This is a genomic window from Floridaenema flaviceps BLCC-F50, assembly GCF_041929275.2.
In the GTDB taxonomy this organism is placed as follows: Bacteria; Cyanobacteriota; Cyanobacteriia; order Cyanobacteriales; family Aerosakkonemataceae; genus Floridanema; species Floridanema flaviceps.
In genome coordinates, this window is record NZ_JBHFNR020000001.1 from 3179387 (window position 1) to 3294729 (window position 115343).

The 115343-nt window shown below is 40.7% G+C and carries 108 protein-coding genes and 2 pseudogenes (2 of these 110 running past the window's edge); 48 read left to right on the forward strand and 62 right to left on the reverse strand.

Annotated features, from left to right (window positions below; all coding sequences use genetic code 11):
* Positions 1-13: the 3' portion of an ATP-binding cassette domain-containing protein gene (locus ACE1CI_RS15350; protein WP_496615493.1), read on the forward strand. Its footprint begins 1730 nt before the window's first position; the window shows 13 of its 1743 coding nt (coding positions 1731-1743); the start codon falls outside the window, past its left edge; its stop codon occupies positions 11-13.
* A gap of 17 nt (positions 14-30) precedes the next feature.
* Positions 31-189, forward strand: a complete 159-nt coding sequence (locus tag ACE1CI_RS15355; protein ID WP_496615494.1) for an ABC transporter C-terminal domain-containing protein — start codon at positions 31-33, stop codon at positions 187-189.
* 371 nt (positions 190-560) lie between these two features.
* Here the strand turns inward: ACE1CI_RS15355 and ACE1CI_RS15360 are convergent, their stop codons facing one another.
* The 5 genes and pseudogenes from ACE1CI_RS15360 to ACE1CI_RS15380 form a co-directional block, all read right to left on the reverse strand.
* Positions 561-3416, reverse strand: coding sequence for a family 10 glycosylhydrolase (locus tag ACE1CI_RS15360; protein ID WP_496615495.1), 2856 nt, complete (start codon positions 3414-3416; stop codon positions 561-563).
* A gap of 90 nt (positions 3417-3506) precedes the next feature.
* Positions 3507-6167: a DEAD/DEAH box helicase gene (locus ACE1CI_RS15365; protein WP_413265508.1), complete on the reverse strand. Its 2661-nt coding sequence runs from the start codon at positions 6165-6167 to the stop codon at positions 3507-3509.
* A gap of 192 nt (positions 6168-6359) precedes the next feature.
* Entirely contained in the window at positions 6360-6539 is a 180-nt protein-coding gene (gene psb34, locus ACE1CI_RS15370) for a photosystem II assembly protein Psb34 (RefSeq protein WP_413265507.1), read from the reverse strand.
* A 245-nt stretch (positions 6540-6784) separates the two neighbouring features.
* Positions 6785-8856, reverse strand: a pseudogene (gene thiO / locus ACE1CI_RS15375) (glycine oxidase ThiO).
* A gap of 319 nt (positions 8857-9175) precedes the next feature.
* Positions 9176-9514 carry a 2Fe-2S iron-sulfur cluster-binding protein gene (locus ACE1CI_RS15380; protein ID WP_413266718.1) on the reverse strand — a complete coding sequence of 113 codons (339 nt, stop codon included), beginning with the start codon at positions 9512-9514 and terminating at the stop codon, positions 9176-9178.
* A gap of 249 nt (positions 9515-9763) precedes the next feature.
* Between ACE1CI_RS15380 and cimA the strand changes: the two are divergent.
* Both cimA and ACE1CI_RS15390 read left to right on the forward strand, forming a co-directional pair.
* Positions 9764-11400, forward strand: a pseudogene (gene cimA, locus ACE1CI_RS15385) (citramalate synthase).
* Positions 11401-11754: 354 nt separating this feature from the next.
* The gene (locus ACE1CI_RS15390) at positions 11755-11973 is read left to right on the forward strand and encodes a DUF4327 family protein (RefSeq protein ID WP_413266720.1); all 219 of its coding nucleotides are present in this window, start codon (positions 11755-11757) and stop codon (positions 11971-11973) included.
* Positions 11974-12232: 259 nt separating this feature from the next.
* Here the strand turns inward: ACE1CI_RS15390 and ACE1CI_RS15395 are convergent, their stop codons facing one another.
* The 8 genes from ACE1CI_RS15395 to ndhL all read right to left on the reverse strand — a co-directional run bounded on the left by ACE1CI_RS15395 (position 12233) and on the right by ndhL (position 19598).
* Positions 12233-13606 carry a protein kinase domain-containing protein gene (locus tag ACE1CI_RS15395; RefSeq protein ID WP_459564127.1) on the reverse strand — a complete coding sequence of 458 codons (1374 nt, stop codon included), beginning with the start codon at positions 13604-13606 and terminating at the stop codon, positions 12233-12235.
* Between the two features lie 61 nt (positions 13607-13667).
* The gene (locus ACE1CI_RS15400; RefSeq protein ID WP_413266722.1) at positions 13668-15755 is read right to left on the reverse strand and encodes a serine/threonine phosphatase; all 2088 of its coding nucleotides are present in this window, start codon (positions 15753-15755) and stop codon (positions 13668-13670) included.
* A 349-nt stretch (positions 15756-16104) separates the two neighbouring features.
* Positions 16105-16704 carry a pseudouridine synthase gene (locus ACE1CI_RS15405; RefSeq protein WP_413266723.1) on the reverse strand — a complete coding sequence of 200 codons (600 nt, stop codon included), beginning with the start codon at positions 16702-16704 and terminating at the stop codon, positions 16105-16107.
* A 148-nt stretch (positions 16705-16852) separates the two neighbouring features.
* Positions 16853-17236 (reverse strand): winged helix-turn-helix transcriptional regulator, encoded by a 384-nt coding sequence (locus tag ACE1CI_RS15410; RefSeq protein WP_413266724.1) that lies wholly within the window; start codon positions 17234-17236, stop codon positions 16853-16855.
* A 399-nt stretch (positions 17237-17635) separates the two neighbouring features.
* Positions 17636-18148 carry a DUF3122 domain-containing protein gene (locus ACE1CI_RS15415; RefSeq protein ID WP_413266725.1) on the reverse strand — a complete coding sequence of 171 codons (513 nt, stop codon included), beginning with the start codon at positions 18146-18148 and terminating at the stop codon, positions 17636-17638.
* Positions 18149-18163: 15 nt separating this feature from the next.
* Complete coding sequence (gene trpA / locus ACE1CI_RS15420) at positions 18164-18958, reverse strand: tryptophan synthase subunit alpha (RefSeq protein ID WP_413266726.1); 795 nt, start codon at positions 18956-18958, stop codon at positions 18164-18166.
* A gap of 101 nt (positions 18959-19059) precedes the next feature.
* Entirely contained in the window at positions 19060-19362 is a 303-nt protein-coding gene (locus ACE1CI_RS15425) for a DUF3007 family protein (RefSeq protein ID WP_413266727.1), read from the reverse strand.
* A gap of 23 nt (positions 19363-19385) precedes the next feature.
* On the reverse strand, positions 19386-19598 hold the full coding sequence (gene ndhL / locus ACE1CI_RS15430; protein WP_413266728.1) for an NAD(P)H-quinone oxidoreductase subunit L: 213 nt from the start codon (positions 19596-19598) through the stop codon (positions 19386-19388).
* Between the two features lie 1566 nt (positions 19599-21164).
* Between ndhL and ACE1CI_RS15435 the strand changes: the two genes are divergently transcribed.
* From ACE1CI_RS15435 to ACE1CI_RS15460, 6 genes are all read left to right on the forward strand, one after another.
* Positions 21165-22550, forward strand: a complete 1386-nt coding sequence (locus ACE1CI_RS15435; protein ID WP_413266729.1) for a Sll1247 family protein — start codon at positions 21165-21167, stop codon at positions 22548-22550.
* Between the two features lie 268 nt (positions 22551-22818).
* Complete coding sequence (locus ACE1CI_RS15440; RefSeq protein WP_413266730.1) at positions 22819-23124, forward strand: WGxxGxxG family protein; 306 nt, start codon at positions 22819-22821, stop codon at positions 23122-23124.
* Positions 23125-23323: 199 nt separating this feature from the next.
* Positions 23324-23896: a DUF6658 family protein gene (locus ACE1CI_RS15445; protein ID WP_413266731.1), complete on the forward strand. Its 573-nt coding sequence runs from the start codon at positions 23324-23326 to the stop codon at positions 23894-23896.
* A 44-nt stretch (positions 23897-23940) separates the two neighbouring features.
* Positions 23941-24564 (forward strand): DUF6658 family protein, encoded by a 624-nt coding sequence (locus ACE1CI_RS15450; RefSeq protein WP_413266732.1) that lies wholly within the window; start codon positions 23941-23943, stop codon positions 24562-24564.
* Between the two features lie 276 nt (positions 24565-24840).
* Positions 24841-25137, forward strand: a complete 297-nt coding sequence (locus ACE1CI_RS15455; protein ID WP_413266733.1) for a hypothetical protein — start codon at positions 24841-24843, stop codon at positions 25135-25137.
* Positions 25113-26210, forward strand: coding sequence for an SGNH/GDSL hydrolase family protein (locus ACE1CI_RS15460; RefSeq protein WP_413266734.1), 1098 nt, complete (start codon positions 25113-25115; stop codon positions 26208-26210). Before ACE1CI_RS15455 ends, ACE1CI_RS15460 begins: the two co-directional genes overlap by 25 nt.
* A 79-nt stretch (positions 26211-26289) precedes the next feature.
* Here the strand turns inward: ACE1CI_RS15460 and ACE1CI_RS15465 are convergent, their stop codons facing one another.
* Together ACE1CI_RS15465 and larC are read right to left on the reverse strand one after the other, a co-directional pair.
* A complete protein-coding gene (locus tag ACE1CI_RS15465) occupies positions 26290-27987 on the reverse strand; it encodes a S8 family peptidase (protein WP_413266735.1) in 1698 nt (565 codons plus the stop codon).
* Positions 27988-28626: 639 nt separating this feature from the next.
* Positions 28627-29865 (reverse strand): nickel pincer cofactor biosynthesis protein LarC, encoded by a 1239-nt coding sequence (gene larC, locus ACE1CI_RS15470; protein WP_413266736.1) that lies wholly within the window; start codon positions 29863-29865, stop codon positions 28627-28629.
* Positions 29866-30142: 277 nt separating this feature from the next.
* Between larC and ACE1CI_RS15475 the strand changes: the two genes are divergently transcribed.
* The 3 genes from ACE1CI_RS15475 to ACE1CI_RS15485 all read left to right on the forward strand — a co-directional run bounded on the left by ACE1CI_RS15475 (position 30143) and on the right by ACE1CI_RS15485 (position 33474).
* A complete protein-coding gene (locus ACE1CI_RS15475) occupies positions 30143-30802 on the forward strand; it encodes an L-threonylcarbamoyladenylate synthase (protein ID WP_496615496.1) in 660 nt (219 codons plus the stop codon).
* A gap of 365 nt (positions 30803-31167) precedes the next feature.
* The gene (locus ACE1CI_RS15480) at positions 31168-32403 is read left to right on the forward strand and encodes a hypothetical protein (RefSeq protein WP_459564126.1); all 1236 of its coding nucleotides are present in this window, start codon (positions 31168-31170) and stop codon (positions 32401-32403) included.
* A 348-nt stretch (positions 32404-32751) separates the two neighbouring features.
* On the forward strand, positions 32752-33474 hold the full coding sequence (locus ACE1CI_RS15485; protein WP_413266345.1) for a PHP domain-containing protein: 723 nt from the start codon (positions 32752-32754) through the stop codon (positions 33472-33474).
* 98 nt (positions 33475-33572) lie between these two features.
* On the opposite strand, the gene ACE1CI_RS15490 is transcribed toward ACE1CI_RS15485, so the two are convergent.
* The 4 genes from ACE1CI_RS15490 to ACE1CI_RS15505 form a co-directional block, all read right to left on the reverse strand.
* Complete coding sequence (locus tag ACE1CI_RS15490; RefSeq protein WP_413266346.1) at positions 33573-34256, reverse strand: response regulator; 684 nt, start codon at positions 34254-34256, stop codon at positions 33573-33575.
* A gap of 115 nt (positions 34257-34371) precedes the next feature.
* Positions 34372-35322, reverse strand: a complete 951-nt coding sequence (locus ACE1CI_RS15495; protein ID WP_413266347.1) for a glycosyltransferase family 2 protein — start codon at positions 35320-35322, stop codon at positions 34372-34374.
* 205 nt (positions 35323-35527) lie between these two features.
* Positions 35528-36640, reverse strand: a complete 1113-nt coding sequence (mraY, locus tag ACE1CI_RS15500) for a phospho-N-acetylmuramoyl-pentapeptide-transferase (RefSeq protein ID WP_413266348.1) — start codon at positions 36638-36640, stop codon at positions 35528-35530.
* 182 nt (positions 36641-36822) lie between these two features.
* The gene (locus tag ACE1CI_RS15505; RefSeq protein ID WP_413266349.1) at positions 36823-37071 is read right to left on the reverse strand and encodes a DUF3134 domain-containing protein; all 249 of its coding nucleotides are present in this window, start codon (positions 37069-37071) and stop codon (positions 36823-36825) included.
* Between the two features lie 123 nt (positions 37072-37194).
* Between ACE1CI_RS15505 and ACE1CI_RS15510 the strand changes: the two genes are divergently transcribed.
* The 3 genes from ACE1CI_RS15510 (at position 37195) to polA (ending at position 41649) form a co-directional block, all read left to right on the forward strand.
* Positions 37195-37779, forward strand: coding sequence for a PAP/fibrillin family protein (locus tag ACE1CI_RS15510; RefSeq protein ID WP_413266350.1), 585 nt, complete (start codon positions 37195-37197; stop codon positions 37777-37779).
* 23 nt (positions 37780-37802) lie between these two features.
* The gene (locus tag ACE1CI_RS15515) at positions 37803-38594 is read left to right on the forward strand and encodes a PD-(D/E)XK nuclease family protein (RefSeq protein WP_496615497.1); all 792 of its coding nucleotides are present in this window, start codon (positions 37803-37805) and stop codon (positions 38592-38594) included.
* A gap of 127 nt (positions 38595-38721) precedes the next feature.
* Positions 38722-41649 (forward strand): DNA polymerase I, encoded by a 2928-nt coding sequence (polA, locus tag ACE1CI_RS15520; protein WP_413266352.1) that lies wholly within the window; start codon positions 38722-38724, stop codon positions 41647-41649.
* Positions 41650-41943: 294 nt separating this feature from the next.
* Here the strand turns inward: polA and ACE1CI_RS15525 are convergent, their stop codons facing one another.
* The 4 genes from ACE1CI_RS15525 to ACE1CI_RS15540 all read right to left on the reverse strand — a co-directional run bounded on the left by ACE1CI_RS15525 (position 41944) and on the right by ACE1CI_RS15540 (position 45720).
* Entirely contained in the window at positions 41944-43146 is a 1203-nt protein-coding gene (locus ACE1CI_RS15525; protein ID WP_413266045.1) for a glycosyltransferase family protein, read from the reverse strand.
* A gap of 39 nt (positions 43147-43185) precedes the next feature.
* On the reverse strand, positions 43186-43959 hold the full coding sequence (locus tag ACE1CI_RS15530; protein WP_413266044.1) for a class I SAM-dependent DNA methyltransferase: 774 nt from the start codon (positions 43957-43959) through the stop codon (positions 43186-43188).
* A gap of 45 nt (positions 43960-44004) precedes the next feature.
* The gene (locus ACE1CI_RS15535; protein ID WP_413266043.1) at positions 44005-45123 is read right to left on the reverse strand and encodes a DegT/DnrJ/EryC1/StrS family aminotransferase; all 1119 of its coding nucleotides are present in this window, start codon (positions 45121-45123) and stop codon (positions 44005-44007) included.
* Positions 45124-45255: 132 nt separating this feature from the next.
* A complete protein-coding gene (locus ACE1CI_RS15540; RefSeq protein ID WP_413266042.1) occupies positions 45256-45720 on the reverse strand; it encodes a hypothetical protein in 465 nt (154 codons plus the stop codon).
* Positions 45721-46058: 338 nt separating this feature from the next.
* Between ACE1CI_RS15540 and ACE1CI_RS15545 the strand changes: the two genes are divergently transcribed.
* Positions 46059-46664: a GDSL-type esterase/lipase family protein gene (locus ACE1CI_RS15545; RefSeq protein WP_413266041.1), complete on the forward strand. Its 606-nt coding sequence runs from the start codon at positions 46059-46061 to the stop codon at positions 46662-46664.
* 52 nt (positions 46665-46716) lie between these two features.
* Here ACE1CI_RS15545 and ACE1CI_RS15550 read toward each other — a convergent pair whose 3' ends face one another.
* Complete coding sequence (locus tag ACE1CI_RS15550) at positions 46717-47592, reverse strand: SDR family oxidoreductase (RefSeq protein WP_413266040.1); 876 nt, start codon at positions 47590-47592, stop codon at positions 46717-46719.
* A 299-nt stretch (positions 47593-47891) separates the two neighbouring features.
* Here ACE1CI_RS15550 and ACE1CI_RS15555 point away from each other — a divergent pair, with 299 nt between their 5' ends.
* Positions 47892-48437 (forward strand): thermonuclease family protein, encoded by a 546-nt coding sequence (locus tag ACE1CI_RS15555; RefSeq protein WP_413266039.1) that lies wholly within the window; start codon positions 47892-47894, stop codon positions 48435-48437.
* Between the two features lie 190 nt (positions 48438-48627).
* Positions 48628-49461 carry a 1-acyl-sn-glycerol-3-phosphate acyltransferase gene (locus ACE1CI_RS15560; protein WP_496615498.1) on the forward strand — a complete coding sequence of 278 codons (834 nt, stop codon included), beginning with the start codon at positions 48628-48630 and terminating at the stop codon, positions 49459-49461.
* 59 nt (positions 49462-49520) lie between these two features.
* Here ACE1CI_RS15560 and ACE1CI_RS15565 read toward each other — a convergent pair whose 3' ends face one another.
* On the reverse strand, positions 49521-49841 hold the full coding sequence (locus tag ACE1CI_RS15565) for a lipopolysaccharide assembly protein LapA domain-containing protein (protein ID WP_413266037.1): 321 nt from the start codon (positions 49839-49841) through the stop codon (positions 49521-49523).
* 269 nt (positions 49842-50110) lie between these two features.
* Here ACE1CI_RS15565 and ACE1CI_RS15570 point away from each other — a divergent pair, with 269 nt between their 5' ends.
* Together ACE1CI_RS15570 and ACE1CI_RS15575 are read left to right on the forward strand one after the other, a co-directional pair.
* Positions 50111-50677: a hypothetical protein gene (locus ACE1CI_RS15570; protein ID WP_496615499.1), complete on the forward strand. Its 567-nt coding sequence runs from the start codon at positions 50111-50113 to the stop codon at positions 50675-50677.
* 5 nt (positions 50678-50682) lie between these two features.
* Entirely contained in the window at positions 50683-51156 is a 474-nt protein-coding gene (locus tag ACE1CI_RS15575) for a hypothetical protein (RefSeq protein WP_496615500.1), read from the forward strand.
* A gap of 8 nt (positions 51157-51164) precedes the next feature.
* Here the strand turns inward: ACE1CI_RS15575 and rsmI are convergent, their stop codons facing one another.
* Together rsmI and ACE1CI_RS15585 are read right to left on the reverse strand one after the other, a co-directional pair.
* A complete protein-coding gene (rsmI, locus tag ACE1CI_RS15580; RefSeq protein WP_413266035.1) occupies positions 51165-52013 on the reverse strand; it encodes a 16S rRNA (cytidine(1402)-2'-O)-methyltransferase in 849 nt (282 codons plus the stop codon).
* A 158-nt stretch (positions 52014-52171) separates the two neighbouring features.
* Positions 52172-54451: a bifunctional diguanylate cyclase/phosphodiesterase gene (locus ACE1CI_RS15585; RefSeq protein ID WP_413266034.1), complete on the reverse strand. Its 2280-nt coding sequence runs from the start codon at positions 54449-54451 to the stop codon at positions 52172-52174.
* Positions 54452-54675: 224 nt separating this feature from the next.
* Between ACE1CI_RS15585 and ACE1CI_RS15590 the strand changes: the two genes are divergently transcribed.
* Together ACE1CI_RS15590 and ACE1CI_RS15595 are read left to right on the forward strand one after the other, a co-directional pair.
* A complete protein-coding gene (locus tag ACE1CI_RS15590) occupies positions 54676-55542 on the forward strand; it encodes a sugar kinase (RefSeq protein ID WP_413266033.1) in 867 nt (288 codons plus the stop codon).
* A 199-nt stretch (positions 55543-55741) separates the two neighbouring features.
* Positions 55742-56635 (forward strand): 3'(2'),5'-bisphosphate nucleotidase CysQ family protein, encoded by an 894-nt coding sequence (locus ACE1CI_RS15595; protein ID WP_459564103.1) that lies wholly within the window; start codon positions 55742-55744, stop codon positions 56633-56635.
* A 118-nt stretch (positions 56636-56753) separates the two neighbouring features.
* Here the strand turns inward: ACE1CI_RS15595 and ACE1CI_RS15600 are convergent, their stop codons facing one another.
* Together ACE1CI_RS15600 and ACE1CI_RS15605 are read right to left on the reverse strand one after the other, a co-directional pair.
* On the reverse strand, positions 56754-57401 hold the full coding sequence (locus ACE1CI_RS15600; RefSeq protein WP_413266031.1) for a methyltransferase domain-containing protein: 648 nt from the start codon (positions 57399-57401) through the stop codon (positions 56754-56756).
* A gap of 318 nt (positions 57402-57719) precedes the next feature.
* Positions 57720-58472 carry a tetratricopeptide repeat protein gene (locus tag ACE1CI_RS15605; RefSeq protein ID WP_413266030.1) on the reverse strand — a complete coding sequence of 251 codons (753 nt, stop codon included), beginning with the start codon at positions 58470-58472 and terminating at the stop codon, positions 57720-57722.
* A 223-nt stretch (positions 58473-58695) separates the two neighbouring features.
* Between ACE1CI_RS15605 and ACE1CI_RS15610 the strand changes: the two genes are divergently transcribed.
* Complete coding sequence (locus ACE1CI_RS15610; RefSeq protein ID WP_413266029.1) at positions 58696-60597, forward strand: S9 family peptidase; 1902 nt, start codon at positions 58696-58698, stop codon at positions 60595-60597.
* A 26-nt stretch (positions 60598-60623) separates the two neighbouring features.
* Here the strand turns inward: ACE1CI_RS15610 and ACE1CI_RS15615 are convergent, their stop codons facing one another.
* From ACE1CI_RS15615 to ACE1CI_RS15625, 3 genes are all read right to left on the reverse strand, one after another.
* Positions 60624-61517, reverse strand: coding sequence for a glycosyltransferase (locus ACE1CI_RS15615; protein WP_413266028.1), 894 nt, complete (start codon positions 61515-61517; stop codon positions 60624-60626).
* A gap of 144 nt (positions 61518-61661) precedes the next feature.
* Positions 61662-62165 carry a 2-oxo-4-hydroxy-4-carboxy-5-ureidoimidazoline decarboxylase gene (uraD, locus tag ACE1CI_RS15620; RefSeq protein ID WP_413266027.1) on the reverse strand — a complete coding sequence of 168 codons (504 nt, stop codon included), beginning with the start codon at positions 62163-62165 and terminating at the stop codon, positions 61662-61664.
* Positions 62166-62289: 124 nt separating this feature from the next.
* On the reverse strand, positions 62290-63645 hold the full coding sequence (locus ACE1CI_RS15625; RefSeq protein ID WP_413266026.1) for an FAD-binding oxidoreductase: 1356 nt from the start codon (positions 63643-63645) through the stop codon (positions 62290-62292).
* An 839-nt stretch (positions 63646-64484) separates the two neighbouring features.
* Between ACE1CI_RS15625 and ACE1CI_RS15630 the strand changes: the two genes are divergently transcribed.
* The 4 genes from ACE1CI_RS15630 (at position 64485) to ACE1CI_RS15645 (ending at position 69309) form a co-directional block, all read left to right on the forward strand.
* Positions 64485-67217, forward strand: a complete 2733-nt coding sequence (locus ACE1CI_RS15630; protein ID WP_413266025.1) for an EAL domain-containing protein — start codon at positions 64485-64487, stop codon at positions 67215-67217.
* A 45-nt stretch (positions 67218-67262) separates the two neighbouring features.
* Positions 67263-68216, forward strand: a complete 954-nt coding sequence (gene era, locus ACE1CI_RS15635) for a GTPase Era (RefSeq protein ID WP_413266024.1) — start codon at positions 67263-67265, stop codon at positions 68214-68216.
* A gap of 83 nt (positions 68217-68299) precedes the next feature.
* A complete protein-coding gene (locus tag ACE1CI_RS15640) occupies positions 68300-68890 on the forward strand; it encodes a slr1658 family protein (RefSeq protein ID WP_413266023.1) in 591 nt (196 codons plus the stop codon).
* A gap of 77 nt (positions 68891-68967) precedes the next feature.
* Complete coding sequence (locus ACE1CI_RS15645; protein ID WP_413266046.1) at positions 68968-69309, forward strand: slr1659 superfamily regulator; 342 nt, start codon at positions 68968-68970, stop codon at positions 69307-69309.
* 144 nt (positions 69310-69453) lie between these two features.
* Here the strand turns inward: ACE1CI_RS15645 and ACE1CI_RS15650 are convergent, their stop codons facing one another.
* Together ACE1CI_RS15650 and ACE1CI_RS15655 are read right to left on the reverse strand one after the other, a co-directional pair.
* Complete coding sequence (locus ACE1CI_RS15650; RefSeq protein ID WP_413266022.1) at positions 69454-69789, reverse strand: cupin domain-containing protein; 336 nt, start codon at positions 69787-69789, stop codon at positions 69454-69456.
* Between the two features lie 32 nt (positions 69790-69821).
* On the reverse strand, positions 69822-70598 hold the full coding sequence (locus ACE1CI_RS15655) for an SAM-dependent methyltransferase (protein ID WP_413266021.1): 777 nt from the start codon (positions 70596-70598) through the stop codon (positions 69822-69824).
* A gap of 310 nt (positions 70599-70908) precedes the next feature.
* Between ACE1CI_RS15655 and ACE1CI_RS15660 the strand changes: the two genes are divergently transcribed.
* Positions 70909-72177 (forward strand): GGDEF domain-containing protein, encoded by a 1269-nt coding sequence (locus ACE1CI_RS15660; protein ID WP_413266020.1) that lies wholly within the window; start codon positions 70909-70911, stop codon positions 72175-72177.
* Between the two features lie 25 nt (positions 72178-72202).
* Positions 72203-73894 (forward strand): trypsin-like peptidase domain-containing protein, encoded by a 1692-nt coding sequence (locus ACE1CI_RS15665; protein ID WP_413266019.1) that lies wholly within the window; start codon positions 72203-72205, stop codon positions 73892-73894.
* 278 nt (positions 73895-74172) lie between these two features.
* Here ACE1CI_RS15665 and aroB read toward each other — a convergent pair whose 3' ends face one another.
* Positions 74173-75282, reverse strand: a complete 1110-nt coding sequence (gene aroB / locus ACE1CI_RS15670) for a 3-dehydroquinate synthase (RefSeq protein ID WP_413266018.1) — start codon at positions 75280-75282, stop codon at positions 74173-74175.
* A 34-nt stretch (positions 75283-75316) separates the two neighbouring features.
* Between aroB and petL the strand changes: the two genes are divergently transcribed.
* On the forward strand, positions 75317-75409 hold the full coding sequence (petL, locus tag ACE1CI_RS15675; protein ID WP_413266017.1) for a cytochrome b6-f complex subunit PetL: 93 nt from the start codon (positions 75317-75319) through the stop codon (positions 75407-75409).
* 106 nt (positions 75410-75515) lie between these two features.
* On the opposite strand, the gene ACE1CI_RS15680 is transcribed toward petL, so the two are convergent.
* The 3 genes from ACE1CI_RS15680 to hemE form a co-directional block, all read right to left on the reverse strand.
* The gene (locus ACE1CI_RS15680; RefSeq protein WP_413266016.1) at positions 75516-77096 is read right to left on the reverse strand and encodes a B12-binding domain-containing radical SAM protein; all 1581 of its coding nucleotides are present in this window, start codon (positions 77094-77096) and stop codon (positions 75516-75518) included.
* 142 nt (positions 77097-77238) lie between these two features.
* Positions 77239-79200: an NAD-dependent epimerase/dehydratase family protein gene (locus tag ACE1CI_RS15685; RefSeq protein WP_496615501.1), complete on the reverse strand. Its 1962-nt coding sequence runs from the start codon at positions 79198-79200 to the stop codon at positions 77239-77241.
* Between the two features lie 55 nt (positions 79201-79255).
* A complete protein-coding gene (gene hemE / locus ACE1CI_RS15690; RefSeq protein ID WP_413266014.1) occupies positions 79256-80320 on the reverse strand; it encodes a uroporphyrinogen decarboxylase in 1065 nt (354 codons plus the stop codon).
* Positions 80321-80601: 281 nt separating this feature from the next.
* On the opposite strand from hemE, the gene ACE1CI_RS15695 reads away from it, so the two are divergent.
* Positions 80602-81084 carry a universal stress protein gene (locus tag ACE1CI_RS15695; RefSeq protein ID WP_413266013.1) on the forward strand — a complete coding sequence of 161 codons (483 nt, stop codon included), beginning with the start codon at positions 80602-80604 and terminating at the stop codon, positions 81082-81084.
* A 194-nt stretch (positions 81085-81278) separates the two neighbouring features.
* Here the strand turns inward: ACE1CI_RS15695 and ACE1CI_RS15700 are convergent, their stop codons facing one another.
* Complete coding sequence (locus ACE1CI_RS15700; protein WP_413266012.1) at positions 81279-82295, reverse strand: S66 peptidase family protein; 1017 nt, start codon at positions 82293-82295, stop codon at positions 81279-81281.
* 63 nt (positions 82296-82358) lie between these two features.
* Here ACE1CI_RS15700 and ACE1CI_RS15705 point away from each other — a divergent pair, with 63 nt between their 5' ends.
* On the forward strand, positions 82359-84689 hold the full coding sequence (locus ACE1CI_RS15705; RefSeq protein ID WP_413266011.1) for a response regulator: 2331 nt from the start codon (positions 82359-82361) through the stop codon (positions 84687-84689).
* A 144-nt stretch (positions 84690-84833) separates the two neighbouring features.
* Positions 84834-89558, forward strand: coding sequence for a PAS domain S-box protein (locus ACE1CI_RS15710; RefSeq protein ID WP_413266010.1), 4725 nt, complete (start codon positions 84834-84836; stop codon positions 89556-89558).
* Positions 89559-89604: 46 nt separating this feature from the next.
* On the opposite strand, the gene ACE1CI_RS15715 is transcribed toward ACE1CI_RS15710, so the two are convergent.
* Positions 89605-90618 carry an acyltransferase family protein gene (locus tag ACE1CI_RS15715; protein WP_413266009.1) on the reverse strand — a complete coding sequence of 338 codons (1014 nt, stop codon included), beginning with the start codon at positions 90616-90618 and terminating at the stop codon, positions 89605-89607.
* A 116-nt stretch (positions 90619-90734) separates the two neighbouring features.
* Here ACE1CI_RS15715 and ACE1CI_RS15720 point away from each other — a divergent pair, with 116 nt between their 5' ends.
* Entirely contained in the window at positions 90735-90983 is a 249-nt protein-coding gene (locus tag ACE1CI_RS15720) for a hypothetical protein (RefSeq protein WP_413266008.1), read from the forward strand.
* Here ACE1CI_RS15720 and ACE1CI_RS15725 read toward each other — a convergent pair.
* From ACE1CI_RS15725 to ACE1CI_RS15740, 4 genes are all read right to left on the reverse strand, one after another.
* The gene (locus ACE1CI_RS15725; protein ID WP_413266007.1) at positions 90931-92052 is read right to left on the reverse strand and encodes a WD40 repeat domain-containing protein; all 1122 of its coding nucleotides are present in this window, start codon (positions 92050-92052) and stop codon (positions 90931-90933) included. The two genes, ACE1CI_RS15720 and ACE1CI_RS15725, sit on opposite strands and share 53 nt — an antisense overlap.
* Positions 92027-92479, reverse strand: a complete 453-nt coding sequence (locus tag ACE1CI_RS15730) for a heavy metal-responsive transcriptional regulator (protein WP_413266006.1) — start codon at positions 92477-92479, stop codon at positions 92027-92029. Before ACE1CI_RS15730 ends, ACE1CI_RS15725 begins: the two co-directional genes overlap by 26 nt.
* 88 nt (positions 92480-92567) lie before the next feature.
* Positions 92568-92870 (reverse strand): hypothetical protein, encoded by a 303-nt coding sequence (locus tag ACE1CI_RS15735; protein ID WP_413266005.1) that lies wholly within the window; start codon positions 92868-92870, stop codon positions 92568-92570.
* A gap of 209 nt (positions 92871-93079) precedes the next feature.
* On the reverse strand, positions 93080-93250 hold the full coding sequence (locus tag ACE1CI_RS15740) for a CAB/ELIP/HLIP family chlorophyll-binding protein (RefSeq protein WP_496615614.1): 171 nt from the start codon (positions 93248-93250) through the stop codon (positions 93080-93082).
* Between the two features lie 171 nt (positions 93251-93421).
* On the opposite strand from ACE1CI_RS15740, the gene ald reads away from it, so the two are divergent.
* From ald to ACE1CI_RS15760, 4 genes are all read left to right on the forward strand, one after another.
* Positions 93422-94516 (forward strand): alanine dehydrogenase, encoded by a 1095-nt coding sequence (ald, locus tag ACE1CI_RS15745; protein WP_413266003.1) that lies wholly within the window; start codon positions 93422-93424, stop codon positions 94514-94516.
* 338 nt (positions 94517-94854) lie between these two features.
* On the forward strand, positions 94855-95253 hold the full coding sequence (locus ACE1CI_RS15750) for a response regulator (protein WP_413266002.1): 399 nt from the start codon (positions 94855-94857) through the stop codon (positions 95251-95253).
* Positions 95237-95848 (forward strand): chemotaxis protein CheC, encoded by a 612-nt coding sequence (locus ACE1CI_RS15755; protein WP_413266001.1) that lies wholly within the window; start codon positions 95237-95239, stop codon positions 95846-95848. The genes ACE1CI_RS15750 and ACE1CI_RS15755 overlap by 17 nt, the downstream gene beginning before the upstream one ends.
* Positions 95845-97848, forward strand: a complete 2004-nt coding sequence (locus ACE1CI_RS15760; RefSeq protein ID WP_413266000.1) for a diguanylate cyclase domain-containing protein — start codon at positions 95845-95847, stop codon at positions 97846-97848. The genes ACE1CI_RS15755 and ACE1CI_RS15760 overlap by 4 nt, the downstream gene beginning before the upstream one ends.
* Before the next feature lie 10 nt (positions 97849-97858).
* Here the strand turns inward: ACE1CI_RS15760 and ACE1CI_RS15765 are convergent, their stop codons facing one another.
* The gene (locus ACE1CI_RS15765; RefSeq protein ID WP_413265999.1) at positions 97859-98572 is read right to left on the reverse strand and encodes a Crp/Fnr family transcriptional regulator; all 714 of its coding nucleotides are present in this window, start codon (positions 98570-98572) and stop codon (positions 97859-97861) included.
* A gap of 97 nt (positions 98573-98669) precedes the next feature.
* On the opposite strand from ACE1CI_RS15765, the gene ACE1CI_RS15770 reads away from it, so the two are divergent.
* Positions 98670-99071, forward strand: coding sequence for a response regulator (locus tag ACE1CI_RS15770; RefSeq protein WP_413265998.1), 402 nt, complete (start codon positions 98670-98672; stop codon positions 99069-99071).
* A 59-nt stretch (positions 99072-99130) separates the two neighbouring features.
* Here the strand turns inward: ACE1CI_RS15770 and ACE1CI_RS15775 are convergent, their stop codons facing one another.
* The 10 genes from ACE1CI_RS15775 to ACE1CI_RS15820 form a co-directional block, all read right to left on the reverse strand.
* On the reverse strand, positions 99131-99337 hold the full coding sequence (locus ACE1CI_RS15775; protein WP_413263973.1) for a hypothetical protein: 207 nt from the start codon (positions 99335-99337) through the stop codon (positions 99131-99133).
* Between the two features lie 28 nt (positions 99338-99365).
* The gene (locus ACE1CI_RS15780; protein WP_496615502.1) at positions 99366-99989 is read right to left on the reverse strand and encodes a hypothetical protein; all 624 of its coding nucleotides are present in this window, start codon (positions 99987-99989) and stop codon (positions 99366-99368) included.
* Position 99990: 1 nt separating this feature from the next.
* On the reverse strand, positions 99991-100665 hold the full coding sequence (locus ACE1CI_RS15785) for a hypothetical protein (RefSeq protein ID WP_496615503.1): 675 nt from the start codon (positions 100663-100665) through the stop codon (positions 99991-99993).
* Complete coding sequence (locus ACE1CI_RS15790) at positions 100662-101000, reverse strand: hypothetical protein (protein WP_413263976.1); 339 nt, start codon at positions 100998-101000, stop codon at positions 100662-100664. Before ACE1CI_RS15790 ends, ACE1CI_RS15785 begins: the two co-directional genes overlap by 4 nt.
* Positions 100993-101241, reverse strand: coding sequence for a hypothetical protein (locus ACE1CI_RS15795; protein ID WP_413263977.1), 249 nt, complete (start codon positions 101239-101241; stop codon positions 100993-100995). The genes ACE1CI_RS15790 and ACE1CI_RS15795 overlap by 8 nt, the downstream gene beginning before the upstream one ends.
* A gap of 44 nt (positions 101242-101285) precedes the next feature.
* The gene (locus ACE1CI_RS15800; protein ID WP_413263978.1) at positions 101286-101642 is read right to left on the reverse strand and encodes a hypothetical protein; all 357 of its coding nucleotides are present in this window, start codon (positions 101640-101642) and stop codon (positions 101286-101288) included.
* A gap of 127 nt (positions 101643-101769) precedes the next feature.
* On the reverse strand, positions 101770-102597 hold the full coding sequence (locus ACE1CI_RS15805; protein WP_496615504.1) for a hypothetical protein: 828 nt from the start codon (positions 102595-102597) through the stop codon (positions 101770-101772).
* Between the two features lie 2 nt (positions 102598-102599).
* Positions 102600-104345 carry a hypothetical protein gene (locus tag ACE1CI_RS15810; RefSeq protein WP_496615505.1) on the reverse strand — a complete coding sequence of 582 codons (1746 nt, stop codon included), beginning with the start codon at positions 104343-104345 and terminating at the stop codon, positions 102600-102602.
* A 130-nt stretch (positions 104346-104475) separates the two neighbouring features.
* Positions 104476-104832 carry a hypothetical protein gene (locus ACE1CI_RS15815; protein ID WP_413263424.1) on the reverse strand — a complete coding sequence of 119 codons (357 nt, stop codon included), beginning with the start codon at positions 104830-104832 and terminating at the stop codon, positions 104476-104478.
* Between the two features lie 4 nt (positions 104833-104836).
* Positions 104837-105571, reverse strand: a complete 735-nt coding sequence (locus ACE1CI_RS15820) for a hypothetical protein (protein WP_413263425.1) — start codon at positions 105569-105571, stop codon at positions 104837-104839.
* A 178-nt stretch (positions 105572-105749) separates the two neighbouring features.
* Here ACE1CI_RS15820 and ACE1CI_RS15825 point away from each other — a divergent pair, with 178 nt between their 5' ends.
* Together ACE1CI_RS15825 and ACE1CI_RS15830 are read left to right on the forward strand one after the other, a co-directional pair.
* Positions 105750-106355, forward strand: a complete 606-nt coding sequence (locus ACE1CI_RS15825) for a tyrosine-type recombinase/integrase (RefSeq protein ID WP_496615506.1) — start codon at positions 105750-105752, stop codon at positions 106353-106355.
* The gene (locus ACE1CI_RS15830) at positions 106355-106957 is read left to right on the forward strand and encodes a hypothetical protein (protein ID WP_413264859.1); all 603 of its coding nucleotides are present in this window, start codon (positions 106355-106357) and stop codon (positions 106955-106957) included. Before ACE1CI_RS15825 ends, ACE1CI_RS15830 begins: the two co-directional genes overlap by 1 nt.
* On the opposite strand, the gene ACE1CI_RS15835 is transcribed toward ACE1CI_RS15830, so the two are convergent.
* The 7 genes from ACE1CI_RS15835 to ACE1CI_RS15865 form a co-directional block, all read right to left on the reverse strand.
* Positions 106952-107335, reverse strand: a complete 384-nt coding sequence (locus tag ACE1CI_RS15835) for a hypothetical protein (RefSeq protein ID WP_413264858.1) — start codon at positions 107333-107335, stop codon at positions 106952-106954. The two genes, ACE1CI_RS15830 and ACE1CI_RS15835, sit on opposite strands and share 6 nt — an antisense overlap.
* Before the next feature lie 359 nt (positions 107336-107694).
* Entirely contained in the window at positions 107695-108162 is a 468-nt protein-coding gene (locus ACE1CI_RS15840) for a hypothetical protein (protein ID WP_496615327.1), read from the reverse strand.
* A 99-nt stretch (positions 108163-108261) separates the two neighbouring features.
* Positions 108262-108852, reverse strand: a complete 591-nt coding sequence (locus ACE1CI_RS15845; protein ID WP_496615328.1) for a hypothetical protein — start codon at positions 108850-108852, stop codon at positions 108262-108264.
* A 2-nt stretch (positions 108853-108854) separates the two neighbouring features.
* On the reverse strand, positions 108855-109283 hold the full coding sequence (locus tag ACE1CI_RS15850; protein ID WP_496615329.1) for a hypothetical protein: 429 nt from the start codon (positions 109281-109283) through the stop codon (positions 108855-108857).
* Between the two features lie 4 nt (positions 109284-109287).
* Positions 109288-109578 carry a hypothetical protein gene (locus ACE1CI_RS15855; protein WP_496615330.1) on the reverse strand — a complete coding sequence of 97 codons (291 nt, stop codon included), beginning with the start codon at positions 109576-109578 and terminating at the stop codon, positions 109288-109290.
* A gap of 43 nt (positions 109579-109621) precedes the next feature.
* Entirely contained in the window at positions 109622-109837 is a 216-nt protein-coding gene (locus tag ACE1CI_RS15860; protein ID WP_496615507.1) for a hypothetical protein, read from the reverse strand.
* A gap of 243 nt (positions 109838-110080) precedes the next feature.
* On the reverse strand, positions 110081-110347 hold the full coding sequence (locus ACE1CI_RS15865; RefSeq protein WP_496615508.1) for a helix-turn-helix domain-containing protein: 267 nt from the start codon (positions 110345-110347) through the stop codon (positions 110081-110083).
* Positions 110348-110602: 255 nt separating this feature from the next.
* Here ACE1CI_RS15865 and ACE1CI_RS15870 point away from each other — a divergent pair, with 255 nt between their 5' ends.
* The 6 genes from ACE1CI_RS15870 to ACE1CI_RS15895 form a co-directional block, all read left to right on the forward strand.
* On the forward strand, positions 110603-111460 hold the full coding sequence (locus tag ACE1CI_RS15870; protein WP_496615509.1) for a hypothetical protein: 858 nt from the start codon (positions 110603-110605) through the stop codon (positions 111458-111460).
* A 21-nt stretch (positions 111461-111481) separates the two neighbouring features.
* A complete protein-coding gene (locus ACE1CI_RS15875) occupies positions 111482-111856 on the forward strand; it encodes a hypothetical protein (RefSeq protein WP_496615510.1) in 375 nt (124 codons plus the stop codon).
* Positions 111857-112227: 371 nt separating this feature from the next.
* The gene (locus ACE1CI_RS15880; protein ID WP_496615511.1) at positions 112228-112518 is read left to right on the forward strand and encodes a hypothetical protein; all 291 of its coding nucleotides are present in this window, start codon (positions 112228-112230) and stop codon (positions 112516-112518) included.
* 27 nt (positions 112519-112545) lie between these two features.
* Positions 112546-112977 (forward strand): hypothetical protein, encoded by a 432-nt coding sequence (locus ACE1CI_RS15885; RefSeq protein ID WP_496615512.1) that lies wholly within the window; start codon positions 112546-112548, stop codon positions 112975-112977.
* A gap of 638 nt (positions 112978-113615) precedes the next feature.
* Entirely contained in the window at positions 113616-114800 is a 1185-nt protein-coding gene (locus tag ACE1CI_RS15890) for an IS110 family transposase (RefSeq protein WP_496615513.1), read from the forward strand.
* A gap of 201 nt (positions 114801-115001) precedes the next feature.
* Positions 115002-115343: the 5' portion of a DUF6464 family protein gene (locus ACE1CI_RS15895; RefSeq protein WP_413267175.1), read on the forward strand. Its footprint extends 24 nt past the window's final position; 342 of the gene's 366 nt are visible here — the first part of the coding sequence; the start codon lies at positions 115002-115004; the stop codon falls past the right edge of the window.

The following is a 115343-nucleotide window of genomic DNA, read 5'->3' on the forward strand; positions in this document are numbered from 1 at the left end:
TACGAAGGACTAGAAAATAAAATTCCTGAAATGGAAGCCGAAAAAGAAGCAGTTGAGAAAATTCTCTACAATAATCCTCCGAGTGATTTTAATGAATTACAAAAATTAACTGATAAATTGGCTGCATTGACAGAAGCGATCGATTCTGCTACCGAAAGATGGTTAGAATTAGCAGAAAGAGCAAGTTAATTGTTCGTTGTGAGGACTTTAGTCCTTGTTCGTTGTGAGGACTTTAGTCCTTGTTCGTTGTGAGGACTTTAGTCCTTGTTCGTTGTGAGGACTTTAGTCCTTGTTCGTTGTGAGGACTTTAGTCCTTGTTCGTTGTGAGGACTTTAGTCCTTGTTCGTTGTGAGGACTTTAGTCCTTGTTCGTTGTGAGGACTTTAGTCCTTGTTCGTTGTGAGGACTTTAGTCCTTGTTCGTTGTGAGGACTTTAGTCCTTGTTCGTTGTGAGGACTTTAGTCCTTGTTCGTTGTGAGGACTTTAGTCCTTGTTCGTTGTGAGGACTTTAGTCCTTCATTTGTCACACTACGACTGAAGTCGTCACAACGAACAGTTTTATTAACGTTGAACAGCAGTAGAATTTTGCCTTTTCAAAACTACTCTTTCCCCATAATTCAGCAACCTTTCCAAACTAGCTAAACGATTATTCCAAGTCTGTACCTGATAGTTATTTTTCATCGAATGTAATCGCATCCAACCGCTAAATTGAAAGCGAAAAAGTGTTAAAGCTTTCTTCGCCGCATCAAAATTACTAGCATTAGGTTTTTCTGCTAAACGATTGAATGCTTTTAAAAGTTCTGCGCTTTGGGTGTTGTATTGCGATCGATCATTTGGCGACATCAACAATTGATTTGAACTTAACAAAAAGTTCCATTCTCGCTGAAGAATAGTTAACCGATTTGCTGCTGCTGCAAAAGGTTGACGCAAAGGGAATGGTTCTTTACTATCCCGCATTACTGTTGCTTGAGTGCGGTTAAAAATTCCCTGCAAACTATTACTAAAATGCTCCATTGCAAACAAAGCGTAACCGCCATTTGGAGAATCTCTGACTAATTGAATTTGATCGATCGCACTCAATTCAGGTAAATTTAAAAGTAAAATCCCTGGTAAAACTAAACTTCCACCCAAACTATCATTAACTAACCAAGGTTGCGCCAATTCTTGAAAACGATTCGTATCTTGAGCATAAGCCATTGGTAACACTAAATCTACATCACCTCGCCTTGCCCAAACTTCCCAATGTTGTTGTAACATTTCAACTCTTTGGGCTTCTGGATAACCAAAAACCGCCACTGATAAAATTAAATCAGACCTTTTTTGGCGTAACATTTGGGCAACTTCCGCCACAAAAGAATTAACTTGTTCGGTGCGAAACTCAGTCCATTTTTGCCAAAGCGGACTACTAGGAGAAATATTAATTGGATCGACACCAGTTAATTGTTGAAATTGCTGTCTCGCCGCACTACCATATCCGTAAACTAAACCCCGTCTAGGGTCTTGAAATGGGTAACGAATGTAATCTAATTGCAATCCGTCTACTTTATAACGGCTAACAATTTCCTCAAATAACTTAAGTAAATAACGCCTTACTTCAGGATTCGCTGGGTCTAAAAATGGCTTGGTTTGTTCCAGAGGAATAATGTTACCGCGATTATCATAATTTGCCCAATCTGGATGGGCTGTTAATACAGGGCCAAGATAGTCTTGTGGTTGATTTAAAATGGTATTATGGCGTTGATTTCCGATCGCAAAAGTCCACACCCAAGCGTGTAATTCCATCCCCCGTTCATGCGCCAATTTAACCGCCGCTTCTAACGGGTCCCAACCTTTAGTTAAAGGGTTTTGTTCCGGTGCAACTTGACTAGGATAAATTGGATAACCAGCATTAACAACTTCAAAGAAAACTGTATTAATTCCTGCTTGTGCCAAGCGGTCAAAAACCTTAGCTAAACCCTGTTCAGAACCAGCTTGTACAATCGTTCCTCTATCTAACCAAATAGCCCGAATTTCCGAAGTTTCGACTCTGGCATCGAGCGGGTACAAATTCCACAAATTAGCCCTTGTTTTTAACCATTGACTCCGGGCATTAGCATAGTCTCGATTAGCAATTAATTCCGGCAAAGATTGCAAAAGATCTCGCGCTTGTTGCAGCGTATTTGCTGCTGATAACTGATTATTAGTTAAAGTAGTAGCAGCAACCGTCGTTGGAGTATTTCCAACTTTTCCCTCTGCAATTCTTACCGAATTATTAGCAGCATTAGCAGTTAACAAAGCACTTTCCACCCTACCAATTAAATTTTCTAACTCTTGACGCATGGCGATCGCCTCCGACGGCGAAATCGCCTCCGCCCCAGGCGCAACCCGAATCCCCGCCGTAGCAACCCTTTCCGTAGGGTCAGGCATTGGCGGTTGGGGACTGGAAGTGACAGGCAGGATGCCTGTCCTACGGGATTGGGGACTGGAAGTGACAGGCAGGATGCCTGTCCTACGGGATTGGCGATTGGGTACAGGCGTTGGCAGATTGGGAACCTGAAGAGTTGCCGGAGACACAACAGACACCTCCCCTCTGCCCCTCTGCCCCTCTGCCCCTCTGCCCCTCTGCCCCTCTGCCCCTCTGCTCCCCTGCCCCTCTGCCCCCCTGCCCCTCTGCCCCTCTGCCCCTCTGCCTTGCACCACAGGCGCAACGGCAACAGGCACAGCATCAGGGGCGACGCAATTTCCGGCAGTGGCGACAGATGCCGTAGTTGTAGATTTAACACCGTAGCGATTGAGGGCTGATTTCAGCCAAGCTAAATCTGTTTGGACATTTGCCACCGCATCCACACCCCAGCGCCAACCGAAAAAAGTCGTCTGGTTAGTATTGACAACTGCTGGAGGACTATCCTTAACTGACCAAGTAGCGACAGTTTGACTAGTAAGAGTTGTGGGAATCACTACTCCCCCGTGAACCGTACCCCGAAGCGAGGATTCAGAATCTTTTTGCTGATTAGGTGTTTTGCTAGGTTTCAGCGTCGAAGGTTCCGAGAGAGGAAAAGCCCAATAAGCGCCCAAAACACCGCGCAACATTTGGCGCACTTCTGGCGCAGAAAGATTACCAGCAGGCCCACTAACAATTAAGCGACCGCCTTTTTTAATCCATTCTGTGAGTGCGATCGCCTGTTGCGGTGATAAACTTTCCACATTCGGCAAAAATAGCACCTTAGTACCCGTCAAATCAGCAGCTTTCTGGACACTCTGCAAATCCACCACACAATAAACCACACCACTCTGATTCAACCGATTAGTAATCCCCATCCATTGCGTAGCATTATCCCCACTCCGCACCACGCCTAAAGTCACACCTTCCGCCAAAGCAGCAGAAGGCAGCAAGCAGAAGCCACAATACAGAAGCCAGAAGGCAACACTTTTCCTCACACTTAACTCCTCACACTAAATCAGTCATTAGTCCCTTGTTAGTAACTAATAACTCATAACAAATGACCAATGACCAATGACCAATGACCATTAACCCACAATTTCATTAACAGGAAACCTATCCATTAATTGCAAGGCGCGATTAGCATTTCGCTTAATAGAATCCGGCAAATTTGGCACATGAGGTATTTGAGAGAGAAAATCAAGAGTTCGGCGTAACATCCGCACCACATCTCCTTCATCTAAACTTGTATTTTCACATAAATGCACCCAATCTACTCCCAAAGCCCATTGTTCCACTAACCCAATTAATTCATCTTCCAACCAAACAGGTAAAGCCACATTATGCCGCCTTTGCACTTGGAAAAGTTGCCTTCTAATTCCCCGTAATTGACTCAAAGCTTCCTGAACTTCCTCAGAAGCAATATACCTACTTTCCGAATCCGGGCGGGGTGTTTCTGTCACCAAAGCCGCTGCTGCTGCTGCTAAATGATGCGGGCCTAAATCATCCAATTGGTTCGACATTAAAGCCAATCCCAACCATAATTCATTATCTCCCCGAATCGCTGCCGCTGCTTGTCCTAACGCAGTCGGAGTTAATTCATCCAAGCAACCAAAGCTTTGTAAAATCACAATTAATTCTAAAAATTCATCCCAATGACGTTGCGATTCTTGATCCAGTTTTTCTTGTAATAAGTTAATTTCAGTTTGCAGCGTAATCAAACGCCGATAACGTTTAATTAATGTCCCTGGATTCCCCCATTGGAGAATCGGATGATTTTCTAATTGCGCTTCTACCGCCTTAACTCGTTGATTTTGCGCCGCTACTTCTGGCGCTTCTTCTGGTGGTGATGGAAAAGGAATTGAACTAGCAATTTCGGCAGTTTCTTCTGTACCTGTTCGCACACTACCAAATTTTATCTGCATTTCTGGTGGTGGCCCAGATAAATTATCTACCTTAGATAAACGGGGCAATTCAGCATGAAAACCCACTACATCATGAACACTTACCACATACCAACGGTTATCTTTGCCCAAACAAATTAAATAGGGAGTTTGTCCGGGGCCTGGTTTTTTATTAACTAAAACTGCTGGAACAGGTGTAGAAACAGGAACGTGCTTACCTTTAAGACTAAGAACAGTTCCGGCAACAGCAAAGGGTAAAGCGGCAGCAATATCACTAGATAAAATATCAGCAGATTGTTGCTGTAAAGTTTTTAATAATTGTCTTTCTGCCTTCAGTCTTTGTTGTAACTTTTCATAGTTACCGATTAAATCAGGATTTACTTGCTGCATTAAATTTTGCAGTTGGTCAGCTTCTTTTTGCAACTTTTGAATTGCTTTCCGATTCGGTTCTAAATGTAATGTTGCTAAATACTGTCCAAAGCTGCGTTCGATTAATTCTTTTGCTTCTTCCAAAGTGTGAGTTTGCAGCAAGTTCAAAACCATGCCGTAACTAGGGGTAAATTGACTTACCAAAGGATCGGCTTTTGATGTTGCTAAATAAGCTGCTTCTTTCGCCCCTTCAAATGGTGTTTGTAATGTTACAACATAGCCTCTTTTATCCATTCCCCGCCTACCTGCCCTTCCTGCCATTTGTAGAAATTCGGAAGCGGTAAGTAATCTATGTCCTCTGTCGGTACGTTTGGAAAGAGTGGAAATTACAGTGGTTCTAGCTGGCATATTAATTCCAGCTGCTAAAGTTTCGGTGGCAAATACCACTTTAATTAAACCTTCTTGAAATAGTTCTTCGACAAAGCCTTTCCAAGTTGGTAAAATTCCCGCATGGTGAGCAGCAATTCCCCGATACAAAGGTTCAACTTGCCCAACTCTTGCTGCTTCGGGATAACGGGCTAAAAATTCATCAATTCTAGTTTTTAATAGTTCTTGTTCTGTTTCATTAACTAATGTCAATTCGGCAACTTCGGCTACTGCTTGGTCACAACCCCGACGACTAAAGATAAAGTAAATTGCAGGTAGCATTTCCCGCTGGCGCAATTGATTCAAAATAAAGGGTAAACTGGGAGTTTCTGGACGTTTACCGCTGGTTTGTTGTCCGCCTTTGGGTTTGAGGCGAGGGTTAATTTTGTTATTTTCTGGACTGAGTAAGGGAAATACACCTTTGGGATTTCCGAAGTAAAATTCTAAAGGTATGGGGCGAAAGTCAGAGTAAATTAAGTCTGTAGGCCCATGAACTTGACTTATCCAGTCTGTTAATTGTTGCGAGTTAGCGACGGTGGCAGAAAGTGCTACTAGTTGAATTTCTTTTGGGCAGTAAATGATCGATTCTTCCCAAACTGTACCGCGTTGGCGATCGTTCATATAATGACATTCATCCAACACTACTGCTTCCACACCCACTAAAGATGTCCCAACTTCACCAATGGGAGTACCGTAAAGCATATTACGGAAAATTTCCGTAGTCATCACTAAAATAGGCGCATCCCGGTTAATTGAAGTATCACCCGTCAGTAACCCGACATTTTGACTACCAAATTGTTGCCCAAAGTCACGCCACTTTTGATTGGAAAGGGCTTTTAATGGTGTGGTGTAAAATACTCGACCGTTACCGTTGAGGGCGCGATGAATGGCATATTCCCCAATTAATGTTTTCCCGGAACCTGTGGGGGCACACACAACAACGGAACGACCTGCATTTAGAGATGCGATCGCATCTAACTGGAATTTATCCAGTTTAAATGGGAAAATTGATTCTAAATTGAGCGCTGCTGAAGTAGGGGAAGAAGTCACACACTAAAATCCAAATTTTATAATGTAGATTTAATTAACTAATCTCCGATTCAATCAAAATCCTCTTTCTGATCGATCGTACCTGATTTTTACTTTAATCTCAAACGGTTAAACCAGGTATCTTACCCATCAAGTAAGATACCTGGTCATTCTCATGATTACTTTTTGGTAATTAATTTTGCAACTGGAATCTTAGCTTACACTCGAAACCGAGAAGGCAACGAAAATCAAAGCACTTACCAGCACTACCGCTAACGCACCCATAATTATGTAGTTACGCTGTTCTGTTTTGGTAGGAGGTGTTGCTTGGTAAACTTTGGGCTCAACTGCAAAATTGTTTAAACGTCCGCCTTCTTCGGTTGTGTAGGGCATAAAATAATCCTTTATTAAACTTATTACTTATTGTAACAAAAGTTTGCAGATTTGTTAATCTTTCTCGCAAATTTTCTTAATGTTCTCTGTTTGGGACTGGGGACTGGGAAAGTTTTGAGTGGGTTCGGTTAGGGGAGGTGGGTTCGGTTAGGGGAGGTAGGGAGAGTTGAAGAGATAGTTAGTTAAATTATTTCCCCCCCGTCTCCTTGTCCCAAGAGTCCCAAGAGTCCCCTCTGCCTCTTGCCCTAGCTGATAGTACCCGTGAGGGGAGAACTAGCAATGGCGTATGATTTGACGGGGATGCGCCCAGCTAAGTACGCTAGTCTTCCGGCTGTGGTTGCTAAATTCATGGCTTTTGCCATAGCTGCTGAGTTTTGGGCTTGGGCGATGGCAGTATTAATTAACAAGGCATCTGCGCCCATTTCCATTGCAGAGGCGGCTTCGCTGGGTGTACCAATTCCCGCATCTACGACTACAGGAATTTTCGTATTGTCAATAATTATCTGAATATTAGCGGCATTTTTGATCCCCTGACCGGAACCAATGGGAGAACCCAAGGGCATTACGGTAGCACAGCCCGCTTCTTCCAGGTGTTTAGCTAACAATGGGTCAGCATTAATATAAGGTAGAACGGCAAAGCCTTCTTTAACTAACTTCTCTGCTGCTTGTAATGTGCCAATGGGATCGGGTAAAAGATACTTGGGATCGGGGATAACTTCTAATTTGACAAAGTTATTGTCTTCTTGTCCCAAAAGTTTCGCCATTTCTCGCCCTAACCGAGCTACCCGAATCGCATCTTCAGCGGTTTGACAGCCTGCGGTATTGGGCAACATCCAAATTTTAGACCAATCCAAGGCTTCTGCTAGTCCTTCATGTCCGGGGGCGTTAGTTTGAACTCGTCTGACGGCGACGGTAACAATTTCGCAGCCGCTAGCTATTACACTTTGCTGCATTTCCGGGATGCTACGATATTTACCTGTTCCAGTCATCAGGCGAGATTTGAAGGTTTTTCCGGCGATGGTTAGGGGTTGATCTGCTGCGATCGCTTCCGTCAAATCAATGGTAGATTTATCTAAAATTTGCATTGCTAGATACAGAATTACTAAAAATATTGTGCAAAAGACTTGAGCCAACTAGCATTAAATTAGCATATTAAAGCTTAATTTAATTTTGCAGTTATGCTGGATTTTCTCTGAAAAATATTTGAATTTAGTTTACATTTTCCCACTTTTTCCTAACTTATGTAAAGTTAATTTTCGGTAAATCTAGAATAGTGAAAATGACTCAAAAGCGGATTAGCATTTTGTTTTTCCAGCAAGTCAGCAATTAATAAAGCAGTAATAGGAGCCAAAAGAATGCCATTACGATAATGCCCCGTTGCCAAAGTCAAATTTTCGTAGGCACTAGTTCCCAAAATTGGTAATTCATCAGGTGTTGCTGGACGAAATCCCCACCAAAATTCTAAAATCGGCAAGTTTTTTAATGGTGGATAAAGTCGAGTCGCTCCGTTGAGTAATTGTTGAATACCTGCGGCAGTGTTATCAGGAGTGAACCCAACATTTTCACTAGTAGCACCAATTACTATTCTGCCATCTTTTCGCGGCACAATGTAAGTTTCATCACCGAATAAAACTTGCTTTAATGGTTGAGGAGAAGAAAGAGAGCGCACTGATAACATTTGCCCTTTTTTGGGGTAAACTGCGATCGGCAATAAATCCTGTGACCAAGCGCCAGTAGCTAAAACATAGCGTTCAGCTTGCCACTCACCCCCCGTAGTTTTTACATATTTAATTCGCTGACTTTCCCGAACAAAATCTGTAACAGCAACCCCTTCTAAAACCTCAATTCCTAACTGTTGAGCCGCCATCCATAAACAATGAGCCAAAGCGCGATTATCCACTTGCCCATCATCAGGATACCACCAGCCACCCACAACTTCTGAACTCAAACCGGGTTGATGCTGCTGAATTTCTGATTGATTTAACCAAAATTGATTAGTTAGTAAATTCTCCCCTGCATGATAAACTGGAGCCAAAATTCCACAAGACCAATAACCAGTTTCTAAACCTGTAATTTCTTCTAATTTACCAATCCAATCGGGATAAATTGCCCGACTTTGTAAACACAAATCTAACATTGGACTAGGAGGAATTTTTTCCGCTTGTGGTGCTAACATTCCCGCCGCCGCGTGAGTTGCTGCTTCCTGAAAATCCCTAGATAAAACAGTTACTTTCACGCTTCGCAATTTTAGTTCAATTGCCAAAGCAAGACCAACAATTCCCCCACCAATAATTAGAACATCACTTACTTTATTCATACTCACCTATAAAATGTAAAGGGCTTTCGGTGCAGGGGTGCAAGGGCGCAGGGAGAAAGTTCTTAGCTTCGTTTGAGAGAGTTATTCAGTTTTGACTTAGGGAGAGTTTGGGGAGTGAGAGAGTTTTAAGTTAGGGAGAGTTTGGGGAGTGAGAGAGTTTTAAGTTTTCTTGTCCCCTAGTCCCCTAGTCCCCTAGTCCCCTAGTCCCCTAGTCCCCTAGTCCCCTAGTCCCCTAGTCCCCTAGTCCCCTAGTCCCCTAGTCCCCTAGTCCCCTTGTCAAGAGTCAAGAGTCAAGAGTCAAGAGTCAAGAGTCCCCAAACTATCCTTGTGGAGTCCAAACAGTTTTATCCGCCTGTCCCCACATACCGTCAAACTTGGTTACTTGGACATCTCCTAAAACTTTAGTTTGACAAGCCAAACGCAAGTTTTTACTAGGAGAATGAGGAGGAAGTCCAAGGCGGGCTTTTTCTCGCCAGCTGGCTTCTGATACTTCCCCTTCTACCTTAACGGCGCAAGTGCCACAAGTGCCGATGCCACGACAGTTCATCATGGCAGCTTGACCATTGTACAGAGGAATGCCATTTTCCAGTAAAACTTTCCGCAAATTTGCGCCAGGAGCGCATTCAAATGTCTTTCCTTGGGCAGTTACTTTTGGCATAGAGATTACCCTGAACACTTTATGAATATTTTTGCACTTCTTTACATGACAGGGCACGATCGAGCTTACCCTTTTCCATAAATACAGATGTAGCCTAATTGTTAGGTAAGAATTTACCCCTGATGGAAACTTGTTGCTCTAATTCTGGGAAAAGGGCAAAGGTGAAGGGGTAAAAGTTCTGGAAAATTCTTTTCCCTTAACCTTGTTTCAATTCATCAACCTCATATTTCTCATTTCATTCTTTAATCCATGAGCCCTAATACTTCAAATCAGATTTGGATTTACGATACTACCCTGCGAGATGGCGCTCAACGCGAAGGACTTTGTTTGTCTTTAGAAGATAAATTGCGAATTGCTCATCAGCTAGATGAGTTGGGAGTTCCGTTTATCGAAGGGGGATGGCCTGGTGCTAATCCCAAGGATGTACAATTTTTCTGGAAACTTCAGGAACAACCCCTGACAAAAGCGGAAGTGACAGCTTTTTGCTCCACAAGGCGACCGGGAACAACTGCTGCCCAGGATTCGCTGCTACAAGCGATTTTGGCGGCTGGTACTCGCTGGGTGACAATTTTCGGTAAATCGTGGGATTTGCACGTTACAGAGAGTCTGAAGACTAGTTTAGAAGAAAATTTGGCGATGATTCGAGATACGATCGAATATCTCCGCAGCCAAGGAAGGCGAGTAATTTACGATGCCGAACATTGGTTTGATGGCTATAAGCATAATCCCAAATACGCTTTGCAGACTTTGAAAACGGCTATTGATGCTGGTGCGGAATGGCTAGTTTTCTGTGACACTAATGGCGGGACGCTTCCATCTGAAATTAGCGCCATTATTGGGCAAGTGGTGGAGGCTTTACCGGAACTTAAAGGCGATTTTCCCCAAATGGGCATTCACACTCACAATGATTCTGATACCGCAGTTGCTAATGCTTTGGCTGGGGTGTTGGCTGGGGTGAGAATGGTGCAGGGTACGATGAATGGTTATGGGGAACGCTGTGGTAATGCGAATCTTTGTTCTTTGATCCCCAATTTACAGTTGAAGTTGGGTTATGAGTGTATTCCTGGGGAAAGTCTGGGACAATTGACTCAAGTTAGCCGTTTTGTGAGTGAATTGGCGAATTTAGCACCTGATGAACACGCGCCTTTTGTCGGTTTGTCAGCTTTTGCACACAAAGGCGGGATTCATGTGAGTGCGGTGGAAAGAAATCCGATCACTTATGAGCATATTCAACCAGAAGAGGTGGGAAATCGACGACGGATTGTGATTTCTGACCAGGCGGGGTTAAGTAATGTGTTGGCTAAAGCCCGGACTTTTGGGATTGAGTTGGATAAAAAAGATCCAGCTTGTCGGCAAATTTTGGAACGGTTGAAGGTGCTGGAAAATCAAGGGTATCAGTTTGAGGCGGCTGAGGCTAGTTTTGAGTTGCTGATGCGGGAGTTTTGGGACAACGCCAGAAGTTTTACGAACTCAAAGGTTTTCAAGTTCATTGTGATATTGTTCCCTGCGATTCTGATTCGATTTGTGTTCCTTATGCTTTGGCGACGATTAAGGTGTCGGTGAATGGTAAGGATATTTTAGAGGCTGCGGAAGGTAGTGGGCCTGTGGCGGCGTTAGATGCAGCTTTACGGAAAGCTTTAACCAATTTTTATCCGGTAATCGCTGATTTTGAGTTAACTGATTACAAGGTGAGAATTCTGGATGGGAATACGGGAACTGCTGCGAAAACTCGCGTGTTGGTTGAGTCTAGTAATGGTTTGCAACGCTGGACGACGGTGGGAGTTTCGACAAATATTTTGGAGGCTTCCTATCAAGCTGTGGTGGAAGGTTTGGAGTACGGTTTGACGCTGCATTCTTCGGCAAAAGCGGCGTTGACTCCTTCTTAGTTGAGCTTTTGGGTTGAATGAGATGAATTTTTGGGTTAAGTTCGATCGTTCAGCCCAGCTTTCATAAGTAGTTCTAATCATTAAAATTTAGCACTTATGTAGAAACGCTAAATGTAGGGGGATAATGGCTGGGCGATCGGGTAAGGCACTCTACAAATAGAAGCTTTGCCTAAGTTGTGAACTTACAGATAAATTTAAGCTAAAATGGACTAGTAGCACTTGACTGTGCTAAGCTAAATTTCTAGAAGATCGCTTCCCGATTGCACAAGACTAAATGCACAGGTACAGCAAGAAAAAGGGTAAGCGATTCTGGTTCAGAATCTTTCCTAAAATAAATCAATTTTAATGGAGTGTATGACTCAGCAAGTTATTCACCCAATGGTGAAGTTGCAACGTCAAGTAGGATCTCTCATAGCATCTAACTTGATCAAGCCTACTGATAGTATTTGGAAAATAGCCCTACTTTATGGTGATGAATGGGCTTTTTGGAAAAAAGAGTTGCTGGATTTTGGCTTTACAATGCAAGATCCAGTCCAGGATTTGCTGGAAGTGGAAGCTTGGGACGACGAATAATATCGGTTCTGTGATTGGCTAGAGATGATTGACAAGGGCGATCGATCTCAAGCCAATTTTAGAGAGCTTGACTAAATAGCCAAAATCCTGCTCATTGCTCATCAAACTTCGCCACATTGGACAAGTTTTTATCGACTCGAAGCGTATCTATCCAATCAGACACTACTTGGGTAATAGTCTTGTCCTGGGATGCAGTTGATATAAGTAAAACTTTTGGCAAAAATAAGATTAGTTTTTCACTTGAACAGCCAAAATTTCTTTAGATACAACCGGAAAGGGCGATCGCCAGTTCCTGAGCAGTCTGATATCTGTCTCTGAGTTGCGGTTGGGTGGCTTTTTCAATCACCTGCCGCAATCGCGGAGTAATCGTCGGCACATTTTCCAAGGAAAAATAGTAAATCCGACCCTGCTGTTGATAATACTTGCGGGGACTTTCGCCAGTGAGCAGAAAAATTAGGGTAGCACCTACGGCGTAAATGTCAGATTGAGTGACGGGTTGACCTCGGTCTTGTTCCGGGGCGCTGAAACCTTCTGCACCAATGCGCGTCCCCAAGGGTGTGCCAATTTCTTTGACTGCGCCGAAGTCGAGGACTACTATTTGATTGTCTCGCGATTGGGCGGAGTCCACGCTACGCGATCGCACCATCAAATTAGCTGGTTTTATGTCGCGGTGAATCAGTGGTGGGTCTTGTTCGTGGATGTAATCTAACACTTTACAGGTTTGAATCATCCAGTCGATCGCTTGACTAGGTAAAACTGGCCCATTATTGTAAACTCGCTTTTCCAAGTCTTGACCATGAATTAATTCCATTGCCAAATACTTTTTCCCCGCTTCCACAAAAAACTCGTAAAATTGGGGAATTCCGGGATGATTCAAGTTTTTCAGAGTCCTGGCTTCTCTTTCAAACAGTTCTTGGGCTTTGGCGATTTCTGCCATGTCCGCATTCATTTCTTTAAGCACCAACAACCCACCACCGTTCGGCTGAAGCTCACGGCTGAAGCCCGCTGCTTTTTTTCCAGGGATTTGGGGTACCCAAGCTAAATAAGTGGTACCCATTCCCCCCTGTCCCAAAATCTGTAACACCTGATATTGGCGGATCTTACGTTCGACACGCAATGGTTGACCGCAGTGGATACAAAATATGTTGTTTGGGGAATTTCCCGCATGAGAGCAACTAACTGAATTAGGGGTTGGGGTGTGGGGTGTGGGGTGTGGGAAATTCTTTTCTTCCCTACCCCCTACACCCCAACCCCTATCCCCTTTTGGGGGTGTAACAATCAAAGGTTGGGCGGTGGTAGTTTGAAATTGGAACTTGAGTTTTGGCCCTCCTTGAGCTAACTGAATTAATGAACCATTTCTCAGCCAAGCTTGGGAGACTAAAATGCCATCTAAAAAGGTGCCGTTGGTACCCAAGTTAATCAACCGCCAAGCTGTAGAGATTAAACTGTTGCCAATTTTGGATGCAGAAATTTCCACCATCCGCAATTCTAGATGGTGACGGGAAACTCGGCTATCACTCAACACGACATTGTTCTCTGGAGAGCGACCGATGCGAATGATGAACTCTTTTTCAAATCGCCACTTTTCCAGGGGAGCCGAATTTTTAGGATGTAAGAGGGTCAGTGTGACCACACCAGGAGATGTCATTGCTCATTTAAAGCGGGAGTGAATAACAAACCCTCGACGATCGCAATTAATTATTGCTTACTCTAGCTTGATCTAAATCTGGTCGAACTTTCGCCCGAATCAAGATCGCTGTAATGTTGTCATGCCCATTGTACTGGTTAGCCAGTTCAATTAAATCATTGACACTTTGTTCTAAATTGCTCCGCGAACTCAGGTATGGTTGGAGGTGCGTTTGCCAATGGCTTTCGATCAAGTCGTTATCCGAAAGACCATCGGAGCATAACAAGATCAGAGTATCCTCATTTAACTCAAAGAATTCAATATCGGGATCGACAAAATGTTCATTGCGTGGCCCTAATGCTTGGGTAAGTTGGTAAGCGTCGGGACGAGAATAGGCTATTTCCCGTTCTACTCCCCGTTTAATTTCCCGTTGTCCGACTTCGTGATCGATGGTAACTTGTTCGATACCTTGTCTGCGGCTGAGGCGGTATAAGCGGGAGTCTCCCACATGGGCAACGGCGACTTGAGTTTCTTGAATTAAAACCATAACTAAGGTAGTACCCATGCGTCCACTACCGGAACGGGCATCTTGTTGATTAATATCGTAGATGACTTGGTTGGCTTTCAGGACACCTTGACGAATACAGTCTTCGTCTGGTAGTTCTTCGTTCCAGTGTTCTTGAAAGTATTCAAAGAGAGTTTTCACGGCTAAGGCGCTAGCAACTTCCCCTCCGGCGTGTCCGCCCATGCCATCGCAGAGGATGTACAAACCACGGGCTTCCATGTTGCGCCCCATCGGATTTTCAATTTTGGTAAGTTTAGTTTGGACTCCGAAGTAATCTTCGTTATGCCGTCTTTGACGACCTACGTCGGTACGACCTGCGTCTTCTAAACTTAGCAGCTGCATGGGTAAAACTACTGTGGGCATATCATCGTTACTCTCATGGTGCGGGGAGTAAGGATTGATCTGTTCTTTATATAAGGCGGGTACTGAGGGTGGGGAAATGGTTGGATTGTTTTTAAATGGGATCGCCTCTAGTGGTGTTGGGATAGATGGAACTGATACGTTTTGCAGTTCATCGGCGATTTCTTGCAAACGCGATCGCAATTCTTCAATTGTCGAAATGGTTTCTAGCTTCAGGTCATTAATTAATACTCCGATCGGACCTAACAATGTGCGCCCAGCCTGACAATATAAATTTTCCCAAACCCGGCCTAAATTTGACAATTTCAGATTGTTCTCTGGTGATTCTTTGTATAAGCGCAGAATTCCTAATGATTGGTCTTCATCTACTCGTAAGTTGCTTAGTTCTAATAAACTTTGCCGACAATGCCTTCTTTCGGTAGCTATCCACAGGGATGACATTTCGTGCAATATTTGTAAGGAATGAATGTCGGGAATTTGATTGTCTCTCCACAGTTCTACTAAAGTCGGCCAATGCGATCGATCTTCAATCAGGACGATTTCGCGATCGTCCTCTATCCAAGCATCGTGGATATTGGGTACTACAGGATCAAACTCTTCTTTCAGTTCCAGATAAGCTTGAGCAATTTCCGGCACAGTTTCCCAAAAGTTGATGATACTGTTACTGTCGGGTTCTTTGCCTATTTCTAGTCCCTGACTTTGGGAGCGTATGAAAACTTCTATAGGTGTAGCTTGCAAAGGTTGACAATCTAACACTTGCACCTTCACTTCTTCACTCATTTCTGACGGTAGTGGACAAGAGAGTAAGTAGCGTTGCTGCTGGTCTAAATATACCTGTTCTAATGATTCAGATATTGATTTTGGCTTTGTGTTCTCTGGTGAATGGTCTGCCAGTTCTTCTTCCCAGCTGACTTGAATTTCAATTTTAATTGGTTCAGTTTCAGTAAGTATATTAGGCTGTTCTAAGTCAAGTTTCTCTGATGAAGCAGCTGCTATCAATTCAGGATTGGCTGTTTTGCCTTGTTCCTGAATCTGAGTCACACTGCGAGGTGAAATGATTGCTTGCCAAACTGTTCCGGTAAATGCGCCACATTTGGGGCATTCTTGGGCGCTGTAACTAACTTGTGCGCCACATTCGGAACAAGCTTTGTGGGTGAGGGAAGTCCCACATTGCTGGCAAAATTTATTGGTGATTGGGTTTTCAAATTGACATTGTGGACAGTAAAGCATTTGAGGATTTCCTCAATTTCGAGGATGGATAGAAAAAGATCTCAGGGTTAGTGGGGCTAAAGTTGGATACGATCGCGCTTTGCAAGAAGGCTCCAAGGCTCTAAGGCAAGAAAGCTTATACAAGGCTTAATCACTTATTGTTAACTGTATAGTTATTTTTGCCACGCTGCACTAGGGTAAAGAAGTAGAGTTAGAGATCTTTGTTTATTTATAGCTCCCAAGTCAAGGCTAACTGATAAACAATTCCAAATTCTCTTTTCCCATTGTTGCATTTTGAATTGCGATCGATGGGGATTGCTGCTAAAACTTCTCACTTAATTTAAACAAAGAATTTAGATTTGGGTGGACGTTAATTTACTTTGTTCAGACGCAATAATGGTTTTAGTTCTTCTGGAGTTAACTCTCGCCACTCTCCGGGTGCTAAACCTTCCCAACCCAAATGAGCAATTGCTACTCTCACTAATCTTAAGGTAGGATAACCCACTGCTGCTGTCATTCTTCGGACTTGTCGATTTCTACCTTCTGTGAGTGTCATCTCTAACCAAGCTGTGGGTACGTTTTTGCGAAACCGAATTGGCGGATCGCGGGGTGGTAATATGGGTTCGGTGGGCAAAAGTTCTACATACGCTGGTCTTGTTTGGTAGTCTTGGATTTTTACTCCTTGGCGGAGTTGGTTTAGGGCGGTTGGTTCAGGGATTCTTTCTACTTGTACCCAGTATGTGCGTGGGTGTTTGTAGCGGCGATCGCTCAAAAAATGTTGTAATTTCCCATCATTTGTCAGTAATAGTAGTCCTTCGCTGTCTTGGTCTAAACGTCCTACTGGATATATTTCAGGAATGGAAATATAGTCTTTCAGGGTTTGTCTAGTTTTATCAGCAGTTTGCTTTTCGTCTGTAAACTGGCACAAGACGTTGTATGGTTTGTAAAAAAGTATATATTTGTGTCGCACGTTCTCCTAGATATCAAAACGTTAATATAATCCACAAATTTTATCACTTTCCCGCAAGAAGAATCCCGTCGCAGCAAAGCTTGACGGATAGAGTGTCAATGTGAATTATTATCAATTTTAAAAGCAAATCTCCGATTAAAAATGCTATTTAACTGGCTTTTTCCAGTTCAGCGAATATGGTTTTTTCCAAGGGACAAACACAAGCATCTTCTTTTAACCAGTGTTGTCCGACACGATATAAGGCACTCATCACTGGTTGAATTTCTCTGCCTTTTTCTGTGAGTGAGTATTCTACGCGAGGGGGAATTTCTGGATAGACTTGGCGTTGCACTAAACCGTATGCTTCTAATTCGCGCAGTCGAATGGTTAATGTTTTACTGCTAATTCCTGGTAAGGCATCTAAAAACTGGTGCGTGCGGCGATCGCCTAAGAAAAGTTCTCGCAGAATTAGGATAGACCACTTATTGCCAATCAAGTCTAAGGTAAACTGAATTGGGCATTTGTTTTCCAAGCAATCTTTAGTATCTAACATGATCTGCCTGTAATTTCTCTGGATTCGGATTCGGTTTCTCAATTCTATTTTAAAAAATTTTATAGTTTCACTTCCGTTTTTTTGCAAATCTTTACCATTTAACTGTTTATTTCACCACTTAATCTGCCCTACAAGAAAGCTTTATTTATGGGACAATTCCGCTTATTCACAGTGACAAGTAGGATTATAGGATACGGCTGACTGAGAGCTTAATTCTTTATAAAATACTCTAGGATCGCACCAAATGGGTATAAAATCAAAGCAATTTCCATTTTTTATCAAGTTACAATTGCTAAGTTATCCAGAGAAACTTAGCAATTTGTCAAAATATTTTTTTAACTAAGTGAGATATTTGGGGTGGTTTTATCTCTAAAAATACCACTGAAAATAACTAAATTCTCACTCAATTTCTGTTGCCAACCATTCCCATTCAATAAGTATAGACTTCGGGATTTTTAGAGTGATATTTTTGTTGTCTGTTAGGGGTATAGTAAGTTTTAAAAAGCTATTATGGGGTAGTTGATCAATTAAATTCGTAACGTTATACTGACCAACGTTAGGGGCAGGAGATTCTGTTGCCAACAAATCTGTTGCTGTGAGTAATTTACTGCTGTTAGTGGTAATTTCTAATGCTTGAGGATGGGCAATCTCCACTATACCGGGAAAACCTACTAACCGGAGAATAAATTGTGGAGATCGCTCGGGCGGAAATTGTTTAAAAAGTATTACTTGCCAAGAGTATCCTGTAGCATCTCGGAGGGAATGTTGGGATTGATATCGCATTACTCCGGGTGCATCTTGATATTCGCGGAGAACTGCGATCGCGCTTGGACAAATTAAGTTAACTGGAATACAGAAAAACAGCAATACCAACCCACATAATAATATGAATCGAGAAACTAACTTTTCCATAGTCAAGTATGAGAATTAAGCGATCGCCCCTTTTAAACTCTGACAAAATTCGCCAATAGCTGTTAATCCTGCTGCTGGTGTACCATCTGCCAACCGCTTGACAAAAGCGCTTCCCACAATAGCCGCATCTGCACCCCAATCTTTAACTTGTTTGGCGTGTTCCGGTGCAGAAATCCCAAAACCGACACCTATAGGTTTATCAGTAGTTTGGCGCATTTGTTGGAGTAAATCTGCCACTCGTGACTCTAATCCCGATCGGATTCCGGTAACACCTGTTACGCTCACCAAGTAAATAAAACCTTGGGACTTTTGGGCGATCGCTTTTATCCTTTCTGGAGAACTAGTTGGTGCTACTAATAAAATTACCTCAATGCCCAATTCACTAGCTGGTTTAAGTAAACTTTCGGCTTCTTCCAAAGGTAAATCGGGAACAACTAAACCTTTGACTCCCACTTGGGAAAGTTGCTGCAAAAAGTTTTCGATTCCCCGATGAATAATTGGATTGTAATAAGTAAATAATACTATGGGCGCTGTTAATTCTGGGATGACATTGCCTAACATTGTGAGTACATCATCCAACTTTGTACCATTTTGTAAGGCTCTAGTTGCTGCGGCTTGAATTACTGGCCCATCGGCTAAAGGGTCGGAATAAGGCACACCTAATTCAATAATATCAGCACCATTGCGATCGAGAACCTTTAACGCAAGAGCCGTCGTTTGCAAATCCGGATCGCCAGCGGTAATAAATGGAATTAAAGCGCATTGGGACTGAGAGCGTAAAGACTGAAAGCGATCGGAAATAGATGTCATTTTCTCAAAATTAATAAATCAAAAACTCAATTAATAGCGGTTAGCTGCTGGATGTCAATCTTAGCATTCTGCTTACACCCAGCTACTAACCACTAACCAAACTATTTTTTTTCTTGTTCAATTTCTGCCTGAAGCTTTTCTAGTTCTTCAGGAGTCATTTCTTCGAGGCGCTTTTGCAAAACCGCCTCTTCATAATCCTTCAATTGCTGATTGTAAGTCATCTGTTTAGTACCAGCCCGAAACAAATAAGTCAGCAACCAACCAATTAACCCAAAAATCAGCAAAGCCTGACTCCAAATCCCCGCTTGCTGACTATCTAAGCCTACCAGTTGTAGCACTAGGAAAGCTAATCCACCAGCCAGGAAAATTCCCAAGCCTATATAAATAATGTCAATCCGACGCATTTAGGGTTGACCGATAATAAAGTTTATGCTTCTATTTGTCGCCGCTTAGGTCGGTAATTCAAAAACGGCGCGAGTACCAACAATCCGGGAAAAAAGAAGAACACCAGAAAGTACATAAAACCGCGCTCGAAAGAGCCGCAAGTGTACCAGCGTTTTTGCATATAGAAAAACACTAGCAAAGGAACTACGACCAAATAAGCTCCACCCAAGATTAAATACAAAAGTGCAATCAGCATAGTTTTTCTTGTCTACAGCAACAACACTAAGCGCGGTAGGGAAGGGTACTCGATCATTTTACAGGTTATTGGTCTAAAGAGGGAACGGGGAACGGGGACTCTTGAGATGCCCAGAATTTTGACCTTCTGCCTTCTGCCGTCGTTTCCCAAAAAATTTTTTCTAAACAATTGTGCAAATTCAGATTTTTGCGGTAAGATGAATATCCAACCGAAAAAGGCTGGAATTTCAAGCCGAGTTCGGGGGTGTGGCGGAATGGTAGACGCTACGGACTTAGAAAACTGAGCCTTGGAGGAGAAATCCTGCAAGTGACGGCTCTCAAATTCAGGGAAACCTAAATCTGGTGACAGATATGGCAATCCTGAGCCAAGCCAAAAGGGTAAAGAGTAGTAACTCAAAACTTTTTGGAAGGTGCAGAGACTCGACGGGAGCTACCCTAACGTGAAGCCGAGGGTAAAGGGAGAGTCCAATTCTCAAAGCCTGAGTTATAGTTTCAGGCAGTAGCGAAAGCTGCGAGAGAATGAAAATCCGTTGACCGTAAAAGGTCGTGAGGGTTCAAGTCCCTCTGCCCCCATAATCTTATCTAATGGAGCAATTCATCTCCCGTTAAACTGCGTTGTAACGGGAGATGAATTGCGACCAACGTTCCTCAAATTGAGATGCACGAATCCATCTTTTTTTTGTAAAATTGGGATAATCGGAAAATCAGATGTGTAGTCGTGGCACGCGAACTGACCGTTGCAAAAAGGCTAGTGTCACCAGCCCCAGTGGGTTGCCCCAATACCTCACTGCCCTCTAAAAAATATGGTATAGGTGGGAGATAAGAAGAACTAAATAAACTACCGTAGGGCATACGGAAAGTTACGCTTGGGGAGTAGTCCATAAGAGTGCTTGCCCTAAAAGGTGTAGTCGGACTAAGTATGAAACTGTAAGACCAAAGCTGACACGAGTTGGTAGAGGCAAGATTCAGCCCAAGAATCTCCCGTTACATCCGTCAGGATTAACGGCGAGAGTGTCAAAAGGTTTAATAGATAAGATAAGCAGTTACCGAAATTAGGCTGGTAACTGCTTTGTGATGTTTCTGAGGACGATCGCAATAATGACCTGAATAGCAATTAATGAGAAAATAATTATTAAAAAATATTAAAATAGAAAAAAATAGCAAGTAAATATTAGAACATAGACAGAAAATATATAGGCTATTGTGACTTTGTAGTTAATCTCCGCTAAGGTTTGAAGCCATAGCCGGGATTGATATAGGTCTGAATAACTTAGCCAGAATTACATCTAAGCAGAAGGGATTTAAGTCGCTAATAATTAATAGCCGACCTCTCAAATCGATCGATGCCTGCGATCGCAAACTGTTGTCGTTGGCTGCGTGAGTTATTTGTCTATCAAACCTACAACTATAAGAGAAGCTCTGATTTAGAATCAAAACTGTTCAGCACAGATCTTGTACAATTGAGCTACTCTAAGTTAGACTGCAACCAAATGAAATCAGGGTGCCCGTAGCGTTATTCGACACAATCTAATTATTAGGAAGCACTACCACTTCAGGCGGATTAAACATGAATCATCAACCTTCGGTGCATGATCGGGATAGTTCTATCGAGCTAAACAGTCAAGGTTCACGTCTACAAAGGTCACAGGATATTATTTATAGGTTTCTGCTTAACATTGTTAGGCAGTGGCCTCCTGAAATGGTATTACAAGAATTTAAAAACTTGTTTATCTATCAAACAGAAGTAGCTAAGCAGGAAGTTATTCAAGCTCTCTACAAAATCGTTTTTGAGAATAACGAAACTGAGTTTAGAAATACACTCAAACGTTCTTGTTATATTTTAATTAACAATTGGGATGCCACTAGAAGGCGGAAATCGATTCAAGAGTTAATTGAAGCTTTTAATGAGCCGAAAATTCATGAAGAAACTATTTCCCAAAATTTGAATCGGATTCGGTATTGGCTGAGTAATTTTATTAACAGTAAGGATTATCAAGAACTGAAGTTATTTGCTTCGCGTTTTGATACAGAAGGACATTGGGCGCATCGTTATGCTTGTTATCTTTTAGTGCCACAATATATGGATTTGAGGAATCCAGAAGAACAGAGAGCAGCTGCTAAGGCGCTTTCTAAAGAATTAAAAGATAAGTTTAAATTTGATTTGGCTATGTATACTGCTTATACGCAGTCTGCTGGCAGCAATCACAGGAATTTAGTAAATCCTACAGGTTTGGGTGATGATGTTTTACGTCTGATTAAGAGGATTTTAGTCAAGCGTGGCCCTTTTAGCTACACCAATTTGGCGAATATTTTTCAGAAACAGACGGAGAATATAAATTATAAATTTTATAAGAAAAGCCTGAGCAATTATTTACTTTTTTCCGTTAAAAACCCAAGAGTTGTTAATCTCTTCAATCAAAATTTGTCAGCTAAATTAGAGACAATGTATGACCAACATGATGAAGACTTATTAAATCCGGCATTGATTTTAAGAAGTTGCAATCGTGTGATTGATTTTTTGACGACTGAAAACAGACAAGACCCGGCAGAATTGTTTGTTTTACTGTTGTCCCAAGGAAATCCTTTAACTTTGGTAGTAGTGTTATTAAAAATTATTTTAATATCTCCGAATTCGCGATCGCACTTAGAGACTTGTGTTGCCACGTTAATTGAGTACTATCAGAAATATCCCGAAGCAGAATGCCAGTGGATTATTTACTTTTTGGAGTTATTTAATATTACCTTTGCCATTTATGCGGAGAATGTGGAATACAATTTAGTGAATATGCAGGATGACAATGGTAATGGTTCTAGTAGCGATCGCAACTGGAATTGGAATACTTGGAGAATTTTTTCTCAACTTAAGCAAGATAATAAAATACCCAGCTATCTTGTGGATGAAAAACAATTAGAGGAAGAAGTAAACAAAGAAGAATTACCCACCGAAGGGTGATTACACAGTAGCTTGTATTATGCTGAAAGTTTTTAGATGATTTATCCCCAGAATAGAGAGATTGATCCTAAAAATTTTGCCTATGTCTCAAGGGTGAGTTCTAGGGTTAAAGATTCTCTAGCTGAAGATTGATGATGGTTCAGATTTAATTTTGCACCATCATAGTAAAGCTATGCAGTTAGCTTGCATAAAACAAATCAGATATCTCAATAGTTTTGGATTCTGTTGAAGATTGCAAAAGGCTTAATAAAAGGGAGAGAAATTTAACATGAAAACTAACAAACTGTCCAAGTTTATCGGCGCTGGCTTAGTAACTTTAAGTTTAGCTTCTTTACCTCTGGCATTACCTGCTTCCGCTCAAACTGGTACAAGTAGTGATACAACTACTGGTGGTACTAATACCACTACTGGAACTGCTGATTACACCAGAGACAACAGAGACGGTTTTGATTGGGGTTGGTTGGGTTTACTAGGTTTAATTGGTTTAGCTGGTTTAGCTGGTCGCAACAAACATGAAGAACCAGTGCGTTACCGTGAACCTGATGAAGCTTCTCGTCCAGGTACCAGATATTAATTTAAAGTCATAAGCAAAAATATCTGTAGGAAAGGGCTTTAGGAAATTGTCCTAAAGCTCTTTGTTGTTATGACTCTCTCTCTAGTTAGAGAAATGTTTACTGAAAGTTTCAAAAAGAATGTAACCTCAGTTAGATGGAGAATTTAGTATTTAATTTCTATGTTAATAAGCGTTGGTAAAAAATAATGAGGACGGGTTGGTGAGAAGTTTAACTAATTTCTTTAAAAAGCCTAAATTGGGCAGAATATTGACGGTTTTCTTAGCGGGAATAGCGCTATTTTTTATGACTGCTTGTAATAGCGGCAATGTCACAGGCGCACGTCCAAATAATCCTCCCGTACAAGCTGGAGGCGCAAATAATCCTTACAAAAATGGTGGAGATGGTTACACCAATTTTAAGGCATCTAGCGATCCAAGGGTGAACAGTGAAACTGTCAATAAAGAGCGTAACAATAGAGCAGATCTTCAGCTAGTTTCTCATCAGTTAATTGCTGCGAATATTGAGAGCGACGCAACTGATTTACTCTACCCTGGCTCTGATGCTACTAGCACTAGGAATCCCGATATTGGCCCAAGAGGAGAGAAGGAATTAGAAAAATCTGTTACTCAAATTCCGGCACCTCGTCAAGGGGTAATTAATCGCAACGATCCCGATGCACAAATTTTAGAAAGAGTTGGCGAAACATTCAAAGACGCTTCAGCTTTTATCAAAGATAAATTGGGACAACCAACAGAACCAGAGTTGCAAATTAACCCTGCTAAAGAAAGATAATTTCTTTGCTAACTAAACATCAAACAATCAACAAGGAGTAAAACATGAAACAAATAATTTCTTTTCTCAATCCTACTCGTTTGTTCCGAGTTTTAACTGTTTTTCTGGCTGGAGTTTTAGTAATAGTTACCACTGCTTGTAGCGATGGCCCAGCAAACGCGCTAGACAAAAATGGCAGACCTGAAGTTCCGTCAAATGCTGTTTCTTCCCCTTACAGAGGTGGCATGAACGGTTATAGTGATGTCGATCCAAGAGCGAATACTTCCGGCCTAAATAGTAAGGCTAATGACCTTGTAAATAAGGCGGAAGGAAACATCCAAAAGGGTGCTGACAGCTTTGAAAAATATGCCGACAACTATACCAGTGGTACACCATTAAACGAAAGAGTTGAAAACCTGACAAAAGATATTGGTGAATCAACTAAAAACACGGCTAAAGATGTAACTAAAGGTACTCAACGTGGCGTAGAAAATTTGAAAGGAAATACCCAAAACGCTGCTAAATCTGTACCTAATGTTGTAGAAGAAGCAACACAAAATGCCAAAAATACTGCTCGTGATGCAGCTAAAGCAAGTGACAAAATTTCCAATTCTTTGAAATCTCAGGCAGACAGAGCTTTAGATAATAGTCAGCGAGCTTTTAGTAATCACTCTGTAGATGTGGAGTAATTAGTGCAAGAAGGCAGAAGGCTCCAAGGAAATAAGGCTTTTACAGTATAAGACTTTTACAGTCAGCTTTTCAGCTTTTTTCAACTGATTGGTTATCTCTGCCATGCTGCATTAGCGATCGCTCATTTACCACCAACAAAAATAACGAATCAGGTAAGTTTCTGGGTAATTAATGTAAACTTACCTGATTTTTGTTTAGCTTATTAGAGGCTGGCACTACTAGCCAACAGATATTCATTGCTCTCAAGTAGTTTTTATTAATTTGGAAAAAGAATTATGTTGACTAACAGCGACCTATTTAACGAAACTTTTTATCGCCAGACTAACGCCGATGTAGCAGCAGCTATTGCCAACGGTTTGTTCCGCAATGGTTTAGAACATTTTCTGCAATTTGGGCAATTTGAAAAACGAAATCCTAGTGCTTTTTTTGATACAGCTTATTATCTGCAACAAAATGTTGATATAGCTAATGTAGTAAATGCTAATGCGACCACAGCATTTGCACATTTTATTAGTGCGGGACAAAAAGAAGGACGGAGCCCTTTTTTTTGTTTGATACTAGCTTTTATTTGAGTAATAACCCTGACGTTAATGCAGCAGTTGGCAGAGATGTAATTACTGGAATTGAACACTATGTTGAAAATGGTGCCAAAGAAGGTCGAAATCCTAGCCGCTTTTTTGATAGTACCTTTTATCTCCAACGGAATTCAGATGTTGCTCAGGCAGTACAAACAAACAGAATTACTGGAGTAGAACACTATATTCAGTATGGTCAATTTGAAGGCAGAATTCCGCGCCTGCTGTTTAGTCAAATGTTTGTTTTTGGCGATAGTCTTTCCGATGTTGGTAATACATTTGCTTTAACTCAAGGTGCAGTTCCGCCTAGTCCACCTTATTTTAATGGAAGGTTTTCTAATGGCCCAATTTGGGTAGAATATTTAGCCCCAACATTAGGATTAACTGTTAATTCAGCTAATAATTTTGCCCTGGGTGGTGCAACAACTGGTACTGAAAATACAAGCGGTATTCCTGGGGTACCTCCTTTACCAGGATTACAGCAAGAAATTGATGGTTTTGTGATTACTAATCGTCAGGCCGATCCTAATGCGTTGTATGTAATTTATGGGGGTGCTAATGATTATTTGGGGGCAGGAGTAACTGACATAACAAGTGTTGTAAATAATATAGCTACTGCGGTAACAAAACTTGCTGCTGTAGGGGCAAGAAACTTTATGGTTCCGAATTTACCAAATTTAGCAGCCAACCCTGGAACAGCGAGTAGAGGGCCAATAGCACAACAATTTTTCACTCAACTATCAGCGGCTCATAATAGTACTTTAGCTGCAAGTTTAGCAACTTTGGAACAAAATCGTAACATCAATATTATTCCGGTTGATGTATTTACGCTGATTAATAATGCGATCGCCAATCCCACTGCTTTTGGCTTCACAAATGTTACTGGTAATGTAGTACCCGGAGCAGGTGCAGACCCAAGTTTGCGCGGTTTTCCCATCCCAGAGGGAATTAATCCAAATGAATATTTATTCTGGGATTTAATCCACCCAACAACTCGCACTCACTCTTTTGTTGCTGACACAGCTTTGAAAGCAACTACTGCTGTTAAAGAAGTAGTACAAATTGTCTAAAAAGTTTCTAGTTTGTTGTAAGCACTTCAGTCCTTAACTCCTGTAAAAATAGGACTGAAGTCCTCATAACTAGCCTTTTTTACTTTAAGAATTCTCTGGTTTCAGTTATCTGCGTCCAGGTGTTGTTAGTGTCGGTGCCTAGTCCGCGATCGCACAAAATATCCCGCATACTCATCCGCTCAGTATTACCTAAGAAATGCTGTTCATTACTGAAATCAACAATAGATGATTCTTGGATAGGACTATAAGAAGGTACTAAAGAATCAGCCTCACTTTGACCATGAATGATTAAATCTGAATCTACCCTAGCAATGCTCTGAGTTACTGGCACATTTTCCCCAATAAAATCACCAGTTATCCGATCGATTTTATCTCCAGTCAAACTATCAACAGTGGCACTAGAAACTTGACTGGAATTAGCAGAAAAACTACTACTAGAAACTTGACTTGATGGCTGAACAACTGTGGAATTAGCCGTTTTAGTTAAGATCCTTTCCACTTGTACAGGTGTGAGATTGGGATTAGCACTTAAAACTAATGCTGCTACTCCGGCAATATGAGGCGATGCCATTGATGTACCACTCATACTTTTGTAGCTATTACCCAGAAAAGTAGAGTAAATACCCACCCCAGGAGCATCCACATAATCTAAAGGTAACTTTCCTGCTAAATCAGAAAAAGTTGCCATTTGATTATTTTTATTTACTGCACCTACAGCAATACCAAAATGGGTAGCATATCTGGCTGGAAAGCCTGGTTGAAGTTGGCTGGAATTTCCTGCCGCAGAAACTACAATTGCTCCTTTTTCAGCGGCATATTTAATAGCTGAAGCTTGTGCTGGATTACTAATATCTGTACCTAAACTAAGATTAATTACTTTCGCTCCATTATCGGCAGCATAGCGAATTCCCGCAGCTACATCAAGTACAGAACCATTGCCAGAAGCATCCAGCACTCTGACAGGCATAATTTTGGCATTGGGTGCTACTCCAGTTACACCAAAACCATTATTTTCGGCAGCAATTGTACCTGCAACGTGAGTACCATGCCCTTGTAAATCCATTGGATCGTTATCACTATTAACGAAATCCCAACCACGAACATCATCTATATAACCGTTGCCATCATCATCTTTTCCGTTTCCGGCGATTTCTTTGGTATTAACCCAAATATTCCCATCTAAATCGCTGTGTTTATAATCAACTCCACTATCTACAACAGCGACAACAATTCCTTGCCCTGTGTAACCTTTACTCCAAGTTTCGGGCGCTTTAATCGCATCCAAATTCCAACTATTTCCACCTAAATTGGCAACTTCTGCAAAGGCAGCTTTTCCGGTAGCAGAGGCAACAGCAGCGGCAGAATTCGCTAAACCAAAACCGGAAGTACTATTGTAAGGTATTGGTGAAGATGTTCGTCCTTCTGCAAAACCAATTTTGTTGAAATGATCCCAAAGTTGCTTGTTAGTGAAACTAGACAAATCAGGGTTTTTCTGACGGTAATAATTAAGGTCTAGATAAGGAGAGAAAACTCGGCCTTCATTGAGTCCATTATTTACTAAATGCTCCAACAATTGACGATTGCTGAAACCAGCCAACCCCGGATTGTTTTGCTGATAATATTTTAGATCAACAAAAGGTGAAAAAACTCTCCCTTGATCGATTCCCACTGTATTGAAGTGGTTTAATAGTTGAGCATCAGTCAAATTAGCCAAATCAGGATTGCTTTGGCGGTAAAAATTGACATCAATAAAATCTGAAAAGTTTCCGGTAGCCATACTGTTAATGATTTACTTTATGCTGCACGCATAAAGACATTTCTGGGTTGAAATTGAAGGAAATCCTCAACCCAAAATATTTCTCGATCGCAGTTTTCTGGTAGATAGAAACAGCTATGTCTGGCTGAATCTAACAGATCAAGAAGCCCAGAAAACCTAGCTTATATTACCCAAACCTCTAACCGGAACTAACATAATTTACTGAAAAAAATGAGGTTAATTAATGTGTTTGTTATATTTGGCGATCGCTTTCTCAGTGAAAATATTTACTGATTGATTAATTTGAAAATTAGTTAATCTTTTCCCTAATAGTTAATCTCTAATTTAGTTAACTAAAAACTTGATTAATCGGGCAAACTGCATCATTCTTCACCCGACTAACTAGAAAAATTCCGGGTTAATTAAGTTTTGCCAACTAATTAATTAATGTAGTTTTAGTTACCAGCTAATTTTTTGAATTCTGTAATGGGAATGATGAAAAATCTTAAGAATTATGTTATGTTTAACAAACTCTACAATAAAGTGACAAAAATAGAGACGTTACCTGAAACGTCTCTACAGTAAAGTAATTTCATTTTTGGCAAGAGTAAATCCGAAAGATATTAACCTGTTTCGCTGATTATTTGATTAAAAATGAGGTCAAGCTTTGTCATACCAACTTTGCAAGGCTAATCGATGTACTTCTCGCCAACTGACGTTGTTTTCCTTGGCTAATTGGGCGCAATCTTCGTATTCTGGTTGAACATTAGTAATATTGCCATTCGTACCAGCGATTTTTACCCTGACTTCGCCATAAAGTGTTGAGACTGTTTGAATTTCCCGTTGGAGAATTGACCTTTGTTGAATAGAACGGCGAATTCCTAAAGTTGTGGTTTCTCGGAAGAGAACTGTTTGGCAAGCTGATTGGGTTTCGGGATGACAGATGACAGTTAATAACACGCCTTGGCGGGATTTTTTCATGACAATTGGTTGAGTGAAAACATCCAAAGCGCCTGCTGTGAATAAAGCATCAAAAGTGTAGGCGATTGCCTGTGGACTCAAATCATCAATTTGCGTCTCCAAAACCGCAATTGTTTCTAATTCCGTATTTGTTGCCTGGTAATTATTAGTAGTAGCTGAGGGGATTTCTTCACCAATCCATAATCTAAGAATATTGGGAATAGGTAATTGCCGAGAACCTGCACCCAAACCAACTTTTTCAATAGTCATTGGTGGAGGGGAACCAAAAGCAGAGGCGAGAGTAACTGCGATCGCTGCTCCCGTTGGCGTAACCAATTCCTTCTCAATTCCATTACTATAAACTGGGACTTGCCGATATGACCACAACTTTAACACCGCAGGAGTTGGAACTGGCATTTGACCATGAGCCGCTTTAATTGTACCTCCACCAACAGGCAAAGGCGAACAATAAAATTCCTCAAATCCTAACCAATCTAAACCCAAACAAGTACCAACAATATCGACGATCGCATCAGTCGCCCCTACCTCATGAAAATGCACTTTTTCCGGCGCGACACCATGAACAGCACCTTCTGCTTCTGCCAATTTCCGAAACACAGCTAAACTCATCTTTTCTGCCTGACTAGGCAAACTGGCTGCTAAAATCATCCTTTCTATTTCTGGCAAATGGCGTGCATGAATATGATGATCTTCATGGTGATGATGATCGTGGTCATCAGTTAAATCTACATGAACTTTTGTGGCTTCCTGACCATTGCGATGCACCAACTCTGCCCGTAATTGGTATTCATCAGAAATTCCCAAAAGACTAAGCTTTTCTATTAAGTAATCCAAAGGAACACCAGCATGAACTAGTGCGCCTAAACACATATCTCCAGCAATTCCAGTCGGGCATTCCAGGTAAGCTACTTTTTTCATTTGCCTTTGTGATTAGTCATTAGTTTCTGAATTTAGATCCCCGACTTCTTCTGTGAAGTCGGGGATCTGATTTAGATCCCCGACTTCACAGAAGAAGTCGGGGATCTGACGGCAGTTTTGAATAAAAGTACCCTAAATGGTACTTTCAAAGCTTGAGAACATAATTGACAATGTAAAAGATTGTAGACGATTACCTATTAACAGGCAGCGGTGTGGTGTACTCCCATGTCATAGTCATGGATAATTTTTCAAGAGGAATACCTACTAGCGAAAAATTATGGCTACAGTTTACCAAATTCACCCAGAGACACCCCAAACTCGGATTGTAGAGCAGATCAAGGAAGACCTGAAAAGTGGGGCGGTAATGTTATACCCGACGGATACAGTTTATGCGATCGGGTGCGACATATCTTCTAAATCAGCAATTCAAAGAGTCAGGCGCATCAAACAAATGTCAAATGATAAGCCACTCACTTTTCTCTGTCCTTCTTTATCTGATGTAGCTACCTACGCTTTTGTGACAGATACAGCTTACCGGATTATGAAACACCTGATTCCAGGGACTTACACCTTCATCTTACCGACAACCAAGCTAGTACCCCAAATCGTCATGAATCCAAAGCGTAAAACTACCGGAATTCGAGTTCCAGATCATCGGGTGTGTCTAGCTTTGCTGAATGCTCTGGGTAATCCGATTATTTCAACTTCCGCCCATGTGTTAGATCAAGATGAGTCTGCGCCAATTTCTGTGGAAAAAAATGGTCACTTCTCCCAGGCGGAACTGTTCGACCACCTAGAAAAATTAGTCGATATCATTGTGGATAATGGCGAGGAACCACGTTATGTAGGTTCGACGATTCTAGACCTCACTAGTGAAACACCCGAAATCACACGCCAAGGAATAGGATGGGAAACTGCTGCGACTTGGTTTGGGTAGTGGGATAGGGAGCACTGGGAGCAGAGGGGCTCTTTTGGGCTCCAGGGGCAAAAAAACGAAGCTAAGAACTCAAATATCTACCAGTTGGGAAATTGTCCACTCTGCACGAGTAAATTTGAGGAGTGGAACAGGGGGAATAACCATGAGTGAAAATGCTTAAAATTCCCTCTGGGTAAGTAATCTAGCGATTTCTTCTATTGGGGCAAGCACCTACTTTGGATGTCCAGTCTAACTAAGGAAATAAAAAGCTTGTGACAGTGACACATCACTTGCACATGAATAAACCGTAGTTGTCTAAATTTTAAGTGTAGACACTTAAAAGAACAAATTTTTTGTAGTCAAGTAATCCATTTGTCAGGTCAATTATGAGAGTAGAGTATATGAATTTACCTAGCTGCACAAGTTTATTAAACTCGGAAAATATAGATGTAGATTTTTCTGCTAATGAGTCAGCTTTAGATATTGATGTTCTGACTTACCGTGCTTGGAATGAACTACGATCGCAAATTAAAGCTGGTAGTTCGGGAAAAGTTTCTCCGGCTTCTATGCAGGGGGTGGCGAGTCGAATTGCCAAAGAGGTAGACAGAATTTGTCAGCAAAGTTCCCGAATTCAAAATTCTGGTGAGGTTCGTTCTTGGCAAATATCTTTAGTCAAACATCGGGTACAAAAATGTTTGGATTATTATCATCTTGGTTCTCAACAAAGTCGGGTTGAGTTACACAGTACTTTGGGTGCAATTGTGTATCGTTATATTGCTCCGATGCGATCGCAACTTGGCTTTCAAACTCGTTACAACATGATCGAAGATTTCCTGCAAAACTTTTATATGGAGTCGCTGAAAGTCTTTCGTAAAGAAGCTGAACTACCGGAAAATTACACGCCGCGCCATTCCCTAGAAATTGCTGAGTATTTAGCATTTACCGAACAATATGCCAGACGCAAAATTTATGTCAAACCAGGTCTTTCTCAGCAATTAATTGTGTTACGCGCCCAGACTTTTTCCCGTCGTCAACCAGCGGAAACATCAATAGATATTGAATTAGCTGCTGAGTCAACTAAAGGTGAAGATCCAGGCGCATCTATGCAAGAATCCGCATTACAACAAGTGCGGGCTTCTATGGTATCGGAAAGTAGCGATCGTTCGGAAGCGTTGTTGCGAGAAAATTTAATTACTGAGATGATTCAATATTTGTCAGCGCAAGGACAACCAGAATGCGTGAAATATTTGATTTTAAAATTGCAAGATTTGTCAGCGCCAGAAATTGACGAAATTCTCGGTTTGACTCCTCGGCAACGAGATTATTTACAACAACGCTTTAAGTATTATGTAGAAAAGTTTGCCAGGTCCGATCGCTGGCAGTTAGTTCATCAATGGTTAGGTGCAGATCTCGATCAAAAGTTGGGTATGTCTTCTATGCAATGGGATCTGTTCTGGCACAATCTGTCACCCCAACAGCAACAACTTCTGGAATTAAAGCGTAACCAACTTAGCGACCAAGCGATCGCCACCGCCCTAAAATGCTCCCAAAAACAAGTCCAAAAACGCTGGGCACAACTGCTAGAACTAGCTTGGCAAAATCGAAACAGCAGAGATTGGTGACTGGGGATTGGGGACTCTTGACTGGGGACTCTTGGGACTCTTGGGACTAGGGGACTAGGGGACTCTTGGGACAAGGAGACTCTTGGGACAAGGAGACTCTTGGGACAAGGAGACTCTTGAGAATTAAATTTACCTTTCCCCTCTGCCCCTCTGCCCCTCTGCCCCTCTGCCCCTCTGCCCCTCTGCCCCTCTGCCCCTCTGCCCCTCTGCCCCTCTGCCCCCCTGCCCCTCTGCCCCCCTGCCCCCCTGCCCCCCTGCCCCTGCCTTCTGCTGGTAAATTTGCTAACTTAGTCTTAACAGTTAGTTACTTTTTTTAGCACTCAGCTTAGCGCTAACTGACGTAGTTCTATGACAGCAATTTGCAACCCTCTGGGAAACCAGTTTTTAGATTCAGCCCAACTACTAGCGGCGCAAGATGTGGTAGGACTCAAAGAAGTGTTCCAAAGCATCAATGCCGAGAGTTGTCCGCTGCAATTTAACTTTCATCTCCACACCAAATGTTCTGATGGTAAGTTAGAACCACAGCATTTGGTGGAACAAGCGATCGCTATTGGTTTGAAAGGATTTGCTATCACAGATCATCACAGTGTTAACGGTTTCTATCAAGCCATCAATTGGCTAGAAGAATGGAAGCGTTCTTACCCGGAAACGTCAGTGCCTCGTCTGTGGACTGGGGTAGAAATTACCGCAAAACTTCTGGGAACTGAAGTTCATATTCTAGGTTATGCGTTTAACCCGCAACATCCGTCAATGTTGACCTATTTGCTAGGCGTGAGCCCTATGGATGAAGAAGCTCAAGCAGCTAATGCGATCGCGGCTATTCATCAGGCTGGTGGTTTGGCAGTACTGGCACATCCGGCGCGATATCGTCTGGCTGCAACTACTTTAATTCCCGAAGCTAGCCGTCTGGGTATTGATGGAGTAGAGACTTATTATGCTTACAACAATCCTAATCCTTGGCGTACCAGTCCCGAACAAACTAAACAGGTACAACAATTAAGTGCCACATACAATTTGTTGAACACTTGTGGCACTGATACTCATGGGGTTAATTTACTGTTGCGCCTGTAAAGAGAACTCTCGGAGCAGGGGAGTTTTTCCCTAACCCCTACCCCCTAACCCCTAACCCCTAACCCCGCCCTAGTCCCCAGTCCCAAAAAAACCCAGTTTTACTTGGTTAAACCATGTTCTAAGGCATAGCGGACTAGTTCGGTGCGGCTGTTGGTGCCCGTTTTACTAAATAAGCGACTAACGTATTTTTCGACGTTGCGAACGCTAGTTTCTAACCGACGGGCAATCTCTTTATTCATCAGCCCTTGTGCCACTAAGTCTAGGACACTTTGTTCTCTAGGGGTCAAATCAATTTTAATGTGGGTGTCGGATTGCGCGATCGTAGGTCTTTGCTTCAATAATTCCCGAATTTCTGCTAATTGTCGGGCAATATCTTCTATATCTGTACCTTCTCCATTTTTTTCGGAAGATGCTCGACGTTCCAACAAATTTTCTACAATTGCTACTAACTCATCAGGGTCAAAGGGTTTGGAAAGATAAGCATCACAACCTGCTTGATATCCTTGAATGCGGTCTTTCGTCATTCCCCTAGCGGTGAGAAATACCACTGGTAATGATTTGAAACGTGGATCTTCTCGCATTTGCTTGAGAAATTGATACCCGTCTACTTGAGGCATCATAATGTCTGTAATCACTAAGTCAGGCGGATTACTTTGCAGCTTTTCCCAACCTTCAGTAGCGTTACTAGCAACATTAACGTTGAACTCACTGTCTTCTAGATAAGCTTGGACGGCTTCGCGCAAACCTGGTTCATCATCGACAAGTAAAAGTTGACCTGGCATCTGTACCACCTTATCACCTTGAGAATTATTTACTATTTTATTAAATGTAACGAAATTTATTCAGTACAAAGGGGAAAATTTGTAATTCTTCCTTTTACCAAGTTTTCCAAGCAGTTTATTCTAATCGTTCAATGATTTTTGCTGTTTCGGGAAGTTGTGCTGACTGCTGTCCTGTAAATCTTGCACTTTTGCTTACTAAGCCTAAAGGAGTATTTAGTAAGTCTAGAAAATTAGCTTTACCGAAAATCGCTTTGAGACTGGTTATTGGTACTTCTTTCACTATCCATCTACCCCAAGTATAAATATATTCTTTTGGGTCAACATTCGTCATTAAATTAATGCCATAAAGTTCATGTAAATAGCGATTTGATTTTCCGTATCTGCGCCATTGGCTTTGAAATTCTGTTAATGTAGACCGATGACGATGTTGCACGATCGCTTTAGGCGCAAAATGAATTTTCCACTCAGTTTCCCGTTGAATGCGCCAACAAATATCAGCATCACCGCCAGTAGTTAAATAAGGACGAAATAACCCAATTTGAGCAAATATTTCTTTTCTAATTGCTAAGTTAGCCGTTTGACCGTAAGGACAAAATGGATGTTGTAAGGTATATTTTTGAGATAAAACATCCTGCTTATGGGCATATTTTTCTAAGATTGTTTTCCCTGGTAATCCGATGATTTCCCCGGCAACAATGCCAATATTGCTATCTTGAAATGGTATAATTAATTGAGTTAACCATTGAGGTTGAGGACGACAATCAGCGTCGGTAAAGGCGATAATTTGACTATGGGCGGCACGAATACCTGCGTTGCGTGCGGCGTAGGAACTTTGAATTTTGGTTTCGGCTAAGTAGTGAATTTGGGGGAAGTTTTGGGCGGCGTTTTGGATGATGGTGGAAGTGCGATCGCTACTAGCATTATCTACTAAAAAATATTCTACTTGTTCAATGGGATAAGTTTGTGATTTTAAGCAATTAATTAAATCCGGCAAATCATTTTCCCCGTTATAAATTGGGACGACTACCGAAACTTTTGGCAATATAGCTTTTTCTTGGTCGCTCATTTTGGGGACTGGGGATTGGGGACTAGGGACTGGGGACTGGGGACAGAGTTTTGAGTTTTAAGTTTTGAGTTAAGGAGAAACTTTGACGAGGATTTATAGATTTACCAGATTTCTTAATTAATCCTGATTATCATGTAAATCCATAAATCCCGATCGAGTTTTGACTTATCTCCCCAATCCCCTGTCACCAATCCCCAATTACATATTAGCGAATCAACAAACAGAGGAGATATAAAATCCCATTGATAGCGTAAAAAGTTCCAACGACTTGCAGTTCTGTCCACCCAGAAAGTTCTAAATGGTGATGTAATGGTGCCATTTTAAACAATCGTTTTCCTACTCCATCAGGCCCTTTTGTCGCTTTGTAATAGCTGACTTGTGCCATTACAGAAAGGGTTTCGATAAAGAAAATCCCACTAAGGATAAATAAACTCCAAAGTGTGTTACTTAAAAGGGCTACGGAAGCTAAAGCGCCACCTAATGCCAAAGAACCTGTATCGCCCATGAATACTTTTGCTGGGTTACGATTATGGGCTAAAAATCCTAAACAACTGCCACTTAAACAGGCGCAAAATATCATTAATCCGGGATGAGTTGGGGCGACTAAGGTTGCTAATCCTAAAAATGCGATCGCGCAAAGTCCACCTGCTAACCCATCTACTCCATCAGTTAAATTTGTAGCGTTACTTTCTGCTACTAATACAAAAACTGCCAAAGGCCAAAACAATAAACCCAAAGGTAATGCTAAACCAAATGGTAAATCGATCGTGGTAATATTCGCTGGTTGCTGCCAAACTAACCAGAGACAAAACAACAAGGCAAAACCAATTTGCAATGCTAATTTCATTTTCGGTGAAATGCCTTTGTTGGATTTGCGGCGTAAAATTTGCCAATCATCTAACCAACCGATAAAACTGTAACCAAGAGTTAATGCCGCAACCGCTGTTACTGTTGAGAAATCTTTTATTCCTAAACTCAAAGCTGACCAAACTAGGGAGATAATGACACCTACAGGGATGAAAAATATTCCTCCCATTGTGGGAGTGCCACCTTTTTTTAAATGACTTTGTGGGCCATCTTCCCGAATTACTTGTCCAGCTTTTAGCGAAGTCAATAGTGGTACTACCCAGTAACCTAACCCAGCTGTTGCTATGGCGCAAACCCAAAACGGCAGTGTCAAAGAAACTCCTGAGTTCAAAAATCTACCTGTTTTCCCATCCAGAAAAATCGCAACCACACTCAATACAACTGCTAGGATTACAGACAGACTCACCCCTGATAACTTGAGTGACCTGCTATCTAGTGATTTAGCATCCACGAAAATACTTCACTCCACACTATAAATTGATTTTGGTAATTGGAAAGACTGAGGAGATGGGGAGATGGGGGGATGGGGAGACGGGGAAATGTGATGAAAACAATTTAATTACCTGTTTATTCTCCCTACCTCCCCTAACCGAACCCATCTCCCCACTTCTTCTTCCCTTCTGCCTTGAAAGATTAAATCTCTTCGTCCAACTCTCCGATGTCATCATCATCGAAGTCGTCGTCATATCCTACCTCATCAACAGCTATTAAACCATCGATGTCTTCGCCTTCTTCGGAATAATCTTGAGAGGCGACTTCATCTCTTGCTAAGAGGCGACCTGTAGATTCTAACCAATCAAGAATCGAAGTTTCATGTTTGGTGGGGATTACAGCTGCGGGTTGATCTATTGGCTCTTCACGCAAGGAAGGGTTATATACCATAATGAGCGTTAAGGGTTGCTTTGTTTCAATATTCAGACAATAAGAGTTTAGCAATTATCGACCTATTCGAGTCTAGTTTTGAAAGTATGCTTGTGGTAAATAGATCGAAAGAGGTGTGTGAACATGATTGGCAAGATGGAACTGCTAGAAGCGATCGCCGGAAAAAATCGTGGTTTACTAGCCAAGGAAAATGATAAGCTGGCAATCATGGCTTTAGTTGCCCAATTGGAAGACCGCAACCCCACTCCCCGACCAACGGAAGCTACAGATTTACTCGAAGGAAATTGGCGATTACTTTATACTACCAGCCGGGAACTTTTAGGTATTGATAATCTGCCGTTGTTTAATCTTGGGCAAATTTACCAATGTGTTCGCACTCAGGATACTAAAATCTACAACATTGCCGAAGTTTCTGGGTTGCCGTTTTTGGAAAGTATTATCAGTGTGACTGCTACTTTTATTCCGGTTTCCGAACGTCGAGTAAATGTGAGATTCGATCGGGCGATTAGCGGTTTACAACGGTTGTTTGATTATCGAACCCCAGATAATTTTATTCAACAAATCGAATCTGGGAAAAAGTTTTTGGGAATTGATTTTGCGATTACTAACCGCGAACAAAAAGGTTGGCTGGACATTACTTACTTAGATGATGATATGCGAATCGGCAGAGGTAATGAGGGCAGCGTGTTTGTGTTAACTAAATCCTAAACCTTTGAAATCTGGAATTGCTTATGCGCTTATCCCAAAGACACTTAAACATACTTTCCAGTTGTCCGAGAAAGTTTCAACATACTTATTTGGATCAATTTGGTTCTGTGACTACTCCCGAACAGCAAGAAAAGCTGAGTTGGGGGAGTCATTTTCACTTGTTGATGCAACAGCGGGAATTAGGATTGCCGATCGAATCTCTGTTGCAAGAAGATACTAAAATGCAAGATTCTGTAGTTGCTTTAGTTAGTGCTGCGCCGGAAATCTTAACACCTAATCCCCCTAATGACAACTTCCGCGACAGCGAACATTTTCGTAGTTTAAATTTTCAAGGTTGCTTACTGACAGTGGCTTATGATTTATTAATCGCTTCTGATAAAAAAGCCCAAATTTTAGATTGGAAAACCTATCCAGAACCGAAAAAACGACAATTTTTAGAAAAGGATTGGCAAACTCGTTTATATTTGTTTGTTTTGGCCCAAACGAGTGATTATAAACCCGAAGAAATTTCCATGACCTATTGGTTTGTTCAATCTAAACCGGAACCAAAAAGTTTAAGGTTTGCTTACAATACAGAAAAGCATGAACAAACGAAACAGGATTTAATTGGGTTGTTAAATCAACTAAATTATTGGTTAGAAAGGTATAAAATAGGAGAGGAGTTTCCCCAAATTGCCGAAAGTTCTAGGGATTGTAATTTTTGTCAGTTTGGGGTGAGATGTGAAAGGAGTTTAGAAACTCAAGAAGCGACAATAAATCAAGAGAAAATTCTCGCTTTGGCTAATATAGAAGAGGTTCCGCTAGATTTTGGTTAGTAGTAACAGTACGTTGTTGCGCTTTAGCGCTCTTATTACCTCTGAAATAAGAGCGCTGAAGCGCAACAACGTACCTAATTTTAATCTCAATTATCAGAACTAGCAACTTGAGTTAAAATAAATGATTATGTCAAAATCTAACGCTACTAAACCGGAAAATTTACCTCTGATCGTCCTAGTAGATGGTCACTCTTTAGCCTTTCGTTCTTTTTATGCTTTTGCTAAAGGAAGAGATGGCGGTTTAAAAACTAAAAGTGGTATTCCGACAAGTGCTTGTTTTGGTTTTCTCAAGTCACTTTTGGCGGTGATTGAGTCACAAAAACCGCAAAGTATGGCGATCGCATTTGACTTAGGTTTGCCAACTTTCCGCCATGAGGCAGATGACACTTACAAAGCCGATCGTCAAGAAACACCAGAAGATTTTATCACTGATTTAAAGAATCTCCACGAATTATTAGACGCTTTTAATTTGCCAATTGTAACCGCGCCGGGATATGAAGCGGATGATGTTTTGGGAACTTTAGCAGAACAGGCGAGTGCAGCGGGGTATCGGGTAAAGATTTTGACAGGCGATCGCGATTTATTTCAATTAGTTGAGCCCAAAAAAGGCATTAGCGTTCTCTACTTAGGCAACAATTTCTTACAGCGAGGAAGCAATACCGGACTAACAGAATTTGACCCGGAAGCAGTCAAAGAAAAAATGGGAATTCTGCCAGAACAAGTAGTAGATTACAAAGCTTTATGCGGTGATGCTTCTGATAACATTCCCGGTGTCAAAGGGATCGGTGATAAAACAGCAGTTAAACTGCTTTCTGAGTACGGTTCTTTAGAGAATGTTTACGCGAATTTAGAGCAAATTAAAGGTGCAAATAAAACTAAATTAGAAACGGGGAAAGATGCGGCTTATCACTCTCAGCATTTAGCTAAAATAGTTGTCGATGTTCCTTTGGAAATTAAATTAGAAGATTGTCAACTTAAAGGTTTTGATACCTCGGTTTTAGAACCGCTATTAGAAAAATTAGAGTTCAAATCTTACTTAGGAAAAGTCAAACAGCTACAGCAAGCATTTGGCGGTGTAGTTGAGGAAGAAAAACCAGAATTTGTTACCCAAAACTTACCTATTAATGAGGTAGAACTTCCCGACGAATCAGCAGAATTAGACTTTTTTACTTATGAAGAAACCCTAGCTGCACAAAAACAATCAGCTTCACCAGTTACGATTCAAATTGTTGATACTCCAGCCAAACTCACTGCATTAGTAAAACAATTAAAAACCTGTACCAAAGTCACAGTTGCTTGGGATACAGAAACTAGTGATTTAGATCCTTTGTGTGCGGAATTAGTAGGAATTGGTTGTTGTTGGGGAACTAACTCTAATGAAGTTGCTTATATTCCCATCAATCACGCATCAGGGGAAAATTTAAATAAAGAAACGGTTTTAGAAGCTTTACGTCCGATTTTAGAAAGTGATAAATATCCGAAAGTTTTTCAGAATGCGAAGTTCGATCGCTTAGTCTTCCGCTGTCAGGGAATTAATCTCGCTGGCGTTGTCTTCGATCCAATGATAGCTAGTTATGTTTTGAACCCTGAAAATAACCATAGCCTCAGCGAATTAACCCAAAGATATTTAGGATTAACCATCAAAAGTTATGAAAGTGTAGTTCCTAAAGGTAAAACTATTGGTGATGTAGATATTCCGGTAATTGCTGATTATTGCGGAATGCAAGTTTACGCCACATTTCAGTTAGTTGGAAAGCTGCAAGAAGAACTAAAACCTGTTCCCAAACTTGAAACTTTGCTGCGAGAAATAGAATTACCTTTGGAACCAGTTTTAGCGGAAATGGAAGAAGTTGGAATTCGAGTTGATGCAGATTATCTAAAAGAATTATCCCAAAAGTTAGAACAGGATTTGAAAGCGATCGAAGAAAAGGCTTATGAAGCTGCGGGAGATAAATTTAATTTAGGTTCACCAAAACAGTTAAGTCAGTTGTTGTTTGAAAAATTGAATTTAGATAAAAAGAAATCGCGTAAAATTGCTTCCGGTTATTCTACTGATGCAGCAACTTTGGAAAAATTGCAGGGAGATCACCCCGTTGTTGATGCGATTTTAGAATCTCGCACTTTATCTAAATTGAAATCTACTTATGTAGATGCTTTACCACAATTGATGGATAAAAATCAGCGAGTACATACTGATTTTAACCAAACTGCAACAGCTACAGGAAGACTTTCTTCTTCTAATCCCAATTTACAAAATATTCCCATTCGTACCGAGTTTAGCAGAAGAATTCGCAAGGCATTTTTACCGGAATCAGGCTGGTTATTGGTATCTGCTGACTACTCACAAATTGAGTTAAGAATTTTGGCACATTTAAGCCAAGAACCTGTGTTAGTGGAAGCTTACCAAAATAATCAAGATATTCACACGGTTACAGCTAAAATTGTCTTTGAAAAAGAAGATATTACCCCTGATGAACGCCGGATAGCGAAAACAATTAACTTTGGGGTAATTTATGGCATGGGTGCAATGAGATTTTCCCGTTCTACCGGAATTAAAAAGGCAGTTGCTAGTGATTTTATCGAAAAATTCAATACCCGTTATGCCAAAGTGTTTGATTATTTGGAAAGAATGAAACGGGAAGCGATCGCCAAAGGTTATGTCGAAACCATTAAAGGTCGTCGTCGCTATTTTAACTTTGAAGGTGGTAGTTTACGCGCTTTTAAAGGTAGTAACCCAGATGAAGTTGATTTGGCAAAATTGAAGAATATGGGACAAAATGACGCACAACTTTTGCGTGCGGCTGCTAATGCGCCAATTCAAGGTTCTAGCGCCGATATTATTAAAATTGCAATGGTAAAATTGCATGAAGTTCTCCGCAATTATCAGGCGCGGTTGTTATTACAAGTGCATGATGAGTTAGTGTTTGAAGTTCCTCATTCCGAGTGGAAAGAGTTGCAACCAAAAATTAAGGAAACGATGGAGAATGCACTACCTTTAAGTGTTCCTTTGGTGGTTGATGTTCATGTGGGAGAAAATTGGATGGAGGCAAAGTAGAAGTGATATCATGTCCGCTAATAAGTAGGTGTAAATAAATAAAGTGATAATAGTTATCTAAGCATGGGGCGGGCAGGATGCCCACCCCACAAGAGTTACAGCTTTCTTGTGGGGTGGGCATCCTGCCCGCCCTATTTTTCACTTTATTTATATCTACCTACTTATAACCATAGTTCGTAGTAAAGACTTTAGTCCCCAGATGAAGGCGGTGGGGGGACTAAAGTCTTTACTACAAACAAGTTTTATTATTCCTAACCCATGCTTTATTTGTAGCAAACATTTGGGTATTCGATATTACTCGACATTTTCCATAAATTCTAAAATAGGTTCCATCTTTTTCCCAAAATCAAATTCTGCCTCAAAGCATAATTTGGCATTCCGACTGTACATTTCGTAATCTTTGACAATTGCTTCGATCGCCATTTTTATCTCTTCTGGATCGAATGGTTCTTTAATGATAAATCCAAATTGATATTTCTCGGTTAATTCCCGTAATGATGGCAAGTCATTTACTATTACTGGTTTCCCCATTTTTAAAGAATGGGCTAATTTCCCAGAAGCCATTGCAATCTTACTACAATTATCGTCATAAGCTTGATATAAAGCTAGACAGATGGTTGCGGAAGCGTAGATTTTATCTACTTCTTGATATGGCACAGGATCGGTTGAAATGAACAAGTTTTTTGAATTAACGCTTTGGATAGATTTAATATATGGATGGGTTAAGGGTTTTGGGAATGGTTCGTGAAAAATCAAAGCGCATCCATTATCGATCGATGCAAATGCTTCTGCGATTGGTTTGGACAAGAAAATTTCGTCGATCGTGCCTGCTTGTAAAATAATATAGGGAAATCTCTCTTGACTTAAATTAAACTTTTCTCTAAAGTAGTTGGCGCTATTTTCATCTGTGAAACTATTGGGTTCGTTGAGAGGAGAGTTTGGCAAATAAAAAACTTTTGGATGTCGATATTCATATTGTTCGCAAAGGGTGGCAAATCTATCTTCATCTTGAACGATCGCTGCTGCGGATTTTTTATAAGCTAGTTTAGCGAGGCTGCCAATAATTGAACTAAATTTGTGGAGTTCTCTTAATTCGAGAGAAAGGAATAAAAATTTCTGCTTAAATAAGTAAAAGCTGAGTAAAGCGGCGATCGATCCATAAACATCAATACCTATATTAATCTGTTTTTTTTGTTCTGAAGCTCGACTATTTTTTAAAACCTCAATTAAACATTGAATAGCATATATAATGAATTTGAATCCAGATGAATCTTTTTTCAAGCCCATGTAACTGAGAAATTCAAATTTATTTGAGAGTTCGCGAAAGTAAAATATTCTTACTTTTTCCCCCATCTCTCCCGGTTCAGCGTATTTATTATCTCTGCCGTAGATGTTTACTGAGTATCCATTCCGAACTAAGAGTTTGGTGGCATTAATTACAGTAGGAGCAATACCAACATAGCCTTCATAAAAGAAAATAGAGCAGTATTTGTTCATGTTCTGATTTAGCCTTAATTAAGGTTAACCTGAATTTATTCAGCTTATGCTTTTGCCTATAAAGTAAACCCCCCAAGTCTCAAAGCCTGGATCTTTATCTGTGAGCCATTCTTTAAAAGCAAGTAACTCTATTTGGTTTTGGGATAAGAAAACATCTATTTCCGGTTTGAATAAATAGCGCATTTTATGAATTTCTTGGAGCTCTTCTACTGTACCATTAGATTTATTTTTGATAAATACTTGATATTTGACATCCACTAAATTATTATTAGGATACATGACTGGTTCAGCTATGCGAGTAACCAATATTTCTTCATCTTCCAAGCGCTTAACTCGCACGGTAGGTCGATCGCTCAACACAGCAGGCCCGTACCAGCAATCAAAAATTAGCACTCCTCCAGGCTTCAGATGCGCTTTTGCAGTTGCGAAGGCGGCTTGTAAATCTTGGTTGGTTGTCTGGTAGCTGATTACGTGGAACAATGAGATTATGGCATCAAATTGGCGATCGAGTCGCACAGTACGCATATCCGCACGGGCAAATTTAAGCTTTGACGCTACAGCGGGATCTAAATTCACCAAGCTCTTTTCTGCTTGCTCTAGCATATCAGCGCTAAAGTCTACGCCATACACCTCATAACCTAATTCCGCCAAGAGTGCAGCGTGTCTTCCTGTTCCGCAACCTAGTTCTAAGATAGATTGGGTATCAGGTGCAAAGTTTTGCAGCAACTTATGGATAAACTGCACTTCACCAGCGTAGTCTTTATCTTGGTAAAGTAAGTTGTAATAGCGAGCGTAATTGGCAAAAACTGACATATTAATCCGCTAACTTAAAATATAAACTGACCGCAATCATGTAGCTCACTCTAAGACTTTTTTCAACACATCTACTACTGTTTGAATTTGCTCTTCTGTCAAAGCCATACCGCTAGGAACGTAAAATCCGCGACGCGCCAAATTTTCTGCCACCGGATAACTTTCTCCCGCAAACAATCCCATTTTTTGGAATATTGGTTGTTGGTGCATATTCCAGAAAAAGGGGCGAGTGCCAATTTTATATTCCCCCAAGCGCCGCATCATTTCAGAAGCATCAAAAGGTACTTCTTGTTTGAGAACCATACCATAAACCCAGTAAATATTTTCAGCATAATCTGTAAGGGTAACAGGTAATTGTAAGCTGGGAACATCTGCTAACAATTTGGTGTAGAGCTTTCCCATTCTGCGTTTGCGGACGACAAATTCATCTAATCTTTCTAATTGCGCCAAACCTAAAGCTGCTTGCAGGTTGCTCATGCGGAAGTTCCAACCCAATTCTTCATGGACAAAACGCTTTTGTGGTTGGAAGCATAAGTTACGCAAAGAACGGCACCTTTCTGCTAAGTCGTCGTCATCGGTGAGGAGCATTCCGCCTTCACCAGTGGTGATGTGTTTGTTGGGGTAAAAGCTAAAAGTACTGATATCACCGAAACTGCCGCAAGCTTGATTTTTATAAGTTTGACCGTGCATTTCAGCAGCGTCTTCAATAATTTTTAAATTATACTTTTTTGCCAGAGCTAATATGGGTGTCATATCAACAGGTAAACCGTAAATATGAACAACCATAATTGCTTTAGTTTTGGACGTGATTTTGGCTTCTATTTGCGCCACGTCCATATTCCAAGTTTGGGAATCGCTATCTACTAAAACTGGCACAGCGCCCGATCGCACAATTGCCGCACCACAGGAAATAATGGTAAAAGTTGGCAAAATTACTTCATCGCCTGCGCCAATTTGTAAAGCTGCTACCGCCGCATCTAAAGCAGCGGAACCATTGCAGACAGCGATGCCGTGTTTTCTGCCGAGACGGGCAGCAAATTCTTCTTCAAATCGCTTAACAAATGGCCCTTCGGAAGAAATCCAACCCCCATCAATGCACTCGTTGAGATATTGTCGTTCTTTACCATCTAAGAGCGGCTGATTAACGGGGATTGACTCGTTCATTTGGTAAATTTTTCCTCCTAAACATAAGTAAATTATCAGTCAACAGTTATCAGTTATCGCAGCCTAATGTGGGGTTTTTAAACCAGTTATCAGTCAGCAGTTGTCGATCGAGAAACCAAATCAACAGAAAATCTAATTACTGATAAGTGATAACGGTTCATTTTTTTGTTGCGTGATGCCTGGGAAGCGGGTTTTGTCTTCTTCTCCGACATAAGGCCCTTGTTTGATCTCAATTATTTCTACTTCTTCTACTACTTCAAAGCCATGACCGCCAGCTACTAGTAGAATGACATCTCCTGCTTCTAGAAGTCGGCTTTCTAAATATTCTTGCTGTTCGCTGTAAAAGTCAACCCGTAATCGTCCTTTTTTAATTAATAAAACTTCTTGGGTGTAAAATACAATCCGAGAAACTGGGTTGTGGATATGGGGCTGAATAATTTTGCCTGTGGGATGGTTGATATAAGCTAGTTGTTGAGAAAAGGTATTGGGGGTGAAAAAGTGAATTCCAGGCTGATTAAACTTTGCAGAAATAACGATCGCCAGCAAGCGATCGTTATGGGTGATTTCCTCCACCAACTGTTGGGAAGATGTATTCATTAATTACCTCTAAATTTAAGAACGTTTAAGAACAGAAATATGGGCGAATGGTACTGAAATCAGAGCAAAAAAAAGCACCTATAGATTAATATGAGAGAAGCAAAGACTGGGGAACTAAAGATACTCCCTTTAATATGCCAAATCCAGGCAAAATTATCAAGTAAAAATTTCAGAATTAACGAAGAATTTAATTATCGGGTTTTTGATAGTCGTTCCTGGAACTAAAGTCATGGCTTATACAGACAAAACGGTACACCTGCAACTACTGTGACCGTAGTAATACTTATAATAATTTGAATAATTTGTAAGTGTTCGATATATTTACCTTTAAAGAAACAATGGCTTTATCTAATGTCCGAATTTGCTTTGTTGGTGACTCGTTCGTTAATGGTACTGGTGATTCTGAATGTCTAGGTTGGACAGGAAGAATTTGTAATGCAGCGATCGAACAAGGTCATGATGTTACTTACTATAATTTGGGAATTAGAAGGGAAACTAGTACTGATATTGCGGGACGTTGGTTTGAGGAGGTGTCGCGGAGGTTGCCGGAGGATTGCGATCGCAGAATCCTCTTCTCTTTTGGCGTAAATGATACCACAATTGAAGATGGCAAACTCCGTGTTGAATTGAGTAAAACTAGAGAAAATACTCAGCAAATCCTGTCTGTTGCCAAAAGCTCATTTTCTGTATTAATGGTAAGTCCGCCTCCCATTACAGAAGTAGAACAAAACAGCAGAGTTGAAATTTTATCTCAAGAATTAGCCATTGTTTGTGAACAGCTAAATGTACCTTATCTAGATGTTTTTACCCCATTGCAAAAATCAGAAGTTTGGTTGAAAGAAGTAGCCGCTAATGATAGTTACCATCCCAATGCAGCAGGTTATTTAGAGTTTGCTAATTTGGTGCAGAAATGGGATGCTTGGCAAGGTTGGTTTAATAGTTGAACTAAACAATAAGTATGTTGTTGCGCTTTAGCGCTAAAGCGCAACAACGTACCTAAATTGTTCCTCGTAACATTTCTAACTCTTCTCGTAAACTTAAAGGTTGATACCCTAAAGCAAAAGCTTTGTCACTATTTAACGAAACATCTTTAGATCTAGGTGCTGCCATTGGCACATCTTTTTGCAAACAAGCTGTTAGTTTATCTTGGGGAAGTTCCAATATTTCTGCCATTAATTTACCAAATTCATAACGGGATATGCGTTCTTTTCCGCCTAAATGAATCACTCCGTTAACTTTTTCTAAAGCTAATAAAAGTCCACTAGCAGCAGTTTTTCCACTTACGGGTGTTCTAAATTCATCGGTGAATAAACTTAACTCTTTTCCTTCTCTGAGCATCTTGATAAATGGTTGAATAAAACTATTTGCTTGTGGTGACGGAATGCCGAACATTAATGGCATTCGACAAATGGCTGTTTGGGGATATCTAGCTAACATTTCTTGTTCAGCTAAGACTTTTTGTTCGCCGTAAATGTTCACGGGAGAAACTGGATCTGTTTCTTGGTAAGGCGGATTTAAACCATTAAAAACTAAGTCGGTGGAAGTGAAGGCGCAAGGGATAGAATAATCAGAGCATAAACCAGCAATGTTGCTAGAAGTTGTAACATTAATTATTGCGGATTCTTCCGGGTGAGTTTGGCAAAAGTTAGGATTAGATTGCGCTGCGGTATGAATAACTGCTGTTGGTTGAATTTGCTGAAATAGGTTTTTGAGTTGCTCAAAATCTCGTAAATCAACTTTAATTAAATTTACATTGGGGATTTCTACAGGTTTGCTAAAGTAAGTGCCGTAAACTTCCCATTCTTGTTGAGCAAGTTGGCAAAGGTTCCATCCTAAAAAACCGCTAGCGCCAGTAACTAAAAGTTTTTTCATTTTACCACCTAAATTCACAAGCTTCTATCCGTAGGGTGCGTTAGTAATAACGTAACGCACCTTTGATTTGACTATCCGTAGGGTGCGTTAGTAATAACGTAACGCACCTTTGATTTGACTATCCGTAGGGTGCGTTAGTAATAACGTAACGCACCTTTGATTTGACTATCCGTAGCACCTTTCATTTCACCATATTTAGCTCAGAAATGGTGCGTTACGCTGCGCTAACACACCCTACAGATTGAGTCAAAATAGAAATATCTGTGTAAACCTGTTATTTTTGTGGTAAATATAAATACATGATTAACTTTCACAAATTGATTCCGATCGCACTAGTTCTAAGTTTAGCCGGATGTAACTTATTTCCGGGTGAAAATACTTACATGGTCAAGCGAGTGAGTGATGGAGATACGATCGCTGTCAGTCAAGGCGATAAAAGTAATGTTACCGTCCGTTTTGCCTGTATTGATGCGCCGGAAGTTCCCCATTCAAATAGGGAAAGAAATAGCCAAAATCCGGTGGACAGAAACCAATTTAATTGGGGGGTAAAAGCACAATCAAGAGTGCAGCAGTTGGTTAATCAAGGAGGCGATCGCGTTGTCTTGAATATCACTGATACTGATAGGTACGGTCGGCAAGTTGCCGAAGTTCGTTTACCTAATGGTACCTTCATTCAAGAAACTTTAATTCGGGAAGGTTTAGCGTTAGTCAATCGTCCTTATCTCCGATATTGTCCCAGTAAAGAGATTATTGAACAAGCAGAAGTAGATGCGAAAAAAAACTTACGTGGGGTTTGGAAAGACCCCCAATTCGTCGCGCCTTGGGATTATCGGCGCATTAAATAATAACTCAAGCCTGCTACTTATATAGATTGTCTTTTAGATCCCTCTTAGATCCCCCCTAACCCCCCTTACAAAGGGGGGAACCAGAGAAAGCTACGCTATTAATTCGGATTTAAAGTCCCCCTTGTTAAGGGGGATAATGGGGGATCAAAAACGCAAACAGTTTATAACGAGAAACTTACGTTAATCAAGTATGAAAAAGCCTCAAAATTATCAGTGGGAAACTAAACCGGGTTGGTCTTTAGAACGGCGCGAAGAAGAATTTATTAAATCTTTGATGCCTATTTGGGGATGGCTTTATCATGAATATTTTCGGGTAAAAACTAGCGGTTGGGAACAAATTCCTCCGGGAAAAGTGCTGTTTGTTGGTTCTCATAATGGAGGATTAGCCGCACCAGATATGTTTATGATGATCTACGATTGGTTTCGGCGGTTTGGTTTTTCGCGTCCTGTTTATGGTTTAATGCACCCTCATGTTTGGAAATATGCTTTGCCAGTAGCGCAGTTAGCGGAAAAAGCAGGAGCAATTATGGCTCATCCGAAAATGGCGATCGCGACCTTTCGCCAAAATGCCAGCGTGTTAGTTTATCCGGGTGGCGCAGAAGATGTTTTCCGTCCCTATAATTTACGCAATAAAATTTATTTTGCAGAGCGCAAAGGGTTTATTAAACTAGCATTACGCGAGGAAGTACCAATTGTTCCGGTAATTTCTCATGGTGCTCACGAAAATTTTATCGTTTTGGCTGACATTTACAAACAAATGCAGCAGTTACATGAGTGGGGAATGCCTTGGTTATTTAATATCGATCCGGTAGTTTTTCCGATTTATTTAGGCTTACCTTGGGGAATCGGAATTGGCCCTTTACCTCATATTCCTTTACCAGTACCAATTCAAACTCGTGTTGGTGCGCCAATTATTTTTGAACGCTATGGAAGGGAAGCAGCTAGCGATCGCGAATACGTTAATTTCTGCTATGAAAAAGTTCGTTTTATCATGCAACAAGAATTAGATGATTTAGTTAAATAGAAGGTAGTTGGTAGAAGGTAGTTGGTAGTAGATGTTTACTAACTCAAAAATACCCTAACTTACCAATCATTTGAGCCTTTTTCCAACCAATCATCTGCACCGACTGTAGTTTGTTGCTGGCGATTTTCTGTTCGGTAACTATCTGCGGGAAAATCTTCTGGTTCTGTAGGGGAAGTGAACAGGGGGAGAGCGACGATCGCACCGACGATCGCACCCGCAGCAGCACTAAACGCCAGTACCACGCCAACAGGTAGGCGTATTGACTCGTAAGCTAAAAACTTTAGGGTGACTAGAGTGGCGTTTTGTACGGAGAGAATGGCGATCGCCATCATCCAGACTGCAACTATTACAGAAATAATTAACGTGGCTAGAGATTTCATTAAATTACTGTAATTTCCTTAAAGTTAATTTTCGTAAAGAAAATGTTTTACTTTTACGTAAAAATACATCATACTTTTCATACTTTAGCATTTCTGAGTATAAAGATTCAGTAGAATCCGATCGCTCTCATCAGATTTTTTGCTGAACCTCTGTGCTCTAGAAAAAAGGGGTCTAACTAAGTCTAATAACCTCTGGCTCAAAAAAATTAGACAGAAAAGCTCGTTAGCAGGTCTTTTTAAACCATCTTTAGAAAATTAAACGAAAAGTGATGACTCAACCTTTGGCATCTGCATCTTTTAAAGTTCAGTCTGGTAGTGTTCCCGCTTCCCAACACCAGTCATTAGAATCGAATTATCATTCTCTGGCGGTACTATGGGCCAAAAAATACTACCTTTCAGTCACCCGTGAAAATAGTCAGAAACAAACAAAAAATGAAAGCCAGGAAGAAGTAAATTCTGGAATAGGTCGGCGGAAAACGGCAAATAAATTGATGCAGAATTTGACCTTAGCCAGTGCTCAAGCTTGGTCGTTGACAGAAACTTTACTTTCGGAAGAAATTCGTCGTCACGGAATAAATCCAGAATTAATTAATCCTTTGGAAATTGCGGCTGATACGAGAATTTTGTTTCAAAAAGCTTGGGAAGCTTATGCTGGTGGCGCTGCGCCAGAACGTCTTTCGGTACTTGTGGGTAAAGATTGCGGTCGAGTTCGGCACAAATATACTAGTCAAGATCCGCGTGCGATCGGTTTTGTTAGTATGCAATTTCACTACACCGGACAAAAAATTTTGGGGTGGTTTCACCTGCGGAACAAGCGTTATTTACACCTTACTTAAAGGTGATGGACGATCATATGTATATGCCGTTGCAAGCAGCTTACGAAGCGGCGGCTAATCATGAAGTAAATTCGCCAGCATTATTAGCAGTTCAGCATCTTTTACCAATTAGTACTAGAATTGCTCATGCAGTTTACGATCGCGTGATTCGTCAACACCCCAGCTATCAAAGTTACTCTGGATCGTTGCGTTCAGAAATTGTAAAAATTTCCAGCATTCGCGATGTGGAAATGTTCCAAGTTTACCTGTGTTTATGTGTTTTAGAAGGTAATATTCGCTCTGTACAACAGGAACTTTTTCCGCTTTGTGTAATGTTATATCCGCGTTTGCAAGTCAGTTGGACTTTAGTGCAGGAGATGTTAAACAATATACTTTGGGAAATGCACGATCGCTTATCTCTCGATCGCGTAGCACCATTTTTGCCTTATCTTCGCACTTTATCAGAAATGTTCTCTCTAGAGGTGTTTCAAGATAGTTGAAAACTAGTTTATTCATCAGCCAAATTAGGTTCGGGAATGGAGAGTGCCAGCTGGTAAATTTGGCGGCGGGGAAGTGATGTTTGTTGAGCTAACTGACGACTAGCTTCGGAACGAGATAATCCTTGCATCAGTAAGTTTTGTAATTCGGCTTTAATTGCTGCTTCTGAAAGTTGGGGTTTTTCTAAGGTAGCGCCAGCAACTACTAAGGTAAATTCGCCTTGAGGTTCGCGGTTGGTATAATGAGCGATCGCATTTGTAATTGTTCCCCGCCAAAATTCTTCGTGCATTTTGGTTAACTCTCTGGCTAAAACAATCTCTCTTTCTTCCCCCAAAATTGTGCCTAAATCTTGCAAAGTTTCCCGCAAACGGTGAGGAGATTCGTAAAAAATTATCGTGCGAGTTTCGCTTGTTAATGTTTCCAAATAGGTGCGGCGTTCTTTACTTTTAGCTGGTAGAAAGCCTTCAAAAACAAATTTATCTGTAGCTAATCCAGCCGCACTTAAAGCGGTAATCGCCGCATTTGCGCCGGGAATAGGTACAACAGAAATCCCTTGTGCAACGCAAGCTTTAACTAACTCATATCCCGGATCGGAAATTAACGGCATTCCGGCATCGGTGACGAGTGCGATCGTTTTTCCTTGACTCAATTGTGACAGCAATTCAGGAATTCTTTGCTGACTATTATGTTCATGATAACTCAATTGTGGCGTTTTAATTTGAAAATGTTGCAGCAACTTTCCCGTATGGCGCGTATCTTCTGCCGCAATTAAATCTACAGTTTGTAAAATCCTAATTCCCCGAAAAGTCATATCTTCTAAATTACCGATCGGAGTTGCTACTAAATAAAGTATTCCCATAAACTGTTAATCATTTAAATTACTTGTTGAGGCAGCAGGGGAGATGGGGAGATGGGGAGATGGGGAGATGGGGAGATGGGGAAGTTCATTAACTCAAAACTCTCCCAGTCCCTAGTCCCCAGTCCCCAATCCCAACTCTCCTTACGAGAAACTTTCACCTATTCCTCCATTCCTATAACTTCATATATTAGTTGAGAATTAACTACTAACGGACGAGGTGCAGCTATTCCATAGCCTTGAGCGTTATCTAGTCCCATTTCTTTAATTTTTAGCATAATACTATTATCTGTGACAAACTTGGCAATAGTTTTAATGCCTAAGATATGAGCAATTCGGTTAATCATATTTATCATCTCATAAGCTATCAAATCATCTTTCACTTGTTGAACAAAATCGCCATGAATTTTCCAATAATCCACAGGGATTTGTTTTAAGTAATTCAATGAAGAAACGCCGATACCAAAGTCATCTAAGGCAAACTTAAAGCCCAAATATTTCAAGGATTCTATTAGCTTTGTTGCTCCATGAAGATGGGAAATTACAACGGTTTCTGAAATTTCAAAACAGATAGACTGGGGCAAAATTTGATATGTATCTAGTTGTGCCTTTATAAAATCAACTAATTCGTCATCTTTCACACTAGAAGCTGACAAGTTAATTGCATATAAATAATGGCTTTGTGCTTCCTGACTTTGCTGATGTAATATCCCAAAAACAGTATCAATTACCCAGCGATCGATCGTCGTAATTAAATCATAACGTTCTGCCGCAGGTAAAAAAGCCATTGGCGGAATTATTTCCCCATTTTCATCGACCAAGCGCAGCAAGATTTCTTGAAATTCTAATCGAGATGGCTCAGAATTTAGGGGAAAGATTTGTTGACTATATAAACGGAATTGATTTTTAGCTAACTTATCTGTTCTCTTAGCAGAAATTGCTTGATTAATCTTCTTTAACCATTGTTCCGCCAGAGTTGTTTGTGCTGTTTCCACTTTATCAGGTTCGTAAGTATAAATACAATTACGCCCATTATTTTTGGCTTGGTAACAAGCAGCATCAGCCATATTCATTAAGCTTTCTATACTTTTAGTTTCGGCATTAATTGTCACTAAACCAATACTTACACCAATAGTAAAAGGTTGATTATCCCAAATAAAACGAAATTCCCGGATACTTTCTAAAAGTGATTGAGCAACAACTTGTCCTTGCTGAATGGAACAGTTAAACAATAGCAAGCCAAATTCATCGCCGCCAAGTCTTGCCAAAACATCTGTTTGACGCACTTGATTTTGCAACAAATTACTTACTTGGCGCAACAGTTCATCACCCGCAGCATGACCACAAGTATCATTAACAATCTTAAATCTATCTAAGTCTAAATAACACATAACGTGCTGTTTATTTTGGTTTTTAGCTGTTTCCAAACCTTCCTCTAAGCGTTTTCTGAATTCCTGACGATTAATTAATTCTGTAAGTGCATCATGACTAGCTTCCCAAGAAAGTTGTTGATTTACTTGAGTCAGTAAAGCTGTACGTTCTCCGATTAAATCTTCTAAGCGTTCCTGATATTGCTGTAATTCAATTAATGCTTGTTTGCGCTCGGTAATATTTTCGACCATGCGAATATAGAATTGCGGTTTACCCTGGTCATCACGTACTAGGTAAGCATGAACTTGACACCAAATCATCTGCCCATTTTTGCAAAGGTAGCGCTTTTCTTTTTGATAGCGATCGCTATCAATTAATGCCTGTCTATTTCTTAATAAATAACGTTTCCCTGGCACAGGATTTTCGCTATTTTCATCTTCTTTAGGCGAGGGTTGGGGAAGAATATTTCCTGTAAAATCGAAGCTAGTTAATTCTTTCTCGTGGTACCCTAACATTTTTTGCAATGCTGGGTTACTGGCGATCGTCCTTCCTGCCAAATCAATAATTTCAATCCCCAGACTAACTCCTTCAAAAAGTGAGCGAAAGTGCGCTTCTCTCTGTTTTAATGTGGCTTCAGCTTGTTGTTTTTCGGCAATTTCTGCTGCTAATTTTTGGTTAGCAATCTCTAATTCTGCTGGACTAGGAAGTGCTAAAGCTTGCGGAATTAAAGGCCACAATTCTAAAGCTGTGTACATTGAAACTAGTGCCGTCAGCGCTTTCACACCACCAGAAAGCCAGTAAACAGGGTGCCACAGCGTCCAAACTTCCAACAGGTGAGTTGTCCCACAAGTAATAATAAAAGCGCCAAACAAGAAAAAAATGCTTTTAAAAGGTAAGTCATGCCGCTTGTAGGCGAAGTAGATCAGCATTAACGGAATTGAATAGTAAGCTAATGCAGTCAACCCGTCTGATAGTACGTGCAACCAAACTAAGCCCTGATTCCACAAGTAGCAGTGTCCGTGGGGTACAAAATTTTCTGAGAAAAACAACGCTTTGAATATCTCTTGCATAAACAATTTCTCTGTTTAAAGATACTGTAAAATTTTCTCTTCTAACCAATTTTACAAAAAATATTTCTAAGATTTTATCTTAAGAATTTAAATTTAATCATTTTAAATATTACTCATCCAGAGTATTAACTAGGTATTTTCCGCAAACTTTGTGATTGATTAAAGACAGAGAAATATTCTCCCAATTAATGTTAAATTTTAATAGCTGAGTTAGAAGTAAAGTAATGGGAAAACAGGGGCTTTTTGTCGGATTGGTGACGTTAGACTTAGTTTATTTAACGACAAATCCACCCAGTATAAACCAAAAAATAGTTGCTTTGGATTATACGGTAAGCGCAGGTGGCCCAGCAACAAATGCAGCTGTAACCTTTAGTTATTGGGAGAATACAGCTAAAATTTTGGGGGTAGTTGGGCAGCATCCAATTAGTCATTTAATTCGCTCTGATTTAGCAAACTATCGGGTAGAAATTCAGGATTTAGATCCGGCTAGATTAAACCCAATACCAGTATCTTCTATTTTTGTTACCAATTCTACAGGCGATCGCGCTGTAATTTCGCTCAATGCTATTAAATCCCAAGTAGTTGAAGAAAGTATTCCTAGTGACATCTTACAAGATATAGATATCATTTTAATCGATGGTCATCAAATGGCAGTTAGCCAAAAGATTGCCAAACTGAGTCAAGGGAAAAGTATTCCTTTAGTAGTAGATGGTGGCAGTTGGAAACCCGGATTTGAAGAGTTGTTACCTTTCGTAAATTATGCAATATGTTCGGCTAATTTTTATCCTCCCGGCTGTGAAACCACAGAGCAAGTAATTGCTTACCTGGCGGCATTAGGTATCCCTGAGATTGCCATTACTCAAGGAGAAAAACCCATCCAATATCTATCAAAAGGCATAGCTGGAACAATAGAAGTTCCGGCAATTAAACCAGTAGATACTTTGGGTGCAGGAGATATTTTTCATGGAGCCTTCTGCCACTATATCTTGAACCGAGATTTTCTCCTGGCGCTGCAAGAAGCGGCAAAAGTTGCGGCTAAATCTTGTCAATATTTTGGCACAAGACGGTGGATGTCTGAGGAAATTTCCTGACTTTAGTAGCCCAAATGTTTTACTATCAAAGCCTAAATAGAAAATCCGAAATATAAATTAAATAAATGCTATTTTAGTCTATTATCTAGTAGAATCTTGATTAACCAAACAAACTCAGGCTAAACTGGTGAGCAAGTTGCTAAGACTAACGGGTAGCATAAATAAACATCTGGCGAAATTATAAGGAAGTTTAATAGTGTTGAAATATTTAGGGAAAGACCAATTTGAAGGGTTAGAAGAAGCGATCGCGATCGCCAAATCAGTAGGCTGGGGTGCAGCCGATATCTTGCGCTCTTACTATCGTGGCTCCTCCGATCGCGGCGAATTAAACATCCAAGACAAAAAAGAAGGGCCAGTCACAGCAGCAGATATAGTGACAAACCAATATATTCTCGATCAATTAGAAGCCAGATTTGGCACCCAAGACTTTGGTTATCTCACAGAAGAAACATATAAATTCGAGTCAAAAGGAGTCATGTCTCCCCCATTATCTCAAGAGTGGATTTGGATTATAGACCCCTTAGATGGCACCAGAGATTTTATTGAACAAACAGGCGAATATGCAGTACAAATTGCCTTAGTTCATCAAAATCGTCCCATAGCTGCCGTAGTAGTTTGGCCGGAAGCAGAAAAATTATATTATGCCCTTAAAGGTAGCGGTACTTTTGTCGAAACACGCCAGGGAAATCCCACTCCCGTAAAAGTTTCCCAACGCCAAAATATTGAAGATTTATCATTAGTAGTCAGTCGCACTCACCGAGACGATCGGTTTAACTATTTATTGCAAAATTTACCATGCAAAAATCAACAATATGTCGGCAGTGTAGGCTGCAAAATTGCCACGATTATCGAACAAAGAGCCGATGTTTACATTTCCCTTTCCGGTAAATCTGCCCCCAAAGATTGGGATATTGCCGCACCAGAATTAATTCTCACCGAAGCCGGAGGAAAATTTACTTATTTAGATGGTTCTCCTCTAAATTACAATCGCGGAGATGTGAATCAATGGGGTTGCTTAATTGCCAGTAATGGTTATTGTCACGAAGAATTATGTAATCAAACAAAACAAATTTTGTCACAATTAGAAAGTTAAAAATCCCCACCGTAGGGTGCGTTAGCGCAGCGTAACGCACCTATAATTCCTCGTGAAAGAGAGTACATTAAAGATAGAGGCAATGGTGCGTTAGCGCCAGCGTAACGCACCCGACAAATTAATTAATTCGCGTTGCAATCACAGCATAAAAAGGATCGCCACCACCAGCACCAATTAACTGTAAAATTTTTGGAACAGTGGAGGCACGAATAATTACTTCTGGTTCACTAAAACCGGGAACTAAAGTAAAATAGCGTTTGACTAATTCTACTCGACCAATTTCCGAATTATCGCGCCATGCAGTAATAGCTTTTTGATAAAACATTCGGTTAGAAAAGCTAATAATTGCGATTCCACCAGGCTTGAGAATGCGATGAATTTCGGAAAAAATAGCATCTGGGTATTGCAAATACTGCACAGAAACACAGTTAAGAACTGCATCAAAATCTTGATCTGGGAAAGGTAATTTAGGATTCTGGTTGAGGTTTTGCAAAAAGTAATGATTTAAGCGAGTATTGCGTGCTAATTCCTCTTCGTTCATTCCATGACCTTCCACATGAGCAAATTCTATCTCATCTGGTAGGTGAGAAACCCAACTACTCATCATATCAAAAATGCGAGTATTAGGTTTTAAGCGTTCCCGATACAAATCAGTTAATTGCTGAATAAACCCATCATCTACATGAGTAACAAAGCGAGGAAAAGAGTAGAACAGGGAATCATCTGTGTCATCTAACTTAGTGCGTTGATTAGGTCGGAGGAGCATGAGTTTAAAATTATAAAAACAGCAGCTACTTAGTAATTATAAATAAATGTAACGAATCGGGAGCAGGGGCAGGGGGGCAGGGGGGCAGGGGGGCAGAGGGGCAGAGGGGCAGAGGGGCAGAGGGGCAGAGGGGCAGAGGGGAAAGGTAAATTTAATTCTCAAGAGTCTCAAGAGTCCCAAGAGTCCCAAGAGTCCCAAGAGTCCCAAGAGTCCCAAGAGTCCCAAGAGTCCCAAGAGTCCCCTAGTCTCCCAGTCCCAAGAGTCCCCTTGTCTCCTTGTCCCCAGTCAAGAGTCCCCAATCAAAACTTTCTTCAATCCTCAAGTGGCGCGAGAATCTACTTGTTGTAGGATTTGTTCAACTTGTTTAGCTTTGGGAAATTCCTTGCGTTTAATGAATATTTCTCTGGCTTTTCTTAAATTAGCAACCCCCTGATCTTTATTACCTTGTTGCAAAAAAGCTAGTCCTAAATTGGTTAAAGCGTCGGGATATTCAGCATTAATTTTTAAAGCTTCGTTCCACTGCTCAATTGCTTCTGGTAATTGACCTTGTTTAGCTAAAGCGACACCTAAAGAGTTCCGAGCGACGGCGTGTTTGGGATTAATTTCGATCGCTTTGCGATATTCTGCGATCGCTTCTTCCCCTCTACCTTGGCGCTCCAAAACTATTCCTAACCTTAAATAAGGAGTTGGTTCCTTGGGAAAAGAAGTAATCAATTGCCTAAAAATTGTTTCCGCAGCAGCCATATTTCCTTGGGTATAAAGATCAGTACCATAACTGACAATTTGCCCATAACCAGAAACAACATCCGTGCAATTTTTCTTGTTATCAGTCGCGTTGACAACACATTTTTGTAACTTATCTTCCTTAACTTCATAATCACCTGCGTCTGCTGAAGCACCAGGTTGAATTCTTCTTGGTGAAGCACCTGGTTGAATTCGCAAACTATCCGCTTGTGCAAAGCTAGGTTGAGCTAACATTAAAGTCGATGCTCCCCAACCAGCTAAAATGCTCAAAGCCATCCAAATGAGAGGCTGATTTAATTTTTGGTTCACACTGTTCTTAACTTTCATAAGCCTGATGCTGACTCCTCCACAATTAGCAATGATTCCAGTTTAAGATGAGGAAGCTGTCAGCTTGCACTGGAACCGATAATCTCTTACAGTACTGCCTTGCCTTGTAGCATATTACTTTTTATTAGTCAAGTAATCCGACGTGCAACAGTTCATCCCATTGTATGAGTTACTAATCTTATGTGCAGAATAAAGATAGGGTAAATAAAGCTACAAAATCACAATGCAATCAGCAACAATAGAAAAATCCCAGGCCAATCAACCACCGCTAATTCCCCGTGAAATTCTGTTTGGGAACCCAGAAAAAACCAGTCCCAGACTTTCACCGGATGGCAAATATTTGGCGTATATCGCCCCTGACGAGAACAACATCTTACAAGTTTGGTTGCGAACAGTGGGAGAGGAAGATGACCAAATCATCACCGCTGACAAAAAGCGGGGGATTCGGACTTTCTTCTGGACTTACAATCCTGACCAGCTAATGTATATGCAGGACTCAGACGGCGATGAGAATTTTCACCTTTACTTGGTGAACATTAAATCGAAAATTGTTCGAGATTTAACACCTTTTCAAGGAGTCAAAGCAGAAGCGATCGACCTTGACCCCAAATTCCCCAATTTAGTATTAGTGGGAATGAACTTGAACAACCCACAAACATTTGACGTTTTCCGCATCAATTTAGAAAATGGTGCAGTAGAATTCGACACCCAAAACCCCGGTAATATTATTAGTTGGACGGCTGACGCTGACTTCCAAATTCGCGCCGCCACTGCCAGCACACCTGATGGCGGGACGGAATTATTATTTCGGGAAACAGTTGATAAATCTTGGGAAAGTTTGCGCCGTTGGAGTCCTGATGAAGATGGCGGCGCTGTGGGTTTTTCTGCTGATGGTAAAACCCTTTATATTGAAGGCAATCATGATGCCAATGCCCAACGTTTAATTGCTTTTGACCCGGCTAATCGTCAAGAAACTGTAATTGCCCAAGACCCACAATATGATGTTGGGGGTGTGATGATGCAACCAATAACGCGAGTTATTGAAGCAGTTTCTTTTTACAAAGATAAGCAGGAATGGCAAATTTTAGACGAAAGTATTGGCGCAGATTTTGCGGAAATTGCCAAAGTTCGTCCGGGAGAGTTTTTCATCAGCAGTCGAGATTTAGCTGATAAAAATTGGCTAGTTGCTTACATGACTGATGATGGCCCGGTTTACTATTACGCCTATAATCGGGAGACAAAAACTAGCACTTTCCTGTTTAGCAATCAGCCGAAGTTAGAAGGGTTGCAGTTAGCAGCAATGCAGCCTGTTTCTTATCAAGCCAGGGATGGTTTAACTATTCATGGTTACTTAACTACTCCGGTTGGAATTGCTACCCAAAATTTGCCGACTATTTTATTAGTTCATGGTGGCCCTTGGGCTAGGGATATGTGGGGTTATGACCCGGAGGCGCAATGGTTAGCTAACCGAGGTTATGCGGTTTTACAAGTTAATTTTCGCGGTTCTACAGGTTACGGCAAAGATTTTTTGAATGCTGCTAATCGGGAATGGGCTGGCAAAATGCACGATGATTTAATTGATGCGGTAAATTGGTTGGTGGAAAAGGGCATTTCTGACCGAGAAAAAGTTGCCATTATGGGCGGTTCTTATGGTGGTTATGCCACATTAGTTGGTTTAACTTTTACGCCGGAAGTGTTTGCTTGTGGTGTGGATATTGTTGGCCCTAGTAATTTGATGACTTTGTTGCAAACGATTCCTCCTTATTGGGAACCAATGAAGGTGCAAATGTATCATCGGATTGGTAATTTGGAGACAGAACCGGAGTTTTTGGAATCGCGATCGCCTTTGTTCTTTTGCGATCGCATTCAAAAACCTTTGCTAATAGGTCAAGGTGCCAACGATCCCAGAGTAAAACAATCAGAAAGTGACCAAATTGTTGAAGCAATGAAAAAAGCAGGTTTACCTGTGGAATATGTGCTTTATCCTGACGAAGGTCACGGTTTTGCCCGTCCCGAAAATCGCCTCCATTTCTATGCTGTTGCTGAAGAGTTTCTCGCCAAATATTTAGGCGGTAGGTGTGAACCTGCAACTAATATTCAGGGACATTCTGCTGTGATTAAATAAGTTAGTAGGGTGGGCAATGTCCCACCTTACTCTTGATTATCAGGGAATTCATAATTATTATTGTTGGCGATCGCATCCATTACTCCATTTACAATCTCTCTAGACATTCGCCATGTGCCCATCTGATAACTACCTGAATGTAACCTATGGTAATAACTTAAATCTTTGACTGGATATAATCCATTACCCTTTTTTAACCATAAGTAGTTGAATACTAAAACGTCAGCAGCACGCACTGACACATTTTTATTCTCTTCTGCACATTCAACGTATTTAGGTACATTTAAGAAGTAATTACCATCATTAAGAAATCCGCGAAACAATTTTATATCTTGACCGCTTAGGATTATTTCTTGTACTTTTTTATAATCAATTTTTCCCACATCAAACCGACTAAAATCAAAGTCTGGCTTAGCCAAGGTAGGACAATATATCAGCCTACTATCCCATGTGGGTATTGCGTAAAGTATATCAACGTAGGTTTTACTAAGCACGTTATCTGAGTCTAGAATAATTGCCCATTCATTTTTACATTTGGAAATAGCTGTAATTTTACTTTTATACGGCCCAAGATTTTTTTCACCTCTATAAATAGTAATCTTAGGCGATAATTTTTTTACCTTCGCTTCCATGCGGGTAAACTCTTCTATAGAGGAGCAATCATCATAAATAATAACCTCGTCAATTCTCTCGTCTTGCAGAACATTACGCAAGGCACCAATGATTAATTTAGAACGATTATAATGGGTTATGGCTAAAGATATACTGCGATTTTGTGGCAGGCTTCGTTTAATTGATAAAAACTGAACCGCTAACGGATTTGTTAGTATTTGCATCGTTATTTCATAATATTTGGCATACATTTTTTCCGCCAATTTTAAGCTTTTTAATTTTCGATAACCTTTGGTAAAAACATTCATATTTCTTAACATCTCCCTCAAGCTGTTGACTATTCTAGTGTAACTCAATAAAACAAAAAACTGCCGAAATTGATCCTAGTGCCAATTTGGAGAAATGTTTCAATACCACAGGTAATGGCTGTATAATTTACCATCAAAAATTACTTATTCCGGCAAGACAATTGCTTCTAAACGGAACTTAGCAATGCAGGCAATTTCTTTTAAGGCTTGTGCCATTTCCGCATCTTTGGTATTACTTGTCCGTTCTACAAAAGCAGCTAAAATGCTATCTTTTGTATGATTTTTGACGGCGATAATAAAAGGAAAACCAAATTTATCTTTATAAGCTTGATTTAGAACTTGAAATCGTTGGAACTCTTCAGGAGTTAGCCTATCCAAACCTACGCCAGCTTGTTCTTTTACGGAAGCTTCCGCCATTTTTGCTTTAGTTCCTAAGTCTGGATGGGCGCAAATTAAGTTTAATTGTTGTTCTTTACTGGCTGTTTGGACGACTTCTACCATACTTTGATGTAGGGCGGATATGTCAGCAAAAGGGCGTTTTTCCCAAGCGTTTTTCGGTATCCAAGGTGAATCTTCAAAGATTGTTGCTAAAGCTTCGGTAAAAGCTTCTTGGTTCATTTCATTGAGTTGAGAAATGGTATATTGCATAGTTAATTTGAGAAGAAAGGGAACAGGGAACAGGCAACAGGCAACAGGGAGACGGGAAAGGGTAAAGGGTAAAGGATAAATTATTGATTATCTCCTCTGCCCCCCAGCCCCCCAGCCCCCCTGCTTAAGAACGTTCCATCCAACCGCGCATTTTACCAGGGTTCATTAAACCGTAAGGATCGACCATTTCTTTAAATTTGACTTGGGCGATATCAATAGTTTTTCTGCCGCCATCTTCTAATATATGGACGTGAGGATTGGGGATGAAAATTCCGCGTTCTTCGTGATAGTGAATAATTTCATTTAAGCGTTCTTCTGTGGTGAAGCGAACTACTTGTAAACCTGCGGGAACGGCTACCCCACCAATGCGGATAAATTCCAAGTGCATCATTACTTCACCACCGAAATGATAATATAACTCTTCAACTAGGGAGAGATTTTTATCGGGGGGGAAAACGCTTTGCAAATATGTTAAGGAGGTATCGACATTGCGGGCGTGCAAAGTTGTATGATTCCAGGTAAATTCGGCAATATTAAAACCTTTACCTGCATCTTGGGCTGATTTTTGATATGTAATTTTGCCGTCAAATTGTTGGACTAAATCTTGTAAGGGTTCTAAACTGGTTTCTGATACGATTAATAGGGCGGCATGGGTGTTGTCTGGAAGATACGATCGCAAAGCCGTAAAATAAGTAGGAATCGGCCATGCAGTAATACAAATTAACTTTTTAATCATCCCATCTGCATCAGCCAACGTTTGCCCAAATTTGGCAGCAGTCATAAAATCATCGAAAGTAACTATTATTTCTGCCCAAGGATATGCAGGCGCTAAGGGAATTTCTAATTCTGTAATAATGCCATTCACACCCCAAGCATGATTAACTTTTTGCACATCATCTCCCCGCAATTCAATTACACGGGGTCGATCTTCCATTGTGACAACTTTTAATGCTAAAACATTGCCGCGATCGCCAAGTAAGCCATAATTAATTGAACCTATTCCACCACTTCCCCCAGCAATAAAACCCCCAATTGTCGCAGTCCGATAAGTAGAAGGTGCCATTCGCATTTCCCAGCCAATTTCTCTGCCTTTTTTATCTAACTGCGCCAGTTTTACTCCCGCTTCTACCCTGGCTACCCCTGGCTTCACCCACAAAATTTCCTGCATTCGCGTCATATCTAGAATGACACCACCATGCAAAGGTACGCATTGTCCATAATTCCCCGTTCCGGCACCGCGCACTGTCAGCGGTATTTTATACTCAACGCAAGCCGCTGCTACTCGGAGAACTTCGGCTTCGTTCACCGGACGAACTACCACATCTCCGGTTTTTCCAGCTAACTTCGGTTGCAATACAGGACTAAAAGTATGATAATCCTGAGAAAGCTTTGTAACTTGCACAGGATCGGTAATTACCTCAATTCCTGGAAATAGGGTGGAAGCATCCCAATCTTTTGATTTTGTTGGAGTTAATGTCATTGCCGTAAGTTAGTCTTTGACTATGAACTACTTCGCCGTAAGACGGACGAAGTTTCTAACGCTTCATCTAACAAACTTGCTAAGGAAGTCGGAGGCTTCCTTTGTAGAGGTTTATTATCCACGTCTTTAGACGCTGGTTCCCAACGCCTAAAACATTATTTATGCTTTGCTTGTTTACAGGGGACTTATTTTTTCGCCTAGTCCTGTCTTACGGGTTTACTCTCCGAATACTGCCACCAACTGTATTAATTAGGGGTAGACTAGAGCTTCTTACAAAGAAGGAGATTGTCATCCCTGGTAGCAAGCGGGTTCTATTACTGAATGTGCCTCGCTTTAAAGATTGTACACTGGAATTTGTAATTTTTAGTGGCAATGCGCTACGCGCACGCTACGCGAACGAACCACTAAAAATTACCGCTATCCTTCCCCACCTTCCTAAAAGGTGGGGAAGGATAGCGAGTCGTTCAACAATATTAAAATGCCTTTTACAGAAATGTTGTGTTTTTGTTGGCAATTAATCAGGTGTACAATGAAAGATTACCTAATTTTAAGAGAGGGAACTGAGGATTACAAGGAATTTTTGTCAATAGCTCCGATCGACCCGGCTCCTTCCCCTGACTGCAAATAGGAACTTATACCATAAATTTGTTATAGAATTTATTTAATTAATGTAAATTTAAATAAATTAAATCTAATTTTATGAATTCATAAGAAAAATCAAGTAAAATTATATACAAAGACATATACGAAAAATCTTTTAAGGATGCCAGAGTAGAGCAAATAGTTAAATTTAGCTAAGAGTAACATAATAGCCTATTCGGAGTAATTAGATTAAGAGCATGGCTCACGAAGAAAGTAAAACAACATCTCAGTTAAAAGAAGAAATAGAGGCGGCTTCACTCAGCGCTGAGGAGAGCTTGCTGAATCGAATTGCTACTAAAATCCGTCGTTCCTTGGAGTTACCAGAAATTTTAACAACGACGACGGAAGAAATTCGGGCTTTTTTAAATACAGACAGAGTAAAAATTTATTCATTTCATGCTGATGAGAGTGGGGAAGTAATTGCAGAGTCTATCAATAATCATCGTTTACCTTCTCTGTTGGGTTTACGTTTTCCGGCTGACGATATTCCATACCATGCGCGTCAGATGTTTTTGAAAGCCCGTCAAAGGGTAATTGTCGATGTGGCAGCAGGGCGAAAAATTCTCAGTCAATTAGATTGTCCGCATACGGGAGAAAGCTTAATTTCAGAAGATATCCGTTACTGTCAAGTAGATGAGTGTCATGTAGAATATCTATCGACAATGGGGGTGCGTTCTTCGTTAACTGTGCCAATTTTGCACCAAAATCAACTCTGGGGTTTGTTGGTTTCTCATCATGCAAAACCGCGCCGCTATACGGAAAGAGAGTTAAAAATTGTGCAATTGTTAGTCGATCAATTATCGATCGCGATCGCTCAATCTAATCTACTGTTTCGCGCCAGAAATCAAGCAGAACACGAAGCAACTATCAATAAAATCAGCCAAATTTTACACTCCCCACTGAACATTTTTAAAATTCGCCAAACCGTCCTCGAACAAGCAGTCAAAGTCCTAGATGGTTCTGGTGGCAGATTATATATTACGCCCAATGGCATAGGAGAATCTGCACAAGTTTTTGTTTGTGGTAAACAAGCAAATATACCGGAACTGGAAGAAACTCTGTTTTGGCAAAAAATTATTGAATTAGACAAAAACAAGCAGGCAGAATATTTTAACAAATCTATTTTATCCCAATCTTGGTTACTACCGAAACCAACCATCAAAACTAATTTTTTCCCCAAAGATTCAAGCAAATCTCAAGAGCCAACAAATCTAGAATCTCCTGATAATAAACATCCTGTTTCGCAGATTTATATCATTACCGATATCTACCAAGAACCTCAATTTAAAGAATTAATTCCTGCCTTTAAAAGCACTGGCATTCGCTCTTTGTTAATTGTACCATTGCGATATCATCAACAATGTGTTGGTTGTCTGACAATATTTAGAAATGAAATTGAAACGGAAACATTATGGGCGGGAAGACTCAGAAAAGACAAAAGAAATTCTCGTCCTCGGAGATCTTTTCAAGCTTGGCGAGACGTGAGAAAAGGACAAACTAAAGAGTGGAGTCAAGATGAAATTAAGTTAGGGCAAGCTTTGGGATTACATCTTTATATGGCTGTGATGCAAAAGCGGGTGGAAGATACAATTAAACATCAAGCTTCTCATGATTTACTGACAGGTTTACCCAATAGATTACTATTTAGCGATCGCCTTTCCCTAGAATTAGCTCACCTGCAACAAGGTGGCAAAATGCTGGCAGTAGCGTTTCTCGATTTAGATTATTTTAAAAACATTAATGATACTCTCGGTCACGCTACAGGCGATCAATTATTACGACAAGTTGCCCAAAGATTGCAAGCTTGTTTACGGGAAGGAGATCTAGTAGCGCGTTGGGGCGGAGATGAATTTACGATCTTGTTACCTGGGGTTCAGAGTGCAGAAAATGCTGTTAATATTGTAGAGCGAATTCTGCACGTAATTAGCGCTCCTTTTGACTTTAGCGGTCAAGAATTTTACGTCAAAGCTAGTATTGGAATTGCCTTTGCTCCTTACGATGGTGAAGATGCAGAAACCCTGCTGAAAAATGCCGATGCTGCTATGTATAAAGCCAAGCATAAAGGGCGAAATAACTATCAAGTATATACTCCAGCGATCGGGGATAAAGCCCTAGAACGCATGGTGTTGGAAAATAATTTATACAAAGCCCTCCAAAGAGCCGAATTTTTATTACATTACCAACCCCAATTAGATATAAACACAGGTAAAATTGTGGGAATGGAAGCATTAATTCGTTGGCAATCTGTAGAGAAAGGTTTAATTCGCCCAGATCAATTTATTCCGGTGGCGGAAGAAACGGGACTAATCTATCAAATTGGCGAATGGGTATTAAGAACCGCCTGCGAACAAAACAAACTTTGGCAACAAGCTGGTTTAGCACCAATCCGCGTCGCAGTCAATCTTTCGGCTAGACAATTTCAGCAACAAGACTTGGTAAAAACTATTGCTAAAGTGTTGCATGAAACCGGGTTAGAACCAGACTATTTAGAAATCGAAATTACTGAGAGTATTGCCATCCAAGATGTAGACTTTACAATTGCAGTCTTGCATACTTTAAGAAGTATGGGAATACATATTTCTATGGATGATTTTGGTATAGGTTACTCTTCCCTGTGGTCGCTGAAAAGATTTCCCTTAGATAAGCTGAAAATCGATCGCTCGTTCATTCATGATTTTATCAGCCATCCCAAAGATGCCGCAATTATTACCGCGATCGTTGATTTGGGGCACGCATTAAACTTAAAATTAATTGCCGAGGGAGTAGAAACAGCAGAACAATTAAAATTTTTGCGAGCGATAAATTGTGATGGTATCCAAGGTTATTTCTTTAGTCCCCCTGTCACTGCTCAAGCTGCTACTGAAATCCTCAAGAATCAAACTAAAACCTTACTAAAGTTAGATTATTTGAAAGCCGATCGTTTGGCTTAATTAAGCAGAATCAGGGCAAACGCAATTATCAAGGTTGATGAGCAAATGAACGACCAAGAAGAAAATTTCCAGCAATCAGAAATATTTACTATCCCCGTTGCACCACCGGGGTTTAAATCAGGTTTTGTCGGCATTATTGGTCGTCCTAATGTGGGCAAATCTACCCTAATGAATTTGTTAGTAGGACAAAAAATTGCCATCACTTCCCCAGTAGCGCAAACTACCCGCAATCGCCTACAAGGAATTTTAACCACAGAAAAAGCCCAAATAATTTTTGTCGATACTCCCGGTATTCATAAACCCCATCACCGCTTAGGGGAAGTTTTGGTAAAAAATGCCCAAGTTGCGATGCAATCAGTGGATTTATTGCTGTTTTTAGTGGATGCTTCCCAAGAGGCGGGAGGAGGCGATCGCTTTATTGTCGAACTATTAGAAAAAACCAAAACACCCGTAATTTTAGGATTGAACAAATTAGACCAACAACCCGCAAATTTTCAACCGATTGATGATAGTTACATTCAAATAGCAAGAACTTATAATTGGCCTTTTGTTAAATTTTCCGCCCTCACAAGTGAAGGAATAGAAACACTCGAAGACTTATTAATTAGTAAATTAGAAACAGGCCCTTATTATTATCCCCCGGATTTAGTCACCGATCAACCAGAACGTTTTATTATGGGTGAATTAATCCGCGAACAAATTTTGTTGCTAACTCGCGAAGAAGTTCCCCACTCAGTAGCAGTGACAATTGAGCAAGTAGAAGAAGCGGCAACAATTACTCGCGTTTGGGCAACAATTCATGTTGAACGTGATTCTCAAAAAGGGATTTTAATCGGTAAAGCTGGCGGAATGCTAAAAGCAATTGGTAGCGCCGCTAGGGAACAAATGCAAAAGCTAATTGCTGGGAAAATTTATTTAGAATTATTTGTGAAAGTGCAACCAAAATGGCGACAATCTCGCCTACGTTTGGCTGAATTTGGTTACAAAGTCGAAGAATAACAGCGGGAGAAGGGTTAACGGTTAAGGTAGAATCATAAAATAAAGTATAACGTTCTCCTTAAGCCAGCCAGATCTGATAAATTATGACTCTATCTTCTAAAGTTAAAATATTTGGGGAATTCTTAGAAGAAATCCCTGTTAGTAATGATTATCTCACCTTGAATTTTTCCCCTGCTTCAGCGGCAAGAAAGCGCCGTTGGGAACACAATGGTATATCAGCAGACTTTTTAGGCGACTACTTCGCGGCTTTTTTCCCTGGCGATGCGACTTCAGAGAACAAAATTAATCGGAAAAACACAGTTAAAGGTATAGTCAGTTATATCGCTAATGAGCTTTTAGAGAATGCGGTTAAGTATAGCGATCGATCTGCCAACTTACCAATTACTATTACCCTATATCTGTACGAGCATGAATTGATTTTTCTTGTCACTAATTATGCTCAGGAAATAATCGTAGAAAAATATCAGAAATTTATCTGCGAACTGTTAGATTCCGACCCCGATGAACTTTATACCCGCCAACTAGAAAAAACCGCACTGGGAACAGGAGAATCCAACATAGGTTTGTTAACTATAATTAATGATTATTCTGCTCGCTTAGGTTGGAAATTTGACTACTTAAAGCAAGATTTAAGCATAATTCATGTAAGTGTCATAGCCAGGTTTGATATTTAAAATAAGTCACTAATATATCGGTTTAATTGACGAAATAGCAAATAAATACTATTAACTTGGTGAGGTGAAGACAATTGCTGGAAATAAAAACAGATGACTATCAAATATGGCATAATTCAGAAACATCAACTGTGTTTTTCCGAGGCTTCCTGCGATTGGCTGGAATGGAAGAATATCGACCTGTAATGGAATTGTTAATGAATGTGATTGAGGAAACTCCTAACTTTACAATTAACTTGCAGGAATTGGAATTTCTTAACAGTTCAGGAATCAGTATGCTCTCTATGTTTGTCATCAAGGTGCGAGAAAAAGGTAATGTAAATCTGGTTTTAAAAGGTTCAGATAAGATTCTTTGGCAGACAAAATCCTTAAAGAATTTACAACGCTTGATGCCCGGAATTAAACTAGAATTTAGTTAATGCCAAATCGGAGATAAAATCGCTATTAACTAAAGTTGCTAGTTACATAGATTGTCGGTTAGATCCCCCCTAACCCCCCTTACAAAGGGGGAAACCGGATTCAAAGTGAAATCACTAAAAATGACAAAGAAAAATGGAGCGAGTTTATTTTGCTTCCGAAAGAGTGAGTAAAAACGCTAAATTTTCTTCAGTTTTTAAAGCATGGGGAGCATGAGCAGGCATAAATACAAATACGCCTGGTTCTAAAGTAATATCTTCGCCTTCTAAAGTAAGAATTCCCTTGCCTTCAATCACATTAACTGTAGCATTGCGAGTGGCAGTATGTTCCGAAATTTCTGTGCCACCAGCAAGACAAAACAGCGTGTATTGACAGTTATTATCTTTGAGGATAACTTTACTTAAAACTCCTCCCCCTGGATATTCAATTTGGTCTTTGAGTTGCGTGACAAAAGATGAGGTTGATAAACTTGTAGAAGTCATATGTTCTCCTTTGGTAATTGATGAGTTAATAGTTAATTTCTTTCGGCTACTAAAACGATGTAACCTAAATCTTGCTGGTATTTTTGGAAAATGCGGCGCATTGCTAGAACTCGTTGCCGAATTTGGGAATTAGTTACAATATTCCAGAGAATTTTAGCAACACTAAATAATCCTTCATCCTGAATCATTCGTGGCAGGTTTAGTAATGCCATGCTGCCAGTTTGATGCTGTTTAACTTCTAATCCACCATTAGCAAAAGTAGCAATCCAATTGGCCTGAGATAAAGGTGATGTATCACTTCTAATAACTCTGGCTAGTTCTTGATGGATTTCTGCTTCTCTGTTATCAGCTAACATTTCATGAGAAATAAATTTTCCGCCCGGTTTTAGTTTGGCATGAATTCCATTTAAAATTTTGGCTTTTCTGGGAGCAGATTGCATTGATAAAATTGCCTCAGCAAATACATAATCAAACTGAAGAGAAATTGCTTCTAAGTGGAAAATATTTCCTTCAATAATGGTAATTTTATCTGTTAAACCAGCAGCTTGAATATTAGCACGGGCACGGGCTGCACTAGCGGGATTTTTTTCCACACCTACTACTTTGACACCAAAACGTTGGGCAAGTGCGATCGCGCTATATCCAAAACTAGAAGCTAATTCCAATACAGTCTCATCCGGTTGAAAATTCGCCCATTTAAATAGTTGTTCTGTAGCCGATTTTCCCCCCGGACGTAAAATTTTCTTACCTGCTGCCGCTAGCACCTGATGTCCCGGCGCAGTTTGTAAATTGATTGTTGTCTGTGCCATCTTTGCCACCTTCTCTGTGTGTCTTAACTTCAGTTTGGCAAAAACTCGTTATTAGATCTTTGACTTAGATCAAGTTTCCTAATTCTTCTCAGTGATTCTTGGTACAACACAGTAGAAATACTTAATGTATTAATATTAACATTCCTATACTTTAAATAGCTATGGTAGGTTATTTGAATTTTAGATAAAGTAATATTTTCATGATTTAAATTTTAAGTAAAATATAGTTTAATAGAGTTACCAATGTGACAGTTATTACCTTAAACAGCGCTTTTACTAAAACAGAAGATTCTTGCGAAAGCTACCAATTATGCCCTGCCTCAGCCTAATAGTACTAATCATTTTTTTTATATTTCTCCTGAGCAGTATTTTACTTGCCTGGTTAAATCGCCGTAATGCAGTCAAATTCGAGCGTGCATATCAATTACTGCAAGCAGAGGTAGACGAACGTAAGCAAGTGGAGATAGCGCTGAGGGAGGCCCAGAAGGTATTAAAACAACAAACTGAGCGAGAGAGGATGATTATAGCGATCGCCCAAAATATTCGCCAATCCCTTGACTTAAGCAAAATTCTCAATACCACTGTTGCGGAAGTCCGCCAATTTCTGAATACTGAGAGAGTATTTATTTATCGTTTTGAACCTGATTGGAGTGGTACTATTGTTGTCGAATCCGTAGCCCCCGGATGGACACCAGCACTAGGAACAAACATCCAAGATACTTACTTTGTGGAAACTGGCGGCGAACCTTATCGAAATGGTCGAATTCAGGCAATAGAAAATATTTATACAGCAGGTTTAAACCCATGTCATGTTGATTTATTGGCACGATTCCAAGTCAAAGCTAGCTTGGTAGTGCCGATTTTAAAAGGGCAAGAATTGTGGGGATTATTAGTTGCTTATCACTGTTCAAATCCGAGAAAATGGCAACAGTTAGAAATAGATTTATTAAAGGAACTAGCTACACAAGTGGCGATCGCCATTCAACAAGCCGAACTTTATCACCAATTGAAAATTGCCAACCAAGAATTAAAAAATCTTGTCAACATAGATAGTTTAACTCAAGTAGCAAATCGCCGCAGATTCGACGAACATTTACAACAAGAATGGCTCAGACTTAGACGAGAACAAGCCCCCCTAGCATTAATTTTATGTGATGTAGATTACTTCAAACTTTATAACGACACTTATGGACATCCAGCAGGCGATAAATGTCTGCAACAAATTGCGAAAACCCTGGGGCAAATAACCAAACGTCCCGGTGATTTAGTTGCTAGATATGGCGGAGAAGAATTTGCTATTATTTTACCCAATACACCTTTATCAGGAGCGATTTATATAGCCGAAGAAATTCAGAAAAAAGTTAAAGAATTGGCGATCGCTCACCATAGCTCTAAAGTCAGCAATATCGTAACTTTGAGTTTAGGAGTTGCCTGCATTATTCCTAGCATTTACAGTTCTGCCACAACACTTTTGACCTGTGCCGATCGCGCACTTTACCAAGCAAAAGAACAAGGACGCGATCGGGTTTTAGCTTACTCTAATCAAGAACAATTTAATTTATCTACCCTTGATTTATAACCTTTTGTGATGCTGAGGGTGAAAGATGTCTGAGAAATTTTTCTATCAACTATCGGCAGCGTTAGTGGGTGCAGCGATCGTCTTCGTGCAACCGCAAATAGCTGTACCCCAAACACTCGATGAACAAGCGATCGCAAATCTCGCCAAACTTACTACCGTCGTCATCAACGGTCAAAATCCAGGTTCAGGTGTGATTATTTCCCAACAAGGAAACACATACTACGTTTTAACTGCCAAGCACGTTGTCGCCACCCAAGACGAATACGAAATCGTTACCTCAGATGGCATCAAATATCCTCTAAACTACAGCACCGTCAAAAAATTACCTGGAATAGACTTAGCACTGGTGCAGTTTACTAGTAATAAACAATACTTAGTTGCCCCAGTCAGAGATTCTGACAAAGTAACTCAAGGAGAGACAATTTATATTTCCGGTTGGCCCCATCCAGGACAGGCAATTACCCAACGAATATTTCAGCTAACTTCGGGGAAAATATCCGGGCGACCTTTGGAATCCTTAGAAGATGGTTATGCCTTAGTTTATACAAATATCACCCGTTCTGGGATGAGTGGTGGGCCTGTATTTGATGCCAATGGAGTCGTGATTGGCATTCACGGAAGGGCGGATGGGGAAGAAATTATTAATCCTGAAACTGGGCAAACTATTAATGTTAAATCAGGGTTTAATTTGGGAATGCCCATTAACACTTTTGTGAAATTCGCATCTCAACAGGGAATCAAATTACATTACTTTGGCGATAACTTCTTTGAAAATGAAGTACAAGTTCTCAGCGGACATACTAATGCGGTTACTTCTGTAGAGATTGCCCCAGATAATCGGACTTTAGCCTCTGGAAGTTACGATACGACGATCAAGTTGTGGGATTTGCAAACGGGTAAATTACTACGAACTCTCACTGGGCATTCTAACGTGGTTACAAAATTAGCGATCGCCCCAGATAATCGAACTTTAGCTTCTGCCAGTTCGGACAAAACAATCAAACTTTGGGATCTGCAAACGGGCAAACTGCTGCGAACTCTCACCGGACATTCTGATGTAGTGCGATCGGTAGCTTTCAGTCCAGATGGTCAAACTTTAGCCAGTGGCAGCGATGACAAAACGATCAAGATTTGGAACGTAAATACAGGTCAATTGTTGCACTCTTTAGCAGATAGCGATCGCTATAATCAAGGCTTAGTAGATTACGTACATTTCAGCCCAGATGGACAAACAGTAGCTAGTGGAGAATTGCAAGGATTGATTCGATTGTGGAATGTTCAAACTGGCAAATTGCAGACTACCATAGAAGACGATCGTATTTGTGCTGAGCGAGTATGGTGGGCATTAGCTCTCTCGCCTTTAGGAGAAAAAATTGCAGGTGTTTGTGACAAACAAGATACACTCAAAGTCTGGGATACAAGTACTGGGAAACTACTATATACAATTCAAAAAAATTCTCCTTCTGCCATAGCAATTAACTCTTATGGTCAACTCCTAGCTGGTGTAGATTGGCAAGGAAACATCAATATTTGGAATTTATACAGCGGACAACTGTTGCGTAACAACCGATTACTAGATGCCGAAAAAGGGGATTATGCTCTTTTCACCTCTGTTGCTTTCAGTTCTGATGGACAAACTCTCGTTGCAGGTTCCAGAACTCTCCCTGCATACTTAGGCCCCGGATACATTTATGTTTTCCGACTATCGCGCCAGTGAGTTCTAGCTAGCTATCTGTAGGGTGCGTTAACGCCAGTGTAACGCACCATTCCAAAGTTTTAAGTAGGTAGATGTAAATAAAGTGAAAACCAAGCAGGCAGGATGCCCGCTCCACAAGAAAGCTGTAACTCTTGTGGGGCGGGCATCCTGCCCGCCTCATCCAAAGGCTCCACAAGAAAGCTGTAACTCTTGTGGGGCGGGCATCCTGCCCGCCTCATCCTCATATAACTATTATCACTTTATTTATTTGCATCTACTTAACAATACCAATCCCCAACCTACTGCATTTGCAACAACACTTGTCGCAACACATCTGGGGGAACTTGATCGGTTACAGTCGCTTCACCAATTCGCCTTGGTAAAACAAACCTAACTTTACCTGATTTCACCTTTTTATCAGTTTGCAAAGAATCAATGATTTCCCCAATATCTAAACCTTCAGGCAACTTATTAGGTAAACCTGTTTTTTTAATTAACTCATTTTGTCGTTCCGTCGCTTCCTTACTCCACATCCGTAAATCTACAGCAATTTGACCTGCGGCTACCATACCAATTGCCACAGCTTCGCCATGATTCACTACTTTATAACCAGTCAAACTTTCTACAGCATGACCAATAGTATGACCGTAATTTAATAAAGCCCTTAAACCCGATTCTTTTTCATCTTTTCCAACTACGATCGCTTTAGCTTGGCAAGAATGGGTGAGGATAGTTTGCAACATTTCCTCACTCAAATAACGCAATTGATCTAATTTTTCACATTCTTCTAACTTGGCAAACAAATCTGCATCCCAAATTACCCCATATTTTATAACTTCCGCCATGCCAGCGCGAAACTCTCTGGGGGGTAAAGTTTTCAAAACTTGCGGATCGATTAATACTAATTTGGGTTGATGAAACGCCCCAATTAAATTTTTACCTTGAGGATGATTGACTCCGGTTTTCCCGCCAATTGCCGCATCTACCATCGCTAACAAACTTGTAGGCACTTGGACAAAATTAATTCCCCGTAACCAGGTAGCAGCCGCAAAACCCGCCATATCGCCAATTACGCCGCCACCCAAAGCAACTATTGTGGAAGCACGTTCTAGGCGGTTTTCTAAGGCAGCGTTGTAGATTTTGACGATCGAATTCAATGTTTTGTATTGTTCGCCAGCAGCGAGGTTCAGGGAAACCACCTCAAAGCCAGCATTAATGAGAGATTTAACCGCCCTTTCTCCATAACGCTTAAAAATTACCGGGTTGGAAACCAGCAATACTTTTTTGCCTAAATTCAACGGTTTGCTTTCCTTTCCGTTCATCCAATTGCCCAAATTGTCTAAACTTCCGGGTGCGATCGCTATTTCATAACGATTCTGCGGTAAATTAACATCAATAACGGATTGCATTATCTAAATCCTGACCCAAATACGAGGAACACAAATGGCTGTAGTATCTTACGCGGTGATTTTGCTTGGCGCTTACGCAGTAGCCCTTGGCTTGTTTTTTGCTCTCAGAGCTACCAAGCTAATCTAAAATTTTAGAAATGAGTACGTTGTTGCGCTGTCTTCGCTCTTATCTTAGTAATAAGAGCGCTGAAGCGCAACAACGTACTTAATTTTAATATAAGTAGCAACTTGGGTTAACTAGCTAACGCGGTTTTTCTGGCAGTTGCAGATGATAACTTTCTCTCTTCTGCTAGAAATTCATCTAACTGTCTTTCGATTTCGTCACGTACAATTTGACGATATTCTAAAAAATGCTCGTTGTGAGCACAAACTGTTAAATAATGTTCCCAAACTCCGGGATTGCGTTTGATAATACTAAACAGGTGATGCCAGAATTTCCAGCGAGTTTTCCGTTTTATACCCTGTCGCCAAACTACAATTAATAACGCCCGTAAATCTAACCAACTGGGCATTTTAAATTTAGCTTTCACTTTCGGCGCACCAAGCATCAAAAAACAGCGATAAGTTCTATCTAAAAACTGTTCTGCTTCGTACAAATCCCAAAAAGCCTGCACATATTCCTGGGCAATTTCTGGCAAAGGTCGAGTGGGAATAAAATTCATTAAGCTGGTTTGATTGATGTTAGAATCAATTTTCCGTAAACGTCCCTCTTTTTCTAAACGATGCCAAAGGGCTGTATTCGGTAAAGCTTGCAGCATTCCAAACATTACTGTGGGAATTCCTGTTTGTTCGGCAAACTGGACAATTCGCTTACCTGCACCAGTTTTTTCCCCATCAAAACCAATAATAAATCCTGCCATTGGTCGCAGTCCAGCCCTGGTAATTGCCTGCACTGCATCACTTAAAGAATTGCGCGTATTTTGAAATTTTTTAGTCAAACTCAAGCTTTCTTCATCAGGGGTTTCAATTCCCAAAAATACCGCATTAAAATTGCACTCAACCATCAATTCCATTAGTTCTGGATCTTGCGCCAAGTCTACGGAAGCTTCGGTGTTAAGTTGGAAAGGATAACCATGTTTGGCTAGCCAAACTTTCAATTCTTTAAGTAATAATTTGACATTGCGTTTATTGCCAATGAAATTATCATCAACCATAAACACGCTTCGCCGCCAACCTAATTTGTAAAGATAATCTAATTCAGCTAAAAGTTGTTCTGGCGTTTTGGTTCTGGGTTTGCGACCATATAAAACAATTATGTCGCAAAATTCGCATTGAAAAGGACAACCCCGTGAGAATTGAATTGACATGGAATCATAAGCATCTAATTCCAGTAACTCAAAGCGGGGAATTGGTGTATAACTAACATCTGGTTTTTCCCCATTGGCGTGAAAAGTTCCTGCTTCTACACCGTTTTGAATTGCTTCAACAAACATGGGTAGGGTAATTTCCCCTTCATCTAATATTAAATAATCTGCCCCTGCTGCTAGTGCTTCTTCTGGTAAAGATGTGGGATAAGGGCCACCAACTGCTACTTTTTTACCCCGTTGTTTTGCGGCGTGAATTTGGGCAGCAAAGTCTTGTTTTTGGACAATCATTGCTGATATAATTACTAAATCTGCCCATTCCCATTCGGCTTCGGTGACAGACCTAATATTGCGATCGACTAACTTAAATTCCCACTCCTGCGGTAAAATAGCCGCTACTGTTACTAAGCCTAAAGGTGGTAATAAGACTTGGCGATCGACCAATTCTAAAATCTTCTCATAAGACCAAAAAGTTTTCGGAAACAGGGGATAAACTAACAAAACCTTCATAAATATTCCTCCTCAAGTATGTTGTTGCGCTGTCTTCGCTCTTATCGAGAGTAATAAGAGCGAAGACAGCGCAACAAAGTACTAATCTTAATCTCAATTATTATAACTAGCAACTTGCGTTAGTAGTTACTACAAAATAGCTTTATTGCTCTTTATCCTCAAACGCTTGTCTGTAATCTTTAAGTCGGTTTTCCACAGTTTTGGATGAGTTATAGTTCATTGAGTTAGGTGCAATTTTACGGGGTTCACCAATGCCGCTGGTTTTTAGCACATCTTTAATAGTGGAACAATACACTGGTAAACCAAAGGTAGCTGGATTAATCGCATTTGTGTAGGTAAAATGGCGATATTCCAAACAAAATCTATCCCAAGCTGCCATTTGAATGCGAAACAACCCAATTAAAATATCAGCCAACCAAGGAGATAGATTTAGCCGGAAAAAAATGGGTTTTCGCAGATATTCACAAGCTTCTTCCACTGCTTGATTGACAGTTGTTGGTTGATTTCCTAACACAAACCAGTTTTTTTGTTCTCGACTTGGGGGATTTTTCACCAAGTACAAAACTACTTGGGCAATATCTTGAGCATGAATGAAGTGGAAACTGCCGTCAGCTTTGAAAAATCTGATGTAATTAATCCATTTTTTCAACCCTGGTAAACCAGAGGAAATATGCGAATAAGGATGTTTAGCATCTCCTCCTAAAACTAGGGTAGGAAATAGGGTGGTAACGCGATCGGCAATTGGTAATTTTGATATTCTTGTTAATCCTTCGTACTTGGAACGGATATACTCAGTGCCTAATTCCCTAGCTTCTTTGAGTAAGTGATTGTGTTTATCCAAAAGGCTAGCTGTGGAGAAATAAATTACCTGTTGGCAAACTTTGGGATCGAGGTAATTCAGCAATTGTAAGGTTTTAAAAACATTAACATCTAAGGCTTCTTGCTGACCACCCCAAGCTGCTGCGGTTAAAATTGCACAATCCATTGTTTTCAGCATTTTTGCCAAGCGAGAAATATATTTCATATCTCCTTGGACAATATTTACCCCCGATCGATAATTGCAGTCAATTATTAATTTTTTGGGATCTCTTACCAAGAGAAACAATTCGTGTTCTGTTTCTTTAATTAGTGTTTCGGCAATATATTGACCAATGCAGCCGCTAGCACCAGTAATTAAAATTCGTAAGCAATCTTTATTTGGTTTAGTTGGTGCAGTTTCAGAGGTGAGAGGCAAAGGTGATCCAACAGAAGAGTTAATTGCCTCAGCAACTTTAGCTGTTTGGGCAACTTTTAATTCCGGTTTTTCCTGAATTTCTCTTATTTCAAATTCCGCAGGCTGAATTTCCGGGGAATTTGACTCTCCGGTTTCTTGAATTTCCCCGGTTTCGTCCGTTTCAGAATCAGTCAAATCTAGGGCTGATTGAATTTCGATCGCCTCCGATTCGACTACCGGAATTTCAGGAGAACTTGACTCTCCGGTTTCTTGAATTTCCCCGGTTTCGTCCGTTTCAGAATCAGCCAAATCTGGGGCTGATTGAATTTCGATCGCCTCCGATTCGACTACCGGAATTTCAGGAGAACTTGACTCTCCGGTTTCTTGAATTTCCCCGGTTTCGTCCGTTTCAGAATCAGCCAAATCTGGGGCTGATTGAATTTCGATCGCCTCCGATTCGACTACCGGAATTTCAGGAGAACTTGACTCTCCGGTTTCCTGAATTTCCCCGGTTTCGGAAGTTGCAGAAAATGTCAAATCTGGGGCTTGTTGAATTTCAATCAACTCCGATTCAACTACCGGAATTTCCGGGGAATTTGACTCTCCTGTTTCTTGAATTTCCCCGGTTTCGGAAGTTGCAGAAAATGCCAACTCTGGGGCTGACTGAATTTCGATCGCCTCCGATTCAACTACCTGGATGTTGGGAGAAATTGACTCTCCTGTTTCCTGAATTTCCTCAGTTACTAAACTCTCTAAACTAGCATCTGAAGTTATTGCCTCAGATGCTTTCGAGTCATTAGATTCTGCTACAGAAATTTCAGGAGAATTCAACTCTAGGTTTTCCTGTTTGTCTGGGTTGTTTGTCTCTCCTGCTAGAGAATCACCTATCACCTATCACCTCTGAAATTCTATCTTCTATTCAATGCCCCAATTTTAATGCAGAACTTCAGGCATGAATGGTGAGCAATTTATCAGCTTGCTTAGCAGTTTCAAAGAAGAAAGCGACATTTTCTTCGGGAGTAGTTGGTAAAACGCCGTGACCCAAATTAAGGATATGACCTTTTTTACCAGCTTTGCGAATTGTATCTAAAATCCGATCGCGGATAAAGTCCTGAGAACCATACAAAACGCAAGGGTCAATATTCCCCTGCACTCCCATGTTTTCGCCCAATCTTACTCTTGCTTCTGCCATATCCACCGTCCAGTCTACACTGACGATATCTACACCAGACTTGCTCATGCGATCGAGAATTCCCGCACTGCCATTAATATAAAGAATCATTGGCGTATCGGGGTGTGTCGCCTTAACTTGTTCTACCACACGCCGTTGATAAGGCATGGCAAAAGTTTCATAATCTTGGGGGCTTAATTGCCCAGCCCAAGAATCAAACATTTGCACAACTTGGGCACCGCTGTCAATCTGATATCTTACATAAATGGCGATCGCATCAGCCAATTTACCCAAGAATTCATGTAACAAGCTTGGCTGTGTAAAAGCCATACTCTTGATAATTGTGTAATCCTTGGAAGACTTACCCTCAATAGCATAAGCCGCCAAAGTCCAAGGCGCACCGACAAAACCCAAAACCGTCGCCTGATTACCCACTTCTTGCCGTAAAATCTGTAAAATTTCCCGAATAAACGGCAAAGAACTTTCTGGTTCTAAGGGTTTGAGGTTTTTCACCTGTTCTAGGCTGCGAACCGGAGGATCGATTACAGGCCCTCGGCTTTCTATGATATCGAAAGGTATGCCAATTCCGGGCAGTGGAGTTAAAATATCCGAAAATAAAATCACTCCATCGGGTTGGAAAGCGCGGAAAGGTTGCAGGGAAATTTCCACTGCTAAATCTACATTTTCTGAGCGATCGCGAAACGAGGGATACTTATCTCGTAACTCGCGATAAGCTTTCATATAGCGTCCAGCTTGTCGCATCATCCACACAGGCGGACGTGACAACACTTCGCCCCGCGCCGCCCGTAACAGATAAGGAACCTGGGTTGACCCAGCCATCTAAATTCGTCCTATATTAGTTTTTTAAGTGCATTTGTTAGCTTATCATTCATCAACACATTTATTCGCATTTCTTTTTGTTTCTTCTAGATTTACAAACCTTTCCCTCACACCTCATCTATTAAAATTAAAATATGCAAATTCAATATATATCAGATAAAGCTTTTCAATGTTAAAATTTCAGCCAATAAAAGTCGCTAAATCTGGAAACTCAAAGCAAAAAGCTTTGGTTTGAGAAAATTACCGTTGATAACAAAGTTTACAAACTAAAAGGAGTTTATATGTATAAGAAAATTCTGGTAGCAATGGACAGTTCAGAAATTAGCCAAAAAGTATTTAATTCAGCACTGTCTCTAGGAAAACAGAATAACGCTACCTTAATGCTGCTGCACGTCCTCACAGACGAAGAAATTGGTCTGGCAGAAATTGCCTCACAACAAATTTCTGCCTTAGAATATCACGCTGCAATGGTGGAGCAAGTAGAAACTTACCTGAAAGAAAAAGAGCTTTCTCGCAAAAAATACTTAACTTTATTAGAATCCTGGGCTAAAGAAGCCGCTGATGCCGGAGTTCCGACTGAATATACTCTTAATTATGGTGGCCCCGGTCGAGTAATTTGCAACTTAGCTAAAAATTGGGATGCGGATTTAATTATTATGGGTCGTCGCGGTCTTTCCGGCTTGGGCGAATTACTCATGGGCAGCATCAGCAATTATGTAGTTCACCATTCTCCCTGTTCTGTCCTCATTGTTCAACAGAAGTAGGGGTTAGGGGTTGGGGGTTGGGGGTTGGGGAGAGTGGAGGTAGAACCTCCTTCATCTCGTTCCCAGGTTGAACCTGGGAACGAGAAACACGAGAAACTCCAGGCTCATCTCGTTCCCTGGTTGAACCTGGGAACGAGAAACTCCAGGCTCCGCCTCTTAGTGCCAAGATCTCAGCCTCAAACTCTCTCCCTAACTCAAAACTCGAAACTCAAAACTCCGGCATCTGCGTCTAGTTGAGCTAAAATTCCTACAGGTAAGGTAGCATTGGGGCCGTCGTGACCGAAGGGTAGATCGGAGACAATGGGGATACCAAGGTCACAGAGACGATCGCGCAATACTTCTTCGATCGCTAAACTGGGAGTATTGGGTGCAGGTTCGCAGCGGCTGAATCTGCCTAAAGCAATGCCTTTGACTTTGGAGAAAATTCCACTCATCCGCCATTGAGTTAATTGTCGGTCAATGCGATAAGGAAATTCAGTGACATCTTCCAAAGCTAAAATTACCCCGTCGAATTCCGGTTGCAGCGGTGTACCTAACAAATGAGTGGCAACTGTTAAATTAGCTGGAAGTAAAACCCCGCTAACTTTCCCTCCCCCCCAACCTACACCGGATAAGGGTTTGAGGCAACGTCCCTCTACCCAATCAAACAATCTTTCAATTGACCATTCTGGCTCAGAAGCGATCGTAGTTAACATCGGCCCATGTACGCCAGAAATCCCAACTTTCCCCAAACTCCAAAGTAGCGCCGTCACATCAGAAAAACCGATTAACCATTTGACTGGGGATGACAGGCAAGATGCCTGTCCTACGGGAGTGGGGGGGTGGGGGGGTAGGGAGGTAGGGGGAGTATTTTCTCCATCTCCCCATCTCCCCATCTCCCCATCTCTCCATCTCCCCATCTCTCCATCTCCCCATCTCCAGTCTTCCAGCAACCGAGTGCTGCCAAAACCGCCTCTGGCGCAGAGAATACCCTTGACATCTGGGTTAAACCATGCTTCTTTTAATTGATAGCGGCGATGTTGGTCTTGACCAGCTAAGTATCCCCAACGTTCGGTGATGCCGTCGCAGATTTGGACTTGGTAGCCGTGCTTTCGCCAAATTTCTACACCTTTTTCAAACGCTGACATTTCGCGCAATGCACCACTAGGCGCGATTACTTGTAGTAAATCTCCGGGTTGCAAAGGGGCGGGAATTTGGCAAAAATTGAGCATTGGAATAGATAAACCTTGTATTTTTCAGTGTTAATTGTTAATTGTATTTTCCCTTAACCACTAATGAGAATTTTGTTGATTGAAGATGACGAAATGCTAACAAATGTGCTTTTAGATTCTCTCACCAGTCAGCACTATTTGGTAGATGCGATCGCAGATGGGCAATTAGGCTGGGAATATGTCCAAAGTACGCCTTACGATCTAATTTTGATGGACGTGGGATTGCCGAAATTAGATGGTATTAGTTTATGTAGTAAATTGCGTGGTTCTGGGTGCAGCACTCCGATTTTATTAATGACGGCTAAGGATGCTAATAGCGATCGGATTCGCGGATTAGACGCAGGTGCAGACGACTACTTAATTAAACCATTAGATTTAGCCGAACTTCATGCTAGAGTCAGAGCATTATTGCGGCGAGGAGAAGTTCCCCACACGCCAGTTTTACAACTAGGAGAACTCAAATTAGATCCTAGTAGTTGTCAGGTAACTTTTCAAGAAAAAGTTTTAGCATTAACCCCTAAAGAATACAATCTTTTAGAGTTATTTTTAAGAAATCCCTCGCGAGTTTTCAGTCGCGCCAATATTGTTGAACATCTTTGGTCTTATGACGATCCACCATTAGAAGAAAGCGTTAAAGCACATATTAAAGGATTGCGCCAAAAAATGCGAAATGCAGGCGCAGGAAATTGGATTGAAAACGTTTATGGTTTAGGATATCGCCTCAACCCAGAACAGGCAAGCAGTGAAAATTCCAAATCTAAAACTGCCGATTCAAAAATAAATACTGGTTCTTCGGTGGAAGAACAATTTAATCAAGCGATGGAGGTAATGTGGCAAAAATATCAGGGTTTAATGGCAGAACGCTTAGAAGTTTTACAAACAGCAGCAACAGCTATTAAAACCGGACAAATAGCTGATGAGTTGCGCCTTGCAGCAAGCAAAGAAGCGCATAAATTAGCCGGGGTTTTGGGAATGTTTGAATGGGAATCGGGAACTAAAATTGCTAAACAAATAGAACAAATTTTGGAGTCCGATCGGTTACTTCTCGAAACCAAAATTTTGTCACTGATTGAAGATTTAGATAAGGGAATTAAAGACAGGGGACAAGGACAAAGCAAAGCAGAAATTTCGCAACTAAAACCTCCTGCTTCTGTGAAAATTCCCTCAACTGATACGCGATTATTATTAATCGATCCTAACCCGGAACTGGGTGAAAGTTTGCGAGAACTAACGCAATCAACCGGGGAAAATTGGTTACAAGTAACAACTTTAGAAGCAGCTAAAGATTGGTTACAAAAAAAATCTCCTGACTTAGTAGTGTTGAGTATTGATGAGGTAGGAAAACGGAAGAAAAGTTTGGAATTATTAACAGATTTGGCGCAACGCACGCCAGTTGTTCCTGTGATTGTCCTCGCTGCTGGAGATTGTTTGGTAGACAGAATAACAGTGGCGCGTTCTGGAGGCAAAGGATTTTTAACAAAACCTGTAACAGCAACTCAAATTTGGGATTTAGCTTGGCAAATTTTACAGCAAAGTCGTCGCCAAAGTGTTAATTTATTAGTAGTAGATGATGACCCAATGTTTCTGGCAACTTTACCGCCAATGTTGTCACCTTGGGGAATGCGAATCACGGGTTTAGATGAGCCTCTAAAATTTTGGGAAGTGTTAAAAGATGTCTCTCCAAATTTACTAATTCTAGATGTGGAGATGCCTAATATTAGCGGGATTGAGCTTTGTCAGGCGGTGCGTAGCGATCCGAATTGGCAAGAGTTACCAATTTTGTTTTTGACTGCTCATCGAGATGTAAATATTATTCAACAAGTGTTCGCTGCTGGTGCAGATGATTATTTGGTTAAACCTGTAGTGGCGGTGGAATTATTAACCAGAATTACTAATCGTTTGGAACGTAATCGTTTACTGCAAACTCTTTCGACTAAAGATCCGCAAACTGGGGTTTTAAATCAGATAAAATCTAGTCGAGATTTGTCAAGTTTGCTCAAGCAAGCAGAGGTAAATAAATATGCCGTTTGTTTGGCAATTTTTAGTGTTTCTCAACTGCGGCAAATTAATATTCAGTATGGACATAATGTGGGAAATCAGGTGTTACAAAGATGGGGGCAATTGTTTCAATCTACTTTTCGCGGTGATGAGGTTTTAGGTTATTGGGGAAATGGGGAATTTGTGGTGGGAATGCCGGGTTTAAGTAAGTCGGAAGTTGGCGATCGCCTAACTGATATTTTAACTACTCTGCGACAACAAGTGTTTTCTGCACCGGATGGTAGTCGTTTTCAAGTAAGTTGTAATTTCGCCATTGTAGAATATCCGACTGAGGGATTGACGCTGCAATCCCTTTATCAAGTTGCCAGTAAATCTAGTAGGGACACGGCATCATAAATATCTTGGTGTAAAGTAAAATTTTAATCATGCCGTGTCCCTACCTTTATATTGGGATAAAGTGTAATTATTTGAGATTTGCCATTTTAAAATCTAAAGTCTAAGATCTAATATCGATTGACTTTTTAATGGGGAACCTAAAATATGGGCAACAGAAAGTCAAAGTCGCCAAATCAACTGCAAGCAACTATTAGTAAAATGGAAGTGGCGCTAAATGCGATCGCAGATGCAGTTGTTTTTTTAGACCAAAATCACCAAATAGAATGGTGTAATTCTGCTTTTACTCGCCTGCTCGGAGCAAGTTCTTCAATAATTGGTAGTAATTTTTGCGAATTATTACCTTTACAACAAGCGGAAAACCCCCTAACTTCTGATGCTTATCCAGATAGAAAAATTATCAATGGGGAATATGAAACCACAGTATATGAATTCATCCAAAATGATAATAAATTAAATTTAAAAATCTCCGGTAATTTAGTAGAAGTAAGCAATAATATTCCGGCGGTTATTTTAGTAATTGAAGATGTCACTCCCCAAACTCAGTCAACCAATCAGTCACAAGAACAGCAAGAATATTTATCTTTATTACAAGCGACTTTAGAATCAACTGCTGATGGAATTTTAGTAGTAAATCGTTCCCGCAATGCCCCAATTTATAATCAGAAATTTTTACAAATGTGGGGAATGCCAGAAGAGTTATTACTACCGGGAAGAGAAGATGAAAGATTGCAATTTTTAGCGCAACAAACCAAAGATCCCGAAGATTTTATTGCGAAGATTTGGGATTTATTTATTAATCATCCAGAAGCAGTAGCTTTAGATTTTGTCGAGTTTAAAGACGATCGAATTTTTGAACGTTATTCTCAACCGCAATGGAAAGATCAGGAAATTATTGGTCGAGTTTGGAGTTTTCGGGATATTACAGAACAGAAGAAAACTGAAGAAAGATTAAGGTTTAGTCAGTTTGCTTTAGATCAAATTTCTGATAATGTTGGTTGTTGCGATGAAGAGGGAAGGATTTATTATGTTAATCAAGCTTCTTGTCGGTTATTGGGATTTCCTAGAGAAGAATTACTGGGATTAACAGTTCATGATATCGATCCTAACTATCCTAAAGAAATTTGGCCCGAACATTGGCAAGAACTTAAAGAGAAAGGAAGTCTAACTTTTGAATCTATTATCCGTTCCAAGACGGGAGATTTAATTCCAATAGAAGTCTCTGCTTATTATTTAGAATTTGATGGCAAAGGATTAGATTTCAGCTTTTCTAAAAATATCACCGAACGTAAACAAGCAGAAGCAGCATTGCGCCGCAGTGAATTAAGATTTCGGCGGTTGTTTGAAAACTCTCAAGTAGGAATTCTTTTAACCAGAATTGAAGATGGATTAATTTTAGATGCTAATCAAAAGTTTATTGAACTAACAGGATATGATTCTCCCGATCAGGTAATTAAAAAGAAATATACTAGGGATTTTTATATTCATGAAGGCGATCGCCAATTCGCTGTCAATCAAGTATTACAAAACGGTCAATTACACAACTATGAAGTTCAATTTCGCCGTCGTGATGGCACAATACTGTGGTTATTATGTTCTGTCCGTTTAAATGTGGAAGAAAATTGTTTAGAAGGTGTAGTAACAGATATTACCGATCGCAAAAAATCAGAAGAAGCTTTACAACGTAGCGAACTAAAATATCGCCATATTTTTGAGAATTCATTAGTAGGAATTGGACGTTCTCGGTTATCAGATGGATTGTTTATCGATGCTAATCAACCCTGTGCGGAAATTATCGGTTATAAATCTGCAAAAGAATTAATTGGTAAACGTCGTGCTGGGGAATTTCATGTTAATCCCAACGATCGTACTTGGATGATATCCCAAATGGAACAAAATGGCGAACTTCGCAATTTTGAAATTCAATTATATCGCCAAGATGGAGGAATTAGTTGGGGCTTATTTTCGGCGCGAATTAATGCCGAAGAATCTTGTTTAGAATTTATGATTGTGGATATTAGCGATCGCAAACGATTAGAAGAAGAAGTAAAACAATCTCAACAATTTTTAGATAACATTATTAATAACATTCCTTTAGGGCTGTTTGCCAAAGATAACAATAATGATTTTCGCTATGTATTAATTAACAAAAACGCTGAAAAGATTTTAGGCTTTACCAAAGAACAAGGACTAGGTTTTAACGATCATGAATTAATTCCCCAAGAATCAGCAGACTTTTTTCTGAAACAGGATTTAACAGTAGTAGAACAAGGTACATTATTAGAAGATCCTGAAATGGAAATTACTACGGCTAATCAAGAGAAAATTTTAAGCAGAATTTTAAAATTCCCGCTGTTTGATAGTCAAAAAAGAATTACACATTTATTATGTATTTCCGAAGATATCACCGATCGCAAACATAGAGAACAAGCTTTACGATTAATTGTTGAAGGAACAGCGGCAACAACAGGCGGCGATTTCTTTAATTCCTGTGTGCGTTATCTCGCCTCTGTACTAAGAGTTCGTTACTCCTTAGTAACTGAATTTGCCAATGAAACTAAAACTAAAGTTCGTACTTTAGCAATTTGGGCTGAAAACAGATTAAAAGAAAACTTTGAATATAACTTGCGTGGAACGCCTTGTGAGAGTATTTTATCAGGTCAAACTTGCTACTATCCACAAAATCTTCAAAATTTGTTTCCTAACGATCGAGATTTAGTTAAAATTAGCGCCGAAAGCTACTTAGGAATTCCCTTAACTAATTCATCAGGTGAAATCTTGGGTCATTTAGCAGTAATGGATGTTAAACCAATGGAAAATGACCCCGGAAGAGAGCTAATTTTAAGAATTTTTGCCGCCCGTGCTGGTGCAGAATTAGAGCGCAAACAAGCAGAAGAAGCAATAGAAAGTCGGGCGAAAAGAGAAAGTTTAGTTAGTTGTATTTCTCGTCAGTTTATCGACCAAGATGTGAACACAGCACTTAATTTTACATTAAAAGCGATCGCCAAATTCCTAGAAGTAGAACGTAGTTGCATCTTTGAATTATCAGAAGATCAAAAACAAATTTTCCTAATCGGTGAATGGTATGCTGAGGGAATTCAACCATTAGCTAGTTATCTCAGAGTATCAAATCCGAATACTTTGCCTTGGTTTTCTACCAAAATTTTTCATGGGCAAGTAATTCAAGTTTCCTCAATTTCCGACCTTCCTCCCGAAGCAACAGCAGAAAAAGCAATGTTGCAAACTCAATTAATTCAATCTTTAATAGTTGCCCCCTTAGTTCACTCTAGTAAAGTCATCGGATTTTTAGGTGCAGATGTAGTTAACTATGCTAAAAATTGGAGCGAAGATGATATTAGTTTGCTCAAATTAGTCGGAGAAATTACAGCTATTGGTATCGCTAGGCATAAAGCCGAAGAAGCTTTAAGAGTTGCTAAAGAAGCCGCTGAAGCTGCTAACAATGCGAAAAGCACTTTTTTAGCAAATATGAGTCATGAACTGCGTACCCCGTTAAATGCAATTTTAGGTTTTGCTCAATTAATGGAAAGAGATGCCGCTTTAACTGCGCGTCAAAAAGCATCTCTTGCGACAATTAACCGCAGTGGTGAACATTTACTAACCTTAATTAATGATGTGTTAGAAATGTCTAAAATTGAAGCGGGAAGAACTGTTTTACATTCCATAGCTTTCGATTTACATCGGTTGCTACAAACCTTGCAACAAATGTTCCAATCCCGCGCCGAAGCCAAGCAATTGTCTCTAAAATTTGAGCTTGCTGAAAATTTACCTCAGTACGTTTTCACAGATGAAGGTAAACTCCGACAAGTGCTGATCAACTTATTAAGTAATGCCGTAAAATTTACCGACAAAGGAGAAGTAACTCTCCGCGCTACTGCAAATATAAGAAACCTAGAATTCTTAACAAAAAACAACGCCGAACAAATTACAGTTTACTTTGAAGTGCAAGACACAGGTAGAGGCATTGCCCCAGAAGAAATAGATAGTTTATTTCAACCTTTTGTGCAAACGACTAGTGGAACTCAAGCTAGAGAAGGCACAGGTTTAGGTTTAACTATTAGCCGTCAATTCATTCGTTTAATGGGAGGAGATATTCAGGTTAATAGTATTTTAGGAGTAGGTTCAATCTTCAGCTTTGACATTAAAATTACTTTAGCTGCGCCCTCAGAAGTAGCACCATTATTAACTAATAGACGAGTACTTAAGATAGCACCAAATCAACCCCTTTATCGGATTTTAGTCGTAGACGATCGCTCAGAGAACCGAGATATAATTGCTCAACTTTTAGGAAGTATAGGTTTTGAAGTTCGCACCGCTAACAATGGACAAGAAGCGATCGCTATTTGGGAAAACTGGCAACCTCACCTAATTTGGATGGATATGCGAATGCCCGTCATGGATGGTTACGAAGCCACTCGGCAAATTAGAAAGAAAGCCAATATTAGCACAACTTTTACTAAAATTATTGCCCTGACTGCAAGCGCCTTTGAAGAACAAAGAACCACCATTTTAGCCGCAGGTTGCGATGATTTTGTCAGCAAACCTTTCCGGGAACAAGTAATTTTTGATAAACTCACCGAACACATCGGAGTTCGCTTCATTTACGCTGAAGAATCAGAAAATCAAAATCCCGAAGAAACTATCAGCGGCAAAGATCTTAAACCCTCAGACTTATCAATTATGCCATCAGAATGGTTAGCAGAACTGCACCAAGCATCCCTAGAAGTAGATGCCGAAAAAATTAACCAACTAATTACCCAAATACCCTCATCTCATCAATTATTAATCGAAGGATTAACCGACTTAGTGCGTCGTTTTTGCTTTGATGAAATTTACGAATTGACAGAAAAATAAACAGTCACGCATTTAAATTATACTCTGCACGGGTTAGCTCAATTCTCTAAATAAATATTTTTAAACGAGAGCGCAAATACTCGATCGATAGAACTGACAGTAGTGAAACACCCATCAGTGAAACAAATATCAATGGAGACCATCTGGGAAAATAAATAATATCTTGAAAATAATAGTAGCAAAAAAAGGAATGAACCAGCCATAGTGGGAAGGAATAAACTCCTATGTATGCCAATAATTTAGACAGGTGTAGTGCAGATATTGCCCTAATAACGAAGTATATAAAAAGAGGCATTAATAAAAACTCTATTTTTCTTCCAAAGTTAATTTGTAACAGAAAACAGACGACTATCCCGAAGAAAACCCCGAATTCTTTCAAGTTATCATCAAAGTATTGCACAAAACGACTCGAAAAAAATTTAACCTTTGCACAGACTATACCTGTAGTAAATGAGATCTGCAAAAACATAAAACCCAATGGGCTATGATAGCTGACATTTAAGATTAGAGAATAGATAAAAATGCTAAGAGAAAGCAAAGAAAGTAAAACCAGGTTTTGCTTTGACAAAACCAGATAAAGAGGGCAAAGAAAAATTAAAAGTAAGACAAACATCCGCACAAACCACCACTCTTGATTATATGTTGTTGACCACCCCAAAAAGTTTTCAACAAGAGTACGCCATTCTGTAGAATATCGAATTTCATTTGATTTCCAAAGAGTTACATCTTTAAAGAAAATGAGTCCGATAGGTACGAAAATTAGAAAGTACAACCAGTAAGTTAGATATAACTCTTTGAGTTTTTTCCAAGTATAAAGTATGGGAGATTTAAGATAACTGTTATACCCCAAAAACATCCCATACCCAGACAAAAAAAGAAACATTGAGACACAGATACTGCCAAAAATCCCTAGATGGTATTCCGCATTAAAAAAGGGAATCATAGGAATATAGTAATTGCCATGCAAAAGGCGTTTAGGAAAAGCATAAAGATGATGAGAAAACATCAAACATATTGCTAAACCTTTGGCAATATTGGTTTTTTCTTTAGTAAAATCCATAATTAAAATATCTAAATTAATAAGGATAGGCTCCCTTAGCGACAGCATAACGCACCATCCTGCTGAAAATTGCTATAATAAGTAAAGTAAACAAAACTAAATAAAAGGCAACAACGATGGCTCGACAACTCAAGCGTTGGGAATCTCCCCGAAAAGAGGGAAGAAACGACAAAGGTAGAGGCGGTTCTGCCAGAGCGAGACAACTGAAGAAACAACAACAGATGTTACGCAAGAAACTCAAAGAACAGTCTGAAGACCAAAAACCAAATCAAAACCAAAAATCAAATCAGAAAAATGCTCAGGGAGGGAAAATTAATTTCCTCCCTCTTTTTTTTGTCCCAATTCTACAGGAAAATTCTTATTAATACCTTCCCAAATCTTGAGTTTGCCATCAAATGCACCAGTTGCCAGTAAATTACCATCAGGACTAAAAGCGACAGTTTGTACCCAATCTGTATCAATCATGATCGATCGAATCTGCTGTCCAGTTCCTAAATCCCAAATTCTTACCCCATCCCTACCCGCACTAGCTACAGTCCTCCCATCAGGATGCACCGCAACCGAATTAACGATATTTTGATGACCAACAAGTGTAAAAGACCTCCGATTTACGAGGTTCCAAACTTTAACTGTATGGTCATAACTGCTACTCACCAAAGTATTACCATCTGGCGAAAAAGCTAAAGAAGTAATCGCGCCTTGATGTCCGGGTATAGTACCCAGAAATTGACTAGTTTGAATATTCCACAATTGAATTGTTGTATCCCTACCTCCAGTTGCTAAAATTTGTCCATTCGGACTAAGTGCCACAGCGTAAACTATTGGTTTTGCTAAGGGTACGCGATTATAAAGTAACCTTTCGGTTTTCAAATCAATTAATTTTATCCCATCCAAACCCCCACTAACTAAAGTTTGTCCATCGGGAGTAATTGCTAAAGATAAAATATTGTTAAATTCATGGGTTAAACTACGGCTTAGTTTGCCATTTTTTAAGCTCCAAATATTCAATGTGGAATCTTCACTACCGCTAGCAATGGTAAGGTTATCGGGAGTAATTGCTAATGCCAAAACTCGGTTACTATGAGCATTAATTGTGCGAATTTTATTACCCTTTATCGGATTCCACAAGCGAATTTTGGTATCAATATCAGTTCCGCCACTGGCAAGATATTTGCCATCAGGACTGAAAGTTAGAGCGTAAATTGGCCCCCAATGAGCTTTAATATTATGTAAAATTCTCACTCTTTGCCAAGGACTTTCTGTGTTTGGCAAAGGAGGATTAGGAATTAGTGGAGCAGCAGGGGGAGGCAGTTTTTCGGCAATGGTATTAATGTTTGCCCCAGTTTTATCTATAAAAATTGTGTAGCAGCTAAGACTGGCTAAAACTGCACATCCTAATTGAAATAATTTAGTGGCAATGTTCGGAAGTTTCATCCAAATGTGATTGAATATTAGGACAGATTATCTCATCTACATCATCAGATTTTGGTTCTTTCCAGTCGGAGAGAAGCTCAAGTAATTCCGATCGCAAAGTCTCCAACGCTGCAATTTGTCGATCGATCGCTTTTAGTTTCGATTGAATATGTTGTTTAACTTCGTGACAGGGTAACTCCCCGCGATCGTGAATTTCCAAAAATTCCTGAATCTCTTTTAAACTCATCCCCAAAGACTGAGCACGTTTAATAAAGTCCAGTCGCTTGAGTACTTGAGAATCAAACAATCGATATCCCGATGAAGCGCGTGTCACTACTGGCGATAGTAAACCAAGTTCTTCGTAATAACGAATTGTTTTTACTGGTAATCCAGTAAAAGACGCTACTTCTCCAATTTTGTGCAGTTTGCCTAAAATAGTTTTCGTCATGATTTTAGGTCATTAGATTCAGCGATTCGTAAGCAGGAGAAATTCTCTATTTCCCTGCTTCCTCAACTAGCAACTTTAAATTAACAGCTTAAGAGCGTGGCGGACGTTTTTTGTTTGTCACATTTAAGTTAGGTAACTGAGATTGGGAAGGTGTGGGTGGGAGATAAATTTGGGGTGCTTCCGTGGGAATTTCTGCTGGACGACGCTGAACCATTAACCAACGCAGGACGATCGCCAATGCTACCATACCCATACCAAACGTGAGCAACGTAACCCGATCGCCAACTCCACCAATCACAGCATCCACCGCCCCAATAGTAATCATAAAACTAACAATCGGTTCTCTGCGGTAGGCTGACCTCAAATACCTAACATAAGCAGCATTCATCATAAGAATCAGTCAACTAGTTAATCTACTTTTGCTTCAATCTTAGCGTTTTACTATGAGGGTTCCTATCCCTCACTTGCATGAAGTCGGGGAGTAGCAAAAATTTACCTTCCGTTCTATCTGCTAACACCCCCTACTTCATGTTCTATGACATTTGCTTCCTGATGTGCATATTTTTCAGGAAAACTTCCGAAAAAACTACAACTGGGACTTTAATACAGCCCTAACCAGGATAATAACCCTTGACCCGTAACATACTCAATCAGCAAAGTCAGAGCAAAACCAATCATCGCGGCTCTACCATTCAAGCGTTCTGCATATTCATTAAACCCAAATTTTGGCTCCTCTAGTTTAGGAGTGGTGGTTGGTTGCGGTTGTGTCACTGTTGGTTCAAAGCCTCTAGCCATAATCTGTCAAACCTTCTCTCACTTAGTAATAAATCTTTACATTTATATAATAATCCAGGTTTGGCAAACAAATTTGAGATTTGTGATTTTCCCGTTTCTTGTGGCTTAGCTATAAGCTAAAAACATGGGTAAGTATAGAGGTCACAAATGGAAATCGGCGTTCCCAAGGAAACAAAAGATCAGGAATTTCGAGTTGGTTTAAGTCCCAGTAGCGTGCGAGTGCTGCATGAAGCAGGACACTTCATTTTTGTAGAGACACAAGCGGGTGCTGGTGCGGGTTTTGAGGATGAAAAATACATCCAAGCTGGCGCAAAGATTGTTGATACAGCTAAAGAAGCTTGGGATCGAGAATTAGTAGTTAAAGTAAAAGAGCCACTAAGAGCAGAGTATCAATTTTTGCAAAAAGAACAATTACTGTTTACTTATCTACATTTAGCTGCCGATCGCACTTTAACCGAAGCATTAATTGATAGTGGGATTAGTGCGATCGCATACGAAACCGTAGAATTACCCAACGGTAAACTTCCCCTGCTCACACCCATGAGCATTATCGCCGGACGTTTAGCAGTACAATTCGGAGCCAGATATCTCGAACGCCAACAAGGAGGACGAGGCGTTCTCTTAGGCGGCGTTCCCGGCGTTAGACCTGGAAAAGTGATGATTTTAGGCGGTGGCGTAGTCGGTACAGAAGCCGCACGCATCGCTGTAGGAATGGGTGCAAGAGTGCAAATTTTTGACGTGAATGTAGATCGTTTAGCTTATTTAGAAACTTTATATGGCTCCAGAGTCGAATACATTTACAGTAGTCCTAGTACGATCGAGAAAAATGTCATCGATACAGACTTGCTCATTGGTGCAGTTTTAGTTACAGGAAAACGTGCCCCCATTCTTGTCTCCCGTGACTTCGTGAAACAAATGCGTCATGGCTCAGTCATCGTCGATGTCGCAGTCGATCAAGGCGGCTGTGTGGAAACCTTACATCCCACTTCCCACACCCAACCTACCTACCTAGAAGAAGGCGTAGTCCATTACGGCGTACCCAATATGCCTGGAGCCGTTCCTTGGACTGCTACCCAAGCCCTGAACAATAGTACCTTACCCTACGTCCTCAAACTAGCTAATCAAGGCTTAAAAGCTTTGGAAACCGATCCTTTTTTGGCTAAAGGCTTAAATGTCCAAAATCATCAGTTAGTACATCCAGCAGTAAAAGAAGTATTTCCCGATCTGACTGGTAATGCCTAAGATCGTCAAAGTAAAGATTAACTACCAAAATCCATAATTTAGGGACAAAACAGTTTCTCTAATTGCTTTGTCCCTCTGTTAATTTTTTGTTTGACTCATCAGTAAATCTAAAAAAAATCGGTAAAATAGTTACATTTTTACCAGATTTTTATTATTTGTTTCTATAATATATTTTTTAATTAACTTGATGTTGGCTCATGTAGTTTGTAACAATAACATAAACTAGCTCAAGGAAAACTAATTGTTATTTATTCTTTAAGCTTGGTAAAAAAAATGTAATCTTTTGGCTAACAAAAACTAAAATTTAAAGTAGAAAAGGGAATCGGGGAGAATCGGGAGTGGCAACAATACTAGTGATCGAAGACGCAGCACTGAGCCGTCAACTGCTTCGCAGAATTTTACAACCTGAAGGTCATACAATCTGGGAAGCTAAAAATGGGCTCGAAGGGTTGGAAATACTTCTGAAACAGCAACAGCGACCTGACTGCATTTTAGTAGATATTTTAATGCCACAAATGGGAGGAGTGGAATTTCTTAAAGTAATGCGTCAGCAAGAATTTAAGATTCCCACAATTGTCATTACCGCTGATATTCAAGAAACTACGCGAGTACAATGCTTGGAACTAGGAGCAATGACAGTTATACATAAAATGGTTAAGCCAGACGAACTGCGCCATTGGATCAAGAAAGCATTGGAAAATCTACCCCAAGAAGAAAGTTATGAATCCAACACTTAGTCATATAGACGCTTTACAGGAATTAGTTAATATTGGTGTAGGTCGAGCAGCTGGGGTATTAAATGATATGCTCGATTCCCCAATTCGGCTACATATTCCAGAGGTGAGATTACTATCTCCTGAAGAGTTAAAACTAGAATTAAAAAGCCAATTTGATAATAGTTTATTGGCGACAGTACAGTTAAGTTTTTCGGGTTCATTTAGTGGTACGGCTGAATTAGTGTTTCCCTCAGAAAGTGCGGCGCATTTAGTATCAGTTCTGACAGGAGAAGCTCCCGGAACTCCTGATTTGGATGTGGTGAAAATTGGCGCTTTGTTGGAAGTTGGAAATATTGTTCTCAATGGGATAATGGGTTCTTTAAGTAATGCGTTAATTGAGCATTTGGATTATTCTTTACCAGCTTATAGTGAAAGTAAAGTAAATAACTTTCCCATTTTTGCAGATATTGATGAGAATACGAAAATTCTGTTAGCCCATACCTGTTTTATCATTGAGCAATTACAGATTTCTGGAGACATTATTTTAATGTTTACCGTCGGTTCTTTAGATACTCTACTCAAAGCGATCGATCTAACTTTTGGGGAAACATTATGAACGATCTAGAATTAGTTCAAAAAGAATTTGGGATTCTCGATCGCGTTCCCGAAGGAGTTTGCATTCTGCGAGAAGATTTCAACGTCGTGTTTTGGAACCGCTGTTTAGAAAATTGGACGGGAATTCCTCGCAGTGAGATTTTAGGAAAAAATATTAGTATTTATTTTCCCCATTTATCTCAACCAAAATACATTTTTCGGCTACAACAAATTTTCTCTGGAGGCCCACCGACGATTTTTTCTTCCCAATTACATAAATCAATTATTCCTTGTCAGTTATCAGATGGTAAGTGGCGAATTCAGCATACTACGGTAACACCTGTACCAGCAGTAAATGCTCAGGAGAAACAGAGTGAAGAAATTGGCGATCGCCCTCTTAAACAACCATTTTATGCCTTATTTGTCATCGAAGATGTCACTGATTTAACCCAACGCATCCAAGACTACCGGACTATGCGCGATCGAGCTTTAGAAGAAATTAGCGAGCGCAAAAAAGTAGAAGAAGAACTGCTTATAAGCCAACATTTTATTCAAAAGGTAGCTGATACTGCTCCCTATATTTTATATATATATGATTTAGTTAATCAACAAATATTTTATGTTAATGAACAAGTCAATATATTGTTGGGATATAGTATTGGAAAAATTCAAGCAATAGATGTAAATAACTTTGCCCAATTGATTCACCCAGAAGATTTAGATCTGTTTCCAGCACACTTTGCCAAATTCGATCGGGCGCAAGAAGGAGATATAATTGAAATTGATTATCGGATACGTCATAATTCGGGAGAATGGCGCTGGTTTCATTGTCGAGAAGTAATTTTTACCAGAACATCTGAGGGAAAACCGCAACAAATTTTGGGAACAGGGCAAGATATTAGCGAACGTAAAAAAGCCGAATTAGCTTTGCATTTACAGATAGAAAAAGAAAGGTTAATGGCGGGAATTACGCAACAGATTCGCAGTTCTTTAAACTTAAATGAAGTTCTCCACACGGCGGTAACAGAAGTCCGCCATTTTTTGCAAGCAGAGCGAGCGATCGTTTGTCGATTTGAATATAATGGTGAGGGGGAAAATCAAAATCTTAAGTTAGGAATAATTACCGTAGAATCAAGAGCTTATGATTGCCAAAGTATTTTAGGATTGAAGTTGCCTATTTCTTATTTAAATCAGGATTGTTGTTGTTTTTATCAACAGGATGGAATCAGAAAAATAGATAATTGTTGTACGGAATGTTCTTACTGTTATCATCAAGTATTACTCCGAAAGTGGCAAGTAAAATCTTGCTTAGAAGTGCCGATTCGCCAAGGAAAGAATTTATGGGGTGTTCTGATGGTGCATTATTGCCAATCAACTAGAAAATGGCAATCATTAGAAGTAGATTTAATGAAAGAATTAGCTAATCAATTAACGATCGCCATTCAACAAGCAGAACTTTACCAAAAATTGCAGGCAGCAAATCAAGAATTATCTCGGTTAGCTTCATCAGATAGCTTAACTCAATTGGCAAATCGGCGGCGGTTTGATGAATATTTAGCTAAGGAATGGCGCAGATTAGAAAGAGAACAAGCGCCCTTATCTTTGATTCTCTGCGATGTAGATTTTTTCAAAAAATATAATGATACTTATGGACATCAAGCCGGAGATTTTTGTTTACAAGAAGTAGCGATCGCCATTCGTAAAGCAGTAAGAAGACCAGCAGATTTAGTCGCACGTTACGGAGGCGAAGAATTTGCGATCGTTCTACCTCGTACTCCCGTTGATGGCGCATATCATGTAGCAGAAACTATCAGGAAAAACGTCATCGGGTTGAAGCTTCCTCATGGAAGTTCCCCAATTAGTCAGTATGTTACTATCAGTATCGGAATTACTACCATAGTTCCTAATCATCGATGTTGGCCTGCCAAGTTAATTGAAGCAGCAGACAAAGCCCTTTATCAAGCAAAGCAAGCTGGTAGAAATTGTGCGATCGGTCTGCGCGTAGAATCAACTACCGTTTAACAACAATCTTTTAGCGTTTGAGATAGCGATCGTACTCCTGTTTGACAATGTGGTAGCACTCGCACGTCGTTTTTTCCATCTCCTCTCGGTTGAGGATGGTGACTTTTCCACGAGAAGTCCGAATTAATCCAGACGATTGTAACGTTCCCGTAACAATGCTCACCGCCGGACGATTGGAGCCGATCATGGTAGCTAGGATATCCTGTGTTAACCGAAGTTCGGGAGTTTTAACGCGATCTTCGGCAGCTAACAGCCAGCGGCAAAGGCGTTGCTCAACCGAATGAAACCGATTACAAAGTGCCGATTGAGTCACTTGCATCAGTTTTAAATAGGTAAATGCCTTTAGTTTTTGCTGAAGAACGATCGAGTTCTGCAACGCATTGACAAATACTTCCGGGCTTAGCTGATAAGCTTCCCCTGCCACGATCACGTTTGTTTGCCAAGGCGTATCATCTCGCTCAAGCAGAAATGTTGTTCCCACCAATCCTTCAAATCCAGTAGCTCCAACTTCAACAGTTCCACCCTCTACAGTCGAATGCACCCATGAGAGCAGTGCAGTGCTGGGGAAATAAACCTGCTCGATTGGTTCTCGAATGCGGCAGAGAATTTCGTTTTGGCGCAACTGGACTTTTTTCAGATGGGGATGCAGAAGATCGTATTCGTTTGATGGAAGTGAATCGAGAATTAAGTTGCCTGACTGCTGACACTGAGCAGAATGTAACATAAATTTATTTCTATCCGTTCTCTGGCGAACGGACATTCCTTAGCTTGAGTTATTAGAGTGTTTATATCTAGAGAGGGATTCAAGCTAATAAGGTAATATGATAAGCTGTTTAAGCCCAAAATGGATTCTTTATATCGACGATTCAACCGATAATTGCGAGTTGGTCAAGTTCATTCTGACCGATGCCGGGTACAAGGTTGAGACGGTGCAAAAAGGAACCCAAGCCTTAGAAATGGCTAAATCTGGCAATTTCCAGCTTTTTATCATCGATTTATATTTATCAGATGTCAGTGGATTCGAGCTGATAAAAGAAATTCGTGCGCTCGATCGCTTCACGCCCATTGTGGTGTGTTCCGGTGATGTGCGCCAGTCGGTGCAAGATGAAGTAATGGGAATCGGTGTCCAAGCGTTCTTAGAGAAACCTCTTGAGCCTGATTTGCTGACTCGCACGATCGATGAAATTCTCAGCCATCATCGGCTGTTAAACTGCGTATGTTGAATCCCCAACGTGAAGTTTAGGAAAAGTGCGATCGCGCATTTAGGGACCCTTCGCCTAGACTAACTTTCCCTTAGCAGTGTCGGCTTGACTCGATCGCTAGGAATGGTTTTATCGTCAATATCAGATATTTCATCATCCGATCGATTAATGCGCCAAGTAATGTACCTGACTCCCGACCACCAACACAAATTGCAACCACTAAAGCAGGTACATTCCACCGCTACTGTTTCAAAGTCAAAAACCGATCCATCATCTGTCATAGTCATATTTGCAGCCGCCCGCTCAATAGTTAAATTAAGCCACAAATAGCTCGAAGATTTTTAAATCATAGATGCTCATTCGAGGGTAATATTGCGTCGTATCCATGATTCTATATCTGATTTTTGAATAAGAGACAGGCATAATAATATCGATATTTACAATTTTTCCACTAGCAGAAACCGGATCTTCGTTTGCCCAAATGGGAATAAAAGAATTACTCGCAGAATTAAAAACTGAAACCTCAGAATAACTCCTCATGGAGGCTGAATTAGCTATCAAAATTTTGGTTTTTATTTGGGTGAGCGCGGGCAACGTCACCGAAGGAATTACATCTACCCACCCTTCAGCCCAAGCTCCATCAGCCGTTTGAAATAAATTTGTTGAGGTTGATTCATCACCATCAGTAATAGCAGTAAGATTTGTGGGCGCTACTGCCCACACTCCCCCCGGTAGAAAAGAAGCGTTTAGCGTTAATTGTCTATATTGAATTGTGGCATTATTTTGTTTAATAGTACTTATTTGACTCAAAATATTATCAAGTTTTGTGTTTACTGTTGATAAATCAGTAGTGGGAATTTGACTGATTTTTGTTTCTAACACATTAAGTTGAGCAGCAATTGGAGTTAAGTCAACATCTGTTGAAGATGAATAAGGCATATTAGTTACTACTTACACATTCACAAACTGTACAATTTCCGGTTAAAGTTCCGCTACTAGGAGCAATCCATATTCCTGAAATTGACGTATCAGGAGGTGTTCCCGGTCCGGGGAATTCAAAAATGGTATAGGGTTTGATTTTGTCATCCCATCCACCACTTTCATTTTTAACCGTCCCACCATATTTAACTAGCAACGTTCCATTACTGTCGTTGTAGATAGTAAGTTTAGTTCTATTGGTTCTAGCATTAGCAATATTTTTGGCTGTAGTTACTGCTGTGGTAGTTGTTGCAGGAACGGGCGTGTTTTTAGGTAAAGTAACATTTCCAGAATTAGCGCCTACTGATGAAAAAGGTATATCAGGTTTACCTTTCCAGATTTTAATGTTTAAATTCGTCAGCCAGAAATTAGGGTCAATTCTTAGCTTGAAATTATTGGAATTGACGTAAACGTATTGATATTGTCCCAGCGTCAAAGTGTCTTTTTCGCCTACCACGTCGCCTATCGAGGAAGAAGACAGAACGGTAAAATCTCCAGCGCTGTATCCCTCGCTAGTGGAGCTAGCCAGAATTACGATGTCTTGAACCGTGAGGCCAGTAACTTCAAAAGATGCGATCGGACCGGGTGGAGTCGGTGCAACTTTTTGAATGTCATGTAGCAATTCTTCGAGGATCACGGTGCGTACTCCCACAATTCAATAGTTGCAGTTCCGATCCAAATGTGAGCCACAAACTCAACTTGGAACGGAACCACATCAGCAAAGCGATAAAGTTTCTCTCCAATAAATAACTGCCTGATTTCGCCCGTTGCTTCCCCAGCCTGAGTAGAATGCTTGGTCTTGAGCCAACCACACCTAATCCATGTCCTCCTATGAGTGCATTGAGCCTTAATCAAAAGTAAAGGCTGGGTAAATTCAAAACTTCCCAGCGCTGGATTATCCTCATCATTACTCGCACCATTAGCGGTGATGGTTTCTCGCAAGATAAAACCAGCGCTAGAGATATCAAGCATTTTCTACTACAAGTGCAGGAGCAGTTGCCACTGGAACATTGAGAGACAGTTCCACGTTTATCGAAATTAACTTAAGTTCCTTGTCTGTAAAAGACTGATATGCCCGACCGAAATAAAATTTGGCTTTCGATTTATCATCAAAGACAGCAATATCTTTTTGATTTGGGACAAAGGTTGCTCCATTGAAAAACTCAACCGCTTCACCTTTTTCGTTAACTGCAACAATTGCAAATTTTTCCATGTTCTTTTTTTCTCCTAATTAAATGGACTAATAGAAATTATCTATTAGTACTCGTATTTCACGCGGCGCACTGGTGTCGCCTTAACAATCTTTTTGCCAGCATAAGTCTTTCCAATCAAATTATCTAACGCGGTATCAGCTTTCTCTGGGGAACACAGTATAATCGAGCGCTGTTTCTTTGTGGCACTGACGCGGTAGGTAATAGCAATGGGAAAACAACCTCTCTCCATCGCTTCTGCTGCCCCTTCAGCCACAATTGCCTCAGAGATCTCTGCATCCGCTGCTACTTCCGTCCATCCGAGATCTGAGATGACGTTTTGGATGTTATCCTTTTGTCGGCGCAATAAAGCGACTTGGTTAGTTCCAACCTTGAGCTTATATAGTTCTTTCGGGTTTGCCATAACAAATAATCAAAAATTCAACTCAAATCACCGTAGCATCTGCACCTTGACTACAAAGCTAGGAGGAAAACTATAGTTCTCCGTGCTTCGGAGATAGACTCAAAATAAATTCGAGATATCAATTGAATTACCTAACGAGCGGGTAGTCATTGATCCGACTAAATGGGTCATAAAGCAATAGGCCCTTGTCTACTCCATAGAGCGACATGGAAGCCCAGCGGAACTTAACCGTCCCAGTCGGTCGCCACCGTCGCTTACGCCGCATCTCGCCATAAACTGTTTCAGTGCTCGGCACGTTGATAGAAGCTTTATGGGGGATATGTTCTTTAAAGTTTTCCTCATTGAAAGCGTGGTCGCGGATGCCAACGATCTTTCTACAGACATTGATAGCTTCTATTTCTGACTGAGCTAAGATCCGCAAGTCATACCCATTCTCATTATCCAAATAAGTGAATTTAGTCTTGCCCTTATTCCACTTAAAAGGATTTTCTCGCGTCCCCATTGCTGCTTTGACATCTCTAGCCAATTTAGCAGCTTTTGTTTCAGTCATTGTTTTATAAGTTTCATCCATTAACCGAAAAGATATTTCTGCTTCCATAGGTCGATAATCGTCAGGGGTAGCTGCTTTATCCTGAGAAAAAAATAAATGTACCTGCGGGTGATAAGTTACCTCATTTCTTTCCTGGAAAGTTTGGATTGGGTATCCATAATAAGCGGGCTGCCATTTAGCCGCCGCTCCAATATTGATATCAAAAAGCCACATCCTTAGAAGAGCAATAATTGCAGAATCGCGACTACTAATAGTACAAGCAAGTTTTAAAGAAGCAGGTCCGGTGACGATTTCTGCTTCTTTGCCTTCCTCGGATTTAAACCATTTATTAACTCTGGCATTGTGCAATCTTTTTAATTGAGTTTGCAAATGTTGCCAATCATCAAAACCCTCTGGTAATGGCATATTTATTCATCCTGATTTTTTAGGTGTTCGGGTTCTATTAGCACGCCTACGCTATTAAGTGCAGCCAGAATTTCCGCGTCGCTAATTGGTTTATTGTTTTCGGTTAGTTTGGGCAGGTCTTCTTTGAGAGTTTTTTGGAATTTCTCGTTATTCTCTTTGATGTCTTCTATATTTTGTTGCACAGATAAAGCAGTAGAGGTTAGCTGTTCAAATACCTCTGCGGTATTCTGCACGCCTTCTAAGAAATTAGTCATGCGAATCCCCCAAGTGTTTCCTCTAGAATAGTTTTCAGGAAACCAAGGTCCACCATTAAAAATCACTCCGGCTTTTCTTAAACTGTTACCAATTTTCCCGGTATTTTCACAAGCTAAAGTAGCTAAACTGCCAACATTATCACCAAGTTCTCGAACTGACCAAAGTAGGGTATTACCCGCCGATACGATTCTATTAGCTGCCGCCCAATCTGCTTTAATTTCAGTCCATAATTGCACGCCGAAAACAGTTTTCATTGTGTTATCTAGAAACTCTCTCACACTTTTACTGGTACTGATTTCTTCTCCATCTGCGTCGGTTACTCCCATTGATTTTAGGATTAGATTCATAGAGTTATCAACAACTGAAAACAGGGTAGTGCCGATATCTCTACTTAGATTAAGCGCGTTATGAATAGTTGTAATGAGTGTCAGAGCTTGCATGATCTCGCTAATATTTATCATGCTGCCTAGCTTCTTTTTGACATCTTTAAAACCACCATTCATCCCTTTCCAGGTTGCATAGCCGATAGTCCCAGCAGCTACCGCTGTCCCGCCTGCAATGGCTGCTGTGTAGTCAGCATCCCCTGTGGCGTTAGATGGTACTCCTTCTGTTGCAACTTGTAGTTTGGCTTGAGTGGTAGTTACAGAAGTTTTGATTAAATCTAATGGTCTACCAGGCGCTTCAACTGCGGCTGTTGTCAGCGTCGCTACAGCCGCAGCGCGATTATTAAATTGCCATTCTTCATTTATTTCCCACTTAGTCCGAGCAAATATATCCATTTCGGATTGTTTGGTTTGAATGCTGCCAAGTGTACTAACAGCAGAGTTTATTTTTGATATTGTTTCTGTGTGGTTTGACTTAATTAACGTTTCTAAATTTGCCACAGTTACCTCCAAAGTTTGAATTTTTACAGCTTGTTGTTGTAATTGTTGTTTCGTAGTTCTCTCTAATGTTGCTAGTCCACTTTTAAGCGCTCTATTTTCAGCTTGCAGCGAACCGATTTTTACTTCTAATTCGGCTTTAGCTTCATAAAGATAGCTAACACTTTGACCGATTTGATCGAAGGTGTACCAAATCTCGAAAGCTACGACACCAAAAGCTACGAGTACAGCAACAATTTGACCGACTAAAGGTAAAACCGCTTTACCAAAATTAAGCAATGAACGAATCCCACCATTGATCATGCCGGAAGCTGCACCTTTAAAGGCATTAGCCCCCCCTTGCAAAGCTTTAAAAGCATCGTCTAAAGAGTTTGCAGCTTCTAGGGCGATTTGATTGAGTGGATTGTTTGGCATCGGCATTGTGATAATTGCTGATGTTGCAAAAGTCCCCAGTATTGGAGCAACTGATGCGTTCATGTTTTCCATCGGGTTGGTCAAATCAGACTCAACAAACTTCTTATTAAGAAGTTCATTTTCTAATAAATCCCCTATTCCATCTAAGTTGCTGATTATGTTTGAGTATTCTGCGCTTCCGCCATTAGGTTCAGGCATAGTTTTATGGTGGTAATTCCCTTAATCTTCTATCAATGCTTCTGAAACGATTATTTAGTTGATGGTATTCATCAAATCTCATACAAAAAAAACTCTCTCTTGCTATTCAATGCGGTAGCTATCGAGATTTTTATATCACCTCCAGGGAATGACGATGGGGGATTATTGATGATGTAGGAAAAATTGGGATTGGTAGTAGTGCTGGTGGCGGCTCGGCTTGAATAAAAAATGATTCGCTTTTGTTAATATCACGATTAACAAAAGCAATATTTGTATAAGTTTTGTAATAGTGAAAAACACTACTGACATATTCTCCGTTAAACATCCGAAAGGGAGTGACTGATGCGTTCAAGCTCTCCATCGAGTTGGTCAGATCAGGTTCGGTGAATTTTTTATTAAGAAGCTCATTTTCTAATAAGTCTCCAATACCATCTAAGTTTCTGATTGTGTTTGAGTATTCTGCGCTCCCGCCATTAGGTTCAGGCATATTTTTATGGTGGTAATTCCCTTAATCTTCTATCAATATTTCTAAACCGATTGTTTAGTCGATCGTACTCATCAAAACTCATACAGAAAAACTCTCTCCCACTATTCAATGCGGGATCTATCGAGATTTTTATATCGCATATTGGGGCTGGTGTGATTATTGGTGGTGTAGGAAAAATTAGAATTGGTGGTGGTGGTGGTGGCTCTGCTTGAATAAAAATAGGTTCGTATTTCTCAATCCTAGTCCAAACAAAAGTAAGTCCTGTAGACCCCGGAAGATAAGTAAAGAGATCGGAAGGAAATGTTTCATTGTAGAAATAAAAGTGTCCAACTATGAAGCTGTTGGGCATCAGGTAATCTGTAAAACTTGTAGAACCAATACCAGAGGTATTTCTCCTTTCTATGAATGGTCTTTCTGAAAGCGTTACCCTCTGCAACGACGCACCACTATCATAAGTTCCCGTAGATATATCTTGATATGTATGGACGCGGAAACTTCCGTCACCTTGCCGAGCAAAACTTGCAACAAATGCAAATTTGTAAACTTTTTGACCTATATAAATGACAGTGTTAGAAGGAAGTGTACTTCCTGATGGATACGAAAATTGAGATCGGCTTTCAATTTCTTGACGATTAAACAATTCTCGATCAAAAACTGGTAGCTTTCTTCCTTTATCATCTACTTCCCACGTTATATATTTATCTTCAAACTCTGGGTTTATTCCAGATACGATTGGCATATATTCCCACTTTTATGCAGAAGTTCGATATGTTCTGTGTTTTCACTGATTGCTTCAAAGCCTGTCAGGATATACTATTTAATTAACTCTTCACAAGGAGAGTAACAAGGGATTTCCAACAATTAAGCGAAAGTCGATATTTTTGGGAATTTTTATTAAATAAAAGTGGGAAGGAATTATGAAAATTGACAGGCATGGTAAAGCAGAATTTTTATCCCCAGAATATTGCAAGTTAATTAAAGAGCATTTACCCACGCCACGAGATCGGCTAATTTTTGCGATCGCACTTTACACAGGTGAGCGCTGGGGAGCGATTATTCAACTTGATGTGAAATATGTTTACAAAGATGCCAGAAACTCTATACCGCAAGACGAAATAACTTTTACCGCCGCTACTCGTAAAGGCAAGCGCGATACCCGTCAAGTGTTTGTTCATCCAGCACTTAAGGAACTTTTGCTAGCTTATCAACCGCCGCTGCAAGGTTGGCTCTTTCCTTCCCCCCACAACCCAGAGCAACCGATTGACTTTTCAACAGCTGACAAAATGCTGCGTCAGGTCCTAGAACGTGCCGGACTGTCTGATAAAGGCATCTCGACACACTCAACTAGGTTGACATTCATCACCACGTTGCACGAGCAGGGATACGACCTGCACACTATCCAGCAACTTACTGGGCATCGTAGTTTATCTACACTCGCTGGGTATATTAAGCCAAATGGCGATCGACTAAAAAAAGCGATCGCCTCACTCCCTTCCTTTAATACAAGTTTGGTAGCAGCATAATGGACTTAGCACAACGTATTATCAAGTACATGACCGATAAGGATTATCGAATTTCCACAGAACCCGGTCAGGTCAACATTGTTTACATTGAGGGCGTTAACCCCGACGGTACGATAAATGCCGATCGTTTGGATGAGTGGAATGATTTGAGAATTGTCATTACTTTTCAGTTTGGCAATCCGGTCATTGTAGGTAAGTACATCGCCACTACCGAGCCGGGACGGAAATACACCATGCAGCCAATGAATCGCAATGGAGCAGCGCGAATTCAGTTCGGACAGTACAAAGCTTGGCGCGTTGGAACTCATGGAGGTTCTCAGCCACACGAGGCACTCGTGCAAGTTACCCCGGTGTCGGTGTGTCGGGACTTAAATAAGGATGGGGTTAGGACTGGGGATAAAGTCCACACTGGTTTGTTTGGGATTAACCAACACTGGGGATATGACATGAAAAATGTCGGTGCTGCCAGCGCTGGTTGTTTAGTTGGTCAAAGCCGGGAAAGCCACAGACAATTTATGGGATGGGTGAAGGCCGATCCGCGCTACCGGACCGATCGCAATTACATCTTCCGCACCACCATTATTGCTGGCGACAAACTATGACTGTTTGGGTAATGGCGGTGTTACCGGGCCTGACATTTCCATCATTCTACGCAGTTGACAGATCTCTAACACTAGGGTTTGATTCTGGTCGCGTAGCACTTTGTTCTGTTCTCTGAGGTCTTTAATCATTTCTTGCAGCATCGCTCGATCTGCCTGGTCTTCGGCAATCTCAGCCATTTCTTCAGCTTTGGAAAGTTCTAACCTGTGCTGCCACCAGTCCGAAACGGACTTAACGATTTCTCTGACAATTAAGACTCCTAAGCCTAATCCGATGCTGCCACTAACTAAAATGTCACCCACCGGAGATGTAGTGCTGTCGGGTAACGGAATATCAATATCTGGCTGTTTGTTTGCTGTGGCGATTAATAAAGCTTTCATAATTAATGTGATAACTTGTAACGCTTTTGTTACTATCTTTCTTCATTGATTCCCACTTATCAATACAGAAGATAAAATCTTTTGAGAGTCTTTAAAAAAGGCAGTATATCTTACTATTTATCTGTACTGGTGCTATTTGAGGGGTCTAACCCTTCATCGGTAGTATATATGGCGTACTTGCTTAAGTTTATCCGTAGAGATTCTATAATCACCTGGGCTTTACTTTTCCCTTCAACTTTCATGGCAATTTGTATTAGCTGTGAGTCTAGTAAAGTGATTTTGGTGAACAGGGGAATGGTGCGGGGGCTGTCGTCAATTTCCCCAGTTCCCCTTTTAGATTCATGCCCTTTCCTTCCCAATTATTTATTACCACTAATTTTGGTGTGTTTTCTCCATGCTTTTATCATCGCTTCTATTTGTGATGGTTGAGCGCCACAACTAATGGCATTTTCGATCTCCCTCATTCTGTTTATCGCCAAAGGTGAGGCAGTATTACCACCGGGGATATGATGTTTAACTACGCGGTGAATCCTATCGCTTCTGTCGATGTAGCTGTAGCGGTAATAAAAATTTTCCTGCTTAACAGGATAAATTTCTACCCACTGGTAAGGTTGTTCGCACGTTGGTTGATTTGGTTCGCACGTTACTCCAACGTGCGAACGAGTTTCTTCAACGTGCGAACGAGTTTCTTCAACGTGCGAACGAGTTTCTTCAACGTGCGAACGGGGTAAAATTACTTCGTCTTCCCCCTGCATATCTTCCCAGTCTGGATGGTAAATAATGTCTTTTGAGTATGGCTTTAAATCGAATAATGTGGGATTGTCCATTGGTTAATTAATTGGGCTAAAGTGTAAAACATTGGATCGCTCAACAAAGCAACCTGTGCTAATAAAATGGGTTCCTATTACTAGGAACCCATTTCTTTTTTAAAATTCGTCAGCTTCCTCTATCGGATGAACGAGTAAGTAAGACATATTATTAAGTTTTGCAGCTACATATTGTGCTGTGGCGTGAATGTGTAGGTCACTTTGTACAGTTGCTTGCTCTTGGTCTGTGAGATAGCACTGTAATTCAGAAAGTTCTCGGAATATTTCTGATAGTTGTTGCCAACACGCTGCATAATCCCAAGAGGGATCTGATACTGTTCCTATTGTCATAGATTCAAATTCTTGATGTTTGGATTCGTCGTGAGCAAAATGTTCTCTGTTTTCTGGGTAAGGAATGCGACTTTTATCGCTCATGTCTCCAGAAACGATGAATTTATAGTTGAAATTTTCTTCTTCTAAACATCTGTCGCAAATTACTGCGAGTGCTCCTTCTGGCGGTAAATTACAAACTACACATCCCCAGCCGTTACCAGGTACTGGTTGTTTAAAGTCGAGGCAGATGAAGTTTCTGACTGGGCGTTCAGGTGATGAATCACAGCCACAGACACAGCAAGTACCAAAGTCCTCAAAGTCTTCTGCTGGGATTGGGACAAATTCTTTCAATACATCATCATCAAGTCGTTCGGACATGGTTAATAATCCTCCTCATAATATTCGTCGGTTTCATCAATAAATACTGGTGGTTCTTCTCCCCATTCGTTGAGCCAAAAATCTTCTTCTGCTAGGTGGGTATTGGCACAAAGTTCTACTGGTTGTCCTGGTTGCATAAACATGAATAAGCTGGGGGCGATGGCTTTACACGCTTCAAAAATTTTGCGATCGCACCCCTGCCAAATGTGGCAATGGTTAATGTAGTGAGTGCCCTTGTAGGTAAGTTCAATTTTGCAGTAGTGGTAATGCCAGCGGCTTTTATCTCCCCAATCTTGCGGTCGCGAGAAACTGAGTAGTTTTTGTTCGCACTCTTCCCCTTCTTCATCCAGTTCATAAAGCGTGTAGCAGTTATGCACTTCTACCACTGGTAATTGTTCAACGCCTGGTGTTGAAATTGCAGTTTCAGTCATTTTTTTACAGTCCCATTGATTTTAAGTAGCGCTCTAATTTGCCGGAAGCTGCGTCTTCTACTGTGGCAATGATGATGTCTGGCACTGGTTTCCCGTCTGGAGTTACTACCTGTAATTTGACTGGGATGTTTGGCGGTAGTGCTTGTTTTACTTCTGGTAGTTCCAGAGCCACGCTGTAGATTGCGTAATCTTCTCTTAGGCAGGGAATTACCATTGCTTCGTGGTGTGGTCTCAACAAAGGTAGGCAGGTGTTGAGGATGTGGTCTTTGGCTTGTTCTATTAGTGTTTTTGGCATCTTGATTCTGTTTAAAAGCGAAACATAGTTTAATTTCACGGAGTCAAACGCTTCCCAAATGGAGATTAATAAACTGCTCTATCTCGAACAAAGCTTTTTTGACTCTGGCGCGATCGGACCGATAGCGCTCGGCATCCGTGCAGGTTGCCCAGTGAGTCATCCCATCTGCATCAATGGGAGTAAATTTTCCGCTCTGTGTCTTTACCCAGCGAATTGGTTGTCCGCAGGCTTTGCAGTATTGTTCTTTGGCTTGAGTCATGGTCGTTGATGTTGGTAAGGTTTTTTAAAACTCGACAGTTTTCGGCACTTTGGGCCAACCCCCATTTGCTAATTTTGGTAGTAGTCCTCCCTGGTATTCCCTGGTAGCCACAGTCGCTTAAAGGTATTTGGATTGGGGCAGATTTTTGTAGAACCTGGTCATGGAGCACCCGAACCTGTCCCAAAAAAATCCAAACCATCTCCTAATTTCAAAGGCGGGAATTTCCCGCCCTGCTGCACTGGTTTACTGTTCCACCTCCTCCTCACTAGACGCTCTATTAACCACTAGGGAGTGCTTAATAGATTGGGCAAATTCTTCAAAGGAGCAACCGACTGTTTTTAAGTACGACTCAATCTGAGAAGGAGTCATCTTTGGTTCTTTAGAACTGGACTCCCAGACATAAATAGTCTTTTCGGTTACTCCAACGGCAGTAGCTAGTTGTCTGCGAGTCAAACCAGCACGTTCGCGCAGGTTCATCAGCGTAAGCTCATCAACAGGGTTTTCTTCCATAAGCACCGATAGGTATATACCAGTCGGTGCATACTTGACAGTATACATTATCCCTTTTACTATTGGGTTTATACCGACTGGTATAGTTGGTAGACGCAAAAATGGGCAGCTACCCCAAGACAACCGATCAGGGTGCGTCAAAGTTTCACTGCCCATCCCTATATTCCTGCCAATGGAAACCATAGAAAATACCCTGCAAGCAAAATTTGTCAGGGAAAAAATCAAACGCCTAAAACATTGGCTCGTTCAAACAACATGGACATCACCGAACAACTGTTAAACCCCCACAATCAGTGGGATGACTACCGAGCATCACCAACGGAATTCTTCTCTCACGTAGAAGATTCAGTGATTGCCGATTTACTGGGGCTAGAAGAAGTATCTTCCCGCACCGCAGCCAACGAAAAAAACGCTCTTTACTGGTGTTCTCAAGCTGCCAAATATGGTCAGTTTGGCTATGTAGTAACGGGCATTTGGTTGAATAGACTCCGCCAATGGAAACACCTCTGGCATCGCAAAGCCAACAAATTTGGCGACTTCTGCCAACAACTAATCGGTAGAGGTAGCTGGTACGCCAATCGAGTCATCAAAGCTGCCAAAGTCTGTATGGCACTAGTTCGTCAAGGCTTTAAAACCTTACCAACCTGCGAAACCCAAGCAAGACCTCTCACAAAATACCTAACAGAAAATGACCCAGTTTTAGGAGATTATTGCTGCGATGAAATGTTTGATAAATGGCAGGAGGTTATTGATAGTGCGCCGCCAAAAAAAGGCATTACTGCTAATCATGTAGTAGCAATTATTGACGGTGAAGAAAACACCAAAAAGTCTATTCGGACAAATGCCAAAACTTACGGACGCTTAGAAAAGATGGCTCTTGATGCTGGGATGAGCAAAGAGGAATATCTTAACCACTTGTTAGATAAGGAATCAGGAATAGAACCAGAAGAGGAAGAAGAAGCCGAGCCGGAAACAGAGGAAGAGAAAGCTAAAAAAACACAAACTTGGTTAAAAGATATTGAGACTTTAGTTGATGAGTTTACAGCCCTGACTTTTGGCTTCCCACGTTCGACAAAGAATTCACACGCTGGTGTTGACGCAAAATCCGGGTGAACTTGAGGAGACAACCTGCCCATGAAACTAGCAGAACTACAACAGCTATCAACCAAGGAACTCAAGGAACTAGCAGCCAAAGAAGGAGTTACTCCCAGTGGCGATAAGCGAATCCGAATTACCTGGCTCGAAGCTTTAGAGCAATACTTCAAGCACAAAGAAATTCTCAACTACCAGCCAAAACATTACCAAGCTAAACAAACAGAAGAGGGTGAATGTTTTTACCGCCGTCGAGATGTCAGCAGTTATTGGCGGCATTGGGCTGGCAGCTGGCTATTGCTGAAGGTGCATCTCCGCGAACTAGATCGGCACCTCAATCAACTTATGTGGGAAGCTGCTTTGGCTGAGTTCCGCCTCGACTGCTTCCTGGTCGCTGCATCTCCCCGTCCTCCATAACCAGGGAGGGCTGTTTGTTGAGGATGGGTGTTGAGTTGAGGTGCAATCTATGAGTAATTAAGCCGCGTCCAAGTTCTACTAACTGAAGAACACATGATCCTGTTATTGCGATCGGTCCGATTAGGTTAGATCGATCGCGATTTCTTCCCAAACAGTTCGCACGTTGGTAGTCATATCGATCTCCTACACCGTTAATTACTAACAAATGAATGATCCAAAGATTCGACATCGAATGTAGCTGGAGAAACCTAATGATCGGGGTTTACTTCCAACCCGTCTATTTAGGCAGAGGAATAATCTTTTGGATTTATCCCTGCCCCTTTATCGCTATCAGAATAGATGCCAGATGGAACAAAAAATAAGGGTGCATTATGTTGACACATCACTTAATTAGTTTAATCAAGCGAGAACTCGATCAATCAGGCGAAAACTTTAAGTTTTCCCAAAAATCAGGACTATTGCTGGTAGAACACATCCAAACAAACAACCTTTATTTTGTCGCTTGGGACTCCTATCGCGGTGGTTCATTCCAAGTAATGCCATGCCAGAATTCCGAGCTATATGATTTAGTTTCCCATCGCGTTCATAAAGCGGTACAACTTTACAACGATCAAGTAGCAGCCGCCGAACGCAGAAAAGTAACCGTCAAACAAACAATTTAACCCTACTAATTTGAGGAACCAAATATCATGGGCATTCAAGTAGATGCAATGGACGTAGGCAAGGTCAAAACGCAGTTGCAGGAATACCTACAAGTAATAGTCGATCAGGGTGGTGATGCTGTAGCTGAAATAGAATGCGATGAATTGCGAGACAGTTATATTGTCATGCTAGTACTGCGAGAAATGCACTTAGAACTACTTTCTAAGAAAATCACCCCTGTTGTCAAACTGCGTCAAAAAAGGGACACACAAGAGGCACTTGAAGCTGCAATGATCATGAAAGCTTTCGCCATCGCGACAGAAAAGTTGCAAAAATTTTCTCCTGAAACTGACTTGAAAACGCTCAGAGAGCAATTGGCTGAACAAGCTTTAGATTCTTTTAAGGGGAAAACCATGTCAGCCGTAATTGATGAATTACAAAAGGCTTTCCCGGAATTTGAAAGATTAATAGAACGATAGTCATTAAAAAGTGATCGCACTACGAGTCCCAAGTGCGATCGCTTTTATGTACAAAAATACTTAACAAATAACAACAATCTTACCACAATTCGCATACGACATCAGTGAAAATAATTCTATGCACGGGAAAAGGAAAGCAGATTAAAGAAGTTGATATACCTTGCGCGTTACCTCCAGATATCATTACTTGGCAAGGCCAAATTTTTATGTATTTCTCAACAAGAAATGACAAGCCTTGTTACTGGCAGGCAAAATATTACGCACTCAAAGATTAACAGTTCGGGTCTGTATTTTAAACTTTTATTTCACCTGTTTAAAATGCGATCTCTCAAAGCGTCAGCAAAAATCCCGCCTGATGATGGCTAGCCTGACTCCCTAGCCGAAACAGGGGAATCCCTCCCCTGTCGCGGATCGAGTCCAAATCATCCGCACGGTAACACAATTTGCAGCTTAGGGCTTTGATGTTGAAACAGGCTTAACGGCTTTCGTCTTTTCATAGGCTCGGCTGCACTCGTTACCGTCCCCCAGTGCATTAAATCTCAGGTCTTGAGAGTGAAGTAGGCTCATTGTGGCCTTCGGGTGATTCGTAGACTCGCACTACCGGGGAATTTTGGAAACCTCACCCAGGAAGGAACTGAATGATTATTGTTGGGCTTGATGTGTGCAAGTCCTCTGTCGCTGCGTGCTTACTCACAGAGCGACCAGATGACCCACGCCAATATTATTACGATGCAGAGTTTTTAAAAATCTATGCCGATGCTTCTGGTATTAAACAACTACTAGACCTAAAACCCGACATCGCAGTGATGGAACCGACAGGCGTTAACTACGCTAAATTATGGGGAACCCATCTCGCTCGCGCCGGAGTAAAAGTCTTGCTAGTTGGACACACCCAATTACGCTACTACCGAGAAAGTCACTTAGAACTACCCGATAAGGATGACGACGCTGATGCTTTGGCGCTTGCTTGTTACGCCTTTGACTATTTAGACAACCCAAGGCGGTTTCTGCAAGAACGCGACTACACGATTGTCAGAATCAGAGAACTGGTACTACGACTAGCGCACCTCAACCGAGTGCAGTCCCCCATTATCAATCGCTTGCGTCAAGATTTAGCGTGGCAGTTCCCGGAAGCTGCGTTAGTGCGATCGGTCCGTTGCAGCGACAATGTGCCGCTTCTGTGGGGGTGGCTTGCCGGGGAAAGGGAATCGAAAAAGTATGATAACCTTTATGCTCAGACGGTCGGATTAGGTCTAACGCCTACAGTTCACCATCACGCTTCCAGAATATGCGACCTGCAACGGGAAGAGATGAGCATCGAGGGAGAGCTTAAACAGCTGATAGCCGATCCTAGATTCCTTCCTTACCGTAAAGTGTTTACCCGTTTCGGTTTTGGTCAACGAGTGGAAGCACTTATCCTCAGTCAGATTTACCCGTTTGAGAACTTCCTTAACCAAGATGGCAAACCCGACATCAAAATCCGCAAAGGGCGAAAGAGTGGTAAACCAACTAAGCGCCACCTCTCCCGCCGCCGATTTGAGAAAGCGCTCGGTGTTTCCCCGACGCTGGAATCCTCTGGCGATAAATCCCGCAATAAAATCGTTGGTGGCTCTGACTTGTGCCGGAAAGCTTTGTGGCAGTGGTTGTTTACCAGGATTGAGCCGGAAAAAGGCAGGTTAAAAAATGCGATCGGTAAATCTTTAGGTGCGGCGATGGATGTGGAAAAGTCGGCTGGTAGACCGATAAAGTTAGTTCGATCCAGGTGTTGCGCCAAAGCAGTTAGACTGCTGTTTAAGGAATTAGTTACAGAGTTCTCCCATTAAGTTTTAAGTCCCCTTGTTAAGGGGGACTTCTTCTTTACAAGAATTGTTGCTAGAGTGAAAAGACAAAACAATATAAAGAACTGTGACAATTTCGCCCTATTGCCTTGAAGCCATGCTTGCGCGTCGGTCGCGATCGTCCTTTATCGGTAAAGATATGCGATAACATCACAGATGTAGTACAAAACACATCTGAACTCAGTTATGGAACCAGATACATTACCAACTGAGGTGATTCTGACGTATCCGCGTCGTTCTCTGGGTAAAATCAACCTCGACTGGACACCTCAACCCGGAAACTATCTCAATTTAGAAGGTCAAACTTACGCTGTTTTAGAACGCAGTCACCGCTACCAATATAAACTAGGTGGCTATCAACTCCATAAAATAGCCCTTTATGTCCAATCAGCGCCAAATACTGCCGACAGAAGTTTTTATAATGGTCGCTGGGTAGTGGGAGACGCTAGTTGTCGGTTTAATGCACATTCGGAAATTATGCGTTGTGCAGTTAATCCAGACGGGCCATGCGTAAACTGTCGTCATTAT

Coding starts and splice junctions, on each gene's coding strand:
- ACE1CI_RS15625 (WP_413266026.1), bottom strand. CDS start 63,645: ATGACATTAACTCCAACAAAATCAAAAGATTGGGATGCTTCCACCCTA.
- ACE1CI_RS15700 (WP_413266012.1), bottom strand. CDS start 82,295: ATGCTCAATTTTTGCCAAATTCCCGCCCCTTTGCAACCCGGAGATTTA.
- era (WP_413266024.1), top strand. CDS start 67,263: ATGAACGACCAAGAAGAAAATTTCCAGCAATCAGAAATATTTACTATC.
- ACE1CI_RS15585 (WP_413266034.1), bottom strand. CDS start 54,451: ATGCAAGAGATATTCAAAGCGTTGTTTTTCTCAGAAAATTTTGTACCC.
- ACE1CI_RS15720 (WP_413266008.1), top strand. CDS start 90,735: ATGGCTCGACAACTCAAGCGTTGGGAATCTCCCCGAAAAGAGGGAAGA.
- ACE1CI_RS15860 (WP_496615507.1), bottom strand. CDS start 109,837: ATGACTCAAGCCAAAGAACAATACTGCAAAGCCTGCGGACAACCAATT.
- ACE1CI_RS15455 (WP_413266733.1), top strand. CDS start 24,841: ATGTTGACTAACAGCGACCTATTTAACGAAACTTTTTATCGCCAGACT.
- ACE1CI_RS15730 (WP_413266006.1), bottom strand. CDS start 92,479: ATGACGAAAACTATTTTAGGCAAACTGCACAAAATTGGAGAAGTAGCG.
- ACE1CI_RS15400 (WP_413266722.1), bottom strand. CDS start 15,755: ATGCTTTACTGTCCACAATGTCAATTTGAAAACCCAATCACCAATAAA.
- ACE1CI_RS15715 (WP_413266009.1), bottom strand. CDS start 90,618: ATGGATTTTACTAAAGAAAAAACCAATATTGCCAAAGGTTTAGCAATA.
- ACE1CI_RS15755 (WP_413266001.1), top strand. CDS start 95,237: ATGAATCCAACACTTAGTCATATAGACGCTTTACAGGAATTAGTTAAT.
- ACE1CI_RS15880 (WP_496615511.1), top strand. CDS start 112,228: ATGTTGACACATCACTTAATTAGTTTAATCAAGCGAGAACTCGATCAA.
- ACE1CI_RS15850 (WP_496615329.1), bottom strand. CDS start 109,283: ATGACTGAAACTGCAATTTCAACACCAGGCGTTGAACAATTACCAGTG.
- ACE1CI_RS15640 (WP_413266023.1), top strand. CDS start 68,300: ATGACTCTATCTTCTAAAGTTAAAATATTTGGGGAATTCTTAGAAGAA.
- ACE1CI_RS15820 (WP_413263425.1), bottom strand. CDS start 105,571: ATGCCAATCGTATCTGGAATAAACCCAGAGTTTGAAGATAAATATATA.
- ACE1CI_RS15735 (WP_413266005.1), bottom strand. CDS start 92,870: ATGATGAATGCTGCTTATGTTAGGTATTTGAGGTCAGCCTACCGCAGA.
- ACE1CI_RS15475 (WP_496615496.1), top strand. CDS start 30,143: ATGGCTACAGTTTACCAAATTCACCCAGAGACACCCCAAACTCGGATT.
- ACE1CI_RS15575 (WP_496615500.1), top strand. CDS start 50,683: ATGGACGATCATATGTATATGCCGTTGCAAGCAGCTTACGAAGCGGCG.
- ACE1CI_RS15440 (WP_413266730.1), top strand. CDS start 22,819: ATGAAAACTAACAAACTGTCCAAGTTTATCGGCGCTGGCTTAGTAACT.
- ACE1CI_RS15790 (WP_413263976.1), bottom strand. CDS start 101,000: ATGCTTGATATCTCTAGCGCTGGTTTTATCTTGCGAGAAACCATCACC.
- ACE1CI_RS15410 (WP_413266724.1), bottom strand. CDS start 17,236: ATGTTAGATACTAAAGATTGCTTGGAAAACAAATGCCCAATTCAGTTT.
- uraD (WP_413266027.1), bottom strand. CDS start 62,165: ATGCAATATACCATTTCTCAACTCAATGAAATGAACCAAGAAGCTTTT.
- ACE1CI_RS15800 (WP_413263978.1), bottom strand. CDS start 101,642: ATGGCAAACCCGAAAGAACTATATAAGCTCAAGGTTGGAACTAACCAA.
- ACE1CI_RS15600 (WP_413266031.1), bottom strand. CDS start 57,401: ATGCTCCTCCGACCTAATCAACGCACTAAGTTAGATGACACAGATGAT.
- aroB (WP_413266018.1), bottom strand. CDS start 75,282: ATGCAATCCGTTATTGATGTTAATTTACCGCAGAATCGTTATGAAATA.
- psb34 (WP_413265507.1), bottom strand. CDS start 6,539: ATGCCCTACACAACCGAAGAAGGCGGACGTTTAAACAATTTTGCAGTT.
- ACE1CI_RS15885 (WP_496615512.1), top strand. CDS start 112,546: ATGGGCATTCAAGTAGATGCAATGGACGTAGGCAAGGTCAAAACGCAG.
- petL (WP_413266017.1), top strand. CDS start 75,317: ATGGCTGTAGTATCTTACGCGGTGATTTTGCTTGGCGCTTACGCAGTA.
- ACE1CI_RS15875 (WP_496615510.1), top strand. CDS start 111,482: ATGAAACTAGCAGAACTACAACAGCTATCAACCAAGGAACTCAAGGAA.
- ACE1CI_RS15845 (WP_496615328.1), bottom strand. CDS start 108,852: ATGTCCGAACGACTTGATGATGATGTATTGAAAGAATTTGTCCCAATC.
- hemE (WP_413266014.1), bottom strand. CDS start 80,320: ATGGCTGGGTCAACCCAGGTTCCTTATCTGTTACGGGCGGCGCGGGGC.
- ACE1CI_RS15610 (WP_413266029.1), top strand. CDS start 58,696: ATGCAATCAGCAACAATAGAAAAATCCCAGGCCAATCAACCACCGCTA.
- ACE1CI_RS15515 (WP_496615497.1), top strand. CDS start 37,803: ATGCGCTTATCCCAAAGACACTTAAACATACTTTCCAGTTGTCCGAGA.
- ACE1CI_RS15865 (WP_496615508.1), bottom strand. CDS start 110,347: ATGGAAGAAAACCCTGTTGATGAGCTTACGCTGATGAACCTGCGCGAA.
- ACE1CI_RS15565 (WP_413266037.1), bottom strand. CDS start 49,841: ATGAAATCTCTAGCCACGTTAATTATTTCTGTAATAGTTGCAGTCTGG.
- ACE1CI_RS15725 (WP_413266007.1), bottom strand. CDS start 92,052: ATGAAACTTCCGAACATTGCCACTAAATTATTTCAATTAGGATGTGCA.
- ACE1CI_RS15570 (WP_496615499.1), top strand. CDS start 50,111: ATGACTCAACCTTTGGCATCTGCATCTTTTAAAGTTCAGTCTGGTAGT.
- ACE1CI_RS15415 (WP_413266725.1), bottom strand. CDS start 18,148: ATGGAAAAGTTAGTTTCTCGATTCATATTATTATGTGGGTTGGTATTG.
- ACE1CI_RS15665 (WP_413266019.1), top strand. CDS start 72,203: ATGTCTGAGAAATTTTTCTATCAACTATCGGCAGCGTTAGTGGGTGCA.
- ACE1CI_RS15775 (WP_413263973.1), bottom strand. CDS start 99,337: ATGACTATGACAGATGATGGATCGGTTTTTGACTTTGAAACAGTAGCG.
- ACE1CI_RS15465 (WP_413266735.1), bottom strand. CDS start 27,987: ATGGCTACCGGAAACTTTTCAGATTTTATTGATGTCAATTTTTACCGC.
- ACE1CI_RS15555 (WP_413266039.1), top strand. CDS start 47,892: ATGATTAACTTTCACAAATTGATTCCGATCGCACTAGTTCTAAGTTTA.
- ACE1CI_RS15825 (WP_496615506.1), top strand. CDS start 105,750: ATGAAAATTGACAGGCATGGTAAAGCAGAATTTTTATCCCCAGAATAT.
- ACE1CI_RS15630 (WP_413266025.1), top strand. CDS start 64,485: ATGGCTCACGAAGAAAGTAAAACAACATCTCAGTTAAAAGAAGAAATA.
- ACE1CI_RS15450 (WP_413266732.1), top strand. CDS start 23,941: ATGAAACAAATAATTTCTTTTCTCAATCCTACTCGTTTGTTCCGAGTT.
- ACE1CI_RS15710 (WP_413266010.1), top strand. CDS start 84,834: ATGGGCAACAGAAAGTCAAAGTCGCCAAATCAACTGCAAGCAACTATT.
- ACE1CI_RS15545 (WP_413266041.1), top strand. CDS start 46,059: ATGGCTTTATCTAATGTCCGAATTTGCTTTGTTGGTGACTCGTTCGTT.
- ACE1CI_RS15830 (WP_413264859.1), top strand. CDS start 106,355: ATGGACTTAGCACAACGTATTATCAAGTACATGACCGATAAGGATTAT.
- trpA (WP_413266726.1), bottom strand. CDS start 18,958: ATGACATCTATTTCCGATCGCTTTCAGTCTTTACGCTCTCAGTCCCAA.
- ACE1CI_RS15780 (WP_496615502.1), bottom strand. CDS start 99,989: ATGCCTTATTCATCTTCAACAGATGTTGACTTAACTCCAATTGCTGCT.
- ACE1CI_RS15770 (WP_413265998.1), top strand. CDS start 98,670: ATGATAAGCTGTTTAAGCCCAAAATGGATTCTTTATATCGACGATTCA.
- ACE1CI_RS15390 (WP_413266720.1), top strand. CDS start 11,755: ATGACTCAGCAAGTTATTCACCCAATGGTGAAGTTGCAACGTCAAGTA.
- ACE1CI_RS15805 (WP_496615504.1), bottom strand. CDS start 102,597: ATGCCATTACCAGAGGGTTTTGATGATTGGCAACATTTGCAAACTCAA.
- ACE1CI_RS15525 (WP_413266045.1), bottom strand. CDS start 43,146: ATGAACAAATACTGCTCTATTTTCTTTTATGAAGGCTATGTTGGTATT.
- ACE1CI_RS15550 (WP_413266040.1), bottom strand. CDS start 47,592: ATGAAAAAACTTTTAGTTACTGGCGCTAGCGGTTTTTTAGGATGGAAC.
- ACE1CI_RS15680 (WP_413266016.1), bottom strand. CDS start 77,096: ATGAAGGTTTTGTTAGTTTATCCCCTGTTTCCGAAAACTTTTTGGTCT.
- larC (WP_413266736.1), bottom strand. CDS start 29,865: ATGAAAAAAGTAGCTTACCTGGAATGCCCGACTGGAATTGCTGGAGAT.
- ACE1CI_RS15655 (WP_413266021.1), bottom strand. CDS start 70,598: ATGGCACAGACAACAATCAATTTACAAACTGCGCCGGGACATCAGGTG.
- ACE1CI_RS15890 (WP_496615513.1), top strand. CDS start 113,616: ATGATTATTGTTGGGCTTGATGTGTGCAAGTCCTCTGTCGCTGCGTGC.
- ACE1CI_RS15695 (WP_413266013.1), top strand. CDS start 80,602: ATGTATAAGAAAATTCTGGTAGCAATGGACAGTTCAGAAATTAGCCAA.
- ACE1CI_RS15560 (WP_496615498.1), top strand. CDS start 48,628: ATGAAAAAGCCTCAAAATTATCAGTGGGAAACTAAACCGGGTTGGTCT.
- polA (WP_413266352.1), top strand. CDS start 38,722: ATGTCAAAATCTAACGCTACTAAACCGGAAAATTTACCTCTGATCGTC.
- ACE1CI_RS15505 (WP_413266349.1), bottom strand. CDS start 37,071: ATGGTATATAACCCTTCCTTGCGTGAAGAGCCAATAGATCAACCCGCA.
- ACE1CI_RS15855 (WP_496615330.1), bottom strand. CDS start 109,578: ATGCCAAAAACACTAATAGAACAAGCCAAAGACCACATCCTCAACACC.
- ACE1CI_RS15705 (WP_413266011.1), top strand. CDS start 82,359: ATGAGAATTTTGTTGATTGAAGATGACGAAATGCTAACAAATGTGCTT.
- ACE1CI_RS15765 (WP_413265999.1), bottom strand. CDS start 98,572: ATGTTACATTCTGCTCAGTGTCAGCAGTCAGGCAACTTAATTCTCGAT.
- ACE1CI_RS15490 (WP_413266346.1), bottom strand. CDS start 34,256: ATGCCAGGTCAACTTTTACTTGTCGATGATGAACCAGGTTTGCGCGAA.
- ACE1CI_RS15535 (WP_413266043.1), bottom strand. CDS start 45,123: ATGAACGAGTCAATCCCCGTTAATCAGCCGCTCTTAGATGGTAAAGAA.
- ACE1CI_RS15760 (WP_413266000.1), top strand. CDS start 95,845: ATGAACGATCTAGAATTAGTTCAAAAAGAATTTGGGATTCTCGATCGC.
- ACE1CI_RS15380 (WP_413266718.1), bottom strand. CDS start 9,514: ATGCCAAAAGTAACTGCCCAAGGAAAGACATTTGAATGCGCTCCTGGC.
- ACE1CI_RS15615 (WP_413266028.1), bottom strand. CDS start 61,517: ATGAATGTTTTTACCAAAGGTTATCGAAAATTAAAAAGCTTAAAATTG.
- ACE1CI_RS15540 (WP_413266042.1), bottom strand. CDS start 45,720: ATGAATACATCTTCCCAACAGTTGGTGGAGGAAATCACCCATAACGAT.
- ACE1CI_RS15480 (WP_459564126.1), top strand. CDS start 31,168: ATGAGAGTAGAGTATATGAATTTACCTAGCTGCACAAGTTTATTAAAC.
- ACE1CI_RS15870 (WP_496615509.1), top strand. CDS start 110,603: ATGGACATCACCGAACAACTGTTAAACCCCCACAATCAGTGGGATGAC.
- ACE1CI_RS15510 (WP_413266350.1), top strand. CDS start 37,195: ATGATTGGCAAGATGGAACTGCTAGAAGCGATCGCCGGAAAAAATCGT.
- ACE1CI_RS15840 (WP_496615327.1), bottom strand. CDS start 108,162: ATGGACAATCCCACATTATTCGATTTAAAGCCATACTCAAAAGACATT.
- ald (WP_413266003.1), top strand. CDS start 93,422: ATGGAAATCGGCGTTCCCAAGGAAACAAAAGATCAGGAATTTCGAGTT.
- ACE1CI_RS15355 (WP_496615494.1), top strand. CDS start 31: ATGGAAGCCGAAAAAGAAGCAGTTGAGAAAATTCTCTACAATAATCCT.
- ndhL (WP_413266728.1), bottom strand. CDS start 19,598: ATGCTGATTGCACTTTTGTATTTAATCTTGGGTGGAGCTTATTTGGTC.
- ACE1CI_RS15660 (WP_413266020.1), top strand. CDS start 70,909: ATGCCCTGCCTCAGCCTAATAGTACTAATCATTTTTTTTATATTTCTC.
- ACE1CI_RS15425 (WP_413266727.1), bottom strand. CDS start 19,362: ATGCGTCGGATTGACATTATTTATATAGGCTTGGGAATTTTCCTGGCT.
- ACE1CI_RS15435 (WP_413266729.1), top strand. CDS start 21,165: ATGAATCATCAACCTTCGGTGCATGATCGGGATAGTTCTATCGAGCTA.
- ACE1CI_RS15485 (WP_413266345.1), top strand. CDS start 32,752: ATGACAGCAATTTGCAACCCTCTGGGAAACCAGTTTTTAGATTCAGCC.
- ACE1CI_RS15590 (WP_413266033.1), top strand. CDS start 54,676: ATGGGAAAACAGGGGCTTTTTGTCGGATTGGTGACGTTAGACTTAGTT.
- ACE1CI_RS15795 (WP_413263977.1), bottom strand. CDS start 101,241: ATGGAAAAATTTGCAATTGTTGCAGTTAACGAAAAAGGTGAAGCGGTT.
- ACE1CI_RS15650 (WP_413266022.1), bottom strand. CDS start 69,789: ATGACTTCTACAAGTTTATCAACCTCATCTTTTGTCACGCAACTCAAA.
- ACE1CI_RS15605 (WP_413266030.1), bottom strand. CDS start 58,472: ATGAAAGTTAAGAACAGTGTGAACCAAAAATTAAATCAGCCTCTCATT.
- ACE1CI_RS15495 (WP_413266347.1), bottom strand. CDS start 35,322: ATGAGCGACCAAGAAAAAGCTATATTGCCAAAAGTTTCGGTAGTCGTC.
- ACE1CI_RS15835 (WP_413264858.1), bottom strand. CDS start 107,335: ATGAAAGCTTTATTAATCGCCACAGCAAACAAACAGCCAGATATTGAT.
- ACE1CI_RS15815 (WP_413263424.1), bottom strand. CDS start 104,832: ATGCCTGAACCTAATGGCGGGAGCGCAGAATACTCAAACACAATCAGA.
- rsmI (WP_413266035.1), bottom strand. CDS start 52,013: ATGGGAATACTTTATTTAGTAGCAACTCCGATCGGTAATTTAGAAGAT.
- ACE1CI_RS15530 (WP_413266044.1), bottom strand. CDS start 43,959: ATGTCAGTTTTTGCCAATTACGCTCGCTATTACAACTTACTTTACCAA.
- ACE1CI_RS15810 (WP_496615505.1), bottom strand. CDS start 104,345: ATGCCTGAACCTAATGGCGGAAGCGCAGAATACTCAAACATAATCAGC.